Raw genomic sequence first — 115343 nt, 5'->3', positions numbered from 1 at the left:
GCCTGCTTTAAAGTGGTCGTATAAGGCTGTGCCTGTGGAGCCGGTTGAGCAGGTTGAGGCTGCGGAACCGGTTGAGTTACCGGAGCGGCTGTGGCAGTTGGAGCCGTGTGGGTCTGCTGTGCCGCGGGCTGACCGGCTTGTGCGGTGTGGAAAACGGGAGATAATTGTTTCTTAGGGCTACGCCCACTGCCCGTGTCTTCCGGTTCGGCTGTCAGCTGTGCCAACTGAATCAATGTCAGTTCCACCAGCAGGCGTTTGTTTTTGCTCTGGCGGTAATTCAGGTCGCAGTCGTTGCACAGCTTCATGGCCTTGTACAAGAACTGTGGGGTACATTTCTGTGCCTGTGCCTGGTATCGTTCGCGGATGGAAGCCCCCGTTTCCAGCAGTTGCAGGGTGGCCGGATCGCGGCTCACCAGCAGGTCGCGGAAATGAGACGTCAGTCCGGTGATGAAATGATTGCCGTCGAATCCCTTCCGGAGAATGTCGTTGAAGATCAACAGACAGTCGGAGACTTTATTCTCCAAAAAGAAATCCGTCAGTTTGAAATAATATTCGCAGTCCAGCACATTCAGGTTCTCGATGACACTCTGGTACGTGATGTGTCCGTTGGTGAAGCTCACCACCTGGTCGAAGATGGAGAGGGCGTCACGCATACCTCCATCGGCTTTCTGTGCAATCACGTTCAAGGCTTCCGGTTCGGCTTCGATGTGCTCTTTGCGGGCCACGTTCTCCAGGTGCTCCACTGTGTCGCTGACCGTGATGCGATTGAAGTCATAAATCTGGCACCGGCTGAGGATGGTGGGCAGAATCTTATGCTTCTCCGTGGTAGCCAGGATGAAGATGGCGTGCTGGGGCGGTTCTTCCAAGGTTTTCAGGAAAGCATTGAAAGCCGCCGTAGACAGCATGTGCACCTCATCGATGATGTACACCTTGTATTTACCGATTTGTGGCGGGATACGTACTTGTTCAATTAGTGAACGGATATCCTCTACCGAGTTGTTGGAAGCAGCATCCAGCTCATGGATATTATAGGAACGCTGCTCGTTGAATGCCTTGCACGATTCACATTCGTTGCAAGCCTCTCCTTCTGCCGTGGGATGCAGGCAGTTGATGGTCTTGGCAAAGATACGGGCGCAGGTGGTTTTTCCTACTCCTCGCGGACCGCAGAACAGGTAGGCGTGCGCCAGTTTATGGTTGGCAATGGCATTCTTCAGGGTCGTGGTCAATGCACGCTGTCCTACCACGGTGTCGAACGTAGACGGGCGGTATTTGCGTGCCGATACGATATAATTTTCCATGAGTTGATTCGTTTTTGATTCCTTGATATTTCTGCAAATGTACATAAAATCTCTTTCTTGTCATGGACTTGCTGCGAAATAATTTCTATCTTTGCAAGGTAATAAAGTAGGAATTTTTATGGGTAAACTGGCTAATATCTGGGCTTTTATCGGAAGGCATAAATACCTGGTCACCGTGGGTATCTTTCTGTTGATTATCGGGGTACTGGACGAGAACAGTCTGATACGCCGTATCGCACACAAGCGGGAGATTCATCAGTTGAATACGGAGATTGAGCGCTACCGGAAGCAGTATGAGGAAGACAGCAAGATGCTGAAGGAGATTACCTCGAACAAGGAAGCGTTGGAGAAAGTGGCTCGCGAAAAGTACCTGATGAAAAAGGAAAACGAGGATATTTTTATTTTTGAGGAAGACAAGTAAATGAATGCGAAGATGAAAGACAAACTGGCTGTCGCAGGTGCGGTAGTGTTGTTTATCGGACTGGTGCTTCAGTTTTTGAGACTGGAGTGGGCGCCGTATGTGTATCTGGTGGGTGCCTGTCTGTTTGCCTATGTGCAGCTGGTGTCAGAATATAAGGGTAGTAGTGTGGTAATCCGTCGTTTGCGACGCCAACAGCTTCTCGGTGCGATGTTGCTGGTGCTGACAGGCGTAGTGATGTTGCTTTGGAAACGGAACGAATGGATTGTCTGCCTGACCATTTCTGCGGTGCTGGAGCTTTACACGGCTTTCCGGATTCCGCAAGAGGAAGAAAAGGAAAATTAATCGCGAAAAGCCTATGAAGGAAAGATACTGGAAATATTCACTGGTTGTGTTTATTCTTGGGCTGGGATACCTGCTGTTCCGTCAGGCACAGCCTTTTATGAACGGTATCTTAGGTGGATTTACGCTCTACCTGTTGTTGCGTAATTTTACGTTCTGGCTGCAGACGAAGATGAAACGAGCGTTGGCGGTGTGGCTGGTGACCATCGGGGTGACCCTGTTTATTCTGATTCCGCTTTCCTTGTTTACGTGGGCCATGGTGAGTCAGGTATCCAAGATGCATTTTGATACGGAGGCGATTGTCAGGCCGATAGGAGAGGTAGTAGACTTTATCAAAGAACGGACTGGATTTGATGTAATGTCGGAGAAGAGCCTTTCTTTCTTGGTGTCGCAGGCTTCTTCCATCGGACAGTCGGTGATGAGTGGAGTCAGTGACTTGCTGATTAATCTCTGCGTGGCTATCATGCTGATGTTTTTCATGTTGTATGAGGGCAAAAACATGGAACATTATATTTCCACCTTGCTTCCTTTCAAGGCTGAAAATAAGGTTGAGGTGTTGAAAAAGGTACAGCTGATGGTGCGCTCCAATGCCATCGGTATTCCGTTGCTGGCCATTATCCAGGGGCTTATCTCTTTGGGAGGCTACTTGATTTGCGATGCGCCCAATCCTTTCCTGAGTGCCATGCTGACGGCTTTTGCTTCGGTAATTCCCATTGTGGGTACCGTCCTGGTGTGGGGGCCGATTACGGTGTATTTCTTGATTGTGGGCAATTGGGTGAGTGCCTTGATTATGTTAGGGTACGGGGGACTGATTGTCGCTCAGTGTGATAACCTGATTCGTTTCATCTTGCAGAAGAAGATGGCCGATGTGCATCCTTTGATTACAATTTTCGGAGTAGTGGCCGGTCTTCCTCTGTTTGGTTTCATGGGCATTATTTTCGGGCCGTTGATGGTATCCCTTTTCCTCTTGTTTGTGGAGATGTTCCGCAAGGAGTTTTTGTTGACCGATGAAGACAGTTCTGAAGTCAGTCAAGGTTGATCTGGCTGTCCAAGAACTGCAGGACTTCCTCTTTCTGTTCCGGGTGGAACCAGGTGATTTCGGTATCTCTCTTGAACCAGGTCATTTGTTTCCGGGAGTAAATCCGTGAATTCTGTTTGATTTTCTCGATGGCAAACGGGAGGTCCCATTCCCCGTCCAGGTACTTGAAGATTTCCTTGTAGCCTACGGTATTCAGTGAATTAAGCTGTTTGTAAGGATATACTCGTTTGGCTTCTTCTAACAAGCCTTCTTTCATCATTTCGTCCACACGCTGGTTGATGCGCTGATACAGCTCTTCACGGTCGCGGGTCAGTCCGACTTTGACAATCCGGAAAGGACGTTCCTTCTGCGTACGGGTGCGGAAAGAAGTATAGGTTTTTCCCGTCATGTAGCAGATTTCCAATGCATGAATCACTCTTTTGGGGTTTTTCAGGTCCACAATTCGGTAGTATTCCGGGTCAAGCAGCCGCAATTCGGCACAGAGCGCCTCCAGTCCTTCCGTCTCATAGCGGTGAATCATCAGTTCGCGGGTTTCCTTGTCCACAGTCGGAATGTCATCAATACCTTTGCACACGGCATCCACATACATCATGGAGCCACCGGTCATGACTACTACAGGGTGTGTTTGGAACAACTCGTCCAACTTTTTCAGTACTTCCGTTTCATACTGGGCCGCGCTGTAATAGTCGGTCAGTTCCAGTGTCCCGACAAAATAATGAGGCACTCTCGCCAATTGTGCGGGAGTGGGGGCAGCCGTACCGATTTTCAGGTCCTTGTAGAGCTGACGGGAATCGGAGGAGATAATCGAGGTATGGTAGTGCTCTGCAATGGAAAGGCTTAATTCTGTCTTTCCTACTCCTGTAGGGCCGATGAGTACAATGAGGACGGGCTTTTTCATGAGTGATGGGTCTTAGGGAAAAAAGAAATGTCATTCTGAACCAAAGCCCAGGATGACATTCTTGTAATATTGTGTTGAGTATGGAAAATCAAGACGGTTAGTATTTGTCTTCGTCGTAAGGATTTCCGCTTCCTTCGTTGATGTCGAAACCTTCCGGATCGAAATCTTCCATGTCGTATTCCTGGTCTCCGTAGAAATTCTCATCCAGGTCGAGTGCGGCATTGGTATTCATCTGTTCGTCGAAGTCGATGGTCTGTTTCGGAGCTTCTCCAGTTTTGCGGGAGCATACTGCCTTGTCCAGGTCTTTTCCGGTAATGATTTCCGACAATTCAATGAAGAATACGCGTTCTGCCAATGGGTCAAAGACATACAGCAGTTTCTGCTTTTCGTCTTCCAGCAGTTCGCTGAGACGGGTATCTTTCATCACGTAGGTATCTTCTTCCGAACTGCCTGCACCCATGTCTTCCAGTGTGATTTCAGTTTCTTTTTCCCAGTCATCGTCGCAGATAAAGAAAGAAGTCATTTGATCGTCCTTGTATCCGGTTGACTTCAAGATAGCTTCGTGCAGGTCATAGAAGGAAGCTTCAGAGTCTATTTTGATTTCTCTCAGGAAATCGTCGACTTCGTCAGATATGATTCTAAATTTGTATACCATTTTTTGTTTGTCTTTGGTTGATGTGGTAAATATACAAAATCTTTTTTATCGGATGATGCCTCGCTGTGAGTTTTCTACAAATGAAAGAATATATTCTATTTCTTTGCTCATCGGAACTTCTTTGCGGATAGCTTCGAGGGCATCACTTACCATTTTCCCACTGTTGTAGATGAGGCGATAGGCATTATGAATATTTTCAATTAGTTCGTTGGAGAATCCTCTGCGTCGCAGACCGACAATGTTGATACCGCAATATGCGATAGGATCTCTTCCGGCAATGATGAATGGAGGAATGTCCTTGCTGAAACGGCAGCCTCCCTGAATCATGACGTAACCGCCTACCCGGCAGAACTGGTGCATCAGTACCGAAGCGCTGACAATGGCGTTGTCATCAATGATGACTTCTCCGGCCATTTTGGTCTGGTTGCCGATGATGCATCCGCTTCCTACAAGGGTATCATGGGCCACGTGTACGCCTTCCATCAGGAGGTTGTTGTTGCCGACGATGGTTTTACCTTTGGCGGCTGTGCCTCGGTTGATGGTCACATTCTCACGGATGGTATTGTTGTCACCGATTTCCGCAGTGGTTTCTTCTCCATGAAACTTCAGGTCTTGCGGAATGGCACCGATGACGGCACCTGGGAAAATGCGGTTCCCGTTTCCGATACGGGAACCATATAAAATGTTAGCATTGGGCATGATGACGTTATTGTCACCAATCACCACGTTTTTGTCGATAAAGACAAAAGGACCTATTTCTACGTTTTCTCCGATTTTAGCTTCGGGGTCTATATATGCTAAAGGGCTGATCATGTTACTTGTTTTTTACAATTTGTGCCATAAATTCGGCTTCGCAGACAATCTTTTCTCCCACGAAAATATAGCCCTTCATGGTCGATATGCCGCGGCGAATGGGCGCCATCAGTTCAACTCTGAAAATCAGGGTATCGCCCGGCACTACTTTTTGGCGGAATTTCACATTATCTATTTTCAGGAAATAAGTAGAATATCTTTCAGGCTCGTCTACCGAATTGAGCACCAGCAAGCCTCCTACCTGTGCCATGGCTTCAATTTGCAGCACCCCCGGCATGACCGGTTCCTGCGGGAAATGTCCCTGGAAGAACGGCTCGTTGGAAGTGACATTTTTGATGCCGACGATGTAATTGGCACCGATAGCGATGACTTTGTCGACGAGTTGGAACGGATAGCGGTGAGGAAGCAGCTCACGGATGCGGTTTACATCCATCAGCGGTTCTTCGTTGCAGTTATAAATCGGTGCCTGAATTTCATGCAGGCGGATTTCTTTCCGCAGCTGACGGGCGAACTTGTTGTTGATGGTATGTCCCGGACGGGTCGCGATGATGCGTCCTTTGATGGGTTTACCTACGAGGGCCAAGTCTCCGATAATATCCAACAGTTTATGACGGGCAGGTTCATTCGGCCATACCAACGGAATATGGTTGATGTATCCCAGATGGCTGGCATCCATGTGAGGTACACCCATCACATCGGCCAGCTTGTCAAAGCTTTCCTGCGTCATCTGTTTTTCGTAGATGACGATGGCGTTGTCCAAGTCTCCTCCCTTGATCAGTCCTGCGTTCAGCAACGGTTCGATTTCGCGGACGAACACGAAGGTACGTGCTGAGGCGACTTCCGTAGGGAAGTCTCCCATATTCTCCAACGTGGCATATTGGTTGGTCAGGATTTTGGAGTCGTAAGAAATTAATGTATTGACACTGAACTTGTCATCCGGCAATACGATGATGGAGGAACCCGTTTCCTCGTCACGGAATTCAATTTTTGACTTGATGATGTAATAGTCTTTCGGAGCAGCTTGCTCTTCGATGCCTACTCGTTTGATACATTCCACATAAGCCTTGGCGCTACCATCCAGGATTGGGAATTCCGGTCCGTTTACCTGAATCAGACAGTTGTCGATACCTGCTGCATACAAAGCAGCCAATGCATGTTCTACGGTACTAACTTTTACCCCGTTTTTTGCTAAAACTGTGCCGCGGGTAGTATCCACTACGTTTTCGGCTACCGCATCCAGAATCGGCTGGTCGTCCAAATCGATTCGCTGTATTTTATACCCGTGGTGCTCTGGGGCAGGATTGAACGTCACGGTAAGTTTCACTCCAGTGTGAAGTCCTTTTCCGTTGAGCGAAAAGCTGCCTTTTAAGGTTTGTTGTTTCAACATGGGTTTATTTATTTAGTTGTTTTTTTAATTCTTCAATTTCTTTCTGCAAACGTCCGAGTTCTACGTACATATCCGGAAGTTTCTTGTAGATGGCGGCGGAGCGTGCAAATTGTTTCGGGTCGATGGCCGGGTATCCCATCAGCGTGGAGTGTGATTTGGTATTCCCCGGGATGCCGGACTGTGCGCCGACTGTGACGTGGTCGCCCACTTTGATATGTCCTGCCACACCTACCTGTCCGCCGAACATACACCATTCACCGATTTTGGCCGATCCGGCTACTCCTACCTGTGAAGCCATGACGGTGTTCTTGCCTATTTCTACATTGTGTGCCACTTGGATGAGGTTGTCCAGCTTGACCCCCTGGTGAACAAGCGTAGCTCCCATTGTCGCGCGGTCTACACACGTATTGGCACCTATTTCTACGTTATCTTCAATAATGACAATACCAATTTGAGGAATTTTCTCATATCCTTCCGGTGCCGGAGCAAAGCCGAATCCGTCGGCACCGATGACCGCTCCCGCATGCAGGATACAGTTGTTGCCGATGTGGCAGTCGTGGTAAACGGTAACATGTGGATAAAGAATGGTGTTTGCCCCAATTTTAGCATGACTTCCCACCGTTACTTGCGGATGTATGTAGGCATTGTCACCGATTTCAGCTCCTTCTTCAATGCAGGCAAAAGGACCGATGTAGACATCTTTTCCGATTTTCACATTTTCAGCAATGGAAGCTAATGAGCTGATCCCTTTCTTTTTGGGCATACTCATTTCATAAAGCGTCATCAGCTTGGCCAGACTTTCGTAGGCATCGTCTACCTTTATTAAGGTAGCCTTGATTTCATGCTCCGGATGAAAGTCCTTGTTTACCAATACAATGGTTGATTTTGTATCGTATATGTAATGAGTGTATTTAGGATTGGATAGAAAGGATAATGCTCCCGGTACGCCTTCTTCGATTTTGGCGAAGGTATGTACTTTGGCATTTTCATCTCCAACGATGGTTCCTTGGATATATTCCGCAATTTGTTTAGCTGAGAACTCCATATTTGATTTCTTTTGTTCCTTTGTTTTCCTGGTTGTTTTTCAAATCTTTGCTGCTTGGAAAAGCATACTTACTACTTAATTATGCAAATTACGTGTTTTTTTTTTATATATCCGTGAAAAATGCCAATTATTTGCCGGATATGTCTGCTGATTTTAAGACTAAACCTCCCTGATAGGCCTATTTTTAGCTTTTTTTATGGTGGAAGGATACAAAAGAAGCATAAAGACTGCATGCACAAGCAGGAGTCTTTATGCTTCTTGAAAATGGGGTAAAAACAGAATTTTAGAGGATATTTGCCAGCTGTTTTTCCATCTGCTGCTGTACTTTGTGAGCTTCTTCGCCAGCTACTTTGGCAAAGTTTTCAGTCTTGTCGGCATAGATGATGGCACGGCTGGAGTTGACAATCAGTCCGCATTCCTTGGTCATACCATATTTGCAGACTTCTTCCAGTGAACCACCCTGTGCACCGATACCCGGTACCAGCAGGAAGTGGTGGGGGACGATTTTACGGATGTCTTCAAACATGCGTCCTTGAGTGGCACCTACCACGTACATCATGTTCTGGTCGTTGGCCCATTCCTGTGATTTGCGCAATACTTTCTCGAACAGACGTTCGCCTTCTTTGTCTTCTGTCAGCTGGAAGTCGTGTGAACCTTTGTTGGAAGTCAGTGCCAGCAGGATGACCCATTTGCCTTCGTAGGTGAGGAACGGAGTCACACTGTCTTCGCCCATGTAGGGAGCTACTGTTACAGAGTCGATGTTCAGTTCTTCAAAGAAGGTACGGGCATACATGGCCGAGGTGTTACCGATATCACCACGTTTGGCATCGGCGATGATGAATTGGTCAGGATAGTTTTTCTTGATGTATTCCACTGTCTTTTCGAAAGCGATCCATCCTTTTACACCCATGCTTTCATAGAAAGCTAAGTTAGGTTTATAGGCGATACAGTAAGGGGCAGTGGCATCGATGATTGCCTTATTGAAAGTGAAAATCGGGTCTTCTTCCTTCAGAAGGTGTTCCGGAATTTTCTTGATGTCGGTATCCAGTCCTACACACAAAAAAGATTTTTTCTTTTTGATGTTTTCAAATAATTCCTGTTTGTTCATAATTCTTTTATTAATAATGTGACTTTATTGTTCACGGTAAGGGGTAAAATGATACACCTTTATTTATAATTCGCTTTCTTTCAACCGTTCCGCGTTCTCGGCCACAATCAGATGGTCGATGCAGTCCTGAATGTCGCCGTCCATGAATGCCGCTAAATTGTAGATGGTGTAGTTGATGCGATGGTCGGTGATACGTCCCTGTGGATAGTTGTACGTACGGATTTTGGCCGAACGGTCACCGGTACTCACCATGGTCTTTCGTTTGGAAGCGATGTCATCAATGTACTTCTGGTGCTCCTTGTCGTAGATGAAGGTACGCAGACGGCTCAGGGCGCGTTCCTTGTTCTTCGGTTGGTCGCGGGTTTCAGTACACTCGATGAGGATTTCTTCCACAATACCCGTGTTGGGGTTCTTCCAGTTGTAACGCAGGCGGACACCCGATTCTACCTTGTTCACATTCTGTCCTCCGGCACCTCCGCTTCGGAAAGTATCCCATTTGATTTCGCCTTCGTTGATTTCCACGTCAAAGGGTTCAGCTTCGGGCAGTACGGCTACGGAAGCAGCGGAAGTGTGCACACGTCCCTGGGTTTCGGTGGCCGGTACACGCTGTACGCGATGCACGCCCGATTCGTATTTCAAGGTTCCGTATACTTTCTCTCCGGTGATGGAACAGATGATTTCCTTGAAACCTCCGGCAGCTCCTTCGTTGGCACTGGATACTTCCAGTTTCCAGCCTTTGCGCTCACAGTATTTGGAATACATGCGGAACAAATCACCGGCAAAGATGGCGGCTTCGTCACCTCCCGTACCTCCACGGATTTCCAGGATGGCGTTGCGGTCATCCTGCGGGTCGGCTGGGATAAGTAACAGCTTGATTTCTTCTTCCAACTGGGGAATACGGGCTTCGCAGGCTGCCGCTTCTTCGCGGGCCATTTCCTTCATTTCCGGATCGCTTTCGCCCATCATCATTTTGGCTTCCTCCAGCCCGTTGAGGCATTGCAGGTATTCCTTGCGGGCAGCCATCAGGTCGCCCAGCTCTTTATATTCTTTGGTCAGTTTGACGTATCGTTTCTGGTCGGCTATCACGTTCGGGTCTGTAATCAAGGTCGATACTTCCTCGAAACGTGATACCAAACCGTCTAATTTTTCCAGTAATGTATTGTTTTCTGCCATTCTAATGGAATGCTTATACAGTTGAGTGATGAGATTGGTCTTGGCTTACCATAACCTGCCATAGGCCATCCAGGTAAAGAAAACCAACAATATGAAACCGAGCAAGATGAGCGGCAAGTCTCTTCGGGCTTTCCATTGAAACTCTTTAGTCCCAAAGTATTTCCCAAATACAAAGGAAATGACAAACCCTGGGAGTCCAAAACTAACCATCTTGAGAAAAGGAGAGTCAAGTTCAATGCTAAGATAGAAAAGGACAACCCATACGATGAGTAATCCGGCACTGACAAGGCATCCCTGCTTTTCTTGCGGTTTCATCTAATCGTAAGAGGTAGCTGGTTAGTATTTGAATTCTCCGAATTCAGAACGAATAATCAGTTCCTTGTGGTCACTTTCTTCGATGCGTCCGATAATCTGGGCATCGATGTTGAACGACTTGCTGATTTCAATAACCTGCTCTGCATGTTTCGGTGACAGGTAGACTTCCAGACGGTGTCCCATGTTGAACACTTTGTACATTTCGTCCCATTCGGTACCGCTCTGTTCCTTGATGGTGCGGAACAAAGGAGGCACAGGGAAGAGGTTGTCTTTGATGACCCGGCAGTTGTCGCCTACGAAGTGCAACACTTTTGTTTGGGCGCCGCCTGAGCAGTGAACCATACCGTGGATTTGCGGACGCAGGGTATCCAGCAGTTTCTTGACTACCGGAGCATAGGTACGGGTCGGAGACAGCACCAGTTTGCCGGCATCCAGCGGAGAACCTTCTACCGCATCTGTCAGTTTCAGTTTGCCACTGTAAACCAGTTCTTCAGGTACAGCATGGTCATAGCTTTCCGGATATTTTTCTGCTAGGTATTTGCTGAACACATCGTGACGGGCACTGGTCAGACCGTTGCTGCCCATACCGCCGTTGTATTCTTTCTCATAAGTTGCCTGACCGTAAGAGGCCAGACCCACAATCACATCCCCCGGGCGGATATTGGCGTTGTTGATGACATCCGCGCGTTTCATACGGCAAGTCACTGTACTGTCCACGATGATGGTACGGACCAAATCGCCTACATCGGCGGTTTCTCCACCGGTGGCATAGACACCCACTCCCATTTCACGAAGTTCGGCCAGCAGTTCGTCTGTGCCGTTAATGATGGCTGAAATCACTTCACCCGGTACAAGCAGCTTGTTGCGTCCGATAGTAGAAGATACCAAAATATTGTCTACGGCACCTACGCACAACAAGTCATCGATGTTCATAATCAGAGCATCCTGTGCGATGCCCTTCCATACAGACAAGTCGCCGGTTTCTTTCCAGTACAAATACGCCAGTGAAGATTTGGTACCGGCTCCGTCGGCATGCATGATGTTGCAGTATTCCGGGTCACCTCCTAAAATATCAGGAATAATTTTACAGAATGCATTCGGGAAAATACCTTTGTCAATGTTCTTGATGGCGTTGTGTACATCTTCTTTCGATGCAGATACGCCGCGCTGCATGTATCGTTGATTGCTCATGAGTATAGTAAGTTTGTTTGTTTCAATTGAATGTGCAAATTTAGTGAATATTCCTTTTATTACCATGCGTTTCGGAATAAAATGCATCAGTATACGGTGACACCTGCCGGGGTGATGTTTCCATCGGGTGCCAGCAAGCTTAGTCGGAAGAATCCTTTGCCGATTTTCTGAGGAATGTCTTTCTCGGGCTGGGTAGTCCGGAGAATCTCAATTCCTGTCGCTTCACTGACGATCAGGGTATAGCCTTTCGGAAGTACGGGGAGTCGTCCGTATAAGATGGAAGGCTCGTCTTTGGCTGGGGCATTCAACGCCAAAGGGGCACTTTCGAATCCAAAGCGGTTGACAGCCGTCACGGCCCAGTAGATACCTCCATTTTGTGACGGGCTGGAAGTGAACGTGTACTGGCAACTGTCGGTCCGCGAGAGAATCAGATTTTGGGCTTTCTCGGTATCGACGGGATATGTGTCGGAAGCATATACGCGATAGTAGATTCCTCCCGGCTGGCTTTCAGAGGCCTTCCAGGTCATTTGGATATTCTCTCCTTGCAGTTTCACGCTGGGGGCGGTGGGCGAAGCGGGAGCAGTCTGTGAAGCCCATCGCATAGGCGGAACCACGGCCGGGTAAGCATAGAAGTTGCCTTTCAGTTCATCCAGTATTCCTTTGGTATTGCCGAGCATGAATTTGTTGCGGAAATAAGCCTGTCCGTCCAGTCCGATGCGGCGGGTGAAATAAATCTGACGGATAATCTCATCGATTTGCCAATTCTGTTCTTTCGGGTGAAGGAAATAAATGCCCAGTCCCGGTACAATCCATCGGTTGTGCTTGTTTTCCTTCCAGTCGAGGGCAAAGGGATAAAAATGGTTTCCCTGGAAATACATCATCGGGAAAAGAGCATCCTGAATACCCTCGTTCAACCATTTCTGGGCATCCTGATAGACCGTTTCATAGGCGTTCCATCCGAAGGAGGAATAGCGCCGGGTGTCATTGAACTTTCCGATGGGGGAACTGCTTACTTTAACCCAGGGTTTCAGTCGCTTGACTTCCGTATAAATCCGTTGGACAATATGCGTAATGTTGTCTCTTCTCCATTGTTTCAGGTCTTGTTTCTTCCCGTATTTGCGGAACGTGTCTTTGTCGGGAAATTTTTCCCCTTGCTCCGGGTAGCGGATATAGTCCAGATGAATACCGTCTACGTCATAGCGTGAGACGATTTCCTTGGCTATCTGACTGAGGTATTCGGCCGTGCCGGGATTGCCGGGGTCGAGGTACCAGCTTCCGTTGAACTGTTTGCAGAGTTTGGGCTGCTTTTTGACGACGCAGTTCTTCCCTAACAGGCCAACCTGTCGTTTGTTGCCGATAGGAATACATACCAGCCAGGCATGAAACTCAAGGCCCCGCTTGTGACATTCTTCGATGGCAAACTGCAAGGGGTCGTATCCGGGATTTTTTCCTGTATGGCCGGTCAGGCTTTCCGCAAAGGTTTCATATGCAGAAGGATAAATCACATCCCCTCGAAGTCGGGTTTGGAAAAGTATGGTGTTGAAATGGGCCGCCTGCAACGCGTCCAGCTGTTGGATGAGTTCTTGTTTTTGTGCTTCGATACCTTTGGGAGAATTGGCTTTTCGGGTGGGCCAGTCCATTCCTCCGAGCGTGGTCAGCCACGTGGCACGGATTTCTTCTTTGGGCTGTGCCTGTGCGAAAAGAAAGCTGCTTATAAATACTAAAGTGAGGAGAATTCGCATGTCTGATTAAAATTTCCGCAAATATAATCAAAGCTGGTCGCAGAGGCAAATTGAAGATACAGTTTTCTAATTAGGCTATTTCGAGGCCTTTTTTTATATTCTTTAAATAGGACACTTTTATTTCTTTATAGAAGGATATTATTTCTCTGAGTGATAAAATTTATCGTTATGTCTTGCATTTTATTTCTTTTTATTACTTTTGCCACGAAATAAGAGATAAACCGAAATCTATGGTAACATTTACTATCGCATTAGTTTTACTGGTGGTAGGATATTGGGGATATGGAAAATACATAAATACGTTGTTTGCACCTGATTCTGCCCGAAAAACTCCGGCACTGACCATGACAGACGGGGTTGACTTCATTCCACTTCCTACGTGGAAAATTTTTATGATTCAGTTTTTGAACATTGCCGGTTTGGGACCCATTTTCGGGGCCATCATGGGTGCACAGTTCGGCACGGCTTCTTATCTGTGGATTGTGTTCGGTACCATTTTTGCCGGTGCGGTGCATGATTTTCTTTCCGGCACATTGTCGTTGCGGAACAACGGAGAAAGTTTGCCGGAGATTATCGGTCGCTATCTGGGGGTACGGACCAAAAATGTCGCTTGCGTATTCACCGTCTTGCTGATGATTTTGGTGGGAGCCGTGTTTGTGTCTGGTCCGGCTGAACTCTTAGCGGGGATGACGCCGGCTTCCTTGGATGTGTATTTCTGGGTGGTGGTCATTTTTCTGTATTATATCCTGGCCACCATGCTTCCCATCGACAAGATTATCGGACGCATCTATCCGTTGTTTGCGTTTGCCTTGTTGTTCATGGCGGTAGGTATTTTAGTGATGCTGTATGTGAAAAGTCCGGCGCTTCCGGAAATGTGGGAAGGCTTCGGCACGAAATACGAGAAAAACCCGATCTTCCCGATGATGTTCATTTCCATTGCCTGTGGGGCAATCAGTGGTTTCCATGCCACACAATCGCCTTTGATGGCCCGCTGCATTACCAATGAGAAACATTGTCGTCCGGTGTTCTACGGGGCGATGGTGACCGAAGGCATTGTGGCTCTGATTTGGGCCGCCGCTGCCACGTACTTCTTTCAGGAAAACGGGATTGTGGACAAGGTGACGGGAGTGGCTTATTCAGGAGCCAAGGTGGCCACCGACATTTCCAAGGATTGGTTGGGTACTTTTGGAGGTATCCTGGCCATTTTAGGTATTGTGGCAGCTCCGATTACGAGTGGCGATACGGCCCTCCGTTCGGCCCGTCTGATTGTAGCCGATTTTTTCCATGTGGAACAGCGCTCCATCGGGAAACGGCTGGTTATCAGTATTCCCATTTTTGTGGTGACAGTGGCCTTGCTGATTTATAGTTTTGGCGATGCGGAAGGTTTCAAAGTCATCTGGCGCTATTTTGCCTGGTGCAACCAGACGCTGTCGGTCTTCACGTTGTGGGCCATTACGGCCTATCTGGTGGGAACCCGGAAAAATTATTGGGTGACCCTGATACCGGCCTTGTTCATGACGAGTGTCTGCTCGACTTACTTGTTCATTGCCCCCGAAGGCTTTTCACTGGGAGGAGAAATTTCCTATGTCATTGGCGGAGTTTGTACGTTGGTGGCAGCAGTCTGGTTTGTCTGTTGGTTCCGCCGGGTACGTTCCTTGTAAGGATTTTTGTTTGGCTGTTCAGCAGATTATGGCTACTTTTGCAGCCGGTTAAGGATAAAAGTGATTTCAAATGAAAAAGAGTTTCTTTATAATGTGTGCCATGATGACGGTTTCGGCTGGGATGATGGCGCAGAAGAAAGATTTCGGCTATAAGTTTTATGGCCAGGTACGTACAGACTTGTTTTATAACAGCCGTTCCAATTCGGAGACTGTGGACGGACTTTTTTATATGTATCCAAAGGATGTGGCCCCCGATGCGGATGGAAAGGATATGAATGCAAAGCCCGACGGTAATTTCTATACCTTATATACTCGGTTGGGAGTGGATGTGACCGGACCCATGTTCGGTAAGGCCAAGACCTCGGCAAAGGTGGAAATCGACTTCCGCGGTTCAGGAACGACCTATTCGCTGATTCGTATCCGTCATGCGTATTTCAACCTCGATTGGGGAAAATCTGCGTTGCTGGTAGGACAGACCTGGCATCCTTTGTACGGAGATGTGTCGCCTGATATCTTGAACCTGAATATGGGGGCTCCTTATCAGCCTTTCAGCCGTGCGCCGCAGGTACGTTACCGTTTGACGGAAAAACATTTCGTGTTGACGGCTGCTGCCGTATGGCAGTCGCAGTATCTGTCCGTCGGTCCGTCTTCCAATGAAGCAGGAGCAACGGCTACACAGAAAAACCAGAGCTTCATCAAGAATGGATGTACCCCGGAATTTTATTTGGGCATGAACTACAAACGTCCGGGCTTGCTGGCCGGTGCAGGTGTACACGTTTCTTCCATTACGCCGCGTACACAGTCGGAATATAATGGAAAGACCTACAAGGTGAGCGAACGCATTACGGGAGTTTCGGCCGAAGCTCATGTGAAATATACTCACCAGCGTTTCCTGCTGGCGGCCAAAAGTGTGTTGGGCTCCAACCTGACACAAGCCAGTACCATCGGAGGTTACGGCATCATTTCTACCGATGCCCGGACGGGAGAACAGGAATACACGCCGGTACGCGTATCCCATACTTGGTTGAACATGATGTACGGAAGTACGTTCCGTGGCGGTATCTTTGCCGGATACTTGAAGAACCTGGGAGCTTCGAAAGAAGTGACCGGTGTACTGGGTACGGGAACCGATATTGACCAGTTGAACACCTTGGGCGCGGAATTCACTTACAATCGTCCGAACTGGAAGATTGGCGCAGAATATACCTGGACCGGTGCCTGGTATGGAGATTATACCGCAAAGGCCCGTGTGACCGATACGCATCTGGTGAAGAACAACCGTATTGTACTGACTGCCTTGTTCCAGTTCTGAGACAAGCTGCGTCTGCTGTGCGTAGGATAGCGGACGTAACTTGAAAAGTGTAAGTTGAAGATAAGCCCTTGTATTTCTACAAATTTCATGTTAAAAATCAAGTAAAGGTTATAAATATTGAGATTATATAAAGAAAATGTATTACCTTTGCATGAATACAAAAACATAGAAGATGGGACATCATCAATTAGACACCTTAGACGAACAGATCCTGCGCATGATTGCAGGCAACGCACGTATTCCATTCTTGGAAGTGGCACGCGCGTGTAATGTATCGGGAGCCGCTATTCATCAGCGAATTCAAAAGTTGACGAACTTAGGAATTCTGAAGGGTTCAGAATTCATCATTGATCCGGAAAAGATAGGCTATGAAACTTGTGCCTACATCGGTTTGTATTTGAAAGATCCGGAACAGTTTGATTCCGTTACGGAAGCTTTGAAGCACATTCCGGAAGTAGTGGAATGTCATTTTACGACCGGTCAGTATGATATGTTTATCAAGATTTATGCGAAAAACAATCATCACTTGCTGGAGATTATTCATGACAAACTTCAGCCCTTGGGCTTGTCACGTTCGGAAACCATCATTTCTTTCCGTGAAGCCATCAAACGCCAGATGCCGATTATGAATCTGGCGAATGACGACGATTGACGCGTGAAGCTTATTTTTGGATACGTTCGTAATCAACGAAACTATAAGAGTAGAGATGCTTTTCATCTGTCGAATGGCATTCTCTACTTTTTTCTTGCCATACAGTGGGGTCTATCTCCGGGAAAAAGGTGTCGGCGGGCACTTGGTCATCTTCCACTTCGGTCAGATAGAGACGGTCGGATAGCGGAAGGGCTTCCGTGTAGAGCATGGCTCCTCCGATGACAAATACTTCTTCTTCCTCCTTGCACGATTTCAGGGCTTCTTCCAGCGTGTGGAAGCATTCAGCTCCTTCAAAGTGTAAATCTTGTCTGCTCAGCACCACATTTCTCCGGTTGGGAAGTGTGCCTTTGGGTAAAGATTCAAAGGTGTGACGTCCCATGAGAATGGTATGTCCGGTGGTGAGTGCCTTGAAGCGCTTCAAGTCATTGGGCAGCCAGTAAAGCAGTTTGTTCTGATAGCCGATACCTCGTTTCCGATTGATGGCGGCAATGATGGATAAGGTCATATTTCTGTTCTTTAGAGTGGGTTATACGGATACTTTTCCCGCAATGTGCGGCCACGGGTCGTAGTTTTCCAGCTGGAAGTCTTCGTATTGGAAGCTGAAAATGTCTTTCACGTCCGGATTGATTTTCATGGTAGGCAAGGGGCGTGGAGTACGTGTCAGCTGTAAATCAACTTGTTCCAGGTGGTTCAGATAGATGTGGGCATCGCCGAGCGTGTGGATGAAATCACCTGCCTTCAGTCCGGTGACCTGTGCCATCATTTGTAGCAGCAGGGCATAAGAGGCGATGTTGAACGGTACGCCCAGGAAGGTGTCTGCACTGCGCTGGTACATTTGCAGGCTCAACCGTCCGTTGGCTACATAGAACTGGAAGAACGCATGACAAGGAGGAAGGTTCATGTTGTTTAAGTCGCCTACGTTCCAGGCACTGACGATGATGCGTCGGGAATCTGGATTATGCTTGATGGTTTCCACCGCTTCCGAAATTTGGTCGATAAAGTGGCCGTCGTATCCGGGCCAGGAACGCCACTGATAGCCGTAGATGTGGCCTAAATCGCCGTTCTCATCGGCCCATTCGTTCCAGATTCTGACTCCGTGTTCCTGTAGGTATTTCACGTTGGTATCTCCTTTGAGGAACCACAACAGTTCGTAGATGATGGATTTCAGGTGGAGTTTTTTGGTGGTGACGAGCGGGAAGCCGTCTTCCAGGTTGAAGCGCATCTGATGTCCGAACACGCTGATCGTGCCCGTGCCGGTACGGTCGTCTTTGCGTACGCCCTCTGTACGGATGCGGTGCAACAGGTCGAGATATTGTTTCATGATTGGATTTTTTGTTTTTTGCAAAGGTAGCTAAATTTTTTTATTTTTGCCGGCATAACAAATTTTGCGAAAGTCATGAATTTACCTGCTGATTTTGTCACCCGTACCCGCCGGTTGTTGGGAGAGGCTGACTTTGCCGCTTTGACGGAAGCCTTGAAAAAGGAAACGCCGGTCAGTATCCGTATCAACCAGGATAAGTGTTCCTCCGTTCCTGCCGGCAGTACGCCAGTACCCTGGTGTCCGGAAGGATATTACTTGTCCGGACGGCCGTCGTTCACCTTCGACCCGTTGTTTCATGCCGGATGCTATTATGTGCAGGAGGCTTCGTCCATGTTTCTGGCACAGGCGCTCCGCCAGTATGTGCACGAACCGGTGGTGATGCTCGACTTGTGTGCGGCTCCCGGGGGCAAGTCTACGCTGGCCCGGTCCGTGTTGCCGGAAGGCAGCCTGTTAGTGGCCAATGAGGTGATGCGCAACCGTTCGCAGGTGCTGGCCGAAAACCTGATCAAGTGGGGGCATCCGGAGGTGATCGTGACGAACAATGATCCAGCTGACTTTACAGAGTTAGGCCCGCTCTTCGACGTGCTGCTGACCGATGTGCCCTGTTCGGGAGAAGGAATGTTTCGAAAGGATGAAGTGGCGGTGCAGGAATGGAGCATTGACAACGTGGATACTTGCTGGCAGCGTCAGCGGCGTATCTTGCGCGATATATGGCCCTGTCTGAAAACGGGCGGTTTACTTGTATATAGTACGTGTACTTACAACCGGGAGGAAAATGAGGACAATGTGGCGTGGATTGTCCGCGAGCTGGGAGCCGAAGTCTTGCCGTTGGAAGTACAGCCGGAGTGGCACATTACCGGAAACCTGACAGAGGAGGAATTTCCAGTGTATCGTTTCCTGCCGCATAAGACGACGGGAGAAGGTTTGTTCCTCGCCGTGCTGCGGAAAACATCGGAAGAAGACCGGGAATGTGCCCGGGTAAAACCGGCTGGCAAATCGGCCAAGAAAGGAAAAGGAGGAAAAACGCAGGTGCTTCAGGTGCCGCGGGAAATGCAGAACTGGATATGTGAGGCAGAAAAATATGTACTGAAAGTAGAAGATACGGAAGCGGTAGCTTTTCCCGCCGCTTATGGAGAGGTGTATGAACTGTTGAAGAGCCGGCTCAAGGTGTTGCATGCCGGAATCACGCTCGGAGAATGGAAAGGAAAGGATTGGCAGCCTTCGCATACGCTGGCCATGAGTACGACGTTTCAGCGGGATACGTTTCCGCAGGCGGAACTGACTTATGAACAGGCTATTGCATATTTGCGGAAAGAGGCGGTCGTGCTTCCGCCGGAGGTATCGAAGGGCTATGTCACGTTAACTTACCGGGGCAGTGTGTTGGGATTTGCCAAGAACATTGGCAACCGGGCCAATAATCTGTATCCGCAGGAGTGGAGAATCCGGAGCGGTTATTTGCCGGAAATAATTCCCGATTTATTCGGTTTCTGTGTAGTCCCTGCGTTTGAAACGTAAAATGTAATCGGTTGAAAATCAGCGACTATTTCGCTTTGTCCAGTGTGAGCGGAATGCCTTGGTAGAAATCCAGAATCTTGGTGCGGAACAGGTAGTCGTATTTCGCCTGTACGCAGTCGGACACAGCTTTCATCCAGTTGGTGCGCGCTTCGTTGTATTCCGTGGCATTGGCCTTCCCGTTGGCGTATTTTTCCTTCATCAGCTTGAAGGAGGCTTCTGCGGCTTCGTCAGCCGTCTGGCTGCTCTGGTACTTGCTTTCGGCATTGACCGCATTGTAGTAGGCCTGCTGGATTTCCTTGTAGAGCGCTTTCTTGCTTTCCTCCAGTTGCCAGCTCAGGGTGGTTTGTTCCAAGCGTGCCGTGCGGACGCGGTTGCGAGTACTCAATCGGTTGAAGATAGGAATGCTCAGTGAAAATCCCAGATATTGGCTGAAGTTGTCTCTCAACTGAGAATGGAAACTGGAATTTTCTCTCCCAGACATGTTATAATAACTCGTGCTCAGGCCGGCCCCGAAGCTGAGTTGAGGATAATAGGCACTTTGAGCAATACGGATGCTGCGGGCTGCGCCTTGCAGGCGGTACTGTGCGGCCTTGATGGAAGGCTTGATGAGCAGGGCCTGGTTGTAGATGTCGGTCGGCGAGGTCAGGGTACCGAATAATTGTTCGGGCTGGATGTCGGGACTGACAATCCGGAAGTCCTCGGGCGAAGGCAGTTCCAGCAGTTGGCTGAGGTCGAGCAGAGACAGGCGGTAATCATTCTCTGTCTGTACGAGTGAAAGCTGGTCTTGTGCCACGCGTGACTTGGCTTCATACAATTCCGCTTCCGAAGCTTTCCCGTTCTGGAAATAGGCTTCTTTCTGGGTGAGCATTTCCTGGCTCAATTCCACCTGCTGGCGGGCAATCTTGACCAACTCTTCGTTGAAGAGCACTTGCAGGTAGGACGAGGTCACCTGAATGCTGATATCCTCTTTGGCCTTGTTCAAGTCTTCCGTAGCTGCTTGCAGGTTCAGTTTGGAAAGGGCGATGTTGTTCGGAATCTGCATACCGGTGAACAAAGGCACGCTGGTACTCAGGTTGAAGCCCGTGTTCTGGGTGTTGATACTCTGGTAGGTATTGTTGGCCTGGAGGCTTCGTCCGAAGTTGAACGAGTGGGACGCACTTCCGTTCAGGTCGGGCAGACGGCTCCACTTGGCGGTATTCAGTTCCACTGCGCTTTTGTCGCGGGCAGCTTCCTGCTGCTTGACGGTCAGGTTGTGGGCAACGGCATATTCAATGCAACGGGTGAGATCCCATGCTTTCTGTGCCTGAAGGGCATGGGTGGCCAGAAGACTGAAAGTCAGTACGGCCAGTGATTTCAGGTTTCTTTTCATGGCTTACATTTCTTTTTTGAGTCCTCTGACTGATTCGTTGGATTTCAGTCCGCTTTTGATTTCAATGTTTACCCCGTCGCTGATGCCGGTCTGTACCTGGCGGCGGATGAATTTCTGGGTAGGTACGCTGTCGGTCAGTACGTAGACAAAGGTAGAGTCGCCGCTGAATTCAACAGCACTTTCCGGAACGGTCAGGGCATGGTTGGCCCGCTGGAGTTCGATTTCTGCGTTGGCACTGTATCCGGAGCGGATGGTCACGCTGTCGGGCACCGTGATGGCTGCTTTGATTTCAAACTGGTTGGCCCCGTTGTTTTCCACGCTTTTCGGAGAGATGTATTCCAGTACGGCATCGAACTTCATGTTCTGCAAGGCGCCCAGTGTGATTTTGACGGGGATGCCTTCGTGGATGCGTCCTACTTCTGTTTCGTCCACATTGCCGCGGAAGATGAGGTCGCTCATGTCGGCTACAGTGGCGATGGTGGTACCGTCGTTGAATGTGTTACTCATGATAACCGAGTTTCCCACCTTGATGGGCACGTCCAGAATCAGTCCGTCGATGGTAGAACGAATCAGGGTACTGCTGAAAGAGGCACTGCTCTTGGTGATACCTTCCTTGACAATCTGCAGGTTGTCTTTGGCGGCTTGCAATTCTTCGCGGGCCTGTTTGGCAGCCAGCAAGGTCTTTTCGTATTCCTCGCTGCTTACCAGCTTGCTTTTATAAAGTTTCTCCATACGTTCCAGGTCGGTTTCTGCCTGCCGTCCATTGATTTCGGCCAGACGGACACGGCTTTCGGCCGAATTGAGCGAACCCAGTTCGGGAATGACCTTGACCTTGGCAATGATTTCACCTTTCTTCACCGTTTGGCCGGCCTCCTTGTATACTTCCGAGATGATACCCGAAATCTGAGGCTTGATTTCTACCTCGTCGCGGGGTTCAATTTTTCCGGTGGCTACGGTGGTTTGCACCAAATCCGTGGTCTGTGAATGGAGAATTTCATAAGCCGTTTCTTTCGGCTGTGATTTTTGATACAGGAACACGAAGGTCCCAATAAAAATCAGTGCAATCAGCACCAGTGAGATGATTTTGATGTACTTTTTCATGATGAACTTTGTTTTTTTTTCGTTTGTTTTGTGGTTTTATTTATTCGTCGCGTATGGCCTCAATCGGTTTGATGCTCATGGCCCGATAGGCAGGTGCCAATCCGGCCAGCAGCCCTAATACGAGCAGAAGTACGCAAGCTCCGATGGCTTGCCAGAAACTGATCTGGAAATTCGTGGGTGCAGTGGGAGTAGAGGTTCCCATCTCTGTCAGGTTCAGGAGGAATACGGCAAAGGTGATACCGGCCATGCCTGCCAGGATGGTCAGAACCATGCTTTCCGACAAGATTTGTGACAGAATATCGTTGGGACGGGCTCCGATGGCACGCCGGATACCGATTTCAGTGGTCCGTTCCTTGACGGTCACCATCATGATGTTGCTCACGCCGATGGCTCCGGCCAGCAAAGTGCCGAGGCCGACCATCCAGCCTAAAATCTTAATGCCCGAGAACAGGTTGTCTACCATGCTGAACATGGCTTCCGCATTGACCAGAATCACGGCTTGTCCGTCGTCGGGATGAATCAGGTGAGCCTGCTTGACCACCTGTTCCACTTTCTTTTCTACTTCTCCAATGGAATAGCCTTTGCGGGCCGTGTAGCAGAGCAGCTGCACTTTCTGTCCGAAGTTGTAGTTCTGCTGCATGGTGGTGAACGGAATGACGACTGAGGTTTCCGACTGTCCTTGTATGGAGATGTTTCCGACGGCCATGCTGACCCCGATAATCCGGTAGTAGATACCGTTGACCTCGATGAATTTTCCGCAGGGGTCTTCTCCTCCCGGGAAGAGGCTCTCATAGATACGCTTCCCGATGACACACACTTTCCGTTGGTCGCGGATGTCGATGTCGTTGATGAAACGTCCGAACACGATGTTCGGTTCTTCAATCTTCTGGTACTCGGGATACAGTCCTTTCAGCGTTCCCGAGATTTTATTTTCGTTGTAGATGGCGTTGATGCCCCATTTGGCCAGGGTGGCAGTCACGGTTTCCAGTTCGTTGACCTGTTTCCGGACCCGTTCCACATCTTTGTTTTCCAGGTCCCACATCCGGCCTTGCTGAAAACCTTTGTAAGCCTTGCTGGTCTTGTTGGCGCCCAGAAAACCGGAATTGGTGGCAAAACCTTCAAACTGGCGCGAAAGCAACTGTTGAAGGCCTTTCGCCCCTCCCATCAGGGATATCAGCATGAATATTCCCCAGAAGATACCGAAGGCCGTCAGGAAACTTCTGGTTTTGTTGCGGGTGATGGTGAGAAGAATTTCTTCCCATGTATCTAAGTCAAATCGTCTCATGGTTAGTCTGCTCTAAGTGCTTCAATGGGTCGGATTCTGGCCGCTTTTCTTGCCGGGAAAAGTCCGGCCAGTGTGCCGGCGATAACTAAGGTCAGTGTCGCCTCAATGGCAATGGAGAGGTCGACCGTCGGGTTCTCGAAAAAGGTCATGGAAAATACCCCCATGTCCATGGTCTGTTTCCCGGCCACCTGGTTCATGTATTCCGTGACGGCAATGCCCGCCACCATGCCGATATAGCCGAAGAAAGTCGTGATGGTCACACTTTCCGAGATAATCAGCCAGAGGATGGACATCGGCTTGGCTCCCAGTGCCTTGCGGATGCCGAACTCATGGGTCCGTTCACGGACGGTGATGAGCATGATGTTGCTCACTCCCACGATGCCGCTCAGCAGGGTAAAGATACCGATTACCCAGATGGCCGTGTGCAGAATTTGGGTGGCCGTCTGTTGCTGAAGGTACTGAGTGAAACGGTTCCATATCCAGATGGCGCCGTCGTCGGTGGGAGAGAATTGTTTTTTCAGGCCCAACGTACGTCGGTAATCGGCCTCAAACTGGTTGTTTAACGCTTCATTGGCCAATCCTTGGGTAGTGAACGTGATGTTGTCAATGCTGTCTCCTTTTTGATAGATGGTTTGCAAGGTGGTGAAAGGTACCAGTGCCGAAGGAGAGAAACTGTTCTGGTCCTTGTAGATGCCTACCACCTGATAGGAAACCCCTTGTGCGTTGAGGTACTTCCCTATAGGAGCGGTATGTGGGAACAGGTTCTTGACCGTCTTTTCGTGGAGGACAATGACTTTCCGCTTTTCCTCTATGTCGCGTTTGTTGATGAAACGCCCTTCCTTTATCTTGATGGCCTCGAGCGAAGGATAGTTGGGAAGTACCCCGTCCAATTCGATGCTGAGGGCCTCTTTACCATAGGTAAGGGTGACATCGCTCTTGCTGACGGAGGCACCCGTTTCTAAGATATGGTCGGGGAAAGAAGAGGCCGTCAGTTCCCGGTCGCTTTCTTTCAGGTAAATGCTCCGTCCTTCTTGCATGCCTTTATAAGGTTCTGAAGTTATGCCCGGATAGATTTTCATGGAGTTCATGAGCATACCTTCCGACTGGTTCTCAAATGCATGGATGAGGCCGTTGCCTGCTCCGAGCAGGACAATCAGCATGAAGATTCCCCACGCCACGGAGAAACCGGTCAACAGCGTGCGCAACTTGTTGCGCATGATGGTTCCGTAGATTTCGTGTATCAGTTCTGTCATGGCAGGGAAATTTATTTCATGAATCCGTTTTGTCCGAACGGAGAAGCATGATGGTCCATATTGTCTTCAATGCGTTCTATCACTCCATCTTTTATGTGGATAATCTTGTTGGTCTGATTGGCTACCCCGCTTTCATGGGTAACCACGACGATGGTCAGTCCGTCCTGGTCGTGCAGCTCTTTCAGGATGTTCATGACTTCCACCGAAGTCTTACTGTCCAGTGCTCCAGTCGGTTCATCGGCCAAGATGATTTCCGGTTTGGATATCAAGGCTCTTGCAATGGCCACACGCTGTTTCTGTCCGCCCGACATTTCATTGGGCATGTGGTGCGCCCATTCTTTCAGTCCCAGCTTGTCGAGGTACTCCATGGCCAGCAGGTTGCGCTTCTTCCGGCTGACTCCCTGATAGAAAAGTGGAAGAGCCACATTCTCCATGGCGTCCTTGAACGAAATGAGGTTGAATGACTGGAAAATAAAGCCGATCATCCGGTTGCGATATTCAGCGGCTCTGGTTTCACTGAGGTCTTTGATGAGTACATTGTTCAGGTAGTATTCGCCTGAATCGTAATTGTCCAATATTCCAAGAATATTCAATAAAGTGGATTTCCCGGAACCGGATGCTCCCATGATGGAGACGAATTCTCCTTTGTCGATGTGCAGGTTGATGCCTTTGAGTACATGAAGGGGAGTACCGTTGTTGTAAGTTTTGTGAATGTCTTTGAGTGTAATCATTTGGTTTGTGTTAATACATTTTCAATACTATTTCACAAATGTAGAAAAAGTGGTATGGATTCAAAAATAATAGGTGAAAAATTTGTTCCGTTTTTACTGATTATTTACTTTTGTCCATAGATAATTAACCCTAAATAGAGAAATGTCATGACAATCAACATGGAAAAACCTTATGTAGTAGGTATGGACATTGGCGGAACAAACACTGTTTTCGGTGTGGTTGACTCACGTGGCAACGTGTTGGCATCTGATTCTGTCAAGACTCAGCAATATGATAATATCGAAGATTACGTCGATGCAGTATGCAAGAAGCTTCTTCCCTTGCTCTCACAGTTTGGTGGAGCTGAAAAGGTAAAAGGTATGGGAGTAGGTGCTCCGAATGGAAACTATTATAGTGGAACCATTGAATTTGCTCCAAACTTGCCGTGGAAAGGTATTATTCCGTTGGCTTCCATGTTTGAAGAACAGTTGGGTATTCCCACAGCCTTGACCAACGATGCGAATGCGGCTGCCATTGGTGAAATGACGTATGGTGCGGCCCGTGGTATGAAAGACTTCATCATGATTACCTTGGGGACAGGTGTAGGAAGCGGTATCGTAGTCAACGGACAGCTGGTGTATGGTCACGATGGTTTTGCCGGTGAACTGGGCCATGTGATTGTGGATCGTAACGGTCGTGCATGCGGTTGCGGACGTAAAGGCTGTTTGGAAACTTACTGCTCTGCTACGGGTGTAGCTCGTACAGCACGTGAATTCCTCGTACAGCGTACAGAACCCAGTTTGTTGCGTAACATTCCGGCAGATGAAATCCAGTCGAAGGATGTATACGATGCAGCCGTGAAGGGCGACAAGCTGGCACAGGATATTTTTGAATTTACCGGACGTATCTTGGGAGAAGCGTTGGCCAACTTTATTGCCTTCTCCAGCCCGGAAGCCATCATCTTGTTCGGTGGTCTGGCCAAATCTGGCGATTACATCATGAAGCCGATTCAGAAAGCAATTGATGAAAACGTACTGAAGATTTATGCCGGAAAGACCAAACTGTTGCTCTCTCAATTGAAAGACGCTGATGCGGCCGTATTGGGAGCCAGCGCACTGGGATGGGAAGTAAAGGAAAACTGATCCGTTATTTTGAAATAGAAAAACAGCCTTGGCGGAATGAAACCTGCCAAGGCTGTTTTTTTTACGATTATCTCTCTGAAAATGCGGTCCTCGCAGAAGGCATGCAGAAGGATAATACATCTAATTCTAACCTAAATAATATTATGAAAAACCTTTTTTATTCAGTTGCAAAAATAATGATTCTGTGTTATATACACACGTATTTTATGGGTTTTTGTATCAGAAAAAATTCACAGATGGGTGTCTGATTCAATAATTTGGCGGGAGAAATGTAAACAATGTAAATAAAGTTTGTATCTTTGCGCCAAATTTATAATTGAAAATAATATGAGTTATAATTTGCTGAAAGGAAAAAGAGGTATTATTTTTGGTGCCTTGAATGAACAGTCTATCGCATGGAAAGTAGCAGAAAAGGCTGTAGAAGAAGGTGCTGTCATCACATTATCTAATACCCCTGTAGCAGTACGTATGGGACAGGTATCTGATTTGGCGAAAAAATTGAACTGTGAAGTGATTCCCGCTGATGCCACCTGCGTAGCAGACTTGGAAAATGTATTCAAACGTTCAATGGAGGTTCTGGGCGGTAAGATTGACTTTGTGCTTCATTCTATCGGTATGTCTCCAAATGTTCGTAAAAAACGTACATACGATGATTTGGACTATGATATGCTGGCAAAAACATTGGATATTTCTGCCGTATCATTCCATAAGATGATTCAGTCTGCCAAGAAATTGGATGCCATCAATGAGTATGGTTCTATCTTGGCTTTGAGTTATGTGGCTGCACAGCGTACATTCTATGGCTACAATGACATGGCCGATGCCAAAGCTTTGTTGGAATCTATTGCACGTAGCTTCGGTTATATCTATGGCCGTGAACATCATGTGCGTATCAATACCATTTCTCAGTCACCGACCATGACGACTGCCGGTTCTGGTGTGAAGGGTATGGACAAGTTGTTTGACTTTGCCAACCGCATGTCTCCGCTGGGCAATGCTTCAGCTGATGAATGTGCTGACTATTGTATTGTGATGTTCTCTGACTTGACTCGTAAGGTGACGATGCAGAATCTGTTCCACGATGGAGGTTTCTCCAGTGTAGGAATGAGTTTGCGTGCCATGGCTACTTATGAGAAAGGATTGGATGAATATAAGGATGCGGATGGTCATATCATTTATGGATAATCATTAAATGTAAATGTATCGGTTTATTTTTATATTACTGAGTATAATCGTCTTGTCTGCTTGTCATTCTGATGAGCAGCAAGGCGATTTTTCGTTTACAGGAATAAAAATAGCCCGATATGACCGCCTTCAGTACGAGGCTACCGTACAGAACAGTTTCTTCTCCTTGCAGCGGATGAACACGGAGTTTGCCCAGGAAACCCGCTTGCTGATAGAGGATGTGCTGGATTTGGGAGCCGTAAATACGCCCGATATCAATGAGCGTCTTTGCGCTTACTTTTCAGATTCCATTTTGGTACATCTCATGGAGGATGTGGAAGAGAAGTTCAAGGATATGTCTCCGTTTGAGAAGCAATTGACACGGGGCTTCAAGAACCTGAAAAGGGAAATTCCCGACTTGCCGATACCGAAGGTGTATACACAGATTTCAGCCTTGAACCAGTCGATCGTGGTGAGTGACAGTGTACTGGGTATCAGCCTGGACAAATACATGGGAACGGAATATCCGCTTTATAAGCGATATTATTATGCGAACCAGCGCCGTTCGATGTCGCCGGATGACATTGTGCCCGATTGTTTTACCTTTTATCTGCTGGGGCAGTATCCTTTTCTGTGGATGGAAGGTCATCGTTCGTTGATGGACATCCTGTTATACCGAGGAAAGATTGCCTGGATTGTGGAGACAATCCTGGAGGGGGAGGTGGATGGAGAAATAGCCTTGGGTTATTCTCCGGAAGAAATCGAATGGTGTGAAGAATATGAGGACGAACTATGGGAAGGAATGGAGCAGAATCACTACATGGAAGCTACCGACCCGATGGTGATCCGTTCTTTTATTTCGTCGAACACCAGACTTTCATTCAAGGGACAGACAATACCTCCCTTCTTAGGGATATGGCTGGGTATGAAGAAAGTCGAGAAATATATGAAAAATCATCCGGAAATAGGAATGAAGAATTTGCTGGAGAATACGGATAGCGCCAGCATCATGGAAGATTAAACTAATAGATTGGAAGATTCCTTATGGAAGTTGCATTGTATTTGCTGCCTGTCACCTTGGGAGACACGGCCATTGAAAAAGTGTTGCCCTCTTATAACCGGGAAATCATCGTGGGTATCAAGCATTTTATTGTGGAAGATGTACGTTCGGCACGTCGCTTTCTGAAAAAGGTGGATGCGGACATCAATATTGATGAACTGACTTTTTATCCGTTGAACAAGCATACTTCTCCTGAGGACATTGCAGGTTATCTGACACCATTAGCCCAAGGAAATGCCATGGGGGTGATTTCTGAAGCGGGATGTCCGGCTGTGGCCGATCCGGGAGCGGATGTGGTGGCGATAGCTCAACGCCGGAACCTGAAGGTGGTGCCTTTGGTGGGACCTTCTTCCATTATTCTGTCGGTCATGGGTTCCGGATTTAACGGACAGAGTTTTGCTTTTCACGGGTATTTGCCCATCGACCCGGCCGATCGTACCCGTCGGTTGAAAGAGTTGGAAGCTCGCGTGTACAGCGAGAATCAGACCCAGCTGTTTATTGAAACGCCGTATCGCAATCATAAGATGTTGGAAGAGATTCTGAAAACCTGCCGTCCGCAGACGAAGCTGTGTATCGCGGCCAATATCACGTGCGAGGGAGAGTATATCAGAACCAAGACCGTAAAGGAATGGAAAGGACATTTGCCCGATTTGAACAAGATTCCTTGCATCTTCTTGATTTACAAATAATCTTTTCTTTTTATTCGAATTCTTTCCACACTTGCGCCACAAGTTGCAGGCGTTCACACTCAATCATCAGTTCCTGACTGAAGCACGTGGAACTTTTCTTGATGTCTTCGCAGGTAAAAAATTGTCCTCCGGAAAAGGGAAACTCGTTTTCCTGGCTGACTGGAAGGATGTATAGCTGTATGAAGGCAGGCAGACTTCCTTGTGTCCGGTAGCTGAGAATCAGTCGCGGATGGATTTTCTTGTGAGGAGCTTTTGCTTTTTTGCAGAAAGGTTGCTGCTTGAGGAGGTGCTTGGCATGTTGCTGGCTTTTGCGTAAAGGACCTTCAAACAGCGATTGGATAGGAGCATCCCAGATGGAAGGTTGCGCCGTGTGAGGCGTGAGGTAAATCTTCCCGTTGCAGATGGGGATAATCCGGATGATGTGTGGTTCCTGTGGCGACTGGGTAGCCGCAATCTGTATACCGACGATATTGATGAACAGGCAAAGCAGATAGATGAGGGTAGGAATCAGGTAAATGACGCCAAAGTTATGTTCCGGCGAGAAAGGAATCAGTTCGTGCTGCAGTGCAAACAAGACAATCAGATGGATACTGGAAAGAACGACAATCAGTTTGGCCTCCAGCAGGTAGGAGAAAGTAAAGTTGAGATGGAACTTTCTCAGGAAGTTACGGTATAGTTCAGGGGCTGTCACATGGATGAAAGCACATACCAGCAACATGAATTCAAGGGTGGGTGTCAGGCTGTTGTGAGGAATGTATTCGTATCCGGTAAACAGCCTTAGCAGGAAGCAGGTGCCGATGCCGATGGTACCTTGCAGAAGGAAAAAATTGAGTGCTTTCAGGCGCAATACATCATAGAGTACACCGGCAAGGCTGATTCCCAGTCCGATTCCTAACATGGTAGTGGTAGGGAAAATATGAATCCCTATCAGCGTGATGATGGTAGGAAGCAGTCCGAATGAAACGATTTTGTCCTTGTATTTAAGCAATAGATTCATAGCTGAAGAGTACCTGTTATAAATTTTGAACAATTGAAAAAAGTGAATTGTTCAAGATTTCCGCAGATGTTTTTCAGCATGGTAAGAGGAGCGTACCAGCGGTCCGCTTTCCACGATTTCAAACCCTTTTGCTTCACCGATTTCCTGATACTTTTTAAACTGGTCGGGGTGGATGTATTCAGCCACGGGATAATGCTTGGCCGAGGGTTGCAGGTATTGTCCGATGGTCAGGATGCGGCAACCGTTCTCCAGTAGGTCGTCCATGGTTTCTTCTACTTCGGCAGGCGTTTCTCCAAGTCCGACCATGATGCCCGACTTGGCCTTCAATCCATTCTCTGAAATCTGGCGGATGACCTTCAGGCTGGTGTCGTAGTTGGCCACACTTCGTACTAACGGACTGATACGGCGGACGGTTTCCATGTTGTGCGACAAGATATCCGGGCGGGTGTCGATGACCTGCTGCAACAGTTCGGCATGGCCTTGGAAGTCGGGTATCAGGGCTTCAATGGTGGTTCCCGGACACAACTCCCGGATGGTACGGAGGGTAGCGGCCCAGTGGGCGGCTCCTAAATCTTTCAGGTCATCACGGTCGACTGAGGTGATGACCGCATGGTTGAGTTTCATGAGCTGGATTGATTCTGCCACATGTTTCGGTTCTTCCGGGTCTAACGGAAGAGGTTTTCCGGTGAGGGTGTTGCAGAATTTGCAGGAACGGGTACATATGGCTCCTCCAATCATGAAGGTGGCAGTTCCCTTTCCCCAGCATTCTCCTAAGTTCGGGCAACGTCCGCTGCTGCAGATGGTGTGAAGCTTATGGGTATCGACGATGCGTTTGGTCTCAGTGTATCGGGCATTCGTGCCGATTTGTATTTTCAACCATTCAGGTTTTTTGATATGTGTCATAATGAGAAAACTGATTGCAAGAAAAACGGACGACGCCAAAGGAAGAACCTCTGGCGTCATCTGTGAATAGGATATGGATTATAAGTTCTGCAGGAAGAAATTAGCCACTCTGTTCATTAAGTGGTTACGGGTGTTTCCTCCAGAGATGCCGTGGTTGCGGTTCGTGTAAATCTGCGTCTCAAACTGGACATTGGCCTGTATCAATGCTTCGTTGTATTCCATGAAATTTTGGAAATGTACATTGTCGTCGGCACTTCCATGGATGAGCAGCAGTTTTCCTTTCAGTTGATGTACCCGGTTGATGGCAGAAGAACTGTTGTATCCGTCGCCGTTTTCTTTCGGGGTACGCATGAAGCGTTCGGTGTAAACCGAATCATAGAACCGCCAGTCGGAGGGGGCAGCAATGGCTACACCAGCCTTGAAGGCGCCTGAACCTTCACTCATGGACATCAGGGTGTTGTAGCCTCCGTAGCTCCATCCCCAGATACCAATACGGCTTCCGTCGATGTAAGGCAGAGTGGAAAGATATTTGGCTGCCTGAGCCTGGTCGATGGCTTCTTTCACGCCGATAGAGAGGTAGGTACATTTCTCGAAGGCAGCACCTCTACCTCCGGTGCCTCGTCCGTCTACGCAGACCATGATGTAGCCTTTGTCACACATTACGGCTTCGAACATGCCGCCGTCGCCGAAACTGCCGATACCCCATTTGTCGAGTACCTGCTGTGAGCCCGGGCCACTGTATTGGTGCATGATGACCGGATATTTCTTAGACGGGTTGAAGTTGACAGGTTTCATCATCCAGCCGTTCAGTTCCACGCCTTCTTGGGTCTTGAACGTAAAGAATTCTTTGGTAGGCATGTTCAGCTGGGCTATTTTGCTTTTCAGCTCTTTGTTATCGAGCAAAGTCACCATTTCCTGTCCCTTGTTGTTGTTTAAGGTGATGAGGGTCGGTGTCTGGGCGCTGGAATATGTGTTGATGTAATAGTTCAGGTTCTTGCTGAACAGGGCATTGTTGGTACCGGTGCGTGTAGACAGTTTGGTTTTCTTGCCCTTTCCGTCGATTTTATACACTGCTGTGCGTAACGGGCTTCCTTCGTTGCTGGTGTAGTAGAACACGTTGGCCTTCTGGTCCCATCCTAAAAATTCCTTGACTTCAAAGTTGCCTTTGGTGATTTGTTTCACCAGGTTTCCTCCGATGGTGTAGAGGTAGAGGTGGTTGTATCCGTCGCGTTCGCTCATCAGAACGATATGTTCCGGATAGAAAACAATGTCCGAATAAGCCTGTTCCTTGATGTATTGTTCTGCCTCGTCGCGGATGGCCACTTTGCAGATGGCACTGCGCGGATTGGCCATGTAAATATCGAACCGGTTCTGGTGACGGTTTAGGGTCATGATAGCCAGTTTCTCGGGATCGCTGGTAAATTTAATGCGAGGTACGTATCCGTCGGAATCAATGGGAAGTTCCATTTTGCGGGTTACGTGGCTCTTGATGTCGAACGTGTGTACGCTGACTTTGGAGTTGGATACACCGGCTTTCGGATATTTGTAGTTATAGCTTCCGGGGTAAGTGGCATATTCTTTCTTTTCCGGTGCCATACCCTTGTACCATGGGAAAGAGAACATCGGTACCTGGCTTTCATCGAAACGGATGTAGGCAATCATGCGGCTGTCGGCGCTGAAGTCGAAAGCACGGTTGAAGCCGAATTCTTCTTCATACACCCAGTCGGGGATACCGTTCAGCACTTTGTTGTATTCTCCGTCTTTGGTCACCTGCGATTCGCTGTTGCCGAAAAGCAGTTTGATCAGGTAGATGTTGTTGTTGCGTACAAACGCAATCTGATGGCTGTCGGGGGAGAAGAGAGGTACCTGCTGCGGACCGTTGTTTGACAGCGGTTCGAGCGTACGGTTGTTCACGTTGTACAGATAGTACACGGCCGTGAAAGAGCGGCGGTAGATGGGCTTCGTTTCTGTTTGAATCAGAATCAAGCTCTCATCGGGCGACATGATGTAGTCGTCGAAGCTTTTGAGTGTACTGTTCCGGGCAGTAGCCACATCGAAGATGGTTGCCACTTCCTTGCCCGTCTTAAACGAATACTTGACGATGCGCTTATGGTCCTTGCTGATTTGCGTGTAGTGCTCGCCATCCAGCATCGGTTTCAATCCATATATACTTTGTGCGCGATAGGTACCGTTGACTACGTCTTGCAAGGTTACCTTTTGTGCCTGTACACTGACCAGACACAGCAACGCATAAAAAAGTACGAAAAGTTTTTTCATGACTGTCTTATTTTTGTTTTACATCTGTTTTTTCTTCTGTAATCGGAGGAGCAGGCTCAGGTTCCGATGGCGAAAGTTCCTCCTGTGGTTCTTCCGGCTCCTCTGCCGGAGTTTCTTTATCCTTTATGCCGAAAAGCCAGCGGAAGAAGCGCACCAGGAAGTTCCGTTTCTTGGGTTTTGCTTCTACAGCCTCTGAGGTGGTAGACGACGGTACTGCCTGTTTGAGCGTGAGACTGTCGGTCGGTGCTACCAGGGTCGTATCTTTCTGCAATGAATCTGTCGTCAAAGAGTCTGTCAGAGCAGGTGGTACGGTTTGAAGCGTAGTATCCCGTTGGAGCGAATCCACCGGAATGGGGTGGAATTGTTTCAGGCTGTCTTGGGGAACGACCGGTTTTTGGGGAACTTTCGGTGTAGAAGCTGACTTGACCGGTTGAGGCCGTTTGAACGGTACCGGTACGGAATATTTACAGCGTACCGGAATGCCATGGTCTTTTGCCGGAATCCAATCAGGCATCACCATAATTGCATCCAGGGCAGCCGTATCCAGACGGGCGTCCAGTCCTCTGACGATACTGGGTGAGGTGATGCTTCCATCTTTTTCTACCACAAATTGAATCATGACGGCTCCTTCCTTTTGAGTCTTCTCCGCCAGTTCGGTCGTACGGGCTTTCCGCTTGATGTAGTTGAAGAACTCCTTCATACCACCCCGATATTCCGGCATGGTTTCTACCACATGATAAATCCGGTCGGCTCCCTTCTTTACCATCCGTATTTCCAGGGGCTGGTCGGGCTGTTGCAGAAAGGCTTCACTGTCCAGGTATTTGTTCTCCATGCTTTCTGCCCGGATCATAATCAGGTGACTGTAGTCCGCTTCAATGGTAAATTCTCCATTCTTATTGGAGAAGGTGTGTCTGCCTGTACCTTGTACGCTAATCTCTGCATGCGGAATGGGTCGTCCCCCTTCTTTCAGTATGCCTTTCGCTGTGAAAGTTTTTCCGCTTTGTTTGAACTTGACCAAATCTTCCGGACGGTCTATGCGGATGATTGTATCTTGTGCGGCTTGGTCCAGCCGCAGGGATTTGAGGGGCTTGTTGCGGTCAGAAGGGAGATAGAAATTGGCGGTACGAGTGTAGTTCTTGTCAATCATTTGCTCAAAATCAATCAGTCCCTGTTCGTCGCTGGTATATTCGTTGCTGTTTCCGATTACTCTCAGGATAATGCCTTGCTGGGGATCGCCTGCGGTATTGAGTACGGTAATGCGGAAGCGTTGCTTTTGCTCTTGAAGAGTGGCTGCTTGCATGTTCAGAACGGTCATCTGAAGAAAAGCAAGTCCTGCCAGTATATAATAAATAAGCTGTTTCATAACTACATTCGTAAATATCCGCAAAGCTACAAGTATTCTATAGTATTCGCTCGTACTCAGATGTTAATAAAAATAAATTATCCGGCTTTGCAAACGATACAAAACCGGATAATAGGGATGATAGGATGCGTTTAAAGTTCGTGTGAAGTCTTTGAGGCCAGTTTTCGCAGTTTACACATGCGCAGACGTTCCAAGGCATGCTGGCGGCTCAAGATGATTTGTCGGCGATAGACGAGGCAGGTGGTAAAGAAATACACTAATGTCTGTATCCAGAGAGCCTTGTACTCGAACAGTACTTCGGGTAGCGTGGCTCCCATGTTGTTGATTCGCACGAAACCGTTGATGCCGAAGGTGGAAGGAAACAAATAAGAAAAGCCCTTCCAAAAGGCAGGTACGGCTGCTCCCGGCCAGGATATACCGGAGATAAACAACAGAGGTACCGAGGTAAATACATAAATCATCATGCACGATTCTCTGTGATGGATGAAGATGGAGCAGGTCATGGCAAAGAAGATACAGGCCAGTACGTAGGGCACGGCAAATGCTAACAGAGTAGAAGGCTGGGCTATCTGTACCAAACTGAACATCTTCGGTACCAGACACAGGATGTAGGCCGTCACAATGGCATATACAAGGAAATAGGCCAGGGCCTTTCCCCCTACAATGCGTATCGTTCCCTGGTATTGCCGACTGATGGGTACTAAGTCGCGGAAACGGTTGTTTTCGCGGGCTGTACCGGCCGAGAGGCCGACTCCCAAGAGTAAGGTCTGCTGGATAATCAGCATCAATACGGCCGGAAGCAGGAAGCTGGCAAATCCGTCCTGGGGATTGAACAGCGAGATATCTTCGTATTCGATGGGGGCCGTACTGACTTCGTCCTGGCGTTCGGTGGTATTGCCCAGGCGTTTGATTTGGATTTGTTTATTGAGCGTCAGTGAGGCGTTGGTACTGGCCAGCACCAACGCTTTGTAGTAGAGCATGCCGCTCATGTCACAATACACGCTCACGGTGGTCTGCTTTCCGGAAGCAATGTCCTTGCTGAAGCTTTCCGGAATGTAGACAAGACCGTAGACCTTGGTTTCTTTCAACAGAGTCTTGCCCTCTTCCAGGTCGGCGCAGTGGGATTGGATATGCACGTCGGCACTGGCATCGATGGAGCGGATGAATTCCCGGCTCAGGGCAGTATTGCTGTGGTCAATCACGGCCACCGGTACCTCACGTACCATTTCGTTCGTGTAGATGAACGCATACACCAGCGGATAAGCCAACGGAACCAGCAGGAAGAATATCAGCACTCCCTGGTCCTTGAAGACCGCTTTCAGTTCTTGTGCGCAAATGTGGAAGAGTCCTGAAAAGCCTTGTCGTATGGTTTGTCGTAATGATTCTTTTTTCATGACTGCAAGTGTATTAAGGTATATAGACGTAATGGAGCATGGCCGTGCGCAGCTTCTTCAGGATGAAGAAAGGCAGCAGCATGAACAGCAGCAAGGCTGTTACCGCATGCCAGGCGTATATAATCGGGTAACCGTTCAGCGCCAGGTTCACGTAAATCAGAAAATAGTGTCGCAAGGGGAACAGCACAGACAACGCCTGCAGGGTGGGGTGCATAGCCATCACTGGGAAGGTAAATCCGGAGATGGAGAACGAGATGACCCCCCAAAGTGAAGCCGCACTCAGTGCCAGTCGCAGGGAACCGAACAGTCCGAAGAGAAAGACTCCGAAGGCTTGTGAGGCCAGTACCAGCAGCAGTCCGGCCAACAGCATCGGAAAGATTCCGCTGTTGCACGGGTAGTGCAGGAAGCCATACAGGTATACGTTGTAGAAGGTGGCCATGATGAAGAAGGTCACCGTCTGTGGAAACAGCTTTCCGGTCAGTGCCGTGACAATGGAGTTGTCGGCCATTTGCATCAGCTCCTTGGCCGTGTTTTCCTTGAGTTCCGTACCGATGGTATACACGGTGGTCAGGAAAATCAGCAGCATCAGGATACCCGGAAACAGGGTGTTACACAGATACACCGAGTAGTTCAGCCACGGATTGTTCAGGGCGTGCGTGGAAATCACCACGGGTTGCAGGAAGGCCAGTGCTTGGTCTTCCGTTGCACCTTTGGCCAGCAAGGTAGCCTGTCCGATGGCGGCAGAGGCCAGTTCAGACATGGTGCGCTGGTCTTTGTAGAGCAGAGACCCTGCTATCAGGTAAGAATAGTTGATATAGAACGACACTTTAGGCTGCCGTTGAGCCAGAGCCTCCTCGGTGGTTCCTTTCGGGATATAGTAGAATGAATAGATTTCTCCTCGTTGTATGGCTTGTCGTGCTTCCGTCACACTCGGATAGTGTGCCACAATCTGCGTCTGCTGGAAGGCATCCAGGTTGCGGATAATGCTACGTGTCGTGGCGGTGTTGTCGAGGTCCACCACCCCTGCCGGCAGATTGGTCGGCAACCCGTTTCCCATCAGTGTCGTGAAGAACAGGAAACAGAACACGGGCGCGATGACCATGCAGAACAGGTACATGGGTTTGGTGGCTATACGAAGGATTTCCCGTCGTACAATCCGGAGAAAACATTGACAGGTGGTTTTCGACATGGTAATTTTTACTTTTCAATGATGGCAGACATGCCTGGACGCAGGTTTTCTACCGTCTGTACGGGTTTTGCCTTTACTTCAAATGTTTTCAGGTCGAACTGACCGGTGGTCTTGGTCGCCTTCCAGGCGGCGTAAGTCCCTAAGTCTTTCATGACGGTCACCTGAAGTTCTACGTCCTTTTCCAAGGCCGGCACATACGCTTTGATTTTGTTCCCTACGGCAAAGTCTTTCAGGAAGTCTTCCCGTACGTTGAAGGTCAACCACATGTCGTCCAGCTGGGCTACGTTCATGATGGGAGCGCCGGTACCCACCAGCTCACCGACTTTCGGGAAAATCTCTGAGATTTCGCCATCGGCTGCGGCGGTCAGGTAAGTTTCCGATACGTAAGAAGAAACTTCGGCTACGGCTCCTTTGGCACGTTCTACCTGGGCAGCTGCCATGGCTTTATCCTCCCGCTGGGCACCGTTCTTGGCCATGGTGTACTGGGCGTTGGCGGCACGTTCGGTGGCTTTCATAGCCTCATATTGTGCTTTGGCTTCGTCTCTTTTCTGTGCCGTCATCACCCCTTCTTCATAGAGGCGGTTCACACGGTTGTAGGATTTCTCGGCAATATCCAGTCCGGCTTTGGCTTTCTGCCACATTTCGTAGGCAGCCTGCAACTGTTCACTTCGGGTACCGCGCAGGGCTTTTTCGTTCAGTGCCTGAGCTGCCTGTTCGGCTGCCTGTGCCTGCGACAGTTTGGCCATGACGTCGGGCGCTTCGAGGATGGCGAGCGTATCACCTGCCTTCACTTTGTCTCCTTCGCTGACAAAAAACTTCAAAACACGTCCCGGTACCTTGCTGGATACTCGGTATTCTGTGGCTTCTGCCTGTCCCTGGATGATTTCAGGACCTTTCCCCAAGGTGAAGAATCCGATGATACTCACGATCACAATCACGGCTAACAGTGTGAAGAAAGCCAGCATGATATTGTTGCGTTGTGTCTTTTCCATATTGTAGTGTTATTTTAAAATTCCCATTGATTTATTCAGATACAATTCACTCATTTTGACGTCTATTTGTGCGTCGATTTTGCCAGACTGGGCCGAGAACCAGGCCGTCTGTGCTTCCAGTACGTTGCTGGTCGGGATTACCCCTTCTTTAAATCCTAAGTTGGCATAGCGCAGGTTTTCTTCTGCTTTTTCCATGTTCTTTTCGGCCAGTGCCAGCTTCTTGGTCGATTCGTTTACCTTGTAGGAGTTCTGGGTGACTTGCAGTTCCACTTTCTCCTTGACGTCTTCCAGTTTGTAGCGGGCGATGTTGGCTTCCGCTTTGGCGGCTTTTACCTTATAGATACCTTCTCCCCAGTGGAATACCGGGATTTTCACGATGACTCCGGCTGCCCACATACCGCGGAATTTGTTTTCAAATCCGTTGACCAGCGACGGGTTGGTCACCAGATAATTGGCAGTCAGGGCTACCGACGGAAGGAACTCCGAACGGGCGATGTTGACTTTCTGACGATAGATTTCCGAAGCCAGTTCCAGACTCTTCAGCTCTTCGCGGTTGCTCAGGGCTGTACTGATGTTCGCTTCGGTATAGGTATTGGGCAACGGCAGGTCTTTCATGCTTTCGTCGGCCAGTTGGAATTGGCTGTCGAGCGGGAGTCCGCAGAGCTGGCACAACAGCATCTTCGACAAGTTCAGTCCGTTGTCTACCTGCGTCAGCATCATTTCGGCCTCGTTGACTTTCACTTTCACGCTGAGTCCATCGGCTTTGGTGGCTACGCCTTCGGCAATCATCTTGTCTACATCCGAGTCCAGTTTCTGTACCAGTTCCAGAAAGTTTTCAGCCAGTTTTTTCTTGTTGACGAGCGAAATGATTTGCCAGTATACCTGGTCGGTTTGTAGAATCAGGTCCTGCATGCCGGTGGCGTGCTGTGATTCGGCCAGGCGTTCAGCATATTTGGTGATTTTGTTGTAGGCAATGATTTTTCCTCCCATGAACAGAGGTTGGGTGAGGGTAGCTGCTCCAATGGTCAGGTTACGCGTATCCGTATGGAAGGCATCTACCAGACTCTGGCCGATGCTGTTCAGTCCGGAGGTGAGTCCGGATACCGCTCCGGGCAGGAGTCCTTGCAAACCGGCAGCAAGTCCGGGGTTTCGGGCTGCCAGTTGCTGCATGGCTGCTTGAAATTCGGCTGACTGCATGCCTTGCTGGAGCTGTCCGCCGACCGTGGTGCCCAAGCTTCCGAGGGTTTGTTTCTGCGCGTCGCTTAGCAGAGAAATTTCTTTCTGCGTACGCATGTAGCCCCCTGTAAGGTCAATCTTGGGCAGATAATTGGTAAAGGCGGCTTTCTTCTCATAGTGGGCGGCATTTACCTTCTCTTGTGAAATCCGTAACTCTTTGTTATTGGCCAGGGCAAGTGCCCGGCAGCTGTCCAGGGTAAGTACCTGCTGGGCGTGACTGCTGAGAATTGTACTGAGCAGTAAGAGTAAACTTGTAATTCTTTTCATTACTGATGCTGACTTTATATTTGGTTGCTTATGCAACGGTGCAAATGTATGACATTACAACAAATCGTCAAAGCATTTTGTTGAAAAGAAATGGTAAATTAGCTTTATTTTGTTAAGGTGCAGGGAAATCTGTTTCCTTTATTTGATCAGGCTGAGACGTGGTTTACGGGCAATCGGGTCAACCAGCACCTGTATCCGACGGGCCTGGCGGCTTCGGCTGAGCGTAGCGGCCTCTGTTTCTGTGGCAGTGGTCGGGAAAGTTCCGTAAGCCATTTTGTACAGAATCGGTTGCATGAGCGGGTCAGTGTCGGAGCCCAACTCGCCTAAGTCACTCTCGTAATTTTCTTCGGCTTCAAAATCGGGCTGAAGGCCGTTAGTAAAATAATCATAATACCCTTGCGAGTTGCTCAGGTAGGTCGTGGTGAGCCACAGTTCGATACCCGGAGCCGCTTCATTGGTGAACAGTTGCTGGGCTACGTTCTTTCCATACGTGGACATTCCCACTTGGAACAGACGTCCTTCCATGTAAGGTTTCAGGCAGTTGATGACAATTTCGGAAGCAGAAGCCGTATTGCCGGAAGTGATGACATACAGGTTCTGATAGGAGAGGCTGGTTCCTCCCGGCAGCAGACTGGCATCGAAATTCAGCGTTTCTGTTTTGTTGAGCTTATCGTTGTAAGTCATGTGCAGGAAAGGTTGCCCCATGGCAGTGGCAGGAGCCAATGCTGTACTGAGCAGTTGCGAGGTGCTGACGTAGCCTCCCGGGTTGTAGCGCAGGTCCAAAATCACGTCGTCAAACTGTTGTCCACTCATCTGCGAGAGGACTTCTTTCAGCAAATCCGTATTCTCGTCGAATTCGTTGTAGAGCAGGTAGAAGGCTTTCCGGCTTCCGGAAGAGACGATTCCCGTCTTGAGCACGTCTTTTTCCTCTACATAACGAGGAGCCGGCATCTGTACCGTACCGAGCGTATCGAATTCAATATAGTTGAACTCTGGATCATCCACCTCTTCAGGATAAGGATTGTATTTCCCGAGTGTGAAGCTGTATGCTTTTGTCGGTTGTGTGATATAAGTGGAATAATCGCTTTTAGAGATTTTTTTGTTGTCGATGGCAATAATCCAATCTCCCCGTTTCAATCCGGCTTCTTCTGCAGGTGAGTCAGGCTGAATATATAATATTCTTAGAGCATTACCTCCTCCATAATTAGAAGATACCAAAGCCGCTTCCATTCCGAAGCAGGGATAGGTACTGGTGGCACGGGAAGATACAGAATCTACATGTGAAAACACATAACCGTTTTTCTGGTCTCTGGAAGAGGCGGCCGAAGCCAGAAATTCTGCGGGCTTTTTGAAAAAGTCCAGCTTTTCTTCCGCCGGGATGTCCTCGTAAAAGAGATAATTCTCTTGCATCACCTCGTAAATCCATGTCTTTGTAGCAATCAAGGCATAATATTCCCCTGAACGGTCTTCACCGCAGGAAGAAAGTAAGCCCATCAGTGCGAGGCAACTATATATCAGAAAGTGGATGCGTTTTCTCATGTTTTCCAGATTATTTCATTCTGAATGAACCCTGTCCGATCATGTTGCCATCGGCAAAGATATACACCTGATAAGTACCGGCTGCTAAGAACTCTTCTACGTCCCAGTATACAGTAACTGTCTGTTCCTCACCTGTGTATTCAATGTATTTTTTGATAGAGTAAGCAATGTTTCTGTCCTCGTACTTGAACTGGTTGCTGGCACTCTTGGTCAGCACTTCGTTGTCCGGTTTGGCAATGCGCAGGTAAAGGGTCTTGTTGCCGGTCTGTGCCGTGATGTTCTTGACAATAGTAAACGAGATGGCAATCTTCTTGACGTTTTTCACCCGGTCGGTCTGGCGTCCCCGTTTGTTCAGGGTCTGTACCCGGATGTTGGTGGCATCCAGCTGTGCGGCTAAGGTTACTTTTTCATTCAGGCTCTTTTTCTCCTGCGACAGGTTGGAAATCTGTGCGGTAGCCGCTGAATATTTAGTCTTCACTTCCTGATTTTCCTGCATCAGGGCCGCGTTGATCTTGTTCAGGGAGTCAATCTGCATCACGTAGCTCCGTAATACGGCGCGCACAGTCTTCAATTCTTTCTTCAATCGCATGATTTCGGCTGCATCGCTGGTTTTCACCTGGCGGAGTTCTTCCAGCAGGCGCTGTGTCTTCAGCTTTTCGCTTTCCAGTTTCTCGCGCAGGGAGTCGTTGTTGATCTGTACCTGTAGCTCGTCGTACTGGGTGGCAAACGTGCTGTATTCGTTTTCCATTTCTTGTTTTTCTACCTCGAAGAGCTGGCTCATTTCTTTGTTCTTGCGCGCTTCGTTTACGGCAAAAAACGATACTATGGCTGCAATGACAGCCAATATGATAATCGCGATAATCAGTTTCTTATTATTCATGATTCCGGTTTTTGCATTTGGCGCAAAAATACAACATTTATAGATACCATCTTTTATTTTTAGAAAAATTATGGGGATACCAGTATGGCGGGCAGGGTTTCCCCTTTTTCCCACAGGCAGAAGGTCAGGTGGGGGAAGAGACGCTTTCCGCTGTCGAGTATCCATTGGTTGAGTATTTTCGGCAGAAGTTCTTTCTCTTCGGTGATGCTGCCGTATCTTATAATGGAATCGGATTGAAGGGCCTCATTAGGAGATCCTATGGGATCTCGTGTAAAGCCTGACGAATAGTAGCAGCACCGCAGGAGGGTGTTTCCCCTTGTAGTCAGGCATATGGGATGGAGGTGGGAGTAGCTGGCTCCGGTTTTGGCTTTGATGTAGCAGTTTTGTATGGTTCCGTCCTCGCAGATGTTGCAGAGCAGTCCGCTTTCGGTGGTTACCTTGTTGAGCAAACAGTCGGTAGCTGCACAGTTCAAAATGGTGCCTCCTTGGTTATAGCGTGTTAGTGCGTTTCCTTGAGGCAGTTCGCTTTTTAGCTCAACACGGTCTACGTGACAGTTTACGATGGTGCCTTCATTCCAGGCTGTCAAGCATGCAAAACTACTTTTGGATGGAATGCATTCAATGGTGCAGTCACGTAGCGTGCAATGATTGATTTCTCCCTGGTTGAATCCGACCAGAAAAGCGGCTTTTTTCGTGTCGGAATTTTTATTGTAAATGGCTTGGTTAAGAGTCAGGTTTTTCACTACACCAGTGGCAGACAGGCCACTGAACAATCCGGCGTAGTAATTGGGGTTGACAGACTGCTCAAAACGTAGGTTGGTGAGGCTGTGTCCTTGCCCGTCGAACGTGTCGTTGAACAGCCTTTTCTCCGAGCTGGCTGCCGTGCCATATTCTCCAATCATTTGTACGAGAGCCGCTTCTTCGGGGCTAAAGTTAAGGTCCTCGTTCAGATAATAGGTCATGGTTTCTCCCGTCTTTTCGCCAAATTCTTCCAGGGTCCGCTGGCCATAGGTTTCTCCGTTGATTAAATGAGTGAAGGCAATAAAGTCTTCCACGGAAGAAATGCCCAAATCATCACTGACTCGCTTGATGGGGCAGATATAGGTATGGCCGGATTGGAAGGGATAGTCTTCCAAGGTGCTTTCGTAGACGGTGCCGTCGGCTGTGTGAATCCGTATCTGAATGGACAGGGTGGCAGGGGGAAGCAGGAAGGTATATTCCCGATCCTTGCTTTTCTCCATGCAGAGCGTCGTGGCGGTGGGCTGGCAGATGACTTCTCCCGTTTCCGGGTTAATATCTGTCACGGAAACGGAAGGGATGAACTCCATCTGGCTGAGTTGCTGATTCAGACGGGAGGATACGGTAAACCGGATTTGGGCGAACAGATGCCGGAAAGAAAGGTGGATACTTTCCCCGTATGTACATTCTTCTTGGGCAATGAGTTGGTCGCACAATTGTCCGTCCTGATAGAAAACCGACTGGTTCCGGTTAAAGGGAGGGCAGAAGGCGGTGAGGGTTGCTTTTTGTGATGTATTTTCCCATTTCGGCAGGCCGCTGCCTTCCCACCGGGTACCGTTGTAGGAGAGTTCTACGGCTTCGGCCTGTAGTCCTCCTTGACTGTAAAGGGTGAGGCTGCTGCCTGCGAGGATATTCTCTTGTTCCGTGGTGTAAGTGCGTGAGGAGGCAGAAAAGGGAATGATGGCTGTGCCTTCTATGAACCAGGGAAAGGATATTTTTTCCGAGCTTTCTTTGCAGCAACTGAGTGTACACAAAAGCAGGAGGAGGATAAGTTGTATTTTGAGATTCATGGATTTCCTTTTTCTATTATAAACGCCGGTGCCTGGTTTCGTTTCCCGATTCTTTCGGGTAATTGAGGGTAAAGTTGTGTGTTCCATCGAAAAACTTTACCTTTGCGGGCATTAAGGAAACGTTTCACGAAAAATATGGGAAAAGGAAAATTAGCGAAATTCGCAGATATGGCGGAATATCCGCATGTGTTTGAATATCCGTACTCGGTGGTGGATGAGGTACCTTTCGACATGAAAGGAAACTGGAACAAGGATTTCTTTAAGAACGAGAATCCGATTGTCCTGGAGTTAGGGTGCGGACGCGGGGAATACACCGTAGGACTGGCACGACGCTATCCGGGCAAGAATTTCATCGGGGTGGACATCAAGGGAGCCCGCATGTGGACGGGAGCCACCGAAGCCTTGCATGAAGGCTTGAAGAACGTGGCTTTTCTGCGTACCAACATCGAAATCATCGACCGCTTCTTTGCGCCGGGTGAGGTGAGCGAAATCTGGCTGACTTTCTCAGACCCTCAGATGAAGAAGGCTACCAAGCGACTGACTTCCACTTATTTTATGAACCGTTACCGCCGTTTCCTGATTCCGGACGGACTGGTACACCTGAAGACGGACAGTAATTTCATGTTTACCTACACCAAGTACATGGTGGAAGCCAATCATTTCCCGGTGGAGTTTATCACCGACGATTTGTATCACTCCGGCATGGACGATGACATCCTGAGCATCCGCACTTATTACGAACAGCAGTGGCTCGACCGCGGACTGAACATCAAGTACATCCAGTTCCGTCTGCCGCAGGAAGGAGAACTTCAGGAGCCCGACGTAGAAATCGAGCTGGACGATTACCGGAGCTACAACCGAAGCAAGCGAAGCGGACTGAAAACAAGCAAATGATTCAAAACTAAAAAGATATGACACTTTATCCGAAATTGATTATGGACGCACTGGCTACGGTGCGTTATCCGGGCAACGGAAAAAATATTGTGGAAGCGGAGATGGTGGCCGACAATCTTCGCATTGACGGGATGAAGGTCAGTTTCTCGCTGATTTTCGAGAAGCCTACCGACCCTTTCATGAAATCAGTCGTCAAATCGGCTGAAACCGCTATTCATACCTATGTGTCAAAGGACGTGGAAGTGACCATTGCCACCGAGAGCAAGCAGGCTGCCCGTCCTGAACCGGGCAAGATGCTGCCGCAGGTGAAGAATGTGATTGCCGTGTCTTCCGGTAAAGGAGGAGTCGGTAAGTCGACAGTGGCTGCCAACCTGGCCGTGGCTTTGGCGAAATTAGGCTACAAGGTAGGTCTGCTCGATGCGGATATCTTCGGCCCTTCGGTACCTAAGATGTTCCAGGTGGAAGATGCCCGTCCGTATGCAGAAGAAGTGAACGGCCGCGACCTGATTGTACCGGTCGAGAAATACGGCATCAAACTGCTTTCCATCGGTTTCTTTGTAGACCCTGATCAGGCTACGTTGTGGCGTGGCGGTATGGCCAGCAACGCGTTGAAACAGCTGGTAGCCGATGCCAACTGGGGCGAACTGGATTATTTCGTGTTGGATACCCCTCCGGGCACCAGTGACATCCACCTGACTTTGCTCCAGACCCTGGCCATTACGGGAGCGGTGATTGTCAGCACCCCGCAGCAGGTGGCTTTGGCCGATGCACGCAAGGGCATCAACATGTACACCAACGACAAGGTGAACGTGCCTATCCTCGGACTGGTAGAAAACATGGCCTGGTTCACTCCGGCCGAACTTCCGGACCACAAGTATTACCTGTTCGGCAAGGAAGGTACCAAGCGTCTGGCAGAAGAACTCCATGTACCTTTGCTGGGACAGATTCCTATCGTACAGAGCATTTGTGAAAGCGGCGATGCAGGAACACCGGCCGCCCTTGATGAAAACTCCATCACCGGCATGGCCTTTATGGATTTGGCTCGCAACGTGGTGACACAGACCGAAAAACGCAATGCCGAGCAGGCACCTACAGAGATTGTGCATACACATTGATACTTAATAAATGTAAAAAGAGAGCGGTGGCAGAAAATGCGCACCGCTTTTTTTATGCCGTTTCCGGGCCTTTTTTGTCGGGGTTGTCGGGGTTGGCAGGCATTTTTATAACTTCTATATAGTGGGTGTGGAAAAATACAACTTTTATATTTTTCCACACCTGTATATAGGAAGTTTAGAAAAACCGGTGCCAACCCGTCAACCCGTCAAGGCTGGGGTGGTCAGTGGGGTTTTTTAGCTGTCCAAAAACGCCAGTGCGTTTGGACTGAAACGCAAGTACATTTCAGGTAAAACGCAAGTGCGTTTGGGGGAAAACGTAAAGGCGTTTGATTTGAAACGTAAGTGCGTTTTTTTAGACTTTAGAAGTGTTTACTGCTTATATATTTTCTTATTTTCCTTTTATGTAGCATAATCTGGTTATCTTTGTAAAGTGGTGTGTATCTATGAATAAATTTGAAATATTTAAAAACGAAAAATAAAATATCCCTATGGCGAAGAAAAACAATACGGCAGAGATTGGTTTTGAAAAAGAAATTTGGAAAGCGGCAGACCTGTTGCGAGGAAATCTTGATGCTTCAGAATACAAGTCTGTAGTTTTGGGACTTATTTTCCTGAAATACATTTCCGACCGCTTTGAAACGAAATACAAGGAACTGGTGGAAGAAGGTGATGGTTTTGAGGAAGACAAAGACGAATATACTTCCGAAAATATCTTCTTCGTGCCTCAGGAAGCCCGTTGGTCGGTAGTGGCAGAAGCAGCACATACCCCTGAGATTGGTACGGTGATTGACAATGCCATGCGTCTGATAGAAAAAGAGAATCCACGCCTGAAAGGAATTCTGCCCAAAAATTTTGCCCGCCCTGAGTTGGATAAGCGTAGACTGGGGGATGTGGTGGACCTTTTCACCAACATTCAGATGAAAGAACATGGCGACACGAAAGACATTCTGGGGCGTACTTACGAATACTGCCTTTCCAAGTTTGCCGAAGCCGAAGGCAAGCTGGCGGGCGAGTTCTACACGCCTGCCTGTATTGTGCGTACGTTGGTCGAGGTGTTGCAACCCTTTAGCGGTCGCGTGTACGACCCATGCTGTGGGTCGGGCGGTATGTTTGTGCAGTCGGCCCGGTTTATTAGCGAACATCAGGGCAATCTTAACAACATTTCCGTGTTCGGTCAGGACAGTAACCCCACCACGTGGAAAATGGCACAGATGAACTTGGCTATCCGAGGCATTGAAGCCGATTTGGGCAAGTTTGCTGCCGATACTTTCTTCGATGATCAGCATCCTACGTTGAAAGCCGACTATATCTTGGCCAATCCACCTTTCAATCTGAGCGATTGGGGAGCCGATAAATTGCAGGAAGATTCGCGTTGGCGCTATGGTATTCCTCCTGCCGGCAATGCCAACTTTGCTTGGCTTCAGCACATGATTTATCATCTCTCTCCCCGGGGGCGTATCGGTATGGTATTGGCCAACGGATCACTTTCCTCCCAGTCGGGCGGCGAAGGTACGATTCGTGAAAACATCGTCAAGGCCGATTTGGTGGAAGGTATTGTGGCGATGCCTTCTCAGTTGTTCTATACCACAGGTATTCCCGTTTCGCTGTGGTTCCTCAACCGCGCGAAGAAGCAACCGGGGAAAATTCTCTTCGTCGATGCCCGCCAGATGGGAACGATGGTGACCCGCAAACTGCGCGAGTTGGACGAAGAAAAAGACATTCAGCGTATTGCCCGCACTTTTGAAGCGTTTGAGGCAGGCACATTGGATCCTGAAAAGGGATATTGTGCCGTGGCTACACTCGATGACGTGGCCAAGCAGGATTATATCCTCACTCCCGGCCGTTATGTGGGCATTGCAGAGACCGAGGATGACGGTGAACCGTTCCAGAAGAAAATGGCACGGCTCACTTCTGAGTTGTCTGAGATGTTTGAGAAATCGCATCAGTTGGAGGACGAAATTCGGAAACAGTTGGGGAGTATCGGGTTTAAGATTTAAAGTATTGGGTGGATTATGGAAGAACTTAAAACATATAAATTAGAAGAACTAACTATAGGTAAAGGAGAATATGGAATAGGTGCATCAGCTGTACCATTTGACTTGTCTAAATATACGTATCTTCGTATTACAGATATTAATGATGATGGAACTTTAAACAAGCAGAATCTTATGTCTGTAGATGATATCAATGCATGTAATTATATACTTAAAAAGAATGATATTGTTTTTGCAAGGACAGGAAACAGTACTGGACGTTCATATTTTTATGATGGTTCTGACGGTGTATTGGTTTATGCAGGCTTCCTTATAAAATTTTCAATTGATGATAATAAGGTAAACCCAAGAATCTTAAAATATTATACACATTCTAAACCTTATTTTGATTGGGTACATTCTTTTGATACAGGAGGAACCAGAGGTAATATCAATGCTAAAACTTATGGAACAATGCCTATTATGTTACCTCCGAGATTTGTTCAAGACAAAATTGTTTCTATCTTATCATCTCTCGATGACAAAATCGAACTAAACCGCCGCATAAATGAAAATTTAGAGCAGCAGGCACAAGCCTTATTCAAGTCTTGGTTTGTAGATTTCGAACCATTCAAGAACGGCAAGTTTGTGGATTCGGAACTTGGGAAGATTCCGGAAGGATGGAAGATAGGAATATTATCTGATATTGCAAATATTACGATGGGGCAGTCTCCGAGAGGTACAAGTTATAATGAAATAGGGAATGGCATAACTTTCTATCAAGGTCGTGCAGATTTCGGTAATAGATTCCCTTCTATTAGATTGTTCACGACAGAACCAAGTCGTTATGCAGAACCGCATAGCGTATTATTAAGTGTGAGAGCTCCTGTTGGTGATATTAATATTGCTGTTGAAAAATGCTGTATAGGTAGAGGATTAGCATCCATATTGAGTAAAGACAATCATCAATCTTTTATCTTATACACAATGTATTCCTTAAAGAAAGAATTAGATAAGTTTAATTCTGAAGGTACTGTATTTGGTTCCATAAATCGATTTTCTATTGAAAATTTAAAGATTGTTATACCACCAATAGATGTTATGGATGAGTTTGAACATTTAGTATCTAAAATAGATGATCTGTTATTATATCTATTTCAAGAAACTACACGTTTGGAACAGCTTCGTGATATTCTTCTTCCCAGACTTATGTCCGGTGAACTCAAAATTACTGATATAGAATAAAAGTTTGAGTGAGTAATAAGTATTATTAAATAACTAGTGTAAAATCTGTCTGATAATGAATAACATATTAACACCTTGTATAATACAAACAATCATAATCTGTTGTACGATTATCATCGTTGTGGCTATCGGTGTTTCTGCATATCGAGTACATCAAAAGCAACCGAGAAGTTGGGGGTCTTACATATACTATGCAAGTATTTTGACTTTGCTCGGTATTGTAGTATTTTCAAATGCTTTTTATGGGAATAGAAATGTTTTGGATTTTGTTTCGTTAGCATCAGCTCTGATATCCATTATACTGGCTGTGGTTACAATTTTATATTCATTTTATAGTAATAGCCAGTCTGCAGGTCAAGTAGAAATCTTAAATAATGCAGCAAAAAGTGTAGAAGAGGCTACATTGTCGTATTCGGAATCTGCAGAGAGTTTACAAGAAAATATTAGTAAGATTATTGCAGCTGTAAATCGAGTTGAAGAGAAAACTGATAGAATTATTGACATGACATTAGGTTCTGTTTCTGGGGCTAATAATCATCTCATAAATTTTGACCTGGAAGCTTATATCAAAGGATATGTTGACTTAGCATCTCCTGTGGGGGTCGTGGCGATGTATGCATGTATAAAGTCTAAAGACGCGAATAAGGATTGGAATTTGGATTTATTTACAAGTGAAAACAATCAATTTTATTGTAGCGGTTTTCTTATATCTACTACAAGTGCTGGATTTATAACGTTAACTATTGACTTCAGTAATGGCAATGTATCAGTCTCTAATTATGTAGAAATAATAAAAAAATATATTTTCTCAAAGATAAGTACATCTGTTTTTGCTGATGATTTACAAAATGTAAAGAATAATATTGACCGTTACTTTGAAAACGCTCAATAATAAATGGACATAAAATCAGACTTAAAAGTTATTTGTGTATAATTGAATATGAAAACTGATGATGATAATATATTGAACGGTGATAGTATTTCCATATCTTCTCTGTCAGAATACACAGACGCTATCACTTCAATCAGAAATAATATTATCGAAGATGGCAAATCTGAAACGTTGTTTTTTCGTGGGCAAAGTAATAAATCATGGGATATAAGGCCAAGTATTTTTAGAGATTCCTTAATCTCTGTAGAACATAAGATTATACAAACTGCAATTGCTCGAGTTCCACAAGAGTTTCGGGAATGTTCATCTGCTTTCGAAGAACTGACCAAATTGCAACATTATGGTCTGCCTACACGATTGTTGGATATTACAATGAATCCTTTAGTCGCTTTATATTTCGCATGTTTACCCACCGCAAAAGTTAAAGATAAAGAAGGGAATGAGGTCTATCCTGATGGTATTGTCTATATTTGTACAGGATATGAGGAACATGAAAAATCATATAAAGCTAAAATATTATCTGAGATTACTAAAATAGGCTTTGATGGAGATTTTACTCTAAAGGATTTAAAAACAAGTCTTGGACTAAATAAAGATATTGATCCAGAGTCTTTTATAAAATTGATACAAGATGCAATTTTTGTAATGCCAAGTTATAGTAACTCTAGATTAATACGGCAAAGTGGAGCTTTCCTTATTTCTGGTGCAATTAATGTCATAGTAGATGAACATAATTTGTGGAACAGCAAGGTTGCTAAAAGTGTGAAGAATTTGAATCAAGAGATTGATAAAAAACATATAATCATACCTCAGGACTCAAAAGAAAAACTTTTGGATGAATTGGATTTTTTTAATATTAACGAAAGTACACTGTTTCCTGAATTGGAACATCAAATGTCTCATATCAAAAAAGTTGGGGCAAAATGGGTGAAGACAGAAAATCCTTCATTTATAAAATATGAATCAGACACGAGGGTTTCACATTCTATTACAGAGAATGCAACTAAAAAGATAAAAGAAGAAGACGTAGTTAAAATCTTTAATAAATTGGGAATTCCTAAATTATATAGGCCCGCTTTACTTAAAGTCATCTTCGAAATTCAGCAATATCCAGATTGGAATCAGAAAATAAATACTTATAATGAATTAATAAAGGGGTTGAAACATATTCTAAAAGACTTCGATAAAAATAGATCAAGAACTCTTGCAATGCAAATGGCTGACAGATTGATTTCAATAAGCAAATAACTATGTCATTCATAGAAAATTACTATCTTTGCGATAGTCGCTCCCTAATAATATCAAATTATGGACAAAATAGAAATAAAAGGATATAAGTCTTTCCGGAATCTGACACTTGACTTGCTTCCCATCAATATATTGATAGGTTCAAACGGATCAGGAAAAAGTAACTTCCTGTCCTTCTTCGAGTTTCTGAATCGACTATATGAACAAAAGCTCACGGAATATGTGGCACTGGGAGGAGGCATAGACAAATACTTCTTTCAGGGCAGCAAGGTTACGGATACGATTTGCGCCACAATTTATTTCAAAGATAATTTCTATTCATTTGAACTGAAAGAAGGAGACAATAGATTTGTTTTCTCTAAAGAAAAGCTGGGGTATCACAATTCGTCTTTTGATATAGCCAGTTTTGGGAATGAAGCCAATATCAAGTCGTATAACGGACTGTCAAGAGGTGAATACATCAAGAAATACCTGTCTGAGATAAAGAAGTATCATTTCCATGACACGGGCAAAAGCTCCCCGTTCACCAAAGAAAGTCACATTGTGAACGATGTGTATTACCTGTATGAGAAGGGGGAAAATCTGGCGGCTTTTCTGTATGGTATCCGAGAGAATTCTCCTATTACCTACAAACGGATTGTACGTGTCATTCAGAGCATTGCTCCTTATTTCAGCGATTTCTATTTCAACGTAAGTGCAGCCGATACGGTTCGCCTGCAGTGGACAGATAAATTCAGCTCGACCATTTATGGACCGACGGACCTCTCCGACGGGACAGTGCGATTCATTGCATTGACAACGCTGTTCTTGCAACCCGTTCCACCAAAGGTCATTATCATTGACGAGCCTGAACTGGGATTGCACCCCCTGGCTATTCAGAAACTAGCCGGCCTGATAAAATCGGTTGCAGGCAGAGGGACACAAGTCATTATAGCGACTCAAAGCGCGGATTTGATTACTAATTTTGATGCCGAAAATGTGATTACCGTCAATCAGGTTGAAGGTGTGTCAGTGATGGAAAGGCTGAAGCCTGAAAGTCTGGAATCCTGGCTGGAGGACTATACACTGGGCGACTTGTGGAAACAAAATATCCTGAAAGGAGGGCAGCCGAAATGAAAAGACTGATTATCATCTGTGAAGGAGCTACGGAACAGGCGTTCTGTAATGACGTGCTTCGCGATTATTTCTTGACAAAGGATATTTTGATTGAAGCTCCTACCATCAAACATTCGAACGGTGGTATTGTGGCATGGGATACTCTCAAGAAACAGATTATCAAACACCTGAATGAAGGGAATTGTACCGTTTCCTTGCTGGTGGATTATTACCGCATCCGTGACTCTTATCATTTCCCGGGATGGATGGAAAGCAAGGGAATAACTAGCCTGTATGACCGGATGCATTTTCTGTTTGGACAGATGGCATTGGATATGGATGAAAAACAACGACAAAAGTTTATCCCTTATATTCAACTGCATGAATTTGAGGGATTGCTGTTCAGTGACATTTCCGTATTTCCCAGAAACTTTACAAAAGAGCAACTTGATTTTCCGCAGTTGGAACGTGCGGTAAATGATTTCAAGACTCCGGAAGAAATCAACAACAGTCCTGCTACGGCACCTTCGGAACGACTGAAAAAAGCCATCAACGGATATGATAAAGTGACGGATGGAGCTTTTCTGGCTTTGGAAATAGGACTGGAGACTATCAGAAAGAAATGTATTCTGTTCAACGAATGGATTGAACGGTTGGAAACTTGTTAAAACGGATGCGTCATGTCATTCACGGAAGATAATTACGAAAAAGCGTTGATAGCCCTTTTCGAACAGATGGGTTACCAGCATTTGTATGGACCGGATATTGAACGAGATTACTATGTACCATTTTATGAAGAGCAGTTGTTGACAAGTCTCGGCAATCTGAACAGAGGGAAGCCGCGGGCTGCCATACAAGAAGCGATAGTCAAACTGAAGGATATAGACACCGGAAGTCTGACCCAGAAAAACGAACTGTTCATGGACTATTTGCAACACGGTATCGAGGTGTCGTACTTCGATGGAAAGGAGCAGCGCAACGACTTGGTGTATCTGATAGACTATGCCCATACAGAACGAAATGATTTTCAGATTGTCAATCAGTGGACATTTGTGGAACATTCGGAAAAACGGGCTGACCTTATTGTGTTTGTCAACGGACTGCCTTTGGTAGTGATGGAACTGAAATCACCTTCGAGGGAGGAAACGGATGCCTCGGAGGCTTATCGGCAACTACGTAACTACATGCAGGAGATTCCTTCGCTGTTCGTTTACAATGTGTTTTGTGTGATGAGTGACATGGCCTGCTCGAAAGCTGGAACCATTACCAGCAAGGAAGACCGTTACATGGAATGGAAAACTAAGGACGGAGATTATGAAAGTACGGATTTTGCGGACTATGATACATTTTTTGAAGGGATTTTCCAACGTGAACGGCTGCTGGACATTATCCGGAATTTTGTCTGCTTTTCAAAAGATGAAGCAGGGGCAGCTAAAATACTGGCGGCCTATCATCAGTATTTTGCCGTGAAGAAAGCCATCGAAAGAACCAAAATTGCGGTGCAGAATGACGGTAAGATTGGAGTTTTCTGGCATACCCAAGGTAGTGGAAAATCCTTGTCGATGGTGTTTTATGCTCATCTGTTGCAAAACGAATTGTCGCAACCCACTATCGTGGTGATTACTGACCGTAATGACCTTGACGACCAGCTTTATACGCAGTTTGCCAAATGCAAAGATTTTTTGCGTCAGGAACCTGTACAGGCCAAGAGTCGTGAAGACTTGAAATCGCTGCTGGCAGGGCGTGAAGCCAACGGTATCATCTTCACCACCATGCAGAAGTTTGAAGAGTCGCCCGAACCGCTTTCTCTCCGAAAAAATATTGTGGTGATGACCGATGAGGCTCATCGTGGACAATATGGTTTTGAAGAAAAGATCCGGATGACGAGAAACAAGAAAGGGGAAGAAGTGGCCAAACGGGTTATAGGTACCGCCCGGATTATTCACGATTGTTTGCCCAATGCCTCGTACATCGGCTTTACAGGTACACCTATTTCTACAAAAGACAGGGATACGGTAGAGGTGTTCGGCAACTATATTGATGTGTACGACATGACACAGGCGGTGGCCGATGGAGCTACATGTCCTGTCTATTACGAATCGCGTGTGATTAATCTGAATTTGGACGAAGCGACCCTGAAAGCCATTGATGATGAATACGAACTGTTGGCCGACGAAGGGGCTACGGAGGAACAGATAGAGAAGAGTAAAAAGGAGATGTCGCATCTGGAAGAAATTTTAGGTGCGCCTGCTACCATTGATTCTTTGTGCCGTGATATACTGAAGCATTACGAAGGAAACCGGCAATATGAGCTGACGGGCAAAGCCATGATTGTGGCCTATTCGCGCACGATAGCCATGCGCATTTATAACAAACTGTTGGAACTGCGTCCCGATTGGGGTGAAAAAGTGAAGGTGGTGATGACGGCCAGCAACAAAGATCCTGAAGAATGGCATGCCATCATAGGCAACAAACAATACAAAAAAGAACTGGCCAAGCGCTTCAAGGATGATGAGGACCCGATGAAGATTGCCATCGTGGTGGATATGTGGCTGACAGGATTTGATGTGCCGTCGCTGGCTACCATGTATGTGTACAAGCCCATGAGTGGGCACAACTTGATGCAGGCTATTGCACGTGTGAACCGGGTATTCAACGGTAAGGCAGGTGGTTTGGTTGTGGATTATATCGGCATAGCCAAGGCTTTAAAGGAAGCTATGCATGATTATACCCGGCGTGACCGTAAAAACTTTGGTAATCCTGACATTAAAGAAACGGCTTTGCTCAAGTTTAAGGAGAAGTTGGAAATATGTCAGGATTTGTTTCATGGCTACGATTACAGCCGCTTCCGTACTGCATCAGATGCAGAGTGTGCCCAAATCATAAAAGGGGGTGTAAACTTTATCCTATCGGCTGAAAAGCAGGAGCAGCAACAGTTATTCTTGAAAGAAGCGATGTTGTTGCACAACTCTATTACGTTGTGCCGTAGTTTGCTGGATGAACCGCAACGCTATGAAGCTGCATTTTTTGAAACCGTCCGTACTTTGCTTTCACGGATGACAGGAAAAGGAAAAGTCTCCAAACGTGAAATCAATGCGCGAATTGGTGAGTTGCTCAAGCAAAGTGTCAAGAGTGATGGCGTAATCAATCTTTTCTCGGACGTCAAAGCGGAATTTTCATTGTTCGATGCTACATTCTTGGAGGAGGTTTCCAGAATGAAAGAAAAGAATATTGCAGTCGAATTATTGAAAAGGCTCTTGGCCGAACGGGTTTCCTTGTATCAAAAGACAAATATCGTGCAAGCAGAAAAATTCTCTGACCTGCTGAATCGTTCTTTATCGAACTACCTGAAAGGACTGCTGACCAACGAGGAAGTGATACAAGAGCTTTTGACACTGGCAAAGGAAATTTCCTCATCCGAATCGGCTGGGAATGATTTGGGACTTACGAAGGAGGAGAAATCTTTTTACGATGCCTTGACCAAACCACAGGCTGTGCAGGATGTCTATACCAACGAGCAACTGGTGGCCATGACCAAAGAATTGACGGAAATTCTTCGCAAAAACCGTACAATAGACTGGCAAAAGAAAGAGTCGGCCCGTGCGGGTATGCGTAAAATGGTGAAACGGCTGTTGAAGAAATACCACTATCCTCCTGAAGAAGCCGCTAATGCACTTGAAACGGTGATACGCCAATGCGAGCAGTGGACGGATAATGAACCCACTGTAAATGAACCGAAAGTGTATTACTTTGGTGGAGTTGATCATTCAATGGCAGCGGAAGAAGACGTGGAATATCATAAAAAGTAGTATCTTTTTAAAGTTACGATTTGTTCACTCTTCTTTGAACTCCAGTTCCAACTGGATGGGCCCTGAAACTGTAGCAGAAGCGGTGTCCTTTTCTTCCGGAGGATTGGATACCGACAAGCCCAGCAGGCGGATGGCATGCTGGCTGTGGTCTACTCCCTTCAGCAGCCGTTTGGCCAAAGGGAGAATTTCTTCCAGGCGTTGCAGAGGCTGCTTGACACTGATGCTGCGGGTAATCTGGGAAAAGTCGTCGAATTTCACCTTCAGGGTGAGGGTATTTCCCTTGAAGTCCTTGGCTTTCAGCCGCTCGATGAGTTCACGTGCCACGTGATACAGTTCGATGATGAGGGCCATCTCGGCCGAAATGTCTTTTTCCAGCGTGTGTTCGCAGCCGATGGACTTACGGATGCGGACGGCTTCCACGGGCCGCTCGTCAATGCCGCGGGCGAAATTGAAATAGATGAGGCCGTTTTTCCCGAACTGCCGTTGCAACATTTCCAGGGAACATTGACGGAGGGTATCCCCGTTGTAGATGCCCAGCGTGTGCATCTTCTTGGCCGTGATGGGGCCTACCCCCCAGAATGCCTCGATGGGCAGATGCCGGATAAACTCTTCAGCCTGGTCGGGATGGATGGTGCAGAGGCCGTCGGGCTTCCGGTAGTCGGACGCAATTTTAGCTAAAAATTTATTGTAGGATACCCCGGCTGAAGCTACCAAATGAAGTTCCTGGCGGATGCGCTGCTTGATTTCTTTGGCGATATCTACAGCCAGGGGAATTCCTTTCTTGTTGTTCGTGACATCCAGAAAAGCTTCATCCAGCGAGATAGGTTCAATGAGGTCGGTATATTCGTGGAAAATCTCGTGTATCTGTGCCGATACGCTTTTGTACACCTCCATTCGGCCCTCTACGAAAATCAGTTGCGGGCACAGTTTCTTCGCTTTCTGGGACGACATGGCAGAACGTACCCCGAATTTGCGGGCCTCATAGCTGGCGGCTGCCACTACGCCCCGTTTTTCCGCATGCCCCACCGCAATGGGCTTTCCTTTCAGTTCCGGATGGTCGCGCTGTTCGACCGACGCATAGAAGGCGTCCATGTCTATGTGGATGATTTTCCGTTCGGTATTCATGGAAGGGCTGATAGCTTTTCTGCAAAAAAACAAAACATTCTTGGGATATCCTAAAAATCATTTGTATTTTTGCTGTTTGTAAAATCGCTTTTAGAGACTTTTAGACCACAAAAACGAAAGATATTATGATGAAAGATGAAATTAAGAAAGCCTGCGAGGTGATGCAGAAGGGAGGGGTGATTCTCTACCCGACGGATACCGTGTGGGGGATAGGATGCGATGCCACGAACGAGGAGGCGGTGAAGCGTGTGTTTGAAATCAAGCAGCGTGCCGACAGCAAAGCCATGCTGGTGTTGGTGGACAGTCCGGTAAAAGTGGATTTTTATGTACAGGATGTGCCTTCGGTGGCCTGGGACTTGATTGAAATGACGACCAAACCGCTGACCATCATTTACGATGGGGCACGCAACTTGGCTCCCAATCTGATTGCGGCCGATGGAAGTGTGGGCATCCGCGTCACTTCGGAAGAGTTTTCCAAACAGCTGTGTTTCCGTTTCCGCAAAGCCATCGTCTCTACTTCGGCCAATATTAGCGGTCAGCCGGCTCCCGCAGTGTTTAGTGAAATCAGCGAAGAAATCAAGCAGGCGGTAGATTATGTAGTAGATTATCGCCGGGAAGAAACCGGACATCCGAAACCGTCCAGCATCATCAAGCTGGGCAAAGGGGGCGTGGTGAAGATTATTAGAGAATAAACAGTTCCTTTCATGAAAGTGGTAGATGAAAAAAACGGACTGCTGCAAGGATTTCTTCATTGGAGGGAGAAACACATAAAAGATAAGCAGTTCGTCTTGATTTTAAGTTTCCTGGTAGGAATCTTTACGGCCTTGGCCGCTTTTTTGCTGAAATTTCTGGTGGAATACATCAAGGAGTTCCTGACAGAGAACTTCGATTCCACGGGGGTAAACTGGTTATACCTTGTATATCCGGTAGTGGGTATCTTTCTGACCGGACTGTTCATCCGTAAAGTGGTACGCGATGACATCAGCCACGGTGTGACTAAAATCTTGTATGCCATTTCGCGCAAGCAGAGCCGTATCAAGCGGCACAATGTGTGGTCGTCTATTTTTGCATCGGCTATCACCATCGGTTGTGGTGGATCTGTAGGAGCCGAGGCGCCGATTGTGCTGACGGGTTCCGCCATCGGCTCGAATTTGGGTAGCATTTTCCGTATGGACCACAAGACCCTGATGCTGTTAGTGGGGTGTGGAGCTGCCGGAGCCGTTTCGGGCATTTTCAAGGCCCCGATTGCGGGAGTCGTGTTTACGTTGGAGGTACTGATGATTGATCTGACCATGGCTTCGCTGCTGCCGTTGCTGATTACGAGTGTGACAGCTGCTTCCGTGTCGTACCTGCTGACGGGTACGGAGGCCATGTTCCAGTTTCATCTGGACTATCCGTTCTCGCTGGAACGTATTCCTTACGCCATTGCACTGGGTATTTTCTGCGGACTGGTTGCCTGGTATTTCACCCGCTCCATGAACTGGATTGAGAACATTTTCCGCCGTTACAGCAATCCATACGTGAAGTTTGTCATCGGTGGAGCGATGCTGAGTATCTTGATTTTCCTGTTCCCACCGCTTTACGGTGAAGGATACGATACCATTTCATTGTTGCTCAACGGTACTTCTTCGGCCGACTGGGATACGGTGATGAACAACTCTCTGTTCTACGGCAATTCGCATTTGCTGGTGCTTTACCTGATTTTGATTATCCTGTTTAAGGTATTTGCTTCCAGTGCCACCAACGGAGGTGGCGGTTGTGGTGGTATTTTCGCACCGAGTTTGTTTTTGGGATGTATCGCCGGCTTTGTCTTTTCCTACGTCTGCAATGAATCCGGTTTGGGCGGTACGTATATTCCGGAAAAGAACTTCGCCCTGATGGGAATGGCCGGACTGATGTCGGGTGTCATGCATGCACCGCTCACCGGCATCTTCCTGATTGCCGAACTGACCGGAGGTTACGATTTGTTCTTGCCATTGATGATTGTGTCTGTCTGCTCTTATTTGACCATCATTGTATTTGAGCCGCATAGTATTTACTCCATGCGTCTGGCCAAGAGCGGTGAGCTGATTACCCATCATAAGGACAAGGCGGTCTTGACCATGATGAGCATGGAAAGTGTGATTGAAACCGATTTCCAGGTGGTGCGTCCGGACATGGACTTGGCCGAGATGGTGAAAGCCATTTCAAAATCTGCTCGTAACCTGTTCCCGGTGGTAGACGTGCACAACGAACTGCTCGGAGTGGTGGTTCTGAACGACATCCGTAACATCATCTTCCGTCAGGAACTGTATCATAAATACCATGTGGAGAATTTTATGGTGGCTCCGAAGGCACGTATCATAACCACGGACTCCATGGAAGAAGTGATGGACAAGTTTGACAAGACCGGATCCTGGAACCTTCCGGTGGTAGATGAAGACGACAAGTACATCGGCTTTGTATCCAAGTCACGCATCCTGTCGACCTACCGTCAGGTGATGGTGGACTTTTCAGCAGAATAAACAACAACAAGAAATATGGAAAAGAAAGACTTACGAATCGTATATATGGGTACTCCTGAATTTGCCGTGGAAAGTTTGAAGCGACTGGTGGAAGGAGGCTATCAGGTGGTGGGGGTCATTACGATGCCCGACAAACCGATGGGACGGCATGGCAGCGTGCTGCAGGCGAGTCCGGTGAAACAATATGCCGTATCGCAGGGACTGAAGGTGCTCCAGCCGGAAAAGCTGAAAAACGAAGAGTTTCTGGAAGAGTTGAGAGCTTTGAAAGCTGACTTGCAGATTGTGGTGGCTTTCCGTATGTTGCCGGAAGTGGTATGGAACATGCCTCGTTTGGGAACTTTCAATCTGCATGCCTCTTTGTTGCCGCAGTATCGTGGGGCTGCTCCTATCAACTGGGCGGTCATCAACGGAGAGACTGAAACCGGAATTACGACCTTTTTCCTGAAACATGAAATCGATACCGGAGAAATCATCGACCAGGTACGTATCCCGATTGCCGATACCGACAATGTGGAGGTGGTGTACGACAAGCTGATGAAACTGGGCGGTGACCTGGTAGTGAAAACCGTGGATGCCATTTTGGAAGGCAAGGTCAAGACCACACCGCAAGAGCAACTGGCCAAGGCAGAAGAATTGCGTCCGGCTCCGAAGATCTTCAAGGAGACCTGCCGTATTGATTGGACTGCCGGCGTGAAGAAAGTGTACGACTTTGTGCGCGGACTTTCTCCGTATCCTGCCGCATGGACGGAATTGCATCAGGGCGAGGCCGCTCCGGTGTCGTTAAAGATATTTGAGACCGAAAAACTTTTCACGCCGCATACCCTGAAACCGGGCACGGTGGTGACGGACAAAAAAACCTATTTCCACATCGCTTCTACCGATGGCTTCCTGCGGGTGTTGTCGTTGCAGCTGGCCGGAAAGAAACGGATGGACGTGGCCGATTTCCTGCGCGGGTATCGCCATGTGGAAGATTCTTTTGTAGAATAGAGAAAATCGCAAGAAAATAATAGAAGGTGGCAGTTAGACACATCCTGCCACCTTTTTTGTTTTATACGTTGTATCTTTTCTTTTCGTTAAAAAACGATTTCATAAGGAATTTATTCGGAAAAGGTGCAGTATTTTTGTGTGTTCATCATTTATTAACCAAAGCACGATAAGCTGGATATGACGGAAGAAGAATTGGCATCGAAATGCAAGCAGGCCGACAATCAGGCTCGCAAGGAGTTGTATGAGCGGTATGGAGGCTCCCTGATGGCCATTTGTCTCCGTTATATGGGTAACCGGGACGCGGCGGAGGATGTGTTGCATGATGGATTTATTCGGATTTTTCAATCCATCGGCCAGTTCACTTATCAGGGTAACGGGTCATTGAAGGCGTGGCTGTCGCGTGTGATGGTGAACGAAGCATTGGGTGCTTTGCGGAAACAGAACCAGCTGGCCCAGCAGGAAGTACTGATGGAACAGTTGCCCGATACGGAAGAGGCGGAGGAAGGCATGGACGACATCCCTCGGTCGGTATTGATGAAAATGATTGCGGAGCTTCCCGACGGGTATCGTACGGTATTCAACTTATACGTGTTTGAAGAGAAAAGCCACAAGGAGATTGCACAGATGTTGGGCATTACCGAACATACATCTTCTTCGCAGTTTTATCGTGCAAAGACTTTGCTGGCGAAAAAAATAAATGAATATAGAAAGAGTTTATAGGCATGAAGAACGAAAAAGAGTGGACTGAGCATTTACGTAACCGGATGGAGGGATATACCGAACCTCTTCCCGAAGGCCTGTGGGATACGCTGGCCGAGGAACTGGAGGTGCGGCAGACTCCCAAGGTGATTCCGATATGGAGACGTTGGCAAGTAGCAGCTGCCGCCGCAGTGGTGGTGCTGTTCGTATCCTCTTTGACCTATTGGTTCTGGTCCTCGCCGAAGGCTGATTTCCAGCAGCAGGAGCTGGCGGTAGAAGTGGAAAAGACACCTCTACCGGAAACTGAACCGGTGAGGGTCGAGGAGCAGATAGCGGATGCGCTCGGGCTGGAAAGCAGCGGGGAGCAACCTTCCGTACAACCGGTCTCCATTCATACTGTGCCAGCTGCCTCCCTACGAAGAAGTGTGGGAGAAGAAGTGGAACGGATGCCGGAAGCAGTCGATCTCTTATCGGTGGAGGCAGTGCCTGCGGTGGATAATGGACAGCCGGCTGAGGCGATAGAAGAGGAACCTGAACAAAGTCGGACAACGGTACAGACCGCTCAAAGCCGTAATCAACAATTGCGGCAACAACGGGTGGCCGACCAAAAACGCATGAAACAGAATGCCGTGGCTGCAAAGAAAAAGGCAACCCAGTCATCTGGCTTTTCTATCGGTGTGGGAGCGGGAAATACGCCCTACAGCGCATTGAATACTTTTGACGGAATGGGTAGCTTTGTGTCACGCTCTGCTTATCGCACCATTTCTGCTTCGCCTATCTCTCCGTCAGAAAACAGTGGACTGGCTTACAGTCAGGTGCTGCTGGAAAATGCGATTCAGTCTCCTCAGACCAGTGTGAAACATCACATGCCGGTGACGGTCGGTTTCTCGGTGGCCTGGCATTTTCATGAGGACTGGGCATTGGAGACCGGACTGAATTATACGCTGCTTTCTTCTGACATTCATTCAGGCGCTAAGTCGTATGTAGAAGAAACTCAGAAATTGCATTACATCGGGATTCCGGTAAGACTGCATCGTTCCATTTGGAAAAATAACTGGCTTTCAATCTATGCTTCGGCAGGAGGAGCTGTGGAAAAATGTGTATCAGGAAAATTGGAAAGGGTGACAGTGACCAATGGAGGAAGCCACGTGACTGAAAATGTTTCGTTGGATGATAAACCGCTGCAATGGTCGGTGGCTGCGGCGGCGGGTGCTCAGGTGAACTTTACTTCCCGGTTGGGGCTTTATCTGGAACCGGGAGTGGCCTATTATTTTGATGACCATAGTGGGGTGGAGACCATCAGAAAAGAGCATCCGTTTAATTTCAACCTGCAGCTGGGACTACGTGTGAATCTGACTAAATAAGGTTTTCTTCTTGATTTATTAAAAGATATGACTACCTTTGTAAAGATAAGTGGGATTAGTAAAATAAATCAATGAAAGATATGAAAGTAGCTCCTTCTTTGCTGTCTGCAAATTTTGCGGATTTGAAGAGTGACCTGGAAAAAATCAACCAAAGTGAGGCCGATTGGCTGCATTTGGATATTATGGACGGTGTGTTTGTGCCCAATATTTCATTTGGCTTTCCGGTCTTGAAATATGTGGCAGAGCTTAGCCAGAAGCCTTTGGATGTGCATCTGATGATTGTGCAGCCGGAAAAGTTCATTCCGGAAGTGAAGGCTTTGGGAGCCATGATGATGAATGTGCATTATGAGGCGTGTCCGCATTTGCATCGGGTGATACAGCAAATCAAGGAAGCAGGAATGAAGGCAGGGGTGACCTTGAATCCGGCTACTCCGGTTGCTATGCTGGAAGACATCATCATGGATGTAGACATGGTGTTGCTGATGAGCGTAAATCCCGGATTCGGCGGGCAGAAATTCATACCGAATACCTTCAAGAAAATCGCACAGCTGCGTGAAATGATTACCCGTTGTCAGGCATCGGCTCTGATTGAGGTGGACGGAGGAGTCAATGTACAGAATGCACCTTTGTTGAAAAAGGCGGGTGCCGACGTGCTGGTAGCAGGAAGTTCTGTTTTTCGGGCACCGGATATGGGGGAGGCCATTCATCAGTTGAAAAATGCAGAATAAAGATTGAAAACTTCATCTTCTTGGATCGTATACCCTTTGTTCCGGTTGACCTTATGTATGGCAACCGGAATTTTTGTATTCGACAGTTTTTTGCCGGAGGGCATCGTGTGGCCTTTCTGGACAGGCTTGGGAGTGGGGTGCCTTTTGTTGTGGGCAGCGTTGCTCCCTGGATTTTCCTGGCGATGGCGTTGGCTTTTCGGGGGAATAGTCGGACTGGCTTTTTTCTTATTGGGAGGCCTTTTGGTGATGCACCAGCGGGATAGTGTGGAGTATGCATGGGAGGAGGAAGCGCAGGTTTACCAAGGAATCGTGGAGACGGTACCCGAAGTGAGGGGAAAAACCTTACGGGCGGAAGTGTATGTGGAAGGAAGGTACCTCGGTGAAAAACAATGGCAGCGGGTGGATCGCCGTATCCTGTTGTCGTGGTTGCCAGATTCTTTGATGGAACCGTTAGCATGTGGCGATACGCTTTGTTTTTATGCGAAGATTGCTCGTCCTCTCTCGGAAAAAGAACTGACGGGATTTGATTATGGGGAGTATCTGATGCGGAAAGGCATCAGTGGAACGGGATTGGCGTATGCCGGTAACTGGAGGTGTACGGGCCGTCCCCATACATTGACGTGGATGCAGCAGGCCCGGGTCTGCCAGCAGAAGATCGTGGAAATCTACCGGAGCTGGCACTTGGAGGAAGACGTGCAAGCTGTGGTTTCAGCCCTGACCATTGGAGACAAAAGCGAGTTGAGTGCGGATTTGAAGCAGGTGTATAGTGTGGCTGGAGCCAGTCATGTGCTGGCCTTGTCCGGGCTGCACGTGGGCATCCTTTCGGGATTCCTTTTGTTGGTATTGTATCCGCTGACGTACTGGAGGTACGGACGGCAGGTACGGATGTTGCTGGTGGTGGTTTTGTTGTGGGGATTCGCTTTCATTTCAGGACTGAGTTCCTCAGTAATGCGGGCTGTGGTGATGTTCAGCCTGTATGCTTTGGCTTCTTTTTGTACCGAAGAACGTTTTTCGGGTTTTCATTCGCTGATGCTGGCCGCGTTCTTGATGTTGTGCTACAACCCGTTCTTTTTGTTCGACCTCAGTTTCCAGTTGTCGTTTGCAGCCGTATTTTCTATCTTAGCATTTTATCCGCTGTGTACACACTTATTACAGATACAGAACCGGCTGCTCCGTTATGGGTGGAATCTGCTTTGCCTGTCAGTGTCGGCGCAGTTAGGCACTTTGCCTTTTGTTCTTTGTTATTTTGGCACTTTCCCGACGTATTTTCTGCTGGCCAATCTGATTGTTTCTCCGTTGGCCATGTGTATCCTGGTACTGGCATTGGGGGCTTTGGCTCTTTCCTGGGTGCCTTGGGTGGGAAGCGGTGCGGTGACATTGCTGGACCTGGCTACACAGTTGCTTAATGCAGCGATGAGAGGGGTACAGAGCTTGTCGGGTTCTCAGATTACGTCGGTGTATTTGTCTGCGGGACAAGCCTTTTTACTGGTTGGAATTTTGGTTTGCCTGTATGGGTTGTGGCAGGCCGGCCGTGACCGTAGGGCCTGGCATTGGATTTCATTGGGGGTAATCTGCAATCTGTTTGCTGTATGGGGCTGGCTGGACAGTGTACATCCGGACTCTACCCATTTGTATTTTTCCCGTGCGGAGGTATATACCCGTCGGGGATATACAGTGGCTGTGCATCGGTCTGATTCCGGGCTGATGCACATCGGCTCCTTGCATATCGGAGTCTTGAAAGACGGGCGTTGGAGTGCATGTGAAGCTTCGCGGCGTCTGCCGTTGGATTATGTGTATGTCTGCAAAGGATTCAAAGGTCGGCCGTCGCACCTCCGTAAATTGTTTGCTATCCGTCGGGTTGTTCTGGACGCTTCCCTGAGTGAAGGTTACCGGGAAATGTGGATAAAAGAATGTCAATTACTTAAAATATCTTATACTGACCTTTCTGCGCGAGGTTCTTATTCCATAGTGCTGTAGTTTCTGAAAATAAATTTGTACTTTTGCTGCTTCAAAAATAGTATAAGCTTAAGAAAAAGAATATGTTGTCAAAAGTGATTCTTCAGGCGAACATCGACAAGGTGGAAACCTATTTTGACCGGGCTGATAAAATCGTGATTGTCACGCATGTATCTCCCGACGGTGATGCATTGGGCTCTTCATTGGGTCTGTATCATTTCCTGTCAGTACATGAGAAAACAGTCAACGTGATTGTTCCGAATGCCTTTCCTGATTTTTTGCGTTGGATGCCAGGAGCAAAAGATATTATCCGTTATGACAAATATATGGAGTTTGCCAATAAATTGATTGCGGAAGCCGATGTAATCTGTTGCTTGGATTTCAATGCTTTGTCGCGAATTGACCAAATGGCGGATGCAGTACGGGAAGCACCGGCCCGGAAGGTGATGATTGACCATCACTTGAATCCGGAACCTTTCTGCCGGATTACCATTTCCCATCCGGAAATCTCTTCGACATCCGAACTGATTTTCCGCCTGATTTGTCGCTTGGGATGTTTTGACGACATAACGATGGAGGGAGCCGAATGTATCTATACTGGAATGATGACGGATACAGGAGGTTTTACCTACAATTCCAATAACCGGGAGATTTACTTCATCATTGGTGAGTTGCTTTCAAAAGGAATCGACAAAGACGAAATCTACCGGAAGGTATTCAATACTTACTCTGAAGGTCGTCTGCGCTTGATGGGTTATGTGCTATATGAGAAGATGCAGGTCTATCCGCAATTCCGTTCGGCACTGATTTGCCTTTCGAAAAACGAACAGAGCAAATTCCAATATGTGAAGGGGGATACGGAAGGCTTTGTCAATATGCCGCTTCAGATGAAAGGTATCTGCTTCTCTGTATTCTTACGGGAAGATACGGATAAAAACATGATAAAAGTATCACTGCGTTCGGTAGGGGCATTCCCCTGTAACAAAGTGGCTGCCGAATTCTTTAACGGTGGCGGACATTTGAACGCCTCGGGAGGAGAGTTTTACGGTAGCATGGAAGATGCCATAGGCTTGTTCAAGCAAGCATTGGTGAAATATGAAAGCTTGTTGTTGAAAAATTAGTGTAAATAACTTATACTTGACAATATTATACATATTTGGGTAAAAGGGAAAGGGTGTTTTGAAGACATTTTACTACATTTGCCTTTGTAAATTGATACAGATGATATGAAAAAGAACTATTTGCTCTTGGCTGTAATGGGCCTGATCATGTTTGCTTTGCAGAGCTGTAATAACGGAAAGACTTACGCTGAGATGAAGGAAGAAGAGGCTGATGCCATTAACAAGTATATTTTGGAAAATGACATCAAGGTCATTTCGGAAGCTGAATTTGCGGCTCAGGACTCTACCACAAAAGAAAATGAATATGTGTTGCTGGATGAAAGCGGAGTCTATATGCATGTGGACAACCGGGGGCCAGGAAAAGAAGTGCTGGGAAACGGTACGTACGACATGGTGGTTCGTTTTGTCGAAGTGGCGCTTCAGACAAGATCTGATTTGGGCATGACAGAAGGAGATACACTGCTGGCCAATATGCACGTGGCCAATCCTTCTTATACCATTAATGGAGAAGACTTTAAGCTGACCATCAGCGGTGAATCTTATTCCGCTTCTTTTACCCGCAGTGATTCTTACAGCATGTATGGTACGTATGGCACGGTAGCAATTCCTTCAGGATGGCTGATTCCGTTGCGTTACCTGAAGCCGGGCCGGACAAATAATTCTGACAAGATTGCCCGTGTGAAACTGATTGTGCCCCATAGTGAAGGTACTTCTTCGGCCACTCAGTCGGTGTATCCTTGTTTTTATGAGCTAACCTATAACATGACAAGATAACCTAAATAATTAAAACCTTTTATTTATGACATTAATTAAATCTATTTCCGGCATTCGTGGTACAATAGGCGGCCATGCCGGTGAAGGATTGAATCCGTTGGACATTGTGAAATTCACTTCCGCCTATGCTACATTGATTCGGAAAACTACGACCATCAAGAGCAATAAAATTGTAGTAGGTCGTGATGCACGTATTTCCGGAGAAATGGTGAAAAACGTGGTTTGTGGTACATTGATGGGGATGGGATTCGATGTAGTCAACATCGGACTGGCTTCTACTCCGACTACAGAACTGGCGGTGACTATGGAAGGTGCCTGCGGTGGTATCATCCTGACTGCCAGCCATAATCCAAGACAGTGGAATGCCCTGAAGCTGTTGAATGAACATGGAGAGTTCCTGAATGCGGCAGAAGGAAACGAAGTGCTGCGTATTGCGGCTGCCGAAGAATTTGAATTTGCCGATGTAGACCATCTCGGTAAATACCGTGAAGACAATACATACAACCAGAAACACATCGACAGTGTGCTGGCTTTGAAGTTGGTGGATGTGGAGGCTATCCGTAAGGCTAACTTCCGCGTGGCTATCGACTGTGTAAACTCAGTGGGAGGTATCATTCTTCCTCAGTTACTGGCACAGCTGGGCGTACAGCACGTAGAAAAGTTGTACTGCGAACCGACAGGTGATTTCCAGCACAATCCGGAACCGTTGGAAAAGAACTTGGGCGACATCATGGGATTGATGAAGAAAGGAACGTGTGACGTAGCCTTCGTAGTAGACCCGGATGTAGACCGTTTGGCTATTATCTGTGAGAATGGAGCCATGTACGGAGAAGAATATACCTTGGTTACTGTAGCCGACTATGTGTTGAAACATACACCGGGCAATACGGTATCTAACTTGAGTTCAACCCGTGCGCTGCGTGACGTAACCCGTAAGTATGGCATGGAATACAATGCCTCTGCAGTGGGCGAAGTCAATGTGGTAGCCAAGATGAAAGCCACTCATGCCGTGATTGGTGGAGAAGGAAACGGTGGCGTGATTTATCCGGAATCTCATTACGGACGGGATGCCCTGGTAGGTATCGCTTTGTTCCTGAGCCATCTGGCTCATGAAGGAAAGAAGGTGAGCGAACTGCGTGCCACTTATCCGAACTATTTCATTGCCAAGAACCGTATTGACCTGACTCCGGAAACCGATGTAGATGCTATTTTAGCGAAGGTGAAAGAGTTGTACAAGAACGAAGAAATCAACGACATCGATGGCGTGAAGATTGATTTCCCTGACAAGTGGGTACACCTCCGTAAGAGCAATACAGAACCGATTATCCGAGTATATTCAGAAGCTTCTACGATGGAAGCTGCCGAAGAACTGGGCAAACAGATTATGGACATCGTGTACAGCCTGGCCAAATAAAGGGACTTTATACGTTTATTAAGCAATAAGAGGAATCCCGGAACGAGGTGGAAGTGGTACTTCCGTCTTCTTCCGGGATTTTTTTGGTAAGTTTGAATGAATAAGAAGTTGTCTTGTGTGATTTATTCCTTTTTCAACGTGATTTGAGGGGTAGAATGGGTTGGTTGGGAGTGTGATTTTTCATCGTTTTCCGTCAGGCGGGAATCGGACTTGTTTTCCTGAGGAAAGTCCGGAAGGAACAACGCATAAAAGAAAGGCAGAATTACTTTTTGAGTTTCCATGACATTTGTTTTTAGGGGTTTCACTATGAAAACGCAAGCATATAGAAAAATCCCTATGCGGAGACTGTTAAAATAATCTAATCATCTACCCAGAGCAGGTCGCTCATAATGCCATCGGAGATAAATATGCCGCTTTCAGTCAGCTTCAGAATATGGTGGTCCCAGGTGAGTAGGCCTTGCTGCAGATGTGGAGCAGCCATCTGCATGCAGTAGTTGTATAGCGTTTCTCCAAATGTGTTTTTCAATGTATCGGTCGGGATTCCGTAAGCTGTACGCAGGCGGGTGATGATAAAGTCGTTGTAGCGGGTATAGAGGTCGAGCTCTTCTTTTTCCTGGAAGGGAGTTCCTTGTTGTATTCCTTGTATATATTGGGAAAGGGAAGCCACATTCCATTGCCGGGAAATTCCGTCGTAAGAATGGGCCGACGGACCGCATCCTAAGTATTTTTTTCCGGTCCAGTAACTGGAATTGTGACGGGAATAATATCCAGGCCGGCAGAAGTTGGAAATCTCATAATGTTCATATCCGTGGGCTTTCAAGGTATGAATCAGTTCCTTGAACAAGGTTACACTTAAATCTTCGTCCGTTTCTTCCACTTTGTGCGCTTCTTTCAGTTTCCATAAGGGAGTACCTTCTTCATAAATCAGGTGATAGGCAGAAATGTGCTCCGGATACATATCTATGGCCGTTTGCAGGTCTTTCTGCCAGTCTTCCAATGTTTCTCCCGGCAGACCGTACATCAGGTCGATGCTGATGTTCTGAAATCCGGCTTCCCGGCAGCGCTGGTAAGCCTGTTGAGCCTGTACAGCGGTGTGCCGTCTGTGAAGCAGGCGGAGTGTCTCTTCCTTGAAAGTCTGGATACCCATGCTCAGGCGGTTGAACGGAAGGGTGCGGAGCATGGTCACATATTCCGGTGTCAAATCGTCCGGGTTAGCCTCCAGCGTAATTTCGGCCTGGGGATTTACCGGATATACCTTATATATACAGTCGAACAATCGGATGAAATCTTTTTTTTCTAATTGGGACGGGGTACCGCCTCCCAAGTAAATGGTATCTATGGTTTCTCCCCCGAGGTATTCTTTTCGGAGTTCCAGTTCTTTGGAAAGCGCCTGGATATAGGCCTCTTTCTTTTCATTTTCGGTCGTAGAAAAGAAGTCACAGTAGATGCAACGTCGTTTGCAGAAGGGGATGTGAAGATAGATTCCAGCCATGATTGTGTATTGTAAGCGTACGTTTTGTGGGTGTAAAGATACAGATAATTTACGGGAAGGACGAAAAACTTTTGGCGAAGTATGTCTGAAAACACAGTTTAGTAACACGAAACTTTTTATTGCTTTTCTGAATTATAATCTCTAATTTGCACTTCGTTAAAAAATAAGAGATATGAAACGCATATCCTTTTGTTACTAAACTAAATCTTGAAATACCATGAAAGTATATCAGACAAACGAAATTAAGAACATTGCCCTTCTCGGTAATGATGGCTCAGGTAAAACCACTCTCACAGAAGCTTTGCTCTATGAGAGTGGTATTATAAAACGTCGTGGAAGAATTACTGCCAAGAATACGGTGAGTGATTATTTCCCGGTAGAGCAGGAATACGGGTATTCAGTATTCTCTACTGTGTTTCATGTGGAATGGAACGGGAAGAAACTGAATATCATAGACTGTCCGGGAAGTGATGACTTCGTGGGTGCTGCCATTACGGCATTGAATGTGACTGATACTGCCATCCTGTTGCTGAACGGGCAATATGGTCCGGAAGTAGGTACTCAGAACCACTTCCGCTATACCGAGAAATTAGGTAAGCCGGTGATTTTTCTGGTGAACCAGCTGGATAGTGAAAAATGTGATTTTGACCATGTACTCGAACAGTTGAAAGAAAATTATGGCTCTAAGGTTGTCCCGGTTCAGTATCCGCTGAGTACAGGACCTGGCTTCAATTCGTTGATTGATGTACTTTTAATGAAAAAATATTCCTGGGGACCGGATGGTGGAGCTCCTACCATTGAAGATATTCCGGCAGAGGAAATGGAAAAAGCACAGGAATGGCATAAGACTTTGGTGGAAGCTGCTGCCGAACACGATGAAAGTCTGATGGAGAAATTCTTTGAGGCAGAATCACTGACCGAAGATGAAATGCGTGAAGGAATTCGTAAGGGATTGGCTGCCAGAGGAATGTTCCCGGTATTCTGCGTCTGTGCTGGAAAAGACATGGGTGTCCGTCGTTTGATGGAATTCCTGGGTAACGTGGTTCCGTTTGTGGACGAAATGCCTGTGGTACACAATACTCGTGGTGTACCTGTACCTCCTGATCCGAATGGTCCGACCTCTCTTTATTTCTTCAAGACTGCCGTAGAACCCCATATCGGTGACGTGCAGTATTTCAAAGTCATGAGTGGTGTGGTACACGAAGGGGATGACTTGAATAATGCCGACCGTGGCTCGAAGGAACGTATGGCCCAGCTGTATGTCTGCGCAGGTGCGACCCGTGAGAAGGTGGATGAACTGCGTGCAGGAGATATCGGGTGTACGGTGAAACTGAAAGATGTGAAGACTGGAAATACCCTGAACAGTAAGGATTGCGAAAACCGATTCAACTTCATCAAGTATCCGAATCCGAAATATACCAGAGCCATCAAGCCGGTCAATGAGGCCGATACGGAAAAGATGATGGCGGTATTGAACCGCATGCGGGAAGAAGACCCGACTTGGGTAGTGGAACAGTCGAAGGAATTGCGTCAGATTTTGGTACACGGGCAGGGAGAATTCCACTTGCGTACGTTGAAATGGCGTCTGGAAAACAATGAAAAGTTGCAGGTACAGTTCTATGAACCGAAGATTCCTTATCGCGAAACCATCACTAAGGCTGCACGGGCTGACTATCGTCATAAGAAACAGTCGGGTGGTGCCGGACAGTTTGGTGAAGTGCATCTGATTGTAGAACCTTATTATGAAGGTATGCCGGCTCCGGAAACGTATAAGTTCAACGGACAGGAATACAAGATGAATGTGAAGAGTACGGAAGTCATCGACCTTGAATGGGGTGGTAAACTGGTATTTGTCAACAGTGTGGTTGGTGGTGCCATCGATACCCGTTTCATGCCGGCCATTCTGAAAGGTATCATGAGCCGTATGGAGCAGGGTCCGCTGACCGGTTCTTATGCACGCGACGTGCGGGTTATCGTATATGATGGAAAGATGCATCCGGTAGACTCCAATGAAATTTCCTTCATGCTGGCAGGTCGTCACGCCTTTAGTGAAGCCTTCAAAAATGCCGGTCCGAAGATTTTGGAACCGATTTATGATGTGGAAGTATTTGTGCCCAGTGACAAGCTCGGTGACGTGATGAGTGATATGCAAGGACGCCGTGGTATGATTATGGGTATGACCAGTGAAAAAGGTTATGAAAAGCTGAGTGCCAAAGTTCCTTTGAAGGAAATGTCGAACTATTCTACGGCATTGAGTTCACTGACGGGTGGCCGGGCTTCCTTCATCATGAAGTTCGCCAGCTATGAACTGGTTCCGACGGATGTACAGACTAAGTTGATGAAAGAATTTGAAGAACAGGAAAAAGACGAAGCATAATTGCTAGTTGTGATTTTTGTAGATAAAAATGCCGTGTTTCTTAAAAACACGGCATTTTTTTGTTTAACTTAGCTTAAACAAACTGGCTTGTTTATTTGTTATTAATCTAATGTTTTATTATTTTTGCAATGTGCGTGTGTGAAAAAGTGAGGATGATGAATGTTTTATAAAGTAAAATCCGGATTTCGGTTAATATACGACAAACCCCTGCTTAAAGCTTGTTAAGTGGCTGGCGCCATATTCAGGAGGTTGTTAAATTTGCCCATATGAAAAAATCTACTATTTGGATATTAGGAGTGGTAATGGGACTGTCTTTTTTAAGCTTGCTTTATTTGCAGGTGAGCTATATTGAAGAGATGGTCAAGATGCGTCGCAGTCAGTTTGAGGAAAATGTGAATCGCAGCCTGGGTAAAGCTGTGCATAACCTGGAACTGGTAGAAACAAAGAAATATCTTGAAAAAGATGTGGCGGCGCAAGAACGGGCAGCCCTCCTGTCAAAGCGGTATCAGGAGGGAAACGATGCGGGAGAAAATGTGGTGGAGCATCACCAGTACACCATTACGGCTCCCGACGGTTCTACTTATTCTACATTTGAGCTGAAAACCATCATGAACCGTCCGGCCAATGTGCCGAAGGTGATGATTTCTACCGGGAGAACGATTCCGCAGACTTCACGTGCCTTGCAGGAAGTATTGAAGGAGCGTTATGTGTATCAGCGTGCGCTGCTGGATGAAGTGGTGTATAATATTCTTTATACGGCGAGTGACAAACCGCTGAAGGAAAGAATAAACTTCAAGCAGCTGGATCATTTCTTGAAAACAGAATTGTTTAATAACGGGATTGACATTCCTTATCATTTTTCGGTGACGGACCGGGATGGAAAAGAAGTCTACCGTTGTTCGGATTATGTGCATGATGACGAGAAAGTTTATTCCCGATTGATTTTTGAGAAAGATCCTCCGGCTAAGATGGGGTTTGTGAATATCTTTTTCCCGACGTTGGATAATTATATTTTCAGTTCGGTGAAATTCATGATTCCTTCCATCATTTTTACGGTGGTGTTGCTGATTACTTTTATTTTCACCATCTATATCATTTTCCGCCAGAAACGTCTGACAGAAATAAAGAATGATTTTATCAACAATATGACTCATGAGTTCAAGACACCGATTTCGACCATTTCATTGGCTGCGCAGATGCTGAATGATCCTGCGGTCGGTAAGTCGCCTGTCATGTTCAAGCATATTTCCGGAGTCATTAATGATGAAACCAAGCGTCTGCGGTTCCAGGTAGAAAAAGTGCTGCAGATGTCCATGTTTGAACGGCAGAGCGTGACGTTGAAGAAGAAAGAGATTGATGCCCATGAACTGATTAACGGAGTAGTCAATACGTTCCGGTTGAAGGTGGAAAAGAACAACGGCACGCTGGATGCGGAATTAAATGCCGAAGACCCTGTGATTTTTGTGGATGAGATGCATTTTACGAATGTAATCTTTAACTTGCTGGATAATGCAGTGAAATACAAGAGTCCGGACCGGGATATCGCTTTGAAAATCCGGACATGGAATGAGTCGGGTAAATTGTGTATATCCATTGAGGATAACGGCATTGGCATTAAGAAAGAAAATTTAAAGAAGATATTTGATAAGTTCTACCGTGTGCATACGGGAAACTTGCATGACGTGAAAGGGTTCGGATTGGGACTGGCCTATGTGAAAAAGATTATTACCGATCACAAAGGTTCTATCCGGGCTGAAAGCGAACTGAATGTAGGAACTAAATTTATAATTACGATACCACTATTTAAAGAAGAATAAGATATGGACGACAAATTGCGTATTTTGTTATGCGAAGATGATGAGAATCTTGGCATGCTTTTGAGAGAATATTTACAGGCAAAGGGTTACAATGCTGACCTTTTCCCGGATGGAGAGGCTGGTTTCAAAGCCTTCTTGAAGAGTAAATATGATTTGGTTGTAACGGATGTGATGATGCCGAAAAAAGACGGATTTACTTTAGCGCAGGAGATTCGTCAGGCTAATGCAGAAGTTCCTATTATTTTCTTGACGGCAAAGACCTTGAAGGAAGATATCCTGGAAGGCTTTAAGATTGGAGCAGATGATTATATTACGAAGCCTTTCAGTATGGAAGAGTTGACTTTCCGTATCGAAGCGATTTTGCGTCGTGTGCGTGGCAAACGCAATCGTGAAAGTACGGTATATAAGATTGGTCGCTTTACATTTGATACGCAGAAACAGATTCTGTCTATTGGTGACAAGCAGACAAAACTGACTACGAAAGAGTCTGAATTGTTAGGCCTGCTTTGTGCACATGCCAATGAAATTCTGCAGCGTGACTTTGCTTTGAAGACAATCTGGATTGATGATAATTATTTCAATGCAAGAAGTATGGATGTGTATATCACCAAGTTGCGTAAGCATTTGAAAGAAGATGATTCAATTGAGATTATTAATATCCATGGAAAAGGATATAAACTGATTACGCCGGAAGGTGAATGATCCGTAGATTGGACAGTTATACAATAAAAAAGCCTGAATTTTTTGATTCAGGCTTTTTTATTGCTGTTTGTGTACTGACATATCTCAGTCTGCAATTCTCTTGTTCATGACGATGTAAACAATCAATCCTATCACAACAAGTGCCAAGGAACCTCCTAATACGGCGTTGTTGTTTACGTTGCCCACTGCATAGCATGCAATGAGAATTACAGCACCAATGATGACCAATATCACTCCTAAATTCTGTAATAAGCTTTTCATGTGTGTCTTCTTTTTATGGTTTATTTATTCATGGTTACAAATTAAAGCATAATTCTTCTATCCAAAAAATTATTTCGTGAAAAAAAACGGAAATTCAAGCAGATATATAATAGCTTTTATAAAAGCTTGACAAATGTAATGATTTTTAGACTTCTTGCCTGCTTAAAGTGTTTGGAAAAGCTGTTTTTAATCCTTGGTATTGGTGAATATTTTACGGAGTACTTCTTGGCTCACTCTCAGTTCTTCGAGCGTGAGTCCATGCAATGCCTCTTTTAAGGTCTTATTGGCGATGAACCGTGCTTTTTCTTCCAGTTTCTTTCCATTGTCTGTCAAGTGGATTTTGTTGGTTCGTCGGTCTTTCTTGTCAGGTACCCGTATGACCAGGTGCTGTTTTTCCATATTATCAATCAACCGGGTCATGCTCGGTTTGTCTTTGAAGGTTGCATTGCATAATTCTTGTTGGGTTACCCCGTCTTTTTCCCAAAGGTAGAGTAGTACGGTCCATTGTTCAGGCGTGATTTCCATGTCGTTCAGCCGGAAGTTACGGATTAACTTGCGGTTGATGGCAGCAGATACCTTTCCATTTAAAATGGCAAAAATCAGTTGGATGTCAAAGTTGAATTGTTCTATCATCTAATTATTGTTTAAACAACTTTGCAAATATACGATATTTCAGGTAGATTGAAAGCAGAAAAATACCGGTTCAGGGAGAATATTCCTTATTTTTAAGAATCTTTATTGCATAAATCGTTGAGAAACTTTGGTTTCTTGATTTAAAAGTCGTACCTTTGCCGCGCAAATAAAAAATCATTATTAATAATTTAATTAACGAATAGTATGAATCAATACGAAACCGTTTTCATTTTAACTCCCGTTTTGTCTGATGTTCAGATGAAGGAAACGGTAGAGAAGTTCAAAGCTATCCTGACTCAGGAAGGTGCGGAGATCATCAATGAAGAAAACTGGGGATTGAAGAAGTTGGCTTACCCAATTCAGAAAAAATCTACAGGTTTTTATCAGCTGATTGAATTCAAAGCAGAACCGTCTGTAATCGAGAAGCTGGAAGTTAACTACCGTCGTGACGAACGAGTAATCCGTTTCTTGACTTTCAAGATGGATAAGTATGCTGCAGAATACGCTGCTAAGAGAAGAAATGTAAAATCAACTAAAAAGGAGGAAAACTAATCATGGCACAGCAACAATCAGAAATCAGATATTTAACTCCGCCTTCAGTAGACGTGAAGAAGAAAAAATACTGTCGTTTCAAAAAGAGCGGTATTAAGTACATCGACTACAAAGATCCTGAATTCCTGAAGAAATTCTTGAACGAACAGGGAAAAATCCTTCCGCGCCGTATTACAGGTACTTCATTGAAGTTCCAGCGTCGTATTGCGCAGGCTGTTAAGAGAGCTCGTCACTTGGCTTTGCTGCCTTTCGTAACTGATATGATGAAATAATAAAGGAGGAATAAGAATATGGAACTGATTTTGAAAGAAGACGTAGTTAACTTGGGCTACAAGAATGATATTGTAACCGTTAAGTCTGGTTATGGTCGTAACTATCTTATTCCGACTGGTAAAGCAGTGATTGCTTCTCCGGCTGCAAAGAAAATGTTGGCTGAAGAATTGAAGCAGCGTGCTCATAAATTGGAGAAGATTAAGAAAGATGCAGAAGCTGTAGCAGAAACATTGAAGGGTGTTTCTTTGACTATCGCTACTAAAGTTAGTGCAACAGGTTCTATCTACGGTTCAGTAGGTAGCATCCAGATTGCTGACGAACTGGCTAAGTTGGGTCACAACATCGACCGCAAGTTGATTGTGGTAAAAGACAACGTAAAAGAAGTTGGACACTACAAAGCTGTTGTTAAACTTCACAAGGAAGTTTCTGTAGAAATTCCTTTCGAAGTAGTTGCAGAAGAAGCTTAATTTTGTATCTGTAAATACTTGATAAATCCCCCGAATGGACGTATGTCTGTTCGGGGTTTTTGTTGTGTTGGGGTGAGAAATGCCAGGGATGATTATGCGCGGTAGATAGGCTTGTGGATAGAAGGTGGAAGAAGAGGGAGAGAAAGATGAGTGGAGGTAAAAGTCAAATCGAATGAGATGTAGAGGGGTAGTGTTTGATATTTTGGTCGACTGGGCGGGATGAAATGTGAGTTCGTGATTATTGGTTAAGGAGTAGGGTATAACTAAAAGTGGTGATGACTGGGATGGTTTCTGACATCAGATACTACATTTATGTGAATTGGAAAAGTGTTCTTTTGGGAAGGTGTGAGATTAAATTGTGGGAAGCTAACAAAAGGGCATAAAAAAAGTCTGTAGGCTGAGCTTACAGACTTTCAATTCTCTCTAATGTCCGAGATTATTCAGCTACTACTGCTGAGTCACCAGCAACTGCTGCTGAATCACAAGCTACTGCTGCTGAATCAACAACCGGAGCTGCTTCTTCAACTACTGCTACTGAATCTGAATCAGCTGCTGCTTCACTGTTAGCTGCTTTGTTTCCGCAAGAAGCGAAAGAAACTGCAGCAAATGCTACGAACAAAAATACTAATTTTTTCATTTTTCTTTGCTTTTTAAATCTGTAATACTTATGTTGTTTTCTTAAAACACTGCAAAGATATAGACTTTTCTAATACGTTGTTCTCTTTTGAGCGATTTTTTTTTCAAAAAAATATGTTTTAAAACTTATCTATCTGATTTGCAATATGTTGCAAAACATAATTTTTTATTTCCAAATTTGATAATTTTTCTAAGGGGAACTGAAAAGACTCCAAAATCTCTTGGTTAGGGGAGGCAATCACCGCCAACTCGTTTCAGGAGTCGTGAATTATGTGTAACTTTGCAGACTTCTAAAATGATAAAGAGATATGATTGATACAACTATTTTCCAAGATAAAGTAGCTGTTTATTATACGCTGGGCTGCAAGTTAAACTTTGCAGAGACCTCTTCTATCGGGAAAACCCTGAAAGAAGCAGGAGTCCGTACTGCCCGCAAAGGGGAGAAAGCGGACATTTGTGTGATTAATACTTGTTCGGTGACGGAAATGGCTGACAAAAAATGCCGTCAGGCCATTCATCGTCTTTCCCGGCAACATCCCGGAGCGTTTATTGTGGTAACCGGATGTTATGCCCAGTTGAAACCGGGTCAGGTAGCAGAGATTGAAGGAGTAGACCTGGTGCTGGGTGCTGAGCAGAAGGGAGAACTTATGAACTACCTGGGTAATCTGGAAAAACATGCTCATGGTGAGGCGGTAGTGACAGCCACGAAAGATATCCGTACCTTTTCGCCTTCTTGTTCACGTGGTGACCGTACCCGTTATTTCTTGAAGGTACAAGATGGCTGCGATTATTTCTGTTCTTATTGTACGATTCCTTTCGCTCGTGGGCGGAGCCGGAACGGAAAAATTGAAGATTTGGTGGCGCAGGCCCGTCAGGCGGCTGCGGAAGGCGGAAAAGAAATTGTATTGACCGGAGTGAATATTGGTGACTTCGGAAAAACAACCGGAGAGACCTTTTTTGATTTGGTCAAGGCATTGGATGAAGTGGAAGGTATTGAGCGTTACCGTATCTCTTCCATTGAGCCTAATCTGCTGACGGATGAAATCATTGAGTATGTAGCCCGTTCCCGTCGCTTCATGCCGCATTTCCATATTCCCTTGCAGTCCGGTTGCGATGAAGTCTTGAAATTGATGCGCCGTCGTTATGATACGGCTTTGTTTGCATCAAAAGTAGCCAAAATCAAGTCTTTGATGCCCGATGCGTTCATTGGCGTGGATGTGATCGTAGGAACAAGAGGAGAAACGCCTGAGTATTTTGAACGTGCATACGAGTTTATCAAAGGATTGGATGTAACGCAGCTGCACGTATTCAGCTATTCCGAACGTCCGGGTACGCAGGCATTGAAGATTGATTATGTAGTGCCGGCTACAGAGAAACATGCCAGAAGCCAGCGTCTGCTGGAACTTTCGGACGAGAAGACCAAGGCATTCTATGCCCGTCATATTGGACAGGAAGCGGAGGTATTGATGGAGAAATCCAAGGCCGGTGCCCCCATGCATGGTTTCACCAAAAACTATATCCGGGTGGAATTGACCCACGACGACAAGTTGGACAATCATTTGGTCAAAGTGCGTTTGGGAGATTTCAACGAAGACGAAACAGCGCTTAAAGGAACAATCTTATGATAAAGACAGCAGTCGTCATCTTGAATTGGAACGGCGAGGCCATGCTTCGCCAGTTCCTGCCGTCGGTGATGTCAGGTTCCAACGAAGAAGGAACTGTGGTGTATGTAGCCGACAATGCTTCTACCGATCAGTCGTGTGAAGTGGTAGAAAAGGAATTTCCTTCTGTCCGGCTGATACGGCTGGACCAGAATTACGGATTTGCAGAAGGCTATAACCGGGCTTTGGCACAAGTGGAGGCCGAATATGTGGTGCTGCTCAACAGCGACGTGGAAGTGACGAGAGGATGGCTGCAAGACATGGTGGCGTATATGGATACTCATCCTGAGGTAGCTGCTTGCCAGCCCAAGATTTTGTCTTACCGTCATCGGAACTTGTTTGAATATGCCGGTGCCAGTGGCGGTTTCATGGATCATTACGGTTATCCGTTCTGTCGCGGGCGAGTGCTGGAGACAGTGGAAGAGGATAAAGGGCAATACGAGGAGATTGTACCGGTATTCTGGGCTACGGGGGCTGCCCTGCTGATTCGCCTGGAGGTCTATCGGAAAGTGGGGGGATTGGATGCCCGCTTCTTTGCCCACATGGAGGAAATCGACCTCTGCTGGCGTTTGCGCAGCCGGGGATATCAGTTGGTCTGTATCCCGTCGAGCAAGGTGTACCACGTGGGTGGGGCTACCTTGAAGAAAGAAAATCCCCGGAAAACCTTTTTGAATTTCCGTAACAACTTGCTGATGCTCTACAAGAATCTGCCGGAAGAAGAATTGGCTCCGGTGATGCGCGTACGTACGCTTTTGGATTATTGTGCCGCCCTTGTCTGGTTGCTGAAAGGCGACTGGGCCAATGTGAAGGCAGTACGTGAGGCCCGGCGGGAATTCCATCGGCTCCGTCCGCAGTTCGCTGCCGATCGTCGGCAGAATTTGGAAAAGACTGTATTGAAAAGGATTCCCGAACGATATACTTTCAGCCTGATTTGGCAGGCAAAAATAAAGGGCCGAACCACTTATTCAGCCCTTTCCAGATTTTTCTGTTAAAGTTTTTTGAGTTCCTGGTACAGGCGTTGTACCGGGAGCCCCATGACGTTGAAGTAAGATCCCTCCAGTTTTGATACTCCCACAAAGCCAATCCATTCCTGCACGCCGTAGGCACCGGCTTTGTCCAGTGGCTGGTAGGTCTTGACATAAAATTCTATTTCTTCTTCGGTCAGCACATCGAAGGTCACTTGTGTCATGGCTGAGAACGTGCGCTGTACTTCTTTGGTGGTCAGGCAGACTCCAGTTATCACCTGATGGGTGTTGCCGGAAAGTTCTCGCAGCATGGCTTTGGCTTCTTCCAGTGACTTAGGTTTGCCCAACACTTTTCCGTGGATGCACACAATCGTATCTGCCGTGATAATCAGTTCATCTTCTCCCATGAAATTGCGGTAGGCATCTGCTTTTTTGCGTGAGATATACATGGGGATGTCTGCTCCTTCCAGATCGTCCGGATAACTTTCGTCGATTCCTGGCAACACTCTTACCGTGTAGCCCAGGTTCAGCCCGCTCAACAATTCCCGACGACGCGGAGAATTGGAAGCCAGTACAATCTTATAATTTTGAAGATTTTCCAGTGGTTTCATGTTTCTGAAGTATTTTAGATAATTACCAGCCGAAAGCAGCCTGTCCAGCCATCCATTTTCCTTGTGCTTTCAGTACCTGCTCAATCACATCCCGTCCGCAACCGTAGCCGCCTTTGCAGTGTGAAATATACTTGCTGATGGCTTTGATTTCCGGAGCCGCATCCGCCGGGCAGCAGGGTAGTCCTACCAGCTGCATTACTTCATAGTCGGGGATGTCGTCTCCCATATAAAGCACTTCTTCCGGTTTCAGGTCGTATTTGGTCAGTAGTTCCTGGTATTCCTTGGTCTTGATGGCCGCTCCTAAGCATACATCCTTGATGCCCAGTCCCTCGTAGCGCTTGCGTACGGCTTCGGTTTTTCCTCCGGTGATGATGGCTACATGCAGTCCGCATTTCACGGCCAGCTGGAGGGCATATCCGTCTTTGATGTCAACCGAACGCATTGGTTCTCCGTCAGGGTGCAGGAAAATGGTTTCCGCACTCAACACTCCGTCCACGTCGAAGAACAGAGCTTTTATTTTCGTCAAATCGTAGTTTATCATATTATAGAGATATTATTTCTGTTTTTCGGTTTCGTATTGGTGGATATGCTGACTCAGCAACCGGTAAATCTCAGCCAGTTGCGGTTCTTCGTCCTGCAGCATGTCCAAGTGGCGTTGGATGACATTCTCGTCATATCTTCGGGCAGGGCCTGTCTGGGCTTCAAGGGGCGACAGTTCGTGTACTTTCCGTGCTGTTTCGTCAATCAGCGGCAGCATGGACTCAAAGGGCAGCTGATGTGCGGTGAGCAGGTGTTCGCAGATGGCATACATGTGGTTGCTGAAGTTGCAGGCAAATACAGCTGCGATGTGCAAGTATTTCCGTTGTGCGGAACTGGCCTCGTATACTTTGGGACTGAGATGCTCAGTGAGCTTTCTGAGCAGGTCTAAGTTTTCGGCCGTGTTCGCTTCAAGGAAGAAAGGAACTTCTTCCATGCAGATTTCCCGTTGCTTGCTGAAAGTCTGCATGGGATATACTACACCGTAGTTTTTCCGTTTCCCTTTCCATACTTCCATGGGCATGCTTCCGGCCGTATGCAGATAGAGGGCTTCGGAATTGCAGTGAGCCAGCTGGTCAATCACCGTTTCCAGTACGGCATCTTTAACGGAAACAATGTACACGTCGGCTTGTTCGCAGACCTGTGCCAGTTGAGTAGTCCATTCGCACCCCAATGCTTGGGCTAATGTACGGGCCGATTCTTCCGTCCGGCTGTACACCTGCAGCAGCTGGAAACCCTGTTGTTGCAAAGCTTTTGAGAGATGGGTGGCTACGTTTCCGGCCCCAATACATACAATTGATTTAGGTAAGGTGTTCATCATCCGCGTGAAGATAAGAAAAACAATAAAACTCCAATGACCAGCAGTACAGCAGGTAGCAGGAAGGTCGACATCTGTCCCAGCAAGGAAATTACCAGTCCGATATTTTGTATCAGCCAGATGCCCAGCAGGATGAGGCCTACTGATTTGTCACTCTTGAACCACAGGAAAATCACCGCAGCATAGAGCAGCATGGTATCTTTCTGCATCACCCATGGCAGTCCGAGGTGTCCGAATCCCACCCATCTGTCAATCAGATAGAGCAGTCCCATCAGCACGAGAAAAACAGCAGTAGCCCGATAGGTATCTTTGTGTTTGCCAGTTGCCGTTGCCATTATTTCCCTCCGTATTTATTGATGTGCACTTTTTCCCATTGTAGGTGTGATTCATCGAAAGGCTTGCGTTCCATGCCTTTGTGTCCCACGGCGATGAGTGAAAGCACTTGTAGCTGCAAGGGGATGTCCAGCAGTTCGTGAATGTATTCGTTGGCAGACAGCCCGTTAGCTGTGAAGCGTTCTCTGACCTGTACCCAGCAGCTTCCCAGTCCCAGGTCTTCCGCTTGCAGCTGAATCATGATGGAGGCAATGGAAGCATCTTCAATCCATACATCGCTGGCGAGCGGATCGGCAGTGACTACGATAGCCAAGGCAGCGTCCTTCACGAAGGCAGCCCCTGATTCCTTGCAGTAAGACAGTTTTTCCAGCGTCTCTTTGTCGTCGACAACAATAAACTGCCAGCAGTTGGAGCGTTTGGAGGTAGGAGACATCAGGGCGGCTTTCAGCAAGGTGAGTACTTCGTCCTGACTCAGTTCCTCGCCCGTGAACTTGCGCATGCTTCGTCTGTTTCTGATTAAATCACTGAAGTTTTCCATAAAAAATAAGTTTGTGTGGACAAATATAAGGCTTCCTGACTAAATCCTCAATAAAAAAATGTAAATTTGCATGACATGAGCATCCGTTTAGCTACATATTATCACGCTAAGGATGTACCCGATTTGCCGGGTTCCAACATCTTTCATTCTACTGAGCTGTTTCATGTGCTGGAACAGACGAAAGGATATTGTCCGCTGTTGCTGGTCGCTTACGAAGGCGATACCCCCATTGGCAAGTTGCTGTGCATCTTGCGTCGCAGCACGCGGCTGCTGGGTTTCATACAGAAGGCCTATGCTTATGGAGTCGGTGAATATTTTTCCTCTTCTCATCGGAAGGAAGAGATTTTCAAGGAACTTTTATCTTATTTCACCCTTCAGTTTACTGAAAAAGCGTTTGTGTTGGAATTCCGTAATTTGGAGGAACCTTTGTTTGGTTATCGTTATTTCCGTCAGAACGGCTATTTCCCCATTCGTTGGTTGCGGGTACGCAATTCGCTCCATCATGATTCGCTGGACAAGTGGATGAGCGCCTCACGGAAAAAGCAAATCAGTCACGGCTTGAAGAACGGAGCTGTTATTGACGTAGCCCATACGAAAGAGGACGTGCATGTCTTTTTCAATATGCTCAGGCGTTACTATTCTCCCAAAATTCACCGGTATTTGCCCGACATCGGTTTCTTCAGTACCTTGGTGGAGCATTCTTCTCAATGCGGGAAAATTTTTATCGTACGTTACAAGGAAAAAATCATTGGCGGTTCTGTCTGCCTGTTTTCAGGGCGGGATGCCTATCTGTTGTTTTCGGGCGGTATGCGGAAAAGTTACCCCTTGCAATATCCGGGAGTGCTGGCTGTGTGGGGCGCCATTTTGTATGCCCGTTCCCATGGATGCGACCATTTTGAGTTTATCGACGCCGGTCTGCCTTTCAAAAAATACGGTTATCGTGATTTCATTCTGCGTTTTGGCGGAAAGCAGATGAGCAGTCGCCGCTGGTTCCATGTGCGGTGGCGTTGGCTTAATGGGTTGCTCACCAAAATTTATGTATAGTACTGAAGAAGAAAGCGAAAAAGGGTGTAGTGCGCACATAAACAATGGGTATTCTTTGAAAAAATCGTCAAAAAGTTTCGTTTTTCACCGCAATTTTCTTTTCTTTGTCTGCGTGTAGTCGAAACACAACTTTAAATTAATACCCATAAAAAACAATTCCATTATGAAAATCTCTCACATTGAACATTTGGGCATCGCAGTCAAAAGCATTGAAGAAGCCCTTCCTTATTACGAAAACGTCCTCGGATTGAAATGCTATAACATAGAAACCGTAGAAGACCAGAAGGTAAAGACTGCTTTCTTGAAATGTGGTGATACAAAAATTGAATTACTGGAACCGACGGGTCCCGATAGTACCATCGCTAAATTTATTGAAAACCGCGGAATGGGCGTGCATCACGTGGCGTTTGCGGTAGAAGATGGAGTAGCCAATGCCTTAGCACAGGCAGAAGAAGCCGGTATCCGTCTGATTGACAAAGCTCCCCGTAAAGGGGCAGAAGGTTTGCACATTGCTTTCCTGCATCCGAAATCTACGATGGGCGTGCTGACCGAACTTTGTGAAAAATAATCCGGAAGAAACCTCTTTTTTATTTTATCCATATAATTTCTAATACCATGAGTAACCAACTTGAAAAAGTAAAAGAACTGATAGAGCTTCGTGCGCAGGCTCGTCTGGGAGGAGGCACGAAAGCCATCGACAAGCAACACGATAAAGGAAAGTACACTGCACGTGAACGTATAGCCATGCTGCTGGATGAAGGCAGTTTTGAAGAGATGGACATGTTCGTGCAGCACCGCTGTACAAATTTCGGAATGGACAAGAAGCATTATTTGGGAGACGGCGTCGTGACCGGTTACGGAACAATCGAAGGCCGTCTGGTTTATGTTTTTGCCCAGGATTTCACGGTTTCTGCCGGTTCGTTGTCCGAAACCATGTCACTGAAAATCTGTAAGGTAATGGATATGGCCATGAAGATGGGCGCACCTTGCATCGGGTTGAACGATTCCGGTGGTGCCCGTATTCAGGAAGGTATCAATGCCCTGGCCGGTTATGCGGAGATTTTCCAGCGTAACATCCTGGCTTCGGGAGTGATTCCACAGATTTCCGGTATCTTTGGACCGTGTGCTGGGGGCGCAGTATATTCTCCGGCCTTGACCGATTTCACTTTGATGATGGAAGGTACTTCGTATATGTTCCTCACCGGACCGAAGGTGGTCAAGACAGTAACAGGAGAGGATGTGTCACAGGAAGATCTGGGAGGTGCAAGTGTGCATTCCACTCGTTCCGGCGTCACACATTTCACGGCGTCGACCGAGGAAGAGGGACTGGCTTTGATTCGCAAGCTGTTGAGCTACATTCCGCAGAATAACTTGGAAGAGCCGCCTTATGTGGACTGTATGGACCCGATTGACCGTTTGGAAGATTCGCTCAACGAGATTATTCCGGACAGCCCGAACAAGGCTTACGATATGTACGAAGTCATCGGGGCCATTGTCGATAATAGGGAATTCCTCGAAGTGCAGCGCGACTTTGCCAAGAACATCATCATCGGTTTTGCCCGTTTCAACGGACAGTCGGTCGGTATCGTAGCCAACCAGCCGAAATTCTTGGCCGGAGTACTCGATTGCAACGCTTCCCGCAAAGCCGCCCGTTTCGTTCGTTTCTGTGATGCTTTCAATATTCCGATTGTATCGTTGGTCGATGTACCGGGATTCCTGCCGGGTACAGGACAGGAATACAATGCCGTCATTCTGCACGGAGCCAAACTGTTGTATGCGTATGGGGAAGCTACCGTACCAAAAGTCACTGTAACCCTTCGTAAGTCGTATGGAGGTTCTCACATCGTGATGAGCTGCAAGCAGTTGAGAGGTGACATGAACTATGCATGGCCTACTGCCGAAATTGCTGTAATGGGAGGTGCCGGTGCCGTAGAAGTGCTGTATGCCAAGGAAGCCAAGGATGCTCCCGACCCGAAAGCCTTCATGGCAGAGAAGGAAGCCGAATATACCAAGCTGTTTGCCAACCCGTATAATGCAGCCAAATACGGTTACATTGACGATGTCATCGAACCGCGCAATACTCGTTTCCGTATTATTCGCGCTTTGCAACAGTTGCAGACCAAGAAACTGACCAATCCGGCCAAGAAACACGGTAATATTCCTTTGTAACATTCACCTTTTTAATGCGTTTAGTTATGAACAAATACATAGCCGGAATATTCTTCGCATCTGCTATGGTCGGTGCGCTCAGTTCGTGCACCGCACCGGATACGGGCAGTAAAATCGTCATCAACGAAGTCTTGGTGGATAATCAAGACAACTTTCAGGACGATTATGGCGTGCATAGCGGATGGGTGGAAATATTCAACACATCTTATAATAGTGTCAACCTGGCAGGATGTTACCTGAAAGTGAGCAGTGAGCCGGGCGACACCCTGTCTTATTTCATTCCCAAAGGAGATGTACTGACTGCCATCAGCCCTCGCCAGCACGCTCTCTTCTGGGCAGACGGAGCACCGCGCCGGGGCACGTTCCATACCAATTTCGTATTAAGCAAGACCCGTGACAACTGGGTAGGATTATACGATTCGGGACGGAAACTGTTGGATGAAGTGGTTGTGCCTGCCGGTGTACTGAAGACAGACCAGTCGTATGCGCGGGTAAGCGACGGGGCAGACCAATGGGAAGTAAAGGATGACAGCGAGACCAAATACGTGACTCCAAGCACAAACAACCAGACGCTGGAAGGAAACCCGAAGATGGACAAGTTCGAACAACACGACTCGGCGGGGCTGGGCATGACCATTACTGCCATGACCGTGGTTTTCATCGGGCTTATTCTATTGTACATCAGCTTCCGCATCATCGGCAAGGTTGCCGTCAAGCTGCGTAAACGCAACGCCATGAAGGCTCAGAATGTCACCGACAAGCAGGAAGCGAAGGAGCGCGGACTGGGAGAAGCTCCGGGCGAAGTCATTGCCGCCATTTCCATGGCCTTGCATGAAGCACAGGGAGCCGACCACGATGTGGAAGAAACCATCCTGACCATCAGCCGGGTGAAACGGAGCTACTCACCGTGGAGTTCCAAGATTTATACCTTGCGTGAAACGCCTCATAAGAAATAACCTCTAAAGTATAACGAAAACCATGAAAGAATACAGATATAAAATCAACGGAAATCTCTACAAGGTGACCGTGGGAGATATAGAAGACAATAACGTGCATGTAGAAGTAAACGGAACGGCCTATACCGTGGAAATGGAAAAGAAGACCGGGCCGAAAATCAAACCGGTAGTCCGTACGGCAGCTACCACACCGGCAGCTCCTCCTCCCGCCGTGAGCCGTCCGGCTGTAGCAGGAAGCAAGTCAGGCATCAAGTCGCCGCTTCCGGGCGTGATTCTGGAAATCAAGGTGAAGGAAGGAGATGCCGTGAAACGCGGACAGACATTGCTCGTACTGGAAGCCATGAAGATGGAAAACGACATCAAGGCCGACCGTGACGGTAAGGTAACTGCCATCAAGGTGAGCAAGGGAGAATCAATACTCGAAGGTACAGACCTTATAATCATTGAATAGTTATGGGAGAATTTATCAATTTCTTACAAAGCAACCTGGCGGATTTCTGGACTTATACCGGCTTCTACAATGCGACTTACCAGCATTTCATCATGATAGCCGTCGGTATATTCTTCATTTATCTTGCCGTGGCGAAGGAATTCGAGCCGATGCTACTGATTCCAATCGGATTCGGTATGCTGGTGGGCAACATTCCTTTCAATATGGAGGCCGGCCTGCAAGTCGGTATCTACGAACAGGGTTCGGTTCTCAACATCTTATATCAAGGAGTGACATCGGGATGGTATCCGCCACTCATCTTCCTCGGCATTGGAGCCATGACCGACTTCTCGGCATTGATTTCCAATCCGAAGCTGATGCTTATCGGTGCGGCAGCCCAATTCGGTATCTTTGGTGCCTATATGATTGCACTTGAATGGGGATTCGACCCCATGCAGGCAGCTGCCATCGGCATCATCGGAGGTGCAGACGGTCCGACCGCCATCTTCCTTTCATCGAAGCTGGCACCCAACCTGATGGGAGCCATCGCCGTGTCCGCCTATTCGTATATGGCATTGGTGCCGGTTATCCAGCCGCCTATCATGCGTTTGCTGACCACCAAGAAAGAACGTCTCATCCGCATGAAAGCCCCACGCGCCGTATCTCATACCGAAAAAGTATTGTTCCCCATTATGGGTCTGTTGCTCACCTGCTTCCTGGTTCCTTCGGGTCTTCCGCTGTTGGGTATGCTGTTCTTCGGTAACCTGTTAAAAGAAAGCGGTGTGACCCGCCGTTTGGCAGAGACAGCCCGCGGTCCGCTGATTGACACCATCACCATTCTGTTGGGATTGACCGTAGGCGCTTCCACCCAGGCTTCAGAATTCATCACATGGGATTCACTGAAGATTTTCGGCCTGGGTGCCTTGTCATTCGTGATAGCAACCGCGTCGGGAGTGCTCTTCGTGAAGATATTCAATCTCGTATTGAAGAAAGAAAACAAAATCAACCCGCTTATCGGTAATGCAGGTGTATCTGCCGTGCCCGACTCTGCCCGTATCTCGCAAATTGTCGGTGCGGAATATGATCCGACCAACTACCTGTTGATGCACGCCATGGGTCCGAATGTGGCCGGTGTTATCGGCTCGGCAGTAGCTGCCGGTATCTTGCTGGGATTCTTGATTTAAAAAATCACCATAGCATAGAAAAGAGGGACGCATTTTCAACCGTGCGTCCCTCTTCTGTTTTTGTATGGGGCAAGTAGAGATGATTCTCTTTTGTCCCATTCATTTTGGCAAAATGTCTTTATGAATATACCTCGACACATTCGTGCGGAGACCTCGTCACGTTGGTGATGAGGCCTCATCACGTTCGTGTCAAGATATCGTCACGTTCGTGTCGAGGTATTTCCGCAAAGGATTTGGAAAATGAGTATAATACTTGGGATAACTTTATACCAGCTTCCGGATTTTCATATTTTCTTTCAAAAAGTTTTTACTTTTGTGTAGTTTTTCTGATGGTTTTAGCGTCTAATGGTCAAAAACAAATTCATACGATATGAAAACATTGGATACTGCATTTGCGCAAATGGTCAAAGAGCATAAGAGTACTATTTATACGGTGTGTTTTATGTTCTCGAAAGATGCCGATGAAGTAAGCGATCTTTTTCAGGAGGTGCTTATTAATCTTTGGAAGGGATATGATTCCTTCAAGAATCTCAGTAACGTCAACACATGGATATGGAAAGTGAGTTTCAATACTTGCATTTCATGTGAACGGAAAAAGAAAAGGCGTGCTGTGGTGCCTTTGACCATGGATATCAATCTTTTTGAAGATAAAGATGAAAATTCCAAGCAGATTCGTCTGCTCTATGACCGTATTCATCGACTGAACCCTTTTGATCGTGCCATTGTCTTGTTGTGGCTGGAAAATATGAGCTATGAAGAAATCGGTGCTATTGTGGGGATTTCGACCAAAAATGTATCTGTACGTTTATATCGTATCAAGGAGGAGTTGAAAAAAATGTCGAACCATTAAAATGTGCTATCATGGAAAATTTTACAGATAAATTTGAATTAGACGAGATGAAGCAACAGATTCAGTTGTTGAAGGACAAGCTGGCTAAAGAAATCATCGTTAGTGAAAAATTGCTCAAAAACTCTACACAAGACAAGATTGCCTATATTAATCGGAAGAAAAGGTTTATCTATTTTTTGATAGTTTTTGCTTTAGTCTATTGCAATACATTTTTCTTGCTGATGGGATATTCGTGGGTTTTCTGTGCATTTACTTCTGTGTTTTTGATTATAGCTGGAATTTACCAGCGATATAGCCATAAGGGTGTCAGTATTGATTGCATTTCAACGGGCAACTTGTTGGATATCAGCAAAGCATTGGTGCGGATGAACCAACTGAATTTAAGATGGCTTTATTTCGGTATTCCGTTTGCTTTGTGTTGGATTGTATGGTTTATGTTTGAAAGCTATCCGAAAGCGGGAGGTGAAATGATATGCTATGGAGGTAGTGTCGGTTTCGTATTGGGAGCTGTGGGAGGAATTCTGCATTGTGTTCATGTGCGTCGTAAGGCGAAAGAGGCTATTCGTGACATTGAAGAATACACCATAGATAATTGAGCAATTACCGGTCGTTTTCGTTGTATCCGTCTTTAAAAAACAGCAACCCGCCATTGAGATCAATTGGAATCAATGACAGGTTGCTTGCGAATAGGTTGACCTGAAGTCAAACGAATGTTATAATGCTGTGTGGTTGGTTAAGCTATCCGATTTTTCCACATGGATTTGTGTCTCTGGAGTTTTGAGCTGGATAGAGCCCCAGGTTTTCCAGGTCGGAGAGACAATATATTGCGGTTCCTGCATCTTTCCGAGTAAGGCAGTAGCTTTCTTCACTTCAGCGTTTGTCTTGTCAAACAGCTCCTGCATCGTGATGTCTCCGTGGGAGTCTTTGATGGTTTTCAGCAAGTAATAAGTGTAATAACCTTGCTTCTTGTCATGATATACACTTGAAGTCTGGTCACCGCTACTGGATGAGAAACTGATGGTATTTCCTTGTGGCATACCCAATTTAGGAACTACACGTACACCTTTCTGGGCGATAAGCGGGGCTGCACTCTTATAACCACCACTGAAGCAGGCATCCAGGAATACATAGGCTCCTTTTACCGGATAGGTGGCGAGTTTTTGGTACAAATCGGCCAGTGATATACCCAGGTGGATGTTCTTTCCGGTGATATCAACCGGTAACAGGTAAGCCTGTTTGGTGGCCTCATCATTGTTTCCGTGTCCGGAGTAGTAGAAGAACAGTTCGGCATCCGGGTCGGTGCTGGCCATATTGAGCAGCCAGTCCAGTTGCTCATGCATCATACCGGCCGTAGCGTTTGGAATCATTTTAATCTGGCTTGCCGGGATTCCGAAGGTCCGTACGCAGTATTCTCTGAAGACCATGGCATCATTAACGGCATAGGGCACATTGATTTCGGCATTGGCACCTGTCATACTGTAATCCTCATTACCAATGATGAGGGCATACCGGTGTCTGTTGACGGCTCCTTCAGGAATACCATCCAGCAGTTCACTCTTGAATGACAGTTGGAAATCTTGCATGTTCACCTTTCGGTTAGCCAGCTTTCCGTTGATTTTGATAGAAGTAGAGGCTGTCAGGTATTCACCCAGTTTGACCTTATAGGCTTCGTTGATGATAGAAGACCGTGTGTCGTCCGCTGCGGTCAGCATGACAGCTACGGAATCTTCACTGAATCGTTTGTTGACCAGGAAGCCGTAATCAAGAGTGGCCACTTCTCCCGGGGCAATACTGTCGATTTGCATTTCAGGAGAATCGGTCGTGTAGACATTTTTCGGCAGTGTGAAGTTTACTTTTACATTACGGGCCGTTTTGGTACCAAAATTTTGGAGGGCGATGGTCAGTTTACCATTCGAACCCAACGTGATGGATGAACCGTTGGAAGCGAAGAACTGATGGTCTGCAATCTTCAATCTTGGCATTGCATATTCCTGGGTATTTACAATCAGTTCTGACGGGTCTGCGTCGAATCCGTTGGCCTCGAAGGCATAAATGTTGATTTTGGCCAATGCGGTAGGCACTTCCTTCTTCACCAGGTATCTGAATGTATATTCTTTGGTGGTTCCGGCTGGAATGTTTCCTCCATCCAGTTCTCTCGGTCCCTCAAAATATTGGTCATATCCCTGTTGTTCGGACAATCTGATTCGTACACTATATGCGTCTCCTTTTCCTTTGTTGGCAATGGAGAATTTTACGGCAAAGCTTTCACCCGCATCAATGACTTTATTGTTATTGCCATCGATGAAGCTGTCTACACGGATGACTAACTGAGCGGGCTCAAGCACGACTGGAGTAGGTTCTGAACTGGCATTGTTCGTGACCTCCTGACTCTTCTTGAGGGCTTCATTATAGGCCAGCAGTCTGGGAGCGAAAGTTGTAAAGGAAGCCCCATCGGCGATGATTTTGTTCAATACTTCGTATTCGCTCGTCATGTCCATGTATTGGTATACTTCTGCCAGTCCCTGCATATACATTTTGGAGTCGGGCTTTTGTTTCAGAATCTCCATAAACAATTTCTGTGCCTCCTCCAAGTAAGTGGCAGCCTTTTGTCTGACCAGGGCATATTCGGTGTCGCTGGCAATGGTAGCTCCGTCGTTGACTATTTTGGTGGCCACATTGAAATTGGCTCTGGCCAGTCCGGTCAGCAGTTCGAAGTTGTTAGGTGCCAGTGCATACAATCTTTTGTAGATGTCGAGTGCTTCCAGGTTATTGCCTTGTCTTTCCAAGATACGTGCCTTGATAGGAAGCACCTGTAAGTTGTTGGGGTCTATCTTCAGAATTCTGTCAATGGCATTCAGTAGTTTGGGCATATTGTTGGTGGCTATGTGCACATTGACCAGATTGTAGAGGAAATCGAGCGATACCGGGTATTTGCTGATGGCTTTTTCCAAGATCTTTTCCTGTTCCTCGTAGTTCTTCTGAGCCATGTAAATCATGTTCAGGTACACGAAACAATCTTTCTCCTGTGTGCTGTCACCCGATTCCAGGTAGATTTGGAAGTACCTTTTAGCCTGGTCCAGTTTCTTCATATTGTAGGCTGTTACGGCAGCAAAATACACAATTGAATTGTACCGGTCGTCTTTCGGCAGCAGTTCGCTTCTGAACAGAGGCATATATCGGGTGTCAATATAGGCGGCTGCAAAATCGAGCGCCTTGGTATTTTCTTTCTGTTCGTAATAGTACAACGCCGCATTCAGAAGATATGGATAGATGGATCGCAATCTGTTTTTGGTACCTTGGATATAACTGGCATTGTTTTGTTCTTTTGTCACTTGTACAAAATCGTTGTATGCTTCCAGCAAGTAGGTATACATGCCGGCGGCATTGGTGCCTTTGTCCCTTTCACTTTCGAAAAGTACATATTGTTGGTTCGCTTTTTTGTAGGTAGCCCCTGCATCTTGCGCGTATGCATGGCTCAAAGAGACCAAAACCAACAGGTAGAAAATTAGAAATTTTTTCATATCTCTCATAACGTTAAAAGCAGAAGGACAGGAAGTCATTTTTTCTGTCCTTCTGCTGATGATAGGGTTCACTATTTTGTTTTACTCACTTACTTCGTAGCTGGAAACGCATCTACAATGATAAATTCGACGTTGATTCTTCGATATTCGCCGCCGCGTTCTTTGGCTACCTCTACATGGTATTCAAATTCATTGTGGGTGTTCTTGAGGGTCGTAATGTTATTTTTCACGTAATCCATTACGCCTGCTGCACGAAGTAAAGCCAGCTGTTCGTTTTGGGTAATTCCGCTTTCCTTGGTGACTGTGATATTGTCGAGGTTACCGTCTTTGTAATACGGTTCGTCTACAAATTCACCATATTGTCCTTTATAGGCTATCTTGCTTCTAATCGGACTTGCATCGGCTGAACCGGTAATGATAACTTTCACCTGTTTGTTTTCACCTAAATAGGAAGCAAATTCACCTTCAAACGCGTTCTTGATGATCTTCATAAGCGACATGGCCGCATTTGAATTCTGAATGTCGTATCCTCCTGAAGGGAAGTCCTCTTTTGCAGAGAAGTCCTTGTTGATTACTTCGTACTGATATCCTACTTTGTAGTTCAAGATCTTTTCTCCATTGGCATTTACGTCGGGAATTACTTCCGTCTTTACGTTGATCTGGGTATTGTCGGTAATCAGCTGGTCTTGTTTGTTCTTTGCTACCACATCTTCCTTGATGGCTTGCAGCTTGGCTTCTTCCTGACTGGCTTGCTGCATAATCTCAAGAGGTACAAAATGACTGTCATCCTGGATGGCTGACATTTTCTTTCTTCCCAAGTTATCGTAGATGTAAACCTTGTTAGTGGTTTCGTTCTTCACTTCTACGTATGCCAATTCGAATTCATCTTTGTCATTCAAATAGTACACGGCATTGTTGAATGACAAGTCTTTGCTGTCTTTGAAAGAACCCAAGTCTTCAACCGGCACCTCAATGGCGATGGGGGACATGGTTTTAAATCCTACGTTCAGCATTCCATTGTTGGCATCGTAATTTCCGATGAACGGGTTTTCAAGTGAGATTCGGTCGCCGGCCAATTTGGTAGCGGCTTCATTTTCGAACAAGATCTGCTGTTTCATTCGAGTCTCGTCGTTTACACGGATGGCATAATCTTCCATGGATTCGCCTTGCATCATCTTCACCCATTCGTTCATTCTGGCATCTACCTCGCTGCTGATCAGTTTGCCGTAGAATGGATTCAGACCATTGGCGTCCCAGAATACGATGGCGTTGTTTTCACCTGAAATTCCGTATGCATCTTTGCTTTGGTTGTTTACAAAGAATCTGAATTCTTTTATTTGTTTGCCTCCGTTATCGAGTTCCTGTTCTATTTTATTATTCTTCAGGTTGATTACCACTACCTTGTTGTCGTCTTTTACTGCTGCGACATATTTGCCATCCGGGTGGAAGAACGGATTCTTGAGTGATCCCGGAATGCTGTCGAAGGTATGTTTTACTGTCCAGGTCTTCGTGTCGTAGATGGTCAGTCCTTTGTTATCCGTTGTGACAGCAAACAAAGACGCGTCTTTTGAGAAGGCATCTCCGGTGATGTGACCGTCGAGGGTGAGTTTGGTTCTGAGTTCTTTGGTCTGGAAGTTCCAAATGTCAATTTCATGTTCATGCTGTGAGGCGATGAAATAGTTGTTTGAACTCATTTCCAGTGAAGAGGCCGGAGAATTGGTCTTGATATATGCCTGAGGCAAATATTCCTTGGTGTCGTAAATGATAATCTCGTTGGCCGATGTGGCAGCAATGAAGTACCGTGCATTGGCTGAATAGCACATGCTGGTCACTTCTGCATCTTTATATTCTTTTCTTTTTTCTTTCAGTGTGAAGAGTTTTTTGTCTTTTTTCAGGAAAGAGTAGATGCGAATTTCTTTTCCGGGTTTTACTACAGCCAACGAACTTCCGGTCGGGTTGAAAGCCAGCATGTTCAATTTGTTGTAAATGGTAATCGGAGTATCTCTCAGCGTCATCAGATTTCCTTGTGATAGATAGGCCACACAGAAAGTGGTATTGTCGAAAGCAGAAATTTCGTGCTGTGCCTGGAATGATTTGACGAATTTTATCTGTGCAGAAGTTACTTCACAGCCTAAAAGTGCTGTCAGAAAACAAGCGATAAGTTTCTTGTTCTTAAAAAATAAATTGTATTTGTTCATACTATTTTAGTGTTTTGTTTGTTCTTAATATTTGATTATTACTGGTTTTACGGAGGTGAGGTTGGGCGGACACCACCCAACGGGCACATAGCTGCTGCATGTGGGTTCGCAGTAAGTGTATTCCCCATTGTCTATCAGAAATGTTTTCCCCTCTACCTGCTCGTTGAATTTAACTGCCATCGCCAAGTGTCCCGGATAATAGAGCAGTACCGTGTTCAGTCCCAGTAAGTCTCTTATAAGATTACTGAAGAGGGCGGCTCTGTCTTCGCAGTCGCTGAATGGATAAAACAATGTTTCCTCAGGGAAGAACGGATGGTCTTTTCCCCAAACCACTTCATCTAACTGATATTCAAAGGCTGTTTGCACAAATCCAATCAGTAGGTTGGCTGCCTCTACATCCGTTTTGCCCTCAATTTTGCTTTTCAGTATGGGATAGAGTTGTTTCTTTACCGATTCGCTTAAGGGAGTGGAGGCATAGATTGTCCATTTTGTCATTTCATCATTGTGGATGTGTGACTGTGGATATGAATAATAGAAGTCCATCAAATTTGAATTGAACTTCAAGTCTATGCTGAGAGAATCCGCAGCTTTCGATTTTAGGGTATGAGCATCGGAAGTAGCCATATCGAAAATGGGTACTTTTTCAAGACTCAAGTTTAGCTCCTTTTCTCCTGGATATTCATGAGCAAACACATAGAGTCCGCTTTCCTGATAGTCCAGCGGGTAAAATACTTCTTCCTTTATCTTGAAATAGGGTTTCTCGTAGATCGTGTTAGGACTGGCAACCAGCATGTATAGTCTGTTGGTTTTAGAGCGTCCTATTCTGGTCTTATACCCCGACTGGTTGAACAGGAAGGCTTGCATCACTACAGCCTCGTTGGTATTTTCTCCGTAATATTGCTGGCTCAACGCTTTCAGAATATTGAGATAAGCCCAGTCGCATAAGTTATGTTCTTCTCGAAGTTGCAGACAATCATGGAGCATGTTATTGAAGCTTTTGCTGGATAAATACATCCACATGTCGGCTACGTCGTTTTCAGCTGCACTGTTTAACTTGTATTTTTCCCCACTTTGCAGTCTGACTTCCATTTTTGTGCCATAAGCCTGAAACTGGAAAGTCTGTGTGGCTTGTCCGTTTTCTGTTATGGGCATAAGGGGGTGTGGCTGTTCTTTCTGTTTCCTGTATGCGTTGACTACCTTTCCGTGTTCCAGAACCTCTTTCTTAAGTCCTTTTATTTCCTCTTTGTCTGGAGCGGAAGGTGCCGGCATCGGTTTGATATCGTTTTCTATGTCCTTGATAGAAGTTTCTGAGCTAAACCAATCCCATTTTCCCCTCATAAATTCTATGTATTTTTGGTTTGCTTCTTTGCGAAAATCTTTGTAGCTCTCTATCTGCTGTTGTTTGAATTGTTTGAATATTTCTTCAGGGCTACGGCTTTGTGCGCACATAGAGGAAACAAACACACATCCCATGGATAGGATAAGAAATCGTTTCATGATCTGAAATGTTGATTATTAGGGACGTATTTCCATATGTAATATTTTGATACTCATTTGCTGGTCTAGTTTCCTACAGTTGGATAGCCATTCCGTAAAATCTTTATAATTCAGTTGTCTCGGCATATACTTTCCGTTGAGATTGTCAGTAGCCTTAATAAACGGATTGGGTGAAAAAATCACGTAGATTTGGTTTTGTTCTACCGTTCCCGTACAAGTTAAGGAGTACTGGTCTACAAGATTTACTTCTTCAAGTGCCTTTTCCGGTGAGAAAAAGATGTATTCTTGTCCATGTTTTACGGCTTGCTGTCCATCGCTGTCGTTCTGATATGGCAGAAGGCAATAAGCTGTAGGTGTTTCATCAATCAAATAAGCGGCTACATATCCATCTACAGGAGCTTGGAACAGAAGGTACATGAAGTCATTGTCATGGAATTCACTGCTGTTGAACCGCTCGGTGGTTCCGTTCCGCAAAATCATGGCTTTAAAATTGACCGATGAATTTTTGATTTCTCGAGCCTTACCACATACTGAACATTTCACGGTCAGCATATTCTGCTCATATGAAATCTCATATTGCGGTTCTCCCTCATTCTCAAGCCATTCACCTTTTACTTCACTGCCGCTTAACGAGAAAAAACGGTTGTCCGTCTTTCCGTTTTCGTTGGTAATGACGGTGGAGTTGGTCTGGCTGACAATGGTTCCGAATTCATCTGCCAATGCTTTGATTTTAGCTCGGTCTAATGCAATGGCTTTTGCCTGCTCCAGTGACTGGTTAGTAGGTACATAGTAAATATATTCACCGCATACCTTCTTTGTCTTTTGGGCATAGAAGGTAAGCGGTAGAATGCAAAGTATCATAAAGGAAATAATCCTTTTAGCGGTCGTCCGATTCATGTAAGAAGTTTTATGAATTGCCGTATCTTTGTCACTTTAAGAGTTTGTCCAGTTCATCGCTTAGACTGCTGCTTTCTTCTTCAAGTGATTTTCTGATTGCATTCTTGGCTACTTCTTTTGCCATTTCACTATTGTATGCGATTCTGATCAGTACTTCCTTGTTCTTGTTGCTTAAAGTACGATATACTTCCATTACAATGATTGTACGGCCAATGCTTTGTGAAATGAGGTTCTTGCTTGCCATGATACTTTTGGTAACAGAAGAGGCATCTTCAGCTGACAATTGAGAGTTGGCTACCTGATTTTCTACAAGCGCAGTCATTTCTGTTTGTACTTGTGCAGCCAGGTTTTGTTTGGCCAGTTCCAAAGCCTGCATCTTAGCCCCATCATAATTTTCCCCTGTACTGATTGCTTCTCCCATCAAGAATTTCTGGTATCCGTTTTCATCATATTCATATTGCATGAGGTATGATTTGTCCAATTGTTTTTCGAGTGGAAGTGCCCCCGGAGCAATTTGCCATCCTTGTTTCTTTAATCTTTTGGCTTCTTTGCGAGCGTCTTTTGTAGCTTTTTCGTTTAAGGCCTTCTTTGAAAGTTTTGCTATTTCTTTTCTTTCTTTCATGATTTCTTTAGCAGTCTTGTCTTGTGCGAAGGCCGATGAGATAGACAACATGAACAGGCCGGTGAATAGTAATATAAGTTTTTTCATAAATAGATAATTTTGATAATAAAAATAAAAAAATATCTTCTCTTGGAGGCAAAGGTAGTAATTTATCATTTCAAGAGTACGGTTTATTGTAAAAAAGAGTATCTTTTTGTTGAATTTACAAAAAATGCTGTGCTGGGCATTTTTGATTTGCCGTCTGGAGATTTGTCGAAACGGAGAAAGTGAAAACAGCTTGGCGTTTCGTCGGGAGAGCCTTCTTTTGGTTTTTGTGAGGATGATATTTCTCCAAAGCGTCTTTATGAAATATCTTGTCATGTTTATGCCGGGGTAAGTTGGTCTCTATGTTCTAGTGAAATGCCTCAATTTAATAAATGAATTGGGCTGGATTGTTATATTGGGATTAGTCCCTTTTAGGTATATAATGGGGGCTTATAGAGAGGGTTTTAAAAGGATAATTATCCACCGATTTATTCTATGTTTCTATAAACCAGTAATATAAAGGTGTCCTGATTTATGTGAAAATTAAGTTGGATATATACTGAAAAATGAGTAGGTTTTATTTGTTGTTTTCGTAATTTTTAGGTATTGATAAGTTTTTTGGGGTAGTTTACCTTTGCGATGTTCAAAATCGCAGAGAAATGAAAAAAAAAGTTAGTTTATTTTTTACTGCTCTTTGTTGTGTTGCAGGAACTGTTTCGGCTAGTGAAGTTGATTCGGTGCAGGTAGCTGGAGAATATGTGAAAACAGCGGTGCAGAAGCAACGTATAGACAAAGACGGATACACCCGCTTTCGTGTAGGAGGGTATGGAGAGGCTGTGGCCAGTTTCAAGGATTATGGTATTAATCGCTATTATGGAAATCCGGACGGGAATACCCGTGATCATCGGAATACGATTTCCATCCCACGCTTTGTTTTGGCTTTTGATTATAAGTTTACTCCTAAATGGATCTTGGGAGCGGAGATAGAATTTGAATCCGGAGGAGTAGGTACGGCTATGGAACTCGAAAACTCAGAAAACGGGGAGTATGAAACTGAAATGGAAAAAGGAGGAGAAGTAGCCTTGGAACAGTTCCATATTACCCGTCTGATTCATCCGGCTTTCAACGTGCGGGCTGGGCATATCATAGTACCAGTAGGGCTTACCAATGCACATCATGAGCCTATTAATTTTTTTGGAACAGTGCGTCCGGAAGGAGAGACGACAATTCTTCCTTCTACGTGGCATGAAACAGGGATTGAGTTTTTCGGTACGTTGGGAAAAGGATATACCACGTTTGATTATCAGGTGCTGGTCGTAGCGGGTTTGAATGCAAATGGTTTTGACCGGAATACATGGGTAGGTAGTGGTAAGCAAGGGATTTTTGAGGAAGATAATTTCAACTCTCCGGGTTATGTGTTTCGTGTAGATTACCGTGGAGTGCCGGGACTGCGTGTGGGAGGTTCTTTTTATTATTGTGCCAATACGGCAGGTAATTCCGACAAACCCAATTTCTACGAGGGACAGAAAGCACCGCTACGAATTTATTCAGGCGACTTGCAGTATAAGAATGATTACGTGACGTTGCGTGCCAATGTGGTGTATGGAAATTTGACGAATTCCAAGTTTATCAGTAGTAAGAATGTCCGCTTGTCGAACAATGCTTCTTATAGTCGGGTAGTACCAGTGGCAAAAAATGCAGCCAGTTATGCCGGAGAAGTAGGTGTCAATCTGCGTTCCATATTTAATCACAATTCCAAGGTTCCTGTAATTTATCCGTTTGTCCGCTATGAATACTATAATCCACAGGAGAAGGGAGAAGTGGGACAAACTATGGACTTGCGTAACAAAGTCAGCATGTGGGTGGCTGGACTGAACTGGTTTGCGTTGCCGAATCTGGTGGTAAAGGCGGACTATACCACTCGCCAGATTGGTACAGGAAAGATGTTTGGTACAGGCCCTTATACCAGCGAAAATGAGTTTTCCATCGGACTGGCATACGTAGGCTGGTTCTTCAAGAAATGAATCTGTTAAATCCTAAAAATGATTATGAATATGAAAAAGAATTTCTTTTATGCCGCAGCCTTTGCGGTAGGCTTGGCTTTTGCTTCAACCGCGTGCAGTAACAATGATGCTCCTCAGCCAGAACCGATTGATGCAGCCGATATAGATTATACATCGGAAAATGCTGCCAGTTGGAATAATTACATGAAAGCTGTAGTGACTCTGCTCCGTAAGGATGCTTCTGATTTGTATGATTATTGGGCGGTGTCCTATAAAGGAGGGGAAAGTTATGCCACGACTTTTAAAAATCACGGTGCTCCGTTCAACAGTGCAGGTTCGTGCGTGCAGCAGGTGATAGATGGTTGTGTGGACATCGCCAATGAAGTAGGAGAAACAAAAATCGGTGACCCGTATTCCAAATACCAGGCAGGGAACGTGACCGAAGCACTTTATGCCGTAGAGTCGTGGTACAGCTGGCATTCACGTGAGGATTATTCCAATAACATCGTATCCATTTGCAATGCGTTTTGCGGGGTACGTAGCGAGTCGTTGATTAGTGGGGCTACAATCGATAAGAGTCAGGTGGCTGGAAAATCGTTGTACACAGCGTTGGTAAACAACGGCCAACAGGAACTGGCCGACAATACCTTGACAGCTATCAAGAATGCTTATGATAAAATTCTGGCCATACCTCAGCCTTTCCGTAATCATATCAATAGTGAACAGAGTCTGGCTGCACAGGAAGCTTGCAGTGAGTTGAGTGTATTGCTGAAAAATCAGTTGAAGCCAGCTTGCGATGCATTATCTGAAAGTGTATTGAGTCCGGTGGTAGCGAATTATGTAGATGTGGTGGTGTTGCCTACTTATGCTGATTTGAAAACTAAGGTAGGTACGTTGTATGAAAAAGTGAATACGCTGGCAGCCAACCCAACCAATCAGGCTTTCAAGGATGCCTGTGATGCTTGGATTACTGCCCGTGAACCATGGGAAAAGAGTGAGGCTTTCTTGTTTGGTCCGGTAGCCGATCAAGGGCTTGACCCGAACATGGACAGCTGGCCGCTTGACCAAGCTGCCATCGTGAACATCCTGAATTCAGGAGATTACAGCCAGATGGAATGGAGTGGCGACTACTCTGAAGACAGTGAAGCCATTTCCGCCGCACAGAATGTACGTGGTTTCCATACCCTGGAATTCCTGTTGTTCAAAGACGGACAAGCACGTACGGTAGATTAAGCATTAAGACAAATTTTTGATGAATGACAGGCAGGGGAGTAAAGAAGGGGAAGCCCTCCTTTGCTTCCTCTGTATGTTTCCGAAAAAGAGAAGAATAAATGAGAATAGTAAAACTTTTGTTATACGGACTTTTTCCCTGTCTTCTATGGAGCTGTGAGAAAGAAGGAACCGACCAGCAGTACGTGGAGGTGCCGGAAGGCTTTGCACTGTCAGCCGGTACGGCTACCAATTTTCTGACTTCTTCGAAAGCTTACGACTTTGAAGCGTCGTGGCTGTCGGGTATTTACAGCAGCCGTTTCAACGATGGAGATGGATTGTATGACGATGTGCGTACCAGTAGTAACCAGGATGGTGGATTAGGTCCCGTGTATGCCGGTTATTCCTGTGGAAGCTGTCACCGCAATGCCGGACGTACCAAGCCTACCTTGTGGAGTGAAGGTGGCTCAGGAAATTACGGTTTTTCTTCCATGTTGGTGTATATCACCCGAAAGAACGGAGCCTTCTTCCAGAACTATGGGCGTGTGCTTCATGACCAGGCCATTTATGGGGTGAAGCCGGAGGGGAAATTGTCTGTGAAGTATGACTACCAGACATTCGAATTTCCCGATGGAGAAACTTATGAGCTTTGCAAGCCAACCTATACCATTACGGAGTGGTATGCCGACAGTATCCGTCCGGAAGATTTGTTCTGTTCTGTCCGTATACCGTTACGTCATGTGGGGATGGGGCAGATGATGGCACTCGACCAGAAAGAAATCGAAGCATTGGCTGCCAAAAGTAATTACCCCGAATACGGCATTAGCGGACGGTGTAATTATATCAGTGAGCGTGGAGTAACTCGTCTGGGACTTTCGGGCAACAAGGCACAGCATGCCGATTTGACGGTGGAATTAGGATTCTCCAGTGACATGGGAGTGACCAACAGCCGTTATCCCGAGGAGATATGTGAGGGACAGATGCAGATGGACCAGGGCAGTATGATGGGACTTTCGTACGACCAGTTGGACGTATCGACCGAGGACATGGAGGATGTGGACTTGTATATGCACTGTTTAGGTGTACCAGCCCGCCGGAATGTGAATGATCCGCAGGTACAGAAAGGAGAACAGAAATTCTATGAGGCGAAATGCCATCTTTGCCATGTAACTACGCTGCACACAAAAGTAAGAGGAGCCACCCTGCTGAACGGTACGGAACTGCCGTGGTTGGGCAATCAGACCATCCATCCGTATTCTGATTTTCTGCTGCATGATATGGGGTCGGAAATTATGGGTGTGGGTTTGAACGACAATTACGTGAGTGGTCTGGCCCGGGGCAATGAATGGCGTACCACTCCATTATGGGGCATCGGCTTGCAGGAAGTGGTGAACGGACATACCTATTTTCTGCACGACGGACGCGCCCGTAACCTTGTAGAGGCTATCATGTGGCACGGAGGAGAGGCGGAAGCTTCGAAAAACTTGTTTAAGCGTATGAGTAAGGAAGACCGTGATGCCTTGATTGCGTTTTTAAATTCACTTTAATCATTAAGTATAGAAACTGATAACTTATGAAAAAAATACTGACTGCCTTGTGTCTGTCTGCGTTAATGCCATTGGCAGCACTGGCACAACATGAAGAAGATACGGAAAATGGTATCGTGTCACTGGCTGGAAGAGAGGGATTTACCATCGCTTCCAAGAAAGGCGATTTTGTGTTCAAGCCTTATCTGTTAGTGCAGACAAGCGCCAATTTCAACTGGTATGACGATGAAGGGCTGGACAAGGCCTATAATCAGGACAATGTGGCTAACTCAGGCTTTGCCATTCCTTATGCCGTGTTGGGGTTTACAGGAAAAGCCTTTGGCAAAGTGTCGTTCAATCTGTCACTGAATGCGGCGGTTACGGGCGCAGCCTTGTTGCAACAGGCTTGGTTCGATGTGGAGCTGAAAAAACAGTTTTCTATCCGCGTGGGTAAGTTTAAAACACCTTTTTCGCATGCCTACCTGACTACGTTGGGAGAAACCTTGATGCCCTCCTTGCCGTTGTCGCTGACCGCTCCGGTGATTCTACCCTATTCGTTGAATGCCGTGACTCCCAATATCGGAACGGGATTCGACTTGGGAGTGGAAGTACACGGTCTGCTGGCAGATAAGTTTGGCTATGAAGTGGGATTATTCAACGGTACAGGTATTTCGGTGAATACGGCAGGAAAAACGTTCAGTGACGACTGGCACATTCCTTCCTTGCTTTATGCCGGACGTTTTACCTACATGCCCAAAGGAGTGATGCCTTCTACGCAGGGAAATCCTAACCGGCTGAATGAAGACAAGCTGATGCTAGGACTATCCACTTCATTGAATGTGGAGAGTGAGAACGAAAGTACGAACGATTACCGTGCCGGACTGGAGTTTGCCATGTTGAAAAGAAAACTCTATCTGGGAGCGGAAATGTATTACATGCACGTGGGCTTTACCAAACGGCAGAAGATTGACCAGGGGTATCACTATCTGGGAGGATACGTGCAGGGAGGCTATTTCGTGACTTCCCGTCTGCAAGCTACGGCACGTTATGATTTCTTCAACCGCAACGGAATGGATACAAACGGATTCATGAATATGCCGGCCGTGGGAGTAAACTATTTCTTTAAAGGCTGCAACCTGAAATTACAGGCTATGTATCAGTTTGTAGGGCGCTGGGGGCACGATACACAACTTGACCGCGACAATGACGACTTGGGAATAGCGACCCATAATGCCACGGTGATGCTTCAGTACACGTTCTAAAGAGGAGGGTGTGATGAAAAGAAAGGTGTATGGATGGATACTCTTGGGGCTGGGAATCCTATGGCTGGTTTCTTGCGACGAAGGACGTATCTATGAGGCAGTGCCTGATACGGCAGAAGGCGGACGTACGGTGAAGTTCACCGGAAAGGTAACGGGTATGGATACCTGGCCTTCCGGATATACGGTAGCCGTGGCCGGTTTTGATGCGAAAAGTGAATATGCACTGACTTCTGCCAATGTGATGCCTTCACAGGCAGGAGAAGATGGTACGGTGCAGGTGGTGATGTCGGGAGTGACAGATGAAGTCACTCAAATCGAATTGTGCGTGATTAACCGCATTCGAGAGCGGGTAGTGACCTTTGCCAGGGTCGATTGCTCGGAAACGGCAGAAGACACGATTCGTATGGACGTGGGTGAACAGCAAGTCGGCATGTTCCAGGCTGTGCAGCAGGTGTTTGACTCCCGCTGTGCCAGTTGCCATGGAGGAAGTACTTCAGCGGCAGGACACTTGTTTCTGACTGCAGGAAAAAGCTATGAACAGCTGGTAAATGTCCCGTCTGTAGTGAATCCGGAAGTCATGAGGGTGAAACCGACAGATACGGAAAACAGCTTTCTGTATCAGGTACTGCATGAAAACGGTCATGTGCACCATGACCATCAGGACATTCTTTCGGCTGAGCCGGTATTATTGAACTTGATAGATGATTGGATAAATGGAGGTGCCAAACCTTGAATATTAAAATAGTATGAATATGAGCCACAAACAACTACGAAACCACAAGTCACAAGAAAATACATTAGTAGAAATTTCACGTTTTGAACCGGCTGAAGGAGTCGCTGAATACCATGTGATGATTCATGTTACTCGGCCTTCTTTGACGTATCAGGAGCAATTGGATACTTTACTCGATACCTATTATCAACTGTTGGAGAATGAGTTGAAGGGAGCTGTTGCCGTGTTCAAACGTTATTTTTTAAGCGATGCTGCCAATCAGGCCGACTGGCTGGCGGTACAGGTGCCGGAAAGCTCGGTCTGTGCCTGTTCGATTGTGGAACAGCCCCCGCTGAACGGAACAAAAATAGCATTATGGGTATATCTGCAATCCGGTGTGCAATGTCGTGCGCTGGAAAGCGGATTGTTCGAAGTGTCACATGGGGTTTACCGCCATCTGTGGGGTGGTTCGGCTTCTAACCGGGCGGCCAACTCGGAATATCAGACCCGTTTGCTGCTGAATGATTATATCCTGCAACTGATTGCACAGGGAGGGCATCTGGCCGAGAACTGCATTCGTACCTGGTTTTTTGTACAGAATGTAGATGTGAATTATGCCGGAGTGGTAAAAGCCCGTAACGAAGTGTTTGTGACGCAGGGTTTGACACCACAGACACATTATATAGCCAGTACTGGTATCGGCGGGCGTCATGCCGATACGCAGGTGCTGGTACAGATGGATACGTATGCCGTATTGGGTATCCGCCAGGAACAGATTCATTATTTATATGCACCGACTCATTTGAATCCTACGTATGAGTATGGAGTAAGTTTTGAGCGTGGTACGTATGTGGATTATGGCGACCGACGTCAGGTTTTTATATCCGGTACGGCCAGTATCAATCACAGGGGGGAAGTGGTGTATCCGGGTGATATCCGGAAACAGACCGAACGCATGTGGGAAAACGTGGAGACCTTGTTGAAGGAAGCAGAAATGTCGTTTGAAGATATTGGACAAATGTTGGTATATCTACGTGATGGGGCAGATTATATGACGGTACGTGAGATGTTCGATCAGCGTTTCCCAGAAATTCCGAAAGTGATTCTGCTGGCTCCTGTTTGCCGTCCAGGTTGGCTTATTGAAATGGAATGTATGGGTACAAAGGCACAGAAAAACACGCTTTATCCTGATTTTTGAAATCTATGGAAGTACGTGGATGGAAAATAGTTGGAATCTTTCTTTATGTAACCCTGATTATGGTGTTGGTTGCAGCCACTTTGCTGGAGCAAGTATATGGAACTTCTTTTGTGGAAACTCATATTTATCGTTCTTTATGGTTTTGTAGCTTGTGGGGAACGTTAGCTTGTGTCCTGTTGCGGGTGCTGGGAAAGTACCGGCAGGGAATGCGTTTCTCCGTTGTGTGGTGGCACGGCTCCCTCCTGGTCATATTAGGAGGGGCCTTGCTTACCTTTTTGACGGGAGAGAAAGGGTATGTACATCTTGAACAAGGGAAGGAGACCAATTTGTTTGTGGCAACTTCTGATCAGGTTTCACAGGAAATGCCTTTTCATATCCGGTTGGACAGTTTCAGGGTGGCATATTATCCGGGTACGGAAGCTCCGATGGATTATTTAAGTTATGTGACCTGCCGGGTGAAGGGAGAAGAGCGTAAAGAAATTATTTCAATGAATCATATTCTTTCGGTAGACGGTTATCGTTTCTATCAGTCATCTTTCGATACCGATTGGTCTGGTAGCTGGTTGAGTGTCAATCATGATCCTTGGGGCATTGCTGTGACCTATGCAGGATATGTGTGTCTGCTTTTTTCTGCGGTCTGTTTGCTGGTGAGTCGGAGGGAAACCTTTAGGAACTTGCTGCATCATCCGGCTTGGAGAAAGGTAGGCTTGATTTGTGTGTTATGGGGGATATCATTACCAATCCTGCAGGCTCAGCCAGTACGTGTGTTAGCACGGCAGGATGCGGAAAAGCTGAAAACACGTCAGGTTATTTATCAGGATCGGGTGGTACCGTTTAATACTTTGGCCCGTGATTTTACGTTGAAGTTATGTGGAAGTGACACCTATCAAGGCTTAACTCCTGAACAGGTAGTGGCAAGCTGGTTATTATATCCCGAAGAGTGGCAGCATGAACCGATGTTTTACGTGAAGAGTGAAAATCTTCGTCAGATGTTAAAGTTGAAGTCTGACCATGTAGCTTTGGTGGATTTATTCGACGGAAAGAATTATCGTTTGGAAAAAGTGTGGAACGAATGGCAGAGAAAAAGGCAGAGTGGACTTTTCAAAGGATGGCTGGAACAGCATCAGGCAGAGAAATTGGAGAAAGAGATACGGGAACTGGATGAAAAAGTGGGTATGGTCTTGATGTTGAAAAAGGGTACGCTTATCCGACCTTTGCCGACTGATGGAAGTGTAGAGCCATTGTCATCTCTTCGGGTTCAAGCAGAATTGTGCTACAATGCGATTCCTTTTTCCAAAATTTTGTTTATGTGCAACCTTTTTCTGGGAATTGTAGGCTTTTTCTGGTGGCTACGTTTTTATGTGGTAGTTCCTCAAGGCAACTATAGACAAAATTGGGTTTATGTTGTATTGAAGGTTGGGCTTTGGACATCGTGTCTTGTACATTGGGGGGCTTATCTGCTTCGATGGTATATTGGAGGTCGTATCCCGCTTGGAAATGGGCCGGAAACGATGCTTTTTTTAGCCGGTTGTCTGCTGTTAGGTGCTTGTATCTGGCAACGTCGTTTGGTATTACTCCTGCCGTCAGGTTTGTTGCTGTCCGGATGGGTGTTGTTGGTTGCCTGGTTGGGAGAAAAGAATCCGCAGATTACCCCATTGATGCCGGTATTGCTTTCTCCTTGGTTGAGTATTCATGTGTCTCTTATCATGATTTCGTATGCATTGTTTGCCTTTATTTGTTTGTGCAGTCTTTTGGCTCTTGTGGTACGGAAACAGGTGGCTCAGATGGAACGTCTTACTTTATGTTGCCGATTGCTGCTTTACCCTGCGGTGCTGTTGTTAGGTGTAGGTATTTTTATTGGGGCGGTCTGGGCCAATGTTTCTTGGGGGAGTTATTGGACATGGGATCCGAAAGAGGTGTGGGCTTTAATCACTTTTTTGGTTTATGGAGCAGCTTTTCATTGGAAGAGTTTTCCTTTGTTTCAGCGTCCCGGTGTTTTTCATTTATATCTGATTTTGGCCTTTTCCACGGTATTGATGACGTATTTTGGAGTGAATTATGTGTTAGGAGGCATGCATAGTTATGCGGGATAATCTATGGATTATCCTTTTGAAGTATTTGTTTGTGAATTGATACTTTTTACTTACCTTTGAGTAATGAATTTTAAACAGATGAATGTATGAAATCTTTGAATTATGCATTGGTTGGTTCACTTTGTGCATTGATCCTCGGAATCCTGCTCGTGACATGGCCTGATGTGGCAGTGAATTACTTGGTGATAACCATTGGAGTCTTGTTTTTGCTTCCTGGTCTGATTGGGTTGATTTCCTATCTGGCCATACTGAACCGTAGAAAGACAGAAGCTCCTCGTCCGGTATTCCCGATTGTGGCCTTGGGTAGTACTTTCTTTGGGATATGGCTCATTATTATGCCTTCTTTTTTTGTAGGCGTATTGATGTATGTACTCGGTGTATTGTTAGTGTTGGGAGGAATCAGTCAGCTGGCCAATCTGATTGCAGCTCGTTCATTCATGCCGGTGCCGTTTGGTGTGTATGTAGTGCCGGTGTTGGTGCTGGCGGCAGGTATTACGGTTTTGTTCAATCCGTTTGAAACCGCAGAAATTCCATTTATTGTGCTGGGAGTATCGTTCATTGTATATGCCTTGATGGACCTTTTCCGATTGATACGTTTCCGCAGGAAAAAGAGCCAAATTGAAGATATAGTCACGATTGAAGAAATAAAAGATTAATAAAAAGCCGGAATTTGTCCGGCTTTTCTTTTTTTCTTTTTAACGCATTGTATCTCCCTTTGTGTTGGAATCTATTGGTAGAACTTCTATATTTGTCTTTTGATAATAGAGTGATAGAATGAAAAAATTGGAAAAGCTTGATTTGTTGCCCGAAAATCAGCAGATGATAGCGGGTATAGACATGACGGGCGGCTTCAGACAGTTGTTTCAGGTTTCTGCTCCATTTCCGGGATGTCTTTTTCTTTTGTGTCTGAGGGGAAGTTGTCGGGTGAAAATTCACTTGACGCATTATGAGATGAAAGAAGGCTCTCTGGCCATTCTATTTCCAGGGATGTTCTTTCAGATTGAAGAGCAAAGCAAGGATTGCCGGTTTATATTTGTGGCCTTTTCAAGGAAACTGATAGAGGAAGCAAAATTGTTTTCGTATACGGTGGAATATACTCCTTATATATTCGAACGTCCGGTGATAGATATGGAGAAACAGAAATTTGAACTGTTCCGTGACAGCATTCGGCTATTGATTCGTCGTCAGAAAATAAAGGATGAGATGACGGAAATGCAGGTCAGTCTGATTTATACACAGTTGCTGCTGTCATTGGGTGGGGTCTATAAAGAAAGAGGGGAGGATGATTCGCCCAGGTACAACCGTAACCAGGAGATTGTGAAAGAGCTGGTGCGGATTGTGGTGCAGTATTACAAGACGGAGCGGAACGTCTCTTTCTATGCCGAAAAATTGCATCTTTCGCCACAGCATCTGAGTACGACCGTAAAGAAAGTGACTGGAAAAACACTGACCGATATTCTTTCTTCATTTATTATACGCGATGCGCAGGCCAAACTTCGTTCCACGGACATGACCGTGCAGGAAATCGCTTATTCGTTGAACTTTTCAGATATTTCTTTCTTTGGAAAGTATTTCAAGCGCTATACGGGTATGTCGCCCAAGCAGTATCGTAATAAATAGTGGAGTAATAAAAAAATGGAGGCAACCGTAAGGATTGCCTCCATTTTTAATTGTATGTGATGTAAGTCTGAAGTTTACGCGAACATCGGAGTGATGTATTGTGTCAGCAGGTAACCACCTACTAACAACCAGATGTAGAGCAATCCTGCCAGCAGGAACGGTTTGGCTCCGGCCTGCTTGAATTTCTCCAGACTGGTGTCTGTTCCCAATGCCGTCATGGCCATTGTCAGCATGAAGGTATCAATGTATTCAATGGCTCCGTTCAAGGGGATATCCTTTACTGTTTCAGCTCCTGTGAGGTATTGCAGCAGGGAGTTAAGGCAGATGATGCCGATGAATCCGAAAGCAAACCAAGGAATGGTAATCTTGCTCTTTTCGGCTTTTCCTTCCGCATTTTTCTTCTTTCTTCCGGCCAGCGCAAAGCTCATGATGACCAGTACCGGAGCCAGCATCATCACACGAATCATTTTGGTAATGGTAGCTGTGCCGGCGATTCCCAAAGTGTCGGTCGGGTCCATAGCATTTCCAGCACCTGCCACGTGGGCTACTTCATGCAGAGTACTTCCGGTGTAGATGGCTACTCCCGTATTACCCAGTGCATCCAGCAATCCGGCACGGTACATGATGGGATAGAGGAACATGGAGATGGTTCCGAAGATGACCACAGTGGATACGGCAATGGCCGTTTTATGTCCTTCACATTTTACCACCGGTTCAGCACCCAGTACGGCTGCCGCTCCACAGATGGCACTGCCGGTAGCAGTCATCAGCGAAGTATCCTTATCCATCTTGAGCAGTTTGCCCAGCCATACTCCAAGGAAAATGGTTCCGGCTACGATGATGATATCTACGACCACTGCCGGAAGTCCTACGGCGGCTACCTGTGTCAGGGTCAGTCGGAATCCGTAGAGTACGATACCGGCCCGCAGAATTTGCTTGGTACAGAATTTGATACCGGGGACCCATGTTTCAGGGAGTTTGTTGCGCAAGCTGTTGGCATACAGCATACCCAAAATGATACCGACAATCAGCGGACTGAACGAGAGGCTTTTGACAAAGGGAATTTCGGCAATGTAGAATGCCGCAAAAGAGAATAGTGCAATCAAAAGAATACCGTGCAAGGTATTGGCTCTGTTTCCTTTTTCAAACATATAGACTTGTTTTTATGTGTATAGAATAATTGTTTTCTTGAATCCGGCGCAAAGATAGGTGTTTTTGGTGGAATGTCCTATTCACCTTTTTTTATGTGTGATAACTAAAAGTAATAATGTAGGTTTATAGGTTTTTTGTGTTATCTTTGTCGCGAATTAAAAAGGATAAGGAAGAAATGAAGCTATTACTCAAGTCGTGCCTTGCAGTGGCCTTGCTGGCTGGAATGTGTCTGGTCGGATGTAAGGAGAAGGACATGTCGATGAAAATGAATAATCCGCGTAATATCAGGGGAGTAATCAGTTACAAGCGTTCGTTTGGTGATTTGAACGATGTGCAGCTGGCTACAGCGAAGAAAATCGGTATTCGTCCCATCAGTACTCGTGAAGAAGCGGAAGAAATGAAAGACCGTTTGGTGGAGATTGCGGCTTGTGAGCGTTACGGACTGGATTCACTGACACATTCCATTCCTTATCTGGTGCCTCAGGCCAGTGCCTTGTTGGATACGATTGGGGTTAATTTTTTGGATTCATTGGAGAACAAAGGCTTGAACCCCAATAAGGTGATTGTGACTTCCGTGACACGTACGAAAGACGATGTGAAGCGTCTGCGTCGTACGAATGGTAATGCTTCGTTGAATTCCTGTCATTTTTACGGAACCACGTTTGATGTGAGCTGGAAGCGTTTTGAAAAGGTGGAAGACCCCGACGGCCGTCCCATGCAGGACGTAAGTGCGGATACCTTGAAGCTGGTGTTGTCGGAAGTGCTGCGCGACCTTCGCAAGGCCGACCGCTGCTATGTGAAGTATGAGTTGAAACAAGGGTGTTTCCATATTACCGCCCGATAAATCAGAGTGTGATGTTCAGGTATTTCATTTATTTAGCTTACGACGGAACCAATTATCATGGCTGGCAGATACAGCCGAATGGAAGCAGTGTGCAGGAAACGCTGATGAAGGCTTTGCATACCTTTTTGCGGGATGATGCCATTGAGGTTGTTGGTGCCGGGCGTACGGATGCTGGAGTGCATGCCCGTCTGATGGTGGCTCATTTTGAGGTGGAAAGGATGCTGGATGAGGCGGTAGTGACGGATAAGTTGAACCGTTTGTTGCCGCCGGACATCTCGGTGTATCGCGTCAGAAGGGTAAATCAGGATGCACATGCTCGTTTCGACGCCACGTACCGTACCTATAAATATTATGTCACCACACAGAAGAACCCGTTCAACCGGGCTTATTGCTGGAGGTTGTTCCAGCCGCTGGATTTTGAGAAGATGAACGAAGCGGCCCAGACGTTATTCGACTATACGGACTTCACCAGTTTCAGCAAGTTGCACACGGATGTCAAGACCAACAACTGCAAGATTATGCAGGCGCATTGGGACCAGATAAGCGATACGGAATGGGTGTTTACCATTCAGGCCGACCGCTTTTTGCGGAACATGGTGCGAGCCATTGTGGGAACACTGGTGGAAGTGGGACGCGGAAAACTCTCGGTCGAAGGATTCCGGAAAGTGATTGAAGAGAAAAACCGTTGCAGTGCTGGCACGTCGGTACCGGGACATGCCCTTTTCTTGGTCGATATCGGCTATCCGGACGATTTATTCCCGTTTGCTTAATCTTTTTCAGTCAGGTATTTCCAAAAACGGACCGGCATATCTTTTTTGTGCTTCACAGGATTGAGCCGGGACTGGATGCATACACTGTGAAAATAGCTTTTCCAGCCTTCTTGGAAAAGCTTTTCGTTTTTATCCAGGAGTTCATCTTGCAGTTTGCCGTAGCGTAGAAAATCGGCTTGTGAATCTTTAAATGTAATTTCATTCACGTCTTTTCGGTCGTAATAGTATCCATACCGGCGGCGGGCATCGTAAATCAGCCATGATTGGTCGGCAAAACGGTCCTGAAAATGCTGGATGGTCAGCGGATATACATTGTATATCGGTTCCATGATACCGAAATAAGTTTGGTCGGCCGTTTTCTGGAAACGCATGAACTGAAGTACCCGCATCCGTTCGCCTGCCACTTTCTTACTTAACTGATATACTCCGAGTACATCCGGGTCGGCGAAATTTTGTTCAATGGAAGTCGGTGCATCCGTCACTTTCCGCAGGTAGCGGAAAAGCAGCATCGGAGCTTCTGTCGTTTCAGAAAGCCAGCAATAAGTGAGGCAGGACAGGGCACTCCGGGAAAGTTTCCGTGACAGTAGCTTCCACACCCGTTCCACTTTGGTCATGTCGGTCACTACCTGGTGGCTTTCGTCATAGAAAAGAGGCAGTGGCTCCTTTTCTGCAAGCAGGAGGTCGGGGAAGGCCCGGCGGAAATAGGCATCGAACAAGGCAGTGAGCAGGCCTTCGAAGGTAGCATCATATTGAAAAATAATCATGTTTTTTAGTGGAAATTTTTCTATCTTTGGAAAAAGCTTTCGGGGAACAAAATTAGTAAAAAACGCTCAACCGAAACAAAACAAGCTATTTTTTGTTGTATACTAAAAAATGGAGTGAATGATGAATTACAAATCTATGCTTTTGGGATTGATGGCCGCAGTGGCCGTCTTCCAGTCACAGTCTTCACAAGCTTGTACCGGCATTACCTTGACGGCAAAAGACAGTACACGCATTCTGGCCCGTACCATTGAATGGGGTGGAAGTGATTTGAACAGTTGCTATGTGGTGGTGCCGCGTGGCTATACCACGCAGTCGTATGTGCCTGGTGGACAGGACGGCATGAAATTTACGGCAAAATACGGATATGTAGGCCTTTCGGTAGAACAGAAGGAATTTGTGGCCGAAGGTCTGAACGAGAAAGGACTTTCTGCCGGTTTGTTCTATTTCCCAAACTACGGGCAATACGAGGCGTATAAGGCGGAGTGGAAATCTTCTTCCATTGCCGATTTGCAGCTGGTAGCCTGGGTATTGGGTAATTGTCAGACCGTGGACGAGGTGAAGGAAAGCCTGAAACAGGTGCATGTGGTAGCCATTGACCCACGTGCCTCCACTGTACACTGGCGGTTTGCCGATGTGTCTGGACGCCAGGTGGTGTTGGAGATTGTAGACGGGCAGCTG

General features: G+C 46.5%; 104 protein-coding genes (2 of these 104 only partly in view). 58 read left to right on the top strand and 46 right to left on the bottom strand.

Annotation, left to right across the window (positions count from 1 at the left end):
- Positions 1–1298 carry the 5' portion of a DNA polymerase III subunit gamma/tau gene (locus H6A28_RS01480; RefSeq protein WP_204478630.1) on the bottom strand. It extends 550 nt beyond the left edge of the window, so 1298 of the gene's 1848 nt are visible here — the first part of the coding sequence; its start codon is at positions 1296–1298; its stop codon lies off the left edge, out of view.
- Positions 1299–1416: 118 nt separating this feature from the next.
- Here H6A28_RS01480 and H6A28_RS01475 point away from each other — a divergent pair, with 118 nt between their 5' ends.
- From H6A28_RS01475 to H6A28_RS01465, 3 genes are read left to right on the top strand one after another with little or no spacing between them, the layout of a single operon-like run.
- Positions 1417–1719, top strand: coding sequence for an FtsB family cell division protein (locus H6A28_RS01475; protein ID WP_204474638.1), 303 nt, complete (start codon positions 1417–1419; stop codon positions 1717–1719).
- 12 nt (positions 1720–1731) lie between these two features.
- Positions 1732–2061: a hypothetical protein gene (locus tag H6A28_RS01470; RefSeq protein ID WP_374046886.1), complete on the top strand. Its 330-nt coding sequence runs from the start codon at positions 1732–1734 to the stop codon at positions 2059–2061.
- A 13-nt stretch (positions 2062–2074) separates the two neighbouring features.
- Positions 2075–3097: an AI-2E family transporter gene (locus H6A28_RS01465; protein WP_204474642.1), complete on the top strand. Its 1023-nt coding sequence runs from the start codon at positions 2075–2077 to the stop codon at positions 3095–3097.
- Here H6A28_RS01465 and miaA read toward each other — a convergent pair.
- From miaA to H6A28_RS01420, 9 genes are all read right to left on the bottom strand, one after another.
- The gene (gene miaA, locus H6A28_RS01460) at positions 3084–3995 is read right to left on the bottom strand and encodes a tRNA (adenosine(37)-N6)-dimethylallyltransferase MiaA (protein ID WP_204478629.1); all 912 of its coding nucleotides are present in this window, start codon (positions 3993–3995) and stop codon (positions 3084–3086) included. The genes H6A28_RS01465 and miaA overlap by 14 nt on opposite strands.
- A gap of 97 nt (positions 3996–4092) precedes the next feature.
- Positions 4093–4650, bottom strand: a complete 558-nt coding sequence (locus tag H6A28_RS01455) for an IS1096 element passenger TnpR family protein (RefSeq protein WP_204474644.1) — start codon at positions 4648–4650, stop codon at positions 4093–4095.
- Positions 4651–4695: 45 nt separating this feature from the next.
- Positions 4696–5463, bottom strand: coding sequence for an acyl-ACP--UDP-N-acetylglucosamine O-acyltransferase (gene lpxA / locus H6A28_RS01450; RefSeq protein WP_204478628.1), 768 nt, complete (start codon positions 5461–5463; stop codon positions 4696–4698).
- Position 5464: 1 nt separating this feature from the next.
- Positions 5465–6850, bottom strand: coding sequence for a bifunctional UDP-3-O-[3-hydroxymyristoyl] N-acetylglucosamine deacetylase/3-hydroxyacyl-ACP dehydratase (locus H6A28_RS01445; RefSeq protein WP_204474646.1), 1386 nt, complete (start codon positions 6848–6850; stop codon positions 5465–5467).
- Between the two features lie 4 nt (positions 6851–6854).
- Positions 6855–7895, bottom strand: a complete 1041-nt coding sequence (gene lpxD / locus H6A28_RS01440; protein WP_204474647.1) for a UDP-3-O-(3-hydroxymyristoyl)glucosamine N-acyltransferase — start codon at positions 7893–7895, stop codon at positions 6855–6857.
- Between the two features lie 283 nt (positions 7896–8178).
- The gene (pyrF, locus tag H6A28_RS01435) at positions 8179–9003 is read right to left on the bottom strand and encodes an orotidine-5'-phosphate decarboxylase (protein WP_204474648.1); all 825 of its coding nucleotides are present in this window, start codon (positions 9001–9003) and stop codon (positions 8179–8181) included.
- 63 nt (positions 9004–9066) lie between these two features.
- Complete coding sequence (gene prfA, locus H6A28_RS01430; RefSeq protein ID WP_204478627.1) at positions 9067–10176, bottom strand: peptide chain release factor 1; 1110 nt, start codon at positions 10174–10176, stop codon at positions 9067–9069.
- Between the two features lie 336 nt (positions 10177–10512).
- Positions 10513–11682: an AIR synthase related protein gene (locus tag H6A28_RS01425; protein WP_204474652.1), complete on the bottom strand. Its 1170-nt coding sequence runs from the start codon at positions 11680–11682 to the stop codon at positions 10513–10515.
- Between the two features lie 86 nt (positions 11683–11768).
- A complete protein-coding gene (locus H6A28_RS01420) occupies positions 11769–13424 on the bottom strand; it encodes a glycoside hydrolase family 10 protein (protein ID WP_204474661.1) in 1656 nt (551 codons plus the stop codon).
- A 230-nt stretch (positions 13425–13654) separates the two neighbouring features.
- Between H6A28_RS01420 and H6A28_RS01415 the strand changes: the two genes are divergently transcribed.
- The 3 genes from H6A28_RS01415 (at position 13655) to H6A28_RS01405 (ending at position 17049) form a co-directional block, all read left to right on the top strand.
- A complete protein-coding gene (locus H6A28_RS01415) occupies positions 13655–15085 on the top strand; it encodes a carbon starvation CstA family protein (RefSeq protein ID WP_204474663.1) in 1431 nt (476 codons plus the stop codon).
- A gap of 70 nt (positions 15086–15155) precedes the next feature.
- Positions 15156–16397 (top strand): hypothetical protein, encoded by a 1242-nt coding sequence (locus H6A28_RS01410; RefSeq protein ID WP_204478626.1) that lies wholly within the window; start codon positions 15156–15158, stop codon positions 16395–16397.
- A gap of 172 nt (positions 16398–16569) precedes the next feature.
- Positions 16570–17049 (top strand): Lrp/AsnC family transcriptional regulator, encoded by a 480-nt coding sequence (locus H6A28_RS01405; RefSeq protein ID WP_204474672.1) that lies wholly within the window; start codon positions 16570–16572, stop codon positions 17047–17049.
- A 10-nt stretch (positions 17050–17059) separates the two neighbouring features.
- On the opposite strand, the gene H6A28_RS01400 is transcribed toward H6A28_RS01405, so the two are convergent.
- Positions 17060–17554 (bottom strand): dihydrofolate reductase, encoded by a 495-nt coding sequence (locus H6A28_RS01400; protein WP_204478625.1) that lies wholly within the window; start codon positions 17552–17554, stop codon positions 17060–17062.
- A gap of 21 nt (positions 17555–17575) precedes the next feature.
- Positions 17576–18370, bottom strand: a complete 795-nt coding sequence (locus H6A28_RS01395) for a thymidylate synthase (RefSeq protein ID WP_204474676.1) — start codon at positions 18368–18370, stop codon at positions 17576–17578.
- A gap of 75 nt (positions 18371–18445) precedes the next feature.
- Between H6A28_RS01395 and H6A28_RS01390 the strand changes: the two genes are divergently transcribed.
- The gene (locus tag H6A28_RS01390) at positions 18446–19885 is read left to right on the top strand and encodes a methyltransferase RsmF C-terminal domain-like protein (RefSeq protein WP_204478624.1); all 1440 of its coding nucleotides are present in this window, start codon (positions 18446–18448) and stop codon (positions 19883–19885) included.
- A gap of 25 nt (positions 19886–19910) precedes the next feature.
- Here the strand turns inward: H6A28_RS01390 and H6A28_RS01385 are convergent, their stop codons facing one another.
- From H6A28_RS01385 to H6A28_RS01365, 5 genes are read right to left on the bottom strand one after another with little or no spacing between them, the layout of a single operon-like run.
- Positions 19911–21254 carry a TolC family protein gene (locus H6A28_RS01385; RefSeq protein ID WP_204478623.1) on the bottom strand — a complete coding sequence of 448 codons (1344 nt, stop codon included), beginning with the start codon at positions 21252–21254 and terminating at the stop codon, positions 19911–19913.
- Between the two features lie 3 nt (positions 21255–21257).
- A complete protein-coding gene (locus H6A28_RS01380; RefSeq protein ID WP_204474682.1) occupies positions 21258–22355 on the bottom strand; it encodes an efflux RND transporter periplasmic adaptor subunit in 1098 nt (365 codons plus the stop codon).
- A gap of 40 nt (positions 22356–22395) precedes the next feature.
- Positions 22396–23640 (bottom strand): ABC transporter permease, encoded by a 1245-nt coding sequence (locus tag H6A28_RS01375; protein WP_204478622.1) that lies wholly within the window; start codon positions 23638–23640, stop codon positions 22396–22398.
- Between the two features lie 2 nt (positions 23641–23642).
- Positions 23643–24893 (bottom strand): ABC transporter permease, encoded by a 1251-nt coding sequence (locus tag H6A28_RS01370; protein WP_204474686.1) that lies wholly within the window; start codon positions 24891–24893, stop codon positions 23643–23645.
- A gap of 11 nt (positions 24894–24904) precedes the next feature.
- Complete coding sequence (locus tag H6A28_RS01365; RefSeq protein WP_204474688.1) at positions 24905–25624, bottom strand: ABC transporter ATP-binding protein; 720 nt, start codon at positions 25622–25624, stop codon at positions 24905–24907.
- 147 nt (positions 25625–25771) lie between these two features.
- Between H6A28_RS01365 and H6A28_RS01360 the strand changes: the two genes are divergently transcribed.
- The 4 genes from H6A28_RS01360 (at position 25772) to H6A28_RS01345 (ending at position 29659) form a co-directional block, all read left to right on the top strand.
- Complete coding sequence (locus H6A28_RS01360; protein ID WP_204474690.1) at positions 25772–26746, top strand: ROK family protein; 975 nt, start codon at positions 25772–25774, stop codon at positions 26744–26746.
- A gap of 327 nt (positions 26747–27073) precedes the next feature.
- Positions 27074–27931, top strand: a complete 858-nt coding sequence (locus tag H6A28_RS01355) for an enoyl-ACP reductase FabI (RefSeq protein WP_204474691.1) — start codon at positions 27074–27076, stop codon at positions 27929–27931.
- A gap of 13 nt (positions 27932–27944) precedes the next feature.
- Complete coding sequence (locus H6A28_RS01350) at positions 27945–28931, top strand: gliding motility lipoprotein GldB (RefSeq protein ID WP_204478621.1); 987 nt, start codon at positions 27945–27947, stop codon at positions 28929–28931.
- Positions 28932–28954: 23 nt separating this feature from the next.
- Positions 28955–29659 (top strand): SAM-dependent methyltransferase, encoded by a 705-nt coding sequence (locus tag H6A28_RS01345; protein ID WP_204474695.1) that lies wholly within the window; start codon positions 28955–28957, stop codon positions 29657–29659.
- Positions 29660–29669: 10 nt separating this feature from the next.
- On the opposite strand, the gene H6A28_RS01340 is transcribed toward H6A28_RS01345, so the two are convergent.
- The 11 genes from H6A28_RS01340 to H6A28_RS01290 form a co-directional block, all read right to left on the bottom strand.
- Positions 29670–30656, bottom strand: coding sequence for a hypothetical protein (locus tag H6A28_RS01340; protein WP_204478620.1), 987 nt, complete (start codon positions 30654–30656; stop codon positions 29670–29672).
- Positions 30657–30707: 51 nt separating this feature from the next.
- Complete coding sequence (lipA, locus tag H6A28_RS01335; RefSeq protein ID WP_204474701.1) at positions 30708–31559, bottom strand: lipoyl synthase; 852 nt, start codon at positions 31557–31559, stop codon at positions 30708–30710.
- A 78-nt stretch (positions 31560–31637) separates the two neighbouring features.
- The gene (locus H6A28_RS01330) at positions 31638–33836 is read right to left on the bottom strand and encodes a S9 family peptidase (protein ID WP_204478619.1); all 2199 of its coding nucleotides are present in this window, start codon (positions 33834–33836) and stop codon (positions 31638–31640) included.
- Positions 33837–33843: 7 nt separating this feature from the next.
- Complete coding sequence (locus H6A28_RS01325; RefSeq protein WP_204478618.1) at positions 33844–35199, bottom strand: TonB family protein; 1356 nt, start codon at positions 35197–35199, stop codon at positions 33844–33846.
- A 131-nt stretch (positions 35200–35330) separates the two neighbouring features.
- On the bottom strand, positions 35331–36593 hold the full coding sequence (locus tag H6A28_RS01320; protein WP_204478617.1) for an ABC transporter permease: 1263 nt from the start codon (positions 36591–36593) through the stop codon (positions 35331–35333).
- Positions 36594–36606: 13 nt separating this feature from the next.
- Positions 36607–37782 carry an ABC transporter permease gene (locus H6A28_RS01315; protein WP_204478616.1) on the bottom strand — a complete coding sequence of 392 codons (1176 nt, stop codon included), beginning with the start codon at positions 37780–37782 and terminating at the stop codon, positions 36607–36609.
- An 8-nt stretch (positions 37783–37790) separates the two neighbouring features.
- The gene (locus tag H6A28_RS01310; protein ID WP_204474721.1) at positions 37791–38774 is read right to left on the bottom strand and encodes an HlyD family secretion protein; all 984 of its coding nucleotides are present in this window, start codon (positions 38772–38774) and stop codon (positions 37791–37793) included.
- Between the two features lie 9 nt (positions 38775–38783).
- Positions 38784–40277: a TolC family protein gene (locus tag H6A28_RS01305; protein ID WP_204478615.1), complete on the bottom strand. Its 1494-nt coding sequence runs from the start codon at positions 40275–40277 to the stop codon at positions 38784–38786.
- A 138-nt stretch (positions 40278–40415) separates the two neighbouring features.
- The gene (locus H6A28_RS01300) at positions 40416–41816 is read right to left on the bottom strand and encodes a S41 family peptidase (RefSeq protein ID WP_239465213.1); all 1401 of its coding nucleotides are present in this window, start codon (positions 41814–41816) and stop codon (positions 40416–40418) included.
- 10 nt (positions 41817–41826) lie between these two features.
- Complete coding sequence (locus H6A28_RS01295; protein ID WP_204474736.1) at positions 41827–42696, bottom strand: hypothetical protein; 870 nt, start codon at positions 42694–42696, stop codon at positions 41827–41829.
- A gap of 68 nt (positions 42697–42764) precedes the next feature.
- Positions 42765–44504, bottom strand: coding sequence for a fimbrillin family protein (locus H6A28_RS01290; protein ID WP_204478614.1), 1740 nt, complete (start codon positions 44502–44504; stop codon positions 42765–42767).
- 135 nt (positions 44505–44639) lie between these two features.
- Here H6A28_RS01290 and trmB point away from each other — a divergent pair, with 135 nt between their 5' ends.
- The 9 genes from trmB (at position 44640) to H6A28_RS01245 (ending at position 56775) form a co-directional block, all read left to right on the top strand.
- Positions 44640–45398, top strand: coding sequence for a tRNA (guanosine(46)-N7)-methyltransferase TrmB (trmB, locus tag H6A28_RS01285; protein ID WP_204474740.1), 759 nt, complete (start codon positions 44640–44642; stop codon positions 45396–45398).
- Between the two features lie 17 nt (positions 45399–45415).
- On the top strand, positions 45416–46513 hold the full coding sequence (locus tag H6A28_RS01280; protein ID WP_204474742.1) for an Mrp/NBP35 family ATP-binding protein: 1098 nt from the start codon (positions 45416–45418) through the stop codon (positions 46511–46513).
- Between the two features lie 488 nt (positions 46514–47001).
- Positions 47002–48510 (top strand): type I restriction-modification system subunit M, encoded by a 1509-nt coding sequence (locus H6A28_RS01275; protein WP_204478613.1) that lies wholly within the window; start codon positions 47002–47004, stop codon positions 48508–48510.
- 15 nt (positions 48511–48525) lie between these two features.
- Positions 48526–49731, top strand: a complete 1206-nt coding sequence (locus H6A28_RS01270) for a restriction endonuclease subunit S (protein ID WP_204478612.1) — start codon at positions 48526–48528, stop codon at positions 49729–49731.
- A 55-nt stretch (positions 49732–49786) separates the two neighbouring features.
- Positions 49787–50623, top strand: coding sequence for a hypothetical protein (locus H6A28_RS01265; RefSeq protein WP_204478611.1), 837 nt, complete (start codon positions 49787–49789; stop codon positions 50621–50623).
- Positions 50624–50671: 48 nt separating this feature from the next.
- The gene (locus H6A28_RS01260; protein ID WP_204478610.1) at positions 50672–51871 is read left to right on the top strand and encodes an FRG domain-containing protein; all 1200 of its coding nucleotides are present in this window, start codon (positions 50672–50674) and stop codon (positions 51869–51871) included.
- A gap of 60 nt (positions 51872–51931) precedes the next feature.
- On the top strand, positions 51932–52987 hold the full coding sequence (locus H6A28_RS01255) for an AAA family ATPase (protein ID WP_204478609.1): 1056 nt from the start codon (positions 51932–51934) through the stop codon (positions 52985–52987).
- Positions 52984–53634, top strand: a complete 651-nt coding sequence (locus H6A28_RS01250; protein ID WP_204478608.1) for a DUF4276 family protein — start codon at positions 52984–52986, stop codon at positions 53632–53634. The genes H6A28_RS01255 and H6A28_RS01250 overlap by 4 nt, the downstream gene beginning before the upstream one ends.
- A 12-nt stretch (positions 53635–53646) precedes the next feature.
- Positions 53647–56775 (top strand): type I restriction endonuclease subunit R, encoded by a 3129-nt coding sequence (locus H6A28_RS01245; RefSeq protein ID WP_204478607.1) that lies wholly within the window; start codon positions 53647–53649, stop codon positions 56773–56775.
- A gap of 24 nt (positions 56776–56799) precedes the next feature.
- Here H6A28_RS01245 and dinB read toward each other — a convergent pair whose 3' ends face one another.
- Positions 56800–57900 carry a DNA polymerase IV gene (gene dinB / locus H6A28_RS01240; RefSeq protein WP_204478606.1) on the bottom strand — a complete coding sequence of 367 codons (1101 nt, stop codon included), beginning with the start codon at positions 57898–57900 and terminating at the stop codon, positions 56800–56802.
- A gap of 128 nt (positions 57901–58028) precedes the next feature.
- Between dinB and H6A28_RS01235 the strand changes: the two genes are divergently transcribed.
- The 10 genes from H6A28_RS01235 (at position 58029) to glmM (ending at position 69447) form a co-directional block, all read left to right on the top strand.
- Entirely contained in the window at positions 58029–58592 is a 564-nt protein-coding gene (locus tag H6A28_RS01235) for an L-threonylcarbamoyladenylate synthase (protein ID WP_148329364.1), read from the top strand.
- Positions 58593–58604: 12 nt separating this feature from the next.
- Entirely contained in the window at positions 58605–60404 is a 1800-nt protein-coding gene (locus H6A28_RS01230; protein ID WP_204474746.1) for a chloride channel protein, read from the top strand.
- A 15-nt stretch (positions 60405–60419) separates the two neighbouring features.
- The gene (fmt, locus tag H6A28_RS01225; RefSeq protein WP_204474747.1) at positions 60420–61391 is read left to right on the top strand and encodes a methionyl-tRNA formyltransferase; all 972 of its coding nucleotides are present in this window, start codon (positions 60420–60422) and stop codon (positions 61389–61391) included.
- A 177-nt stretch (positions 61392–61568) separates the two neighbouring features.
- Positions 61569–62111 carry an RNA polymerase sigma factor gene (locus tag H6A28_RS01220; RefSeq protein ID WP_204474749.1) on the top strand — a complete coding sequence of 181 codons (543 nt, stop codon included), beginning with the start codon at positions 61569–61571 and terminating at the stop codon, positions 62109–62111.
- A gap of 2 nt (positions 62112–62113) precedes the next feature.
- Positions 62114–63454, top strand: coding sequence for an outer membrane beta-barrel protein (locus H6A28_RS01215; RefSeq protein WP_204478605.1), 1341 nt, complete (start codon positions 62114–62116; stop codon positions 63452–63454).
- A gap of 71 nt (positions 63455–63525) precedes the next feature.
- Positions 63526–64182, top strand: coding sequence for a ribulose-phosphate 3-epimerase (gene rpe / locus H6A28_RS01210; protein ID WP_204474753.1), 657 nt, complete (start codon positions 63526–63528; stop codon positions 64180–64182).
- 57 nt (positions 64183–64239) lie between these two features.
- Positions 64240–66159, top strand: a complete 1920-nt coding sequence (locus tag H6A28_RS01205) for a ComEC/Rec2 family competence protein (protein ID WP_204478604.1) — start codon at positions 64240–64242, stop codon at positions 66157–66159.
- Between the two features lie 62 nt (positions 66160–66221).
- Positions 66222–67259: a DHH family phosphoesterase gene (locus H6A28_RS01200; RefSeq protein WP_204478603.1), complete on the top strand. Its 1038-nt coding sequence runs from the start codon at positions 66222–66224 to the stop codon at positions 67257–67259.
- 105 nt (positions 67260–67364) lie between these two features.
- Positions 67365–68033: a DUF4827 domain-containing protein gene (locus tag H6A28_RS01195; RefSeq protein WP_204478602.1), complete on the top strand. Its 669-nt coding sequence runs from the start codon at positions 67365–67367 to the stop codon at positions 68031–68033.
- 25 nt (positions 68034–68058) lie between these two features.
- Positions 68059–69447, top strand: coding sequence for a phosphoglucosamine mutase (gene glmM, locus H6A28_RS01190; RefSeq protein ID WP_204474760.1), 1389 nt, complete (start codon positions 68059–68061; stop codon positions 69445–69447).
- A 122-nt stretch (positions 69448–69569) separates the two neighbouring features.
- Here the strand turns inward: glmM and H6A28_RS01185 are convergent, their stop codons facing one another.
- A complete protein-coding gene (locus H6A28_RS01185; RefSeq protein ID WP_204478601.1) occupies positions 69570–69728 on the bottom strand; it encodes a hypothetical protein in 159 nt (52 codons plus the stop codon).
- 77 nt (positions 69729–69805) lie between these two features.
- Positions 69806–70939, bottom strand: a complete 1134-nt coding sequence (gene hemW / locus H6A28_RS01180; RefSeq protein ID WP_204478600.1) for a radical SAM family heme chaperone HemW — start codon at positions 70937–70939, stop codon at positions 69806–69808.
- Positions 70940–71156: 217 nt separating this feature from the next.
- Here hemW and H6A28_RS01175 point away from each other — a divergent pair, with 217 nt between their 5' ends.
- The 3 genes from H6A28_RS01175 (at position 71157) to H6A28_RS01165 (ending at position 75835) form a co-directional block, all read left to right on the top strand.
- On the top strand, positions 71157–73316 hold the full coding sequence (locus H6A28_RS01175) for an elongation factor G (RefSeq protein ID WP_204474766.1): 2160 nt from the start codon (positions 71157–71159) through the stop codon (positions 73314–73316).
- 266 nt (positions 73317–73582) lie between these two features.
- Positions 73583–75133 (top strand): sensor histidine kinase, encoded by a 1551-nt coding sequence (locus H6A28_RS01170; RefSeq protein ID WP_204478599.1) that lies wholly within the window; start codon positions 73583–73585, stop codon positions 75131–75133.
- A gap of 3 nt (positions 75134–75136) precedes the next feature.
- Positions 75137–75835, top strand: a complete 699-nt coding sequence (locus H6A28_RS01165) for a response regulator transcription factor (protein ID WP_204474770.1) — start codon at positions 75137–75139, stop codon at positions 75833–75835.
- 84 nt (positions 75836–75919) lie between these two features.
- Here the strand turns inward: H6A28_RS01165 and H6A28_RS01160 are convergent, their stop codons facing one another.
- Both H6A28_RS01160 and H6A28_RS01155 read right to left on the bottom strand, forming a co-directional pair.
- On the bottom strand, positions 75920–76096 hold the full coding sequence (locus tag H6A28_RS01160; protein ID WP_204478598.1) for a hypothetical protein: 177 nt from the start codon (positions 76094–76096) through the stop codon (positions 75920–75922).
- A gap of 186 nt (positions 76097–76282) precedes the next feature.
- A complete protein-coding gene (locus H6A28_RS01155; protein ID WP_204474773.1) occupies positions 76283–76729 on the bottom strand; it encodes a MarR family winged helix-turn-helix transcriptional regulator in 447 nt (148 codons plus the stop codon).
- A 204-nt stretch (positions 76730–76933) separates the two neighbouring features.
- On the opposite strand from H6A28_RS01155, the gene rpsF reads away from it, so the two are divergent.
- Genes rpsF through rplI form a run of 3 tightly spaced genes read left to right on the top strand, consistent with a single transcriptional unit; the run spans position 76934 to position 78021 of the window.
- Positions 76934–77281, top strand: coding sequence for a 30S ribosomal protein S6 (gene rpsF / locus H6A28_RS01150; RefSeq protein ID WP_204474775.1), 348 nt, complete (start codon positions 76934–76936; stop codon positions 77279–77281).
- A 2-nt stretch (positions 77282–77283) separates the two neighbouring features.
- A complete protein-coding gene (gene rpsR, locus H6A28_RS01145; RefSeq protein WP_005841178.1) occupies positions 77284–77553 on the top strand; it encodes a 30S ribosomal protein S18 in 270 nt (89 codons plus the stop codon).
- Between the two features lie 18 nt (positions 77554–77571).
- A complete protein-coding gene (gene rplI, locus H6A28_RS01140; RefSeq protein WP_204474777.1) occupies positions 77572–78021 on the top strand; it encodes a 50S ribosomal protein L9 in 450 nt (149 codons plus the stop codon).
- Between the two features lie 436 nt (positions 78022–78457).
- On the opposite strand, the gene H6A28_RS01135 is transcribed toward rplI, so the two are convergent.
- Positions 78458–78658: a PG1828 family lipoprotein gene (locus H6A28_RS01135; RefSeq protein ID WP_204474778.1), complete on the bottom strand. Its 201-nt coding sequence runs from the start codon at positions 78656–78658 to the stop codon at positions 78458–78460.
- Between the two features lie 307 nt (positions 78659–78965).
- Here H6A28_RS01135 and mtaB point away from each other — a divergent pair, with 307 nt between their 5' ends.
- Together mtaB and H6A28_RS01125 are read left to right on the top strand one after the other, a co-directional pair.
- On the top strand, positions 78966–80282 hold the full coding sequence (gene mtaB / locus H6A28_RS01130; protein WP_204474780.1) for a tRNA (N(6)-L-threonylcarbamoyladenosine(37)-C(2))-methylthiotransferase MtaB: 1317 nt from the start codon (positions 78966–78968) through the stop codon (positions 80280–80282).
- Complete coding sequence (locus tag H6A28_RS01125) at positions 80279–81310, top strand: glycosyltransferase family 2 protein (RefSeq protein ID WP_204474782.1); 1032 nt, start codon at positions 80279–80281, stop codon at positions 81308–81310. The genes mtaB and H6A28_RS01125 overlap by 4 nt, the downstream gene beginning before the upstream one ends.
- On the opposite strand, the gene H6A28_RS01120 is transcribed toward H6A28_RS01125, so the two are convergent.
- The 5 genes from H6A28_RS01120 to H6A28_RS01100 are packed head-to-tail and all read right to left on the bottom strand — an operon-like array spanning position 81307 to position 84119.
- Positions 81307–81894, bottom strand: a complete 588-nt coding sequence (locus H6A28_RS01120) for a Maf-like protein (protein WP_204474784.1) — start codon at positions 81892–81894, stop codon at positions 81307–81309. The genes H6A28_RS01125 and H6A28_RS01120 overlap by 4 nt on opposite strands.
- Positions 81895–81916: 22 nt before the next feature.
- Positions 81917–82435: a KdsC family phosphatase gene (locus H6A28_RS01115; protein WP_204474785.1), complete on the bottom strand. Its 519-nt coding sequence runs from the start codon at positions 82433–82435 to the stop codon at positions 81917–81919.
- 12 nt (positions 82436–82447) lie between these two features.
- Positions 82448–83251, bottom strand: coding sequence for a Rossmann-like and DUF2520 domain-containing protein (locus H6A28_RS01110; RefSeq protein ID WP_430622421.1), 804 nt, complete (start codon positions 83249–83251; stop codon positions 82448–82450).
- Positions 83248–83583 carry a hypothetical protein gene (locus H6A28_RS01105; protein ID WP_204474787.1) on the bottom strand — a complete coding sequence of 112 codons (336 nt, stop codon included), beginning with the start codon at positions 83581–83583 and terminating at the stop codon, positions 83248–83250. The genes H6A28_RS01110 and H6A28_RS01105 overlap by 4 nt, the downstream gene beginning before the upstream one ends.
- Positions 83583–84119: a nitroreductase family protein gene (locus H6A28_RS01100; RefSeq protein WP_204478597.1), complete on the bottom strand. Its 537-nt coding sequence runs from the start codon at positions 84117–84119 to the stop codon at positions 83583–83585. Before H6A28_RS01100 ends, H6A28_RS01105 begins: the two co-directional genes overlap by 1 nt.
- A 75-nt stretch (positions 84120–84194) precedes the next feature.
- Here H6A28_RS01100 and H6A28_RS01095 point away from each other — a divergent pair, with 75 nt between their 5' ends.
- The 8 genes from H6A28_RS01095 (at position 84195) to H6A28_RS01060 (ending at position 91348) form a co-directional block, all read left to right on the top strand.
- Positions 84195–85163, top strand: coding sequence for a GNAT family N-acetyltransferase (locus H6A28_RS01095; RefSeq protein WP_204478596.1), 969 nt, complete (start codon positions 84195–84197; stop codon positions 85161–85163).
- A 163-nt stretch (positions 85164–85326) separates the two neighbouring features.
- Positions 85327–85731, top strand: a complete 405-nt coding sequence (gene mce / locus H6A28_RS01090) for a methylmalonyl-CoA epimerase (protein ID WP_148329358.1) — start codon at positions 85327–85329, stop codon at positions 85729–85731.
- A gap of 47 nt (positions 85732–85778) precedes the next feature.
- Positions 85779–87332, top strand: coding sequence for an acyl-CoA carboxylase subunit beta (locus H6A28_RS01085; protein ID WP_204478595.1), 1554 nt, complete (start codon positions 85779–85781; stop codon positions 87330–87332).
- Positions 87333–87358: 26 nt separating this feature from the next.
- A complete protein-coding gene (locus tag H6A28_RS01080; RefSeq protein WP_117672299.1) occupies positions 87359–88288 on the top strand; it encodes an OadG family transporter subunit in 930 nt (309 codons plus the stop codon).
- 22 nt (positions 88289–88310) lie between these two features.
- A complete protein-coding gene (locus H6A28_RS01075; protein ID WP_022339168.1) occupies positions 88311–88739 on the top strand; it encodes a biotin/lipoyl-containing protein in 429 nt (142 codons plus the stop codon).
- A 2-nt stretch (positions 88740–88741) separates the two neighbouring features.
- Positions 88742–89902, top strand: a complete 1161-nt coding sequence (locus H6A28_RS01070) for a sodium ion-translocating decarboxylase subunit beta (RefSeq protein WP_117672303.1) — start codon at positions 88742–88744, stop codon at positions 89900–89902.
- Positions 89903–90272: 370 nt separating this feature from the next.
- Positions 90273–90752: an RNA polymerase sigma factor gene (locus tag H6A28_RS01065; RefSeq protein WP_148328544.1), complete on the top strand. Its 480-nt coding sequence runs from the start codon at positions 90273–90275 to the stop codon at positions 90750–90752.
- 11 nt (positions 90753–90763) lie between these two features.
- Complete coding sequence (locus H6A28_RS01060) at positions 90764–91348, top strand: hypothetical protein (protein ID WP_204478594.1); 585 nt, start codon at positions 90764–90766, stop codon at positions 91346–91348.
- 117 nt (positions 91349–91465) lie between these two features.
- On the opposite strand, the gene H6A28_RS01055 is transcribed toward H6A28_RS01060, so the two are convergent.
- The 5 genes from H6A28_RS01055 to H6A28_RS01035 all read right to left on the bottom strand — a co-directional run bounded on the left by H6A28_RS01055 (position 91466) and on the right by H6A28_RS01035 (position 99574).
- The gene (locus tag H6A28_RS01055; protein ID WP_204478593.1) at positions 91466–94273 is read right to left on the bottom strand and encodes a caspase family protein; all 2808 of its coding nucleotides are present in this window, start codon (positions 94271–94273) and stop codon (positions 91466–91468) included.
- A gap of 89 nt (positions 94274–94362) precedes the next feature.
- Positions 94363–96471: a WD40 repeat domain-containing protein gene (locus H6A28_RS01050; protein WP_204478592.1), complete on the bottom strand. Its 2109-nt coding sequence runs from the start codon at positions 96469–96471 to the stop codon at positions 94363–94365.
- Positions 96472–96495: 24 nt separating this feature from the next.
- The gene (locus H6A28_RS01045; RefSeq protein ID WP_239465212.1) at positions 96496–97809 is read right to left on the bottom strand and encodes a hypothetical protein; all 1314 of its coding nucleotides are present in this window, start codon (positions 97807–97809) and stop codon (positions 96496–96498) included.
- Positions 97810–97986: 177 nt separating this feature from the next.
- Positions 97987–98829, bottom strand: coding sequence for a DUF4384 domain-containing protein (locus tag H6A28_RS01040; protein ID WP_239465211.1), 843 nt, complete (start codon positions 98827–98829; stop codon positions 97987–97989).
- 67 nt (positions 98830–98896) lie between these two features.
- On the bottom strand, positions 98897–99574 hold the full coding sequence (locus H6A28_RS01035) for a hypothetical protein (RefSeq protein ID WP_204474797.1): 678 nt from the start codon (positions 99572–99574) through the stop codon (positions 98897–98899).
- A 596-nt stretch (positions 99575–100170) separates the two neighbouring features.
- On the opposite strand from H6A28_RS01035, the gene H6A28_RS01030 reads away from it, so the two are divergent.
- From H6A28_RS01030 to H6A28_RS00990, 9 genes are all read left to right on the top strand, one after another.
- Entirely contained in the window at positions 100171–101535 is a 1365-nt protein-coding gene (locus H6A28_RS01030) for a hypothetical protein (RefSeq protein WP_204478590.1), read from the top strand.
- Positions 101536–101565: 30 nt separating this feature from the next.
- Entirely contained in the window at positions 101566–102747 is a 1182-nt protein-coding gene (locus tag H6A28_RS01025) for an imelysin family protein (RefSeq protein ID WP_204478589.1), read from the top strand.
- A 98-nt stretch (positions 102748–102845) separates the two neighbouring features.
- Complete coding sequence (locus tag H6A28_RS01020; protein ID WP_195204053.1) at positions 102846–104270, top strand: di-heme oxidoredictase family protein; 1425 nt, start codon at positions 102846–102848, stop codon at positions 104268–104270.
- Between the two features lie 26 nt (positions 104271–104296).
- Complete coding sequence (locus H6A28_RS01015) at positions 104297–105511, top strand: porin (RefSeq protein WP_204478588.1); 1215 nt, start codon at positions 104297–104299, stop codon at positions 105509–105511.
- A gap of 13 nt (positions 105512–105524) precedes the next feature.
- The gene (locus H6A28_RS01010; RefSeq protein WP_204478587.1) at positions 105525–106244 is read left to right on the top strand and encodes a hypothetical protein; all 720 of its coding nucleotides are present in this window, start codon (positions 105525–105527) and stop codon (positions 106242–106244) included.
- Positions 106245–106263: 19 nt separating this feature from the next.
- Positions 106264–107421: a Rid family hydrolase gene (locus H6A28_RS01005; RefSeq protein ID WP_148328556.1), complete on the top strand. Its 1158-nt coding sequence runs from the start codon at positions 106264–106266 to the stop codon at positions 107419–107421.
- A 5-nt stretch (positions 107422–107426) separates the two neighbouring features.
- On the top strand, positions 107427–109514 hold the full coding sequence (gene ccsA, locus H6A28_RS01000; protein ID WP_204478586.1) for a cytochrome c biogenesis protein CcsA: 2088 nt from the start codon (positions 107427–107429) through the stop codon (positions 109512–109514).
- Between the two features lie 86 nt (positions 109515–109600).
- On the top strand, positions 109601–110170 hold the full coding sequence (locus H6A28_RS00995; protein ID WP_204478585.1) for an HdeD family acid-resistance protein: 570 nt from the start codon (positions 109601–109603) through the stop codon (positions 110168–110170).
- 118 nt (positions 110171–110288) lie between these two features.
- Positions 110289–111134 carry a helix-turn-helix domain-containing protein gene (locus H6A28_RS00990; RefSeq protein WP_204478584.1) on the top strand — a complete coding sequence of 282 codons (846 nt, stop codon included), beginning with the start codon at positions 110289–110291 and terminating at the stop codon, positions 111132–111134.
- Between the two features lie 74 nt (positions 111135–111208).
- Here the strand turns inward: H6A28_RS00990 and H6A28_RS00985 are convergent, their stop codons facing one another.
- Positions 111209–112285, bottom strand: a complete 1077-nt coding sequence (locus H6A28_RS00985; protein WP_204474812.1) for a YeiH family protein — start codon at positions 112283–112285, stop codon at positions 111209–111211.
- A 176-nt stretch (positions 112286–112461) separates the two neighbouring features.
- Here H6A28_RS00985 and H6A28_RS00980 point away from each other — a divergent pair, with 176 nt between their 5' ends.
- On the top strand, positions 112462–113130 hold the full coding sequence (locus H6A28_RS00980) for a DUF5715 family protein (RefSeq protein ID WP_204474814.1): 669 nt from the start codon (positions 112462–112464) through the stop codon (positions 113128–113130).
- Positions 113131–113141: 11 nt separating this feature from the next.
- Positions 113142–113900: a tRNA pseudouridine(38-40) synthase TruA gene (truA, locus tag H6A28_RS00975; protein ID WP_204478583.1), complete on the top strand. Its 759-nt coding sequence runs from the start codon at positions 113142–113144 to the stop codon at positions 113898–113900.
- On the opposite strand, the gene H6A28_RS00970 is transcribed toward truA, so the two are convergent.
- Positions 113897–114664, bottom strand: a complete 768-nt coding sequence (locus H6A28_RS00970) for a TIGR03915 family putative DNA repair protein (RefSeq protein WP_204474817.1) — start codon at positions 114662–114664, stop codon at positions 113897–113899. The two genes, truA and H6A28_RS00970, sit on opposite strands and share 4 nt — an antisense overlap.
- Before the next feature lie 118 nt (positions 114665–114782).
- On the opposite strand from H6A28_RS00970, the gene H6A28_RS00965 reads away from it, so the two are divergent.
- Positions 114783–115343, top strand: the 5' portion of a protein-coding gene (locus H6A28_RS00965) for a choloylglycine hydrolase family protein (RefSeq protein WP_204474818.1). 525 nt of this gene lie beyond the right edge of the window; 561 of the gene's 1086 nt are visible here — the first part of the coding sequence; it begins with the start codon at positions 114783–114785; its stop codon lies off the right edge, out of view.

The sequence above is a fragment of the Bacteroides mediterraneensis genome (assembly GCF_016900355.1).
Classification (GTDB): Bacteria; Bacteroidota; Bacteroidia; order Bacteroidales; family Bacteroidaceae; genus Phocaeicola.
This window is presented reverse-complemented; position numbering and strand designations above follow the sequence as displayed.

Coding starts and splice junctions, on each gene's coding strand:
- H6A28_RS01475 (WP_204474638.1), top strand. CDS start 1,417: ATGGGTAAACTGGCTAATATCTGGGCTTTTATCGGAAGGCATAAATAC.
- H6A28_RS01470 (WP_374046886.1), top strand. CDS start 1,732: ATGAAAGACAAACTGGCTGTCGCAGGTGCGGTAGTGTTGTTTATCGGA.
- H6A28_RS01465 (WP_204474642.1), top strand. CDS start 2,075: ATGAAGGAAAGATACTGGAAATATTCACTGGTTGTGTTTATTCTTGGG.
- miaA (WP_204478629.1), bottom strand. CDS start 3,995: ATGAAAAAGCCCGTCCTCATTGTACTCATCGGCCCTACAGGAGTAGGA.
- H6A28_RS01455 (WP_204474644.1), bottom strand. CDS start 4,650: ATGGTATACAAATTTAGAATCATATCTGACGAAGTCGACGATTTCCTG.
- lpxA (WP_204478628.1), bottom strand. CDS start 5,463: ATGATCAGCCCTTTAGCATATATAGACCCCGAAGCTAAAATCGGAGAA.
- H6A28_RS01445 (WP_204474646.1), bottom strand. CDS start 6,850: ATGTTGAAACAACAAACCTTAAAAGGCAGCTTTTCGCTCAACGGAAAA.
- lpxD (WP_204474647.1), bottom strand. CDS start 7,895: ATGGAGTTCTCAGCTAAACAAATTGCGGAATATATCCAAGGAACCATC.
- pyrF (WP_204474648.1), bottom strand. CDS start 9,003: ATGAACAAACAGGAATTATTTGAAAACATCAAAAAGAAAAAATCTTTT.
- prfA (WP_204478627.1), bottom strand. CDS start 10,176: ATGGCAGAAAACAATACATTACTGGAAAAATTAGACGGTTTGGTATCA.
- H6A28_RS01425 (WP_204474652.1), bottom strand. CDS start 11,682: ATGAGCAATCAACGATACATGCAGCGCGGCGTATCTGCATCGAAAGAA.
- H6A28_RS01420 (WP_204474661.1), bottom strand. CDS start 13,424: ATGCGAATTCTCCTCACTTTAGTATTTATAAGCAGCTTTCTTTTCGCA.
- H6A28_RS01415 (WP_204474663.1), top strand. CDS start 13,655: ATGGTAACATTTACTATCGCATTAGTTTTACTGGTGGTAGGATATTGG.
- H6A28_RS01410 (WP_204478626.1), top strand. CDS start 15,156: ATGAAAAAGAGTTTCTTTATAATGTGTGCCATGATGACGGTTTCGGCT.
- H6A28_RS01405 (WP_204474672.1), top strand. CDS start 16,570: ATGGGACATCATCAATTAGACACCTTAGACGAACAGATCCTGCGCATG.
- H6A28_RS01400 (WP_204478625.1), bottom strand. CDS start 17,554: ATGACCTTATCCATCATTGCCGCCATCAATCGGAAACGAGGTATCGGC.
- H6A28_RS01395 (WP_204474676.1), bottom strand. CDS start 18,370: ATGAAACAATATCTCGACCTGTTGCACCGCATCCGTACAGAGGGCGTA.
- H6A28_RS01390 (WP_204478624.1), top strand. CDS start 18,446: ATGAATTTACCTGCTGATTTTGTCACCCGTACCCGCCGGTTGTTGGGA.
- H6A28_RS01385 (WP_204478623.1), bottom strand. CDS start 21,254: ATGAAAAGAAACCTGAAATCACTGGCCGTACTGACTTTCAGTCTTCTG.
- H6A28_RS01380 (WP_204474682.1), bottom strand. CDS start 22,355: ATGAAAAAGTACATCAAAATCATCTCACTGGTGCTGATTGCACTGATT.
- H6A28_RS01375 (WP_204478622.1), bottom strand. CDS start 23,640: ATGAGACGATTTGACTTAGATACATGGGAAGAAATTCTTCTCACCATC.
- H6A28_RS01370 (WP_204474686.1), bottom strand. CDS start 24,893: ATGACAGAACTGATACACGAAATCTACGGAACCATCATGCGCAACAAG.
- H6A28_RS01365 (WP_204474688.1), bottom strand. CDS start 25,624: ATGATTACACTCAAAGACATTCACAAAACTTACAACAACGGTACTCCC.
- H6A28_RS01360 (WP_204474690.1), top strand. CDS start 25,772: ATGACAATCAACATGGAAAAACCTTATGTAGTAGGTATGGACATTGGC.
- H6A28_RS01355 (WP_204474691.1), top strand. CDS start 27,074: ATGAGTTATAATTTGCTGAAAGGAAAAAGAGGTATTATTTTTGGTGCC.
- H6A28_RS01350 (WP_204478621.1), top strand. CDS start 27,945: ATGTATCGGTTTATTTTTATATTACTGAGTATAATCGTCTTGTCTGCT.
- H6A28_RS01345 (WP_204474695.1), top strand. CDS start 28,955: ATGGAAGTTGCATTGTATTTGCTGCCTGTCACCTTGGGAGACACGGCC.
- H6A28_RS01340 (WP_204478620.1), bottom strand. CDS start 30,656: ATGAATCTATTGCTTAAATACAAGGACAAAATCGTTTCATTCGGACTG.
- lipA (WP_204474701.1), bottom strand. CDS start 31,559: ATGACACATATCAAAAAACCTGAATGGTTGAAAATACAAATCGGCACG.
- H6A28_RS01330 (WP_204478619.1), bottom strand. CDS start 33,836: ATGAAAAAACTTTTCGTACTTTTTTATGCGTTGCTGTGTCTGGTCAGT.
- H6A28_RS01325 (WP_204478618.1), bottom strand. CDS start 35,199: ATGAAACAGCTTATTTATTATATACTGGCAGGACTTGCTTTTCTTCAG.
- H6A28_RS01320 (WP_204478617.1), bottom strand. CDS start 36,593: ATGAAAAAAGAATCATTACGACAAACCATACGACAAGGCTTTTCAGGA.
- H6A28_RS01315 (WP_204478616.1), bottom strand. CDS start 37,782: ATGTCGAAAACCACCTGTCAATGTTTTCTCCGGATTGTACGACGGGAA.
- H6A28_RS01310 (WP_204474721.1), bottom strand. CDS start 38,774: ATGGAAAAGACACAACGCAACAATATCATGCTGGCTTTCTTCACACTG.
- H6A28_RS01305 (WP_204478615.1), bottom strand. CDS start 40,277: ATGAAAAGAATTACAAGTTTACTCTTACTGCTCAGTACAATTCTCAGC.
- H6A28_RS01300 (WP_239465213.1), bottom strand. CDS start 41,816: ATGAGAAAACGCATCCACTTTCTGATATATAGTTGCCTCGCACTGATG.
- H6A28_RS01295 (WP_204474736.1), bottom strand. CDS start 42,696: ATGAATAATAAGAAACTGATTATCGCGATTATCATATTGGCTGTCATT.
- H6A28_RS01290 (WP_204478614.1), bottom strand. CDS start 44,504: ATGAATCTCAAAATACAACTTATCCTCCTCCTGCTTTTGTGTACACTC.
- trmB (WP_204474740.1), top strand. CDS start 44,640: ATGGGAAAAGGAAAATTAGCGAAATTCGCAGATATGGCGGAATATCCG.
- H6A28_RS01280 (WP_204474742.1), top strand. CDS start 45,416: ATGACACTTTATCCGAAATTGATTATGGACGCACTGGCTACGGTGCGT.
- H6A28_RS01275 (WP_204478613.1), top strand. CDS start 47,002: ATGGCGAAGAAAAACAATACGGCAGAGATTGGTTTTGAAAAAGAAATT.
- H6A28_RS01270 (WP_204478612.1), top strand. CDS start 48,526: ATGGAAGAACTTAAAACATATAAATTAGAAGAACTAACTATAGGTAAA.
- H6A28_RS01265 (WP_204478611.1), top strand. CDS start 49,787: ATGAATAACATATTAACACCTTGTATAATACAAACAATCATAATCTGT.
- H6A28_RS01260 (WP_204478610.1), top strand. CDS start 50,672: ATGAAAACTGATGATGATAATATATTGAACGGTGATAGTATTTCCATA.
- H6A28_RS01255 (WP_204478609.1), top strand. CDS start 51,932: ATGGACAAAATAGAAATAAAAGGATATAAGTCTTTCCGGAATCTGACA.
- H6A28_RS01250 (WP_204478608.1), top strand. CDS start 52,984: ATGAAAAGACTGATTATCATCTGTGAAGGAGCTACGGAACAGGCGTTC.
- H6A28_RS01245 (WP_204478607.1), top strand. CDS start 53,647: ATGTCATTCACGGAAGATAATTACGAAAAAGCGTTGATAGCCCTTTTC.
- dinB (WP_204478606.1), bottom strand. CDS start 57,900: ATGAATACCGAACGGAAAATCATCCACATAGACATGGACGCCTTCTAT.
- H6A28_RS01235 (WP_148329364.1), top strand. CDS start 58,029: ATGAAAGATGAAATTAAGAAAGCCTGCGAGGTGATGCAGAAGGGAGGG.
- H6A28_RS01230 (WP_204474746.1), top strand. CDS start 58,605: ATGAAAGTGGTAGATGAAAAAAACGGACTGCTGCAAGGATTTCTTCAT.
- fmt (WP_204474747.1), top strand. CDS start 60,420: ATGGAAAAGAAAGACTTACGAATCGTATATATGGGTACTCCTGAATTT.
- H6A28_RS01220 (WP_204474749.1), top strand. CDS start 61,569: ATGACGGAAGAAGAATTGGCATCGAAATGCAAGCAGGCCGACAATCAG.
- H6A28_RS01215 (WP_204478605.1), top strand. CDS start 62,114: ATGAAGAACGAAAAAGAGTGGACTGAGCATTTACGTAACCGGATGGAG.
- rpe (WP_204474753.1), top strand. CDS start 63,526: ATGAAAGATATGAAAGTAGCTCCTTCTTTGCTGTCTGCAAATTTTGCG.
- H6A28_RS01205 (WP_204478604.1), top strand. CDS start 64,240: ATGGCAACCGGAATTTTTGTATTCGACAGTTTTTTGCCGGAGGGCATC.
- H6A28_RS01200 (WP_204478603.1), top strand. CDS start 66,222: ATGTTGTCAAAAGTGATTCTTCAGGCGAACATCGACAAGGTGGAAACC.
- H6A28_RS01195 (WP_204478602.1), top strand. CDS start 67,365: ATGAAAAAGAACTATTTGCTCTTGGCTGTAATGGGCCTGATCATGTTT.
- glmM (WP_204474760.1), top strand. CDS start 68,059: ATGACATTAATTAAATCTATTTCCGGCATTCGTGGTACAATAGGCGGC.
- H6A28_RS01185 (WP_204478601.1), bottom strand. CDS start 69,728: ATGGAAACTCAAAAAGTAATTCTGCCTTTCTTTTATGCGTTGTTCCTT.
- hemW (WP_204478600.1), bottom strand. CDS start 70,939: ATGGCTGGAATCTATCTTCACATCCCCTTCTGCAAACGACGTTGCATC.
- H6A28_RS01175 (WP_204474766.1), top strand. CDS start 71,157: ATGAAAGTATATCAGACAAACGAAATTAAGAACATTGCCCTTCTCGGT.
- H6A28_RS01170 (WP_204478599.1), top strand. CDS start 73,583: ATGAAAAAATCTACTATTTGGATATTAGGAGTGGTAATGGGACTGTCT.
- H6A28_RS01165 (WP_204474770.1), top strand. CDS start 75,137: ATGGACGACAAATTGCGTATTTTGTTATGCGAAGATGATGAGAATCTT.
- H6A28_RS01160 (WP_204478598.1), bottom strand. CDS start 76,096: ATGAAAAGCTTATTACAGAATTTAGGAGTGATATTGGTCATCATTGGT.
- H6A28_RS01155 (WP_204474773.1), bottom strand. CDS start 76,729: ATGATAGAACAATTCAACTTTGACATCCAACTGATTTTTGCCATTTTA.
- rpsF (WP_204474775.1), top strand. CDS start 76,934: ATGAATCAATACGAAACCGTTTTCATTTTAACTCCCGTTTTGTCTGAT.
- rpsR (WP_005841178.1), top strand. CDS start 77,284: ATGGCACAGCAACAATCAGAAATCAGATATTTAACTCCGCCTTCAGTA.
- rplI (WP_204474777.1), top strand. CDS start 77,572: ATGGAACTGATTTTGAAAGAAGACGTAGTTAACTTGGGCTACAAGAAT.
- H6A28_RS01135 (WP_204474778.1), bottom strand. CDS start 78,658: ATGAAAAAATTAGTATTTTTGTTCGTAGCATTTGCTGCAGTTTCTTTC.
- mtaB (WP_204474780.1), top strand. CDS start 78,966: ATGATTGATACAACTATTTTCCAAGATAAAGTAGCTGTTTATTATACG.
- H6A28_RS01125 (WP_204474782.1), top strand. CDS start 80,279: ATGATAAAGACAGCAGTCGTCATCTTGAATTGGAACGGCGAGGCCATG.
- H6A28_RS01120 (WP_204474784.1), bottom strand. CDS start 81,894: ATGAAACCACTGGAAAATCTTCAAAATTATAAGATTGTACTGGCTTCC.
- H6A28_RS01115 (WP_204474785.1), bottom strand. CDS start 82,435: ATGATAAACTACGATTTGACGAAAATAAAAGCTCTGTTCTTCGACGTG.
- H6A28_RS01110 (WP_430622421.1), bottom strand. CDS start 83,251: ATGATGAACACCTTACCTAAATCAATTGTATGTATTGGGGCCGGAAAC.
- H6A28_RS01105 (WP_204474787.1), bottom strand. CDS start 83,583: ATGGCAACGGCAACTGGCAAACACAAAGATACCTATCGGGCTACTGCT.
- H6A28_RS01100 (WP_204478597.1), bottom strand. CDS start 84,119: ATGGAAAACTTCAGTGATTTAATCAGAAACAGACGAAGCATGCGCAAG.
- H6A28_RS01095 (WP_204478596.1), top strand. CDS start 84,195: ATGAGCATCCGTTTAGCTACATATTATCACGCTAAGGATGTACCCGAT.
- mce (WP_148329358.1), top strand. CDS start 85,327: ATGAAAATCTCTCACATTGAACATTTGGGCATCGCAGTCAAAAGCATT.
- H6A28_RS01085 (WP_204478595.1), top strand. CDS start 85,779: ATGAGTAACCAACTTGAAAAAGTAAAAGAACTGATAGAGCTTCGTGCG.
- H6A28_RS01080 (WP_117672299.1), top strand. CDS start 87,359: ATGAACAAATACATAGCCGGAATATTCTTCGCATCTGCTATGGTCGGT.
- H6A28_RS01075 (WP_022339168.1), top strand. CDS start 88,311: ATGAAAGAATACAGATATAAAATCAACGGAAATCTCTACAAGGTGACC.
- H6A28_RS01070 (WP_117672303.1), top strand. CDS start 88,742: ATGGGAGAATTTATCAATTTCTTACAAAGCAACCTGGCGGATTTCTGG.
- H6A28_RS01065 (WP_148328544.1), top strand. CDS start 90,273: ATGAAAACATTGGATACTGCATTTGCGCAAATGGTCAAAGAGCATAAG.
- H6A28_RS01060 (WP_204478594.1), top strand. CDS start 90,764: ATGGAAAATTTTACAGATAAATTTGAATTAGACGAGATGAAGCAACAG.
- H6A28_RS01055 (WP_204478593.1), bottom strand. CDS start 94,273: ATGAAAAAATTTCTAATTTTCTACCTGTTGGTTTTGGTCTCTTTGAGC.
- H6A28_RS01050 (WP_204478592.1), bottom strand. CDS start 96,471: ATGAACAAATACAATTTATTTTTTAAGAACAAGAAACTTATCGCTTGT.
- H6A28_RS01045 (WP_239465212.1), bottom strand. CDS start 97,809: ATGAGGGGAAAATGGGATTGGTTTAGCTCAGAAACTTCTATCAAGGAC.
- H6A28_RS01040 (WP_239465211.1), bottom strand. CDS start 98,829: ATGATACTTTGCATTCTACCGCTTACCTTCTATGCCCAAAAGACAAAG.
- H6A28_RS01035 (WP_204474797.1), bottom strand. CDS start 99,574: ATGAAAAAACTTATATTACTATTCACCGGCCTGTTCATGTTGTCTATC.
- H6A28_RS01030 (WP_204478590.1), top strand. CDS start 100,171: ATGAAAAAAAAAGTTAGTTTATTTTTTACTGCTCTTTGTTGTGTTGCA.
- H6A28_RS01025 (WP_204478589.1), top strand. CDS start 101,566: ATGAAAAAGAATTTCTTTTATGCCGCAGCCTTTGCGGTAGGCTTGGCT.
- H6A28_RS01020 (WP_195204053.1), top strand. CDS start 102,846: ATGAGAATAGTAAAACTTTTGTTATACGGACTTTTTCCCTGTCTTCTA.
- H6A28_RS01015 (WP_204478588.1), top strand. CDS start 104,297: ATGAAAAAAATACTGACTGCCTTGTGTCTGTCTGCGTTAATGCCATTG.
- H6A28_RS01010 (WP_204478587.1), top strand. CDS start 105,525: ATGAAAAGAAAGGTGTATGGATGGATACTCTTGGGGCTGGGAATCCTA.
- H6A28_RS01005 (WP_148328556.1), top strand. CDS start 106,264: ATGAGCCACAAACAACTACGAAACCACAAGTCACAAGAAAATACATTA.
- ccsA (WP_204478586.1), top strand. CDS start 107,427: ATGGAAGTACGTGGATGGAAAATAGTTGGAATCTTTCTTTATGTAACC.
- H6A28_RS00995 (WP_204478585.1), top strand. CDS start 109,601: ATGAAATCTTTGAATTATGCATTGGTTGGTTCACTTTGTGCATTGATC.
- H6A28_RS00990 (WP_204478584.1), top strand. CDS start 110,289: ATGAAAAAATTGGAAAAGCTTGATTTGTTGCCCGAAAATCAGCAGATG.
- H6A28_RS00985 (WP_204474812.1), bottom strand. CDS start 112,285: ATGTTTGAAAAAGGAAACAGAGCCAATACCTTGCACGGTATTCTTTTG.
- H6A28_RS00980 (WP_204474814.1), top strand. CDS start 112,462: ATGAAGCTATTACTCAAGTCGTGCCTTGCAGTGGCCTTGCTGGCTGGA.
- truA (WP_204478583.1), top strand. CDS start 113,142: ATGTTCAGGTATTTCATTTATTTAGCTTACGACGGAACCAATTATCAT.
- H6A28_RS00970 (WP_204474817.1), bottom strand. CDS start 114,664: ATGATTATTTTTCAATATGATGCTACCTTCGAAGGCCTGCTCACTGCC.